The sequence below is a fragment of the Pseudomonas mangiferae genome (assembly GCF_007109405.1).
Lineage (GTDB): Bacteria > Pseudomonadota > Gammaproteobacteria > Pseudomonadales > Pseudomonadaceae > Pseudomonas_T > Pseudomonas_T mangiferae.
In genome coordinates this window covers 1-111,244 of the sequence record NZ_VJOY01000008.1, presented here as the reverse complement: position 1 = coordinate 111,244, position 111,244 = coordinate 1, and the positions used below count along the sequence as shown (strand labels likewise).

Below are 111,244 nucleotides of genomic sequence, written 5' to 3'. Positions count from 1 at the left end.
GCCCTTCGATGTCGCCGTCCCAGGCCGTTTCCAGCGCCTTGGCCATGGCTGCTGCCGCCTTGCCGGCGCCGATCACCACCAGCCGGCCACTGCGATCAGCAGGCAGACAAGGCGCCAGCACCTGGGCCGGGTGGGCCGCGGCCACTGCTGTGTCGAAGAGTTCGCGGAGGAACGCCGCCTCGGTTTCCATGGATGCCTCCTGGTGCAGAGAAGGGGACAGGGTAGCCGAACCGGGGGCAGGGGGTCAGGCCAGGGTGGGCGTCTCGTCGATGCCGCAGCCCTTGAGCACCAGACGGATGATCGTGTCGGCGGCCGCGTCGTAGTCGGCGTCGTCCAGGCGGGCCTTGCCGGTGACCACGGCGATCTGCCAGTCGAAGTCGGCGTAGGTCTGGGTCGCGGCCCAGATGCTGAACAGCAGGTGATGAGGGTCGACTCCGTGCATCTGCCCGGTCTCGATCCAGCGCTGGATGCAGGCGACGTTATGGCGTGCCTGGTCGTTGAGCTGGCGGGTCTGCTCGGCACTCAGGTGCGGCGCGCCGTGCATGATCTCGCTGGCGAAGACCTTGGAGGCATGGGGCAGTTCGCGGGAAATGCGGATCTTCGAGCGGATGTAGGCGGTCAGCACGTCCAGCGGATCGCCGGGGCGATTGAACGGTGCGGAGGCTTCCAGGAGCGGCTCGACGATGCTCTCCAGCACCTCCCGGTAGAGGTTTTCCTTGGACTTGAAGTAGTAGTAGACGTTGGGCTTGGGCAGCCCGGCGCGGGCGGCGATGTCGCTGGTCTTGCTGGCGGCGAACCCCCTGTCGGCGAAAACCTCGCTGGCGGCACGCAGGATCAGGTCGCGGTTGCGCTCGCGGATGCTGGACACATCGGTTCCTGGGGGCGGCGAATGGACGGCCGGGGATGGTAGCACCCGCTTCTTCGGGGGCTCAAGCTGGCGCTTTCGGGGAGGGAGGGGAAGGGCGGCGGGGTGTTGCGTGTCATGCCGGGCGCGGTGCCCGGCATGACGAGGCGAATCAGTTGATCGCGTCGGTCAGCGCCTTGGCCGGCACGAACTTCACGACTTTCTTCGCGGCGATCTCGATGGCCTTGCCGGTCTGCGGGTTGCGGCCGGTGCGAGCCGGGCGCTCGGTGATCTTCAGCTTGCCGATACCCGGCAGGGTCAGCTCGTTACCGTTTTCCAGGGAGTCGCTGACGATTTCGCTCAACTGCTCGAGGATGGCGCGTACGCTGGCCCGCTGGGTGTCGGTGGCTTCGGCGATATCGTTGATCAGTTGGTCTTTGGTCAATGCCATGGTGGTGCTCCATTGGAGTTGCTAAGTGGGCAGGTCATGCCTGCTGCGAGATAAAAACGTGCGTCCGCTGGCGGAGCGCGGTAAACGATGGCGACAGCTGGGATTCGCCAGAGCCAACGCCTTTCTGGCTAGCAGTTCAGAGCATCCCGCGGGCCCTTGGTTCCAGCCGTGAGGGGCGCTGCGCCTGTCTTCCGTCGATTGGCGCTCGGTCGGGAAAGCCTTTGCTGGCCATTTCGAAGAATCCTGCCGACCTCGCCAGGAAAGCGGTCGCGGGCCGGGGCGTGCGAAGCGCGGCACGTTACCCCTGTCGCTGGGCTTTGAACAGTCTTGACTATCCCCGGTGTTCGGGAACTTGAACGCCTTCCGGTTTCCCCCTGGCAGCCGTGTCATTCCCCTAAGTGATTGAAGGAGTTGTAACTTTGTCGCAAGCCGGTACAATGGCGCGGCCCGCTGTTCTGCGGGCTTCGTTATGGTGGCCCTGCCGGTCCCCTCGCAACGATCAGCCGTGAACCCGGTCAGGTCCGGAAGGAAGCAGCCGCAGCGGTGAAATCGTGTGCCGGGGTGTGGCTGGTAGGGCCGCCTCCATCATCAAGCGTTTCCCTTTCCTCTCTCTTTTTACGTGCGACGCGCGCGATCGCCACGACCTGTCGGGTCATGGGCGTATCGGTATTGGCGTTGGAAAAAGGAATGGGGGCCTTGCAGGCCCCTCGGATCAGGCAACCAGCGCTTTTCGGGCGCGGGCGATGACCGTTTGCAGGCGTTCGGTCGCCAGGTACTGGTCGGGATACAGTCGCTCGGTATGGCGGGCGATGCCGTATTCGTTGACCACGGTGAAGCTGAAGCCGCCCTTGCGTGTCTCCGCCAGGAAATGGCAGGTGAGGGGGGAGAAGGCTTGGCTGAGTGCGCTCATCGCGACTTGGGCTTGATGTTGAATGGACATGTGATCGTTTCCTACACAGGTGTGGCAATGCGCCACGAAGCAAGACGCTCCGAAGTCGCTATCCAAACCGGATAGACGGAATGAGCCTTATCGGAGCAAGGGCAGCCTGGGAAAGTTCCGCATGATGCGTTTCTTCGGCCGGTTTGTACGTGGGGTGGCAGGGATCGCCCAGGCAAGGTTCTAACCCAGGGCGGCGCTGATCAATTGGCAAGGTGGCAGGATGTCGGCTTCACGTTCGGCTTGGGCGGAACTGCTTCAGAAGCGCTCTGACCATCGAGGCGGCATCGGGAGCGAGGCCGCATTGACTTTCAACTTGGTACGAACCCGGCCAACCTAGCAGGTCGCTGAGGGCCTGTAAAGCCCTCTAGCGAGCCAGCGGTGCGCCACGGCGACGGCGGACGGTGGACCACCAGAACACCCAGCCGAGGATGCGGATGTTCGCGGCCTGTTCGGCCGAATAGATCTCGTCCGGATGCTCCTCGCTGTTCTCGCTGCGAAGGCGCAGGCCACCACCGGGAAGGCGGTACAGGTACTTCACCCGTAGCATGCCGTCATGGTCGAACGCGTAGATTTCACCGTCCATGATATGGGTGGTACCACGGTCGATGCCGATGCCCGCGCCATCGAGGATCAGCCGCTCCATGCTGTTGCCGGACACGATGGCGATGACGGCGTTTTCCGGTTCTACGCCGGCTTCCCGCAGGGTCGAGCGGGCCAGTCGGATTTTCCGCCCTGGCAGTTCCAGGACCTGGGTCGAGCCACTGCCCGCCGACAACTCCACTTCCTTGAACAGTGGCAGGGTGACTTCATCGTTCTCCAGCGGGGTGTCGCTGTCCCAGGGCGCGATGGAGCCGAACAGAGAGGCTTCCGCCACCTTGGGCGCTGGCGCCGGGATCATCTGGCCGGCACCGTTCGCCAGCCACAGCGGGTCGACGCCACAGGCGTAGGCGAGGTTGGCGACGAATGACGTGGAGACGGATTTGCCACGCTCCAGATCGGAGATGGAGGTCTGGGTCATGCCGCAGCGCTTGGCCAGCTCGGTCTGGTTCAAACCGGCGTGGCGGCGGGCGGTTTTCAAGCGATCTTTGAAGTCCATGCCGTTCATCCTACGGGTATGCCTATGAGCTTGCAAATGGGAATATCCATAAAATAATCTATAGGAGTGCTTTTGGAAAGGGAGTTCCCTCATGTATCAGGCAATCCAGTCATCTCCATCGTGTCCCCATGAGATATCCGGTGAAGTAGGTCTTCAGGGCATCTGCAGCACTGCGGAGGTTACCTTTAAACGAGACGTTGACAGAGGTTCTTCCCATATTTTTACGGGCGAATCGGGTTTTACGTATTTTTCACGTCGATGTCTGGAGCCGACAGCGCCCAAACGCGCAGCTCATGACGTCTCGGCAACCCAGATGAAATTCCTGCCTGGCAGGTTGCCTGGCTACCTCGGCGCGTTCGGGCACTATTTATATGGTGACTGTCCTGTTCGGGAGCACTGCGAGACGGCAGAAGCCGCGGTCGTGACCTTCGCCCATGACCGGTTGGAGCGCTGGCCCACGGACCTGGCCATGGCCCGGCGGGTGGCCGGCGATGTCCTGGCTCGTTATCGCGCGCTGCGGTTATCAGGGGTGTGCCCTCAGGCGATCGCCTCGTCTCGTCCGGATGCGTTTCGTGCCTGGATGGCCCACGTCTATGGAGTCACCCGGAAAAGGCGGGCCTGGCGCCGCCTATGGGCGGACTATGTCGAGGCCTGCTTCGCCACCTGCGCCGAACTGGATGCCCAGGTACTCCAGGCAACCGCGACAGAAGAGGGCGCTATCGTTCCTCTGCGTCGCGTCTCGTAATCCGTCCAGTCCTCGCGCCCGCGAGGACGCTCTGCCGGGCACGCCGCGAGCCCGGCTCCGCTTCCCTTCGCGGCCTTCCCGTTATGCCGAGCGGTCGTCCTGACCCTCCTTCGCCTGGCGCGTGCGGGCTTCTCTTTTCAGCGAGATTACGACCATGTCGGACAAAGACCCTCTGTTCTGGGCTTCGCTGTGGCAGGCCTTTTCCCTACCGATCCCGTGGCAGGGCGCGCTGATGGCCAGCGTCATCGCCACTCTGCGGGCCCTCTATGACGGCACGGACCTGCGTGCCTTCCGCATCCTCCTGGAGGCGTTGTTGTGCGGCGCGCTGAGCCTCAGCGCAGCAAGCCTGATCGAGTACATGGCCTGGCCCGCCGGACTGGCCATTGCCATCGGCGGCGGCATCGGCTTTCTTGGCGTCGGCAGCGTTCGGGAACTGCTGCTGCGCTGGTCCGGGCGCCGCCTGGACAAGTGAATGCAGGCCTGTCGGCAGGGTGACGTCCCGGGGGAGGGCGAGGATGGAACACCCGGATCGCTGTGATAGAGTGTGTGCCCGCCGAAATCCGCCGGCCCGCGTGGGCTGGCGGATGCGGCCGGCATTCTTCGCCCCGTCGTGGGCCTGGCGTTTCGCAGCGATGGTTTTCGATGAGTTATCAAGTCCTTGCCCGTAAATGGCGTCCCCGTTCCTTCCGCGAGATGGTCGGACAGACGCACGTGCTCAAGGCCTTGATCAACGCCCTGGACAACCAGCGCCTGCACCACGCCTACCTGTTCACCGGAACTCGCGGGGTGGGCAAGACCACTATCGCGCGGATCCTCGCCAAGTGCCTGAATTGCGAAACCGGCGTCGGCTCGGTGCCTTGTGGTGTGTGCTCGGTCTGCCGGGAGATCGACGAGGGGCGTTTCGTCGACCTGATCGAGGTGGATGCCGCCAGCCGCACCAAGGTGGAAGATACCCGCGAGCTGCTGGACAACGTCCAGTACGCCCCTAGCCGGGGCCGCTACAAGGTCTACCTGATCGACGAAGTGCACATGCTGTCCACGCACTCGTTCAATGCGCTGCTCAAGACCCTCGAAGAGCCGCCGCCCCACGTCAAGTTCCTGTTGGCCACCACTGATCCGCAGAAGCTGCCGGTCACCATCCTGTCCCGTTGCCTGCAGTTCTCCCTGAAGAACATGCCGCCTGAGCGGGTGGTCGAGCACCTCACACACGTCCTCCAGGCCGAGAGCGTGCCGTTCGAGGAGGATGCCCTCTGGCTCCTGGGGCGCGCCGCGGACGGTTCGATGCGCGACGCCATGAGCCTCACCGACCAGGCCATCGCGTTCGGCGAGGGCAAGGTGATCGCTGCGGACGTACGCGCCATGCTCGGCACACTGGACCACGGTCAGGTCTATGGCGTCCTGCATGCCCTGATCGAGGGCGATGCGCGGGCCTTGCTGGAGGCGGTGCGACACCTGGCGGAACAAGGTCCCGACTGGTCCGGCGTACTTACCGAGATGCTCAACGTGCTGCACCGGGTCGCCGTGGCCCAGGTGCTGCCGGACGCCGTGGATAATGGCCAGGGTGACCGTGAGCGGGTGATGGCGCTGGCCGGCGCGCTGCCCGCCGAAGACGTGCAGTTCTACTACCAGATGGGCCTGATCGGTCGCCGCGACTTGCCCCTGGCGCCGGACCCCCGGGGCGGTTTCGAGATGGCGCTGCTGCGGATGCTGGCGTTCCGTCCGGCGGACGCTGATGGCGCTCCCCGATCGCCCCTAAAGGACCCGGGAGTCAGCAGGGCCACGGCTGACTCCCCCGCCGCGGTGGCCGGCCCGTCCATCGTTGCGCCGCCGATCGCCGCCCCCCAGCCTGCTGCACCTGCACCTGCACCTGCACCTGCACCTGCACCTGCACCTGCACCTGAAGTACAACCCGAGGCGCCGGCCCAACCGCCTTCTGCGACCGAAGCGCTTCCCGACGCGGCCGCTTCCGTGATGCCCCCCGAGCCCGAGCCGGTCGCCGTGGAGGCGGATACGTCGGACGCGCCTGTCCTGGACCTGCCGTGGGAAGACCCTCGCCCGACCGCCGAGCCGTCGGAACCCGCTCTCGAGCCGACCGTGGACGCGATCCCGGTGGAGGACGTGCCGCTGTCGGCGGAAGCCGAGGCGGAGCGCGAAGCGGTGGCGGCCGTCTCCACGGTGCTGACCATCGACACGGCGGCGGCCGAGGACGACGATGACGAGCCGCCCCTGGCCGATGACGCCTACTACGAAGTGGATGCGGATGCCTTCAGCTACGGCCTGGAGCCCGAGGAGCCGCAGGCCCCGGCCGTCGAGGCGTTGCCTGACGTGGCGCCGGCCACCGGCCTGGCCGCGGAGTGGCTGGAGCTGTACCCGCGCCTGGGCATATCCGGCATGACCGGCAGCATCGCCGCCAACTGCACGCTGGTGGCCCGGGACGGCGACGCCTGGGTGCTGCACCTCGACCCGGCCCAGAGCGCGCTGTTCAACGCGACCCAGCAGCGGCGCCTGAACGACGCCCTCAGCCAGTGCATCGGGCGCCCGCTCACGCTGACCGTGGAGATCGTCAAGCCGGAGCAGGAAACCCCGGCCCAGGCCGCGGCCCGCAGGCGTGCGCTGCGCCAGCGCGAGGCGGAGCAGGCGATCGCCGACGATCCGCTGGTGCGCAGAATGATCGAACAATTCGCCGCGGTGGTCCGCGCCGATTCCATTGAACCCCTGGAACGTTGAGGTATTCACCATGATGAAGGGTGGCATGGCGGGTCTGATGAAGCAGGCCCAGCAAATGCAGGAAAAGATGCAGAAGATGCAGGAAGAGCTGGCCAATGCGGAGATCACCGGCCAGTCCGGCGCCGGGCTGGTGTCCGTGGTGATGACCGGCCGGCACGACGTCAAGCGTGTCAGCCTGGACGACAGCCTGATGCAGGAGGACAAGGAAATCCTCGAAGACCTGATCGCTGCCGCGGTGAACGATGCCGTGCGCAAGATCGAGCAGAACAGCCAGGAGAAGATGTCCGGCATGACCGCAGGCCTACAGTTGCCGCCCGGCTTCAAGATGCCGTTCTGACCCTTCCTGCCGGGGCCCGGCCCTGGCGTGGTCGTTCTGGAAAGCGCGCCTAAGGCGCGTTTTTCGATTTCTTCACGCGGTGTCCTGCCGCGTGTGCCCGTGTATCCCGATGCCGTAGGTGGCCATGAGCTTCAGCCCGTTGATCCGCCAGTTGATCGAAGCCCTGCGCGTGCTGCCCGGCGTGGGACAGAAAACCGCCCAGCGCATGGCGTTGCAGCTGCTCGAGCGTGACCGCAGCGGCGGGTTGCGTCTGGCCCAGGCCCTGACCCAGGCCATGGAGGGCATCGGTTATTGCAGCCGCTGCCGTACCCTCAGCGAGGATGAGTTGTGCGGCTTCTGCGCCGATCCGCGCCGCGACGATTCCCTGCTGTGCGTAGTGGAAGGCCCGATGGACGTGTTCGCGGTGGAGCAGACCGGCTACCGGGGGCGCTACTTCGTGCTCAAGGGGCACCTCTCGCCCCTGGACGGGCGCGGTCCCGACGCCATCGGCGTGCCCGAACTGGTGCAGCGGGTGGAGGAGGGGGGCTTCGCCGAAGTCATCCTGGCCACCAATCCGACGGTTGAAGGCGAAGCCACCGCCCACTACATCGCCCAGTTGCTGGCGTCCAAGCCGTTGGTGACTTCACGGATCGCCCATGGCGTTCCACTGGGGGGCGAGTTGGAACTGGTGGACGGCGGCACCCTGGCCCACGCCCTGGCGGGGCGCCGGCCCATCGGCCTTTAAGGCCCGCTTCGGTAGGCTCGCCCGGCCAACCGCGGCCCCTACAGCACAGTCATCCACCGTTCTCTCAACACCCGCAGGCAGCGGCAGGCCGCTCGGTGGCGGCTGTCTGGTGGAGAGCGAAACCCTCGTCCAACCAGCCGGTGATGCCGCCCAGCATTTCCTTCACCGGGAACCCCAGGCGCGCCAGCTTCAAGGCTGCCCGCTGGGCTCCGTTGCAATGGGGGCCGGCGCAATACACCACGAACAGGGTGGAAGGCGGGTACGCAGCGAGGTGTTCGGCGTCCAGATCGCGCTGGGGCAGGCTGATCGCGCCCGGTACATGCCCTTGTGCGTAGAAGGCCGTGGCGCGCACGTCTGCCAGCACGAAGTCCTGAGTACCGGCTTCCAGGCAGGCATGGACATCGGAGCAGTCGGTTTCGAACGCGAGGCGGGCAGCGAAGTGGGCTTCGGCCCGTTCGGGTGAGGCGGCGGGAAACTGGCTGACCAGGCTCATGGCGAGGCTCCTTGTGATGGGGACGACGTCACTGTAGCGAGGCCAGCGGATCGGCTACAGTGGCGGCTCGGACAACTATCGGGAATTTTCCGCCAATGCATGCCGATCCGGGTCTGGTGGCGATTCTCGCCTACGATGGCTTGTGCACCTTCGAATTCGGCATCGCCGTGGAAATCTTCGGCCTGCCGCGGCCGGAGTTCGATTTCCCCTGGTACCGCCACCGCATCGTCGGCGTCGAGCCGGGGCCGATGCGTGCCATGGGCGGCATCCAGGTGCTCACCGACACGGGCCTGGACGGGCTGGCCGAGGCCCGCACGATCATCGTGCCGGGCTGGCGCGATCGCCAGGAAACGCCGCCCGCTCCGTTGCTGGATGCCTTGCGTGTGGCCCATGGGCGGGGCGCGCGGCTGCTGAGCATCTGCTCGGGAGTCTTCGTCCTGGCTGCCAGCGGCTTGCTGGACGGACGGCGGGCCACCACCCACTGGCGGTACGCGGCCGAGCTGGCGGCCCGTTATCCGCAGGTGACGGTGGATCCGGACGTGCTCTACGTCGACGAGGGCGACCTCATCACCTCCGCGGGCAGCGCCGCGGGCATCGATGCCTGCCTGCACCTGGTGGCACGGGACTGCGGCAGCCGGGTGGCCAACGACGTGGCGCGTCGGCTGGTGACGGCACCGCAGCGCTCGGGTGGCCAGGCGCAATTCATCCCGGCGCCGGTGCCCCGGGTCGCCCGCCACGACCTGGGCGCCCTGCTGGAGTGGGCTCGCCAACGGCTGCACGAGCCCTTGACGGTAGAGGCCCTGGCCCGGCGCGCGGCCATGAGCGAGCGCACCTTCCTGCGGCGTTTCGTGGAGGCCACCGGCCTGACACCCAAGGCCTGGCTGCAACATGCGCGCCTGGCGCGGGCCCGGGAACTGCTGGAGCACGGGGGCGAATCCCTCGAGGCGGTGGCCGAGCGTTGCGGTTTCCGTTCCCTGGACAGCTTCCGGGTGGCGTTCCGGACCGGGGTGGGGGTAGCGCCGGCGGCCTACCGCCGGCGCTTCGGCGGCTAGCGGCGGGAGCAGAACCGTCCGGTCGCGGGCGGTGACCGGAACCGCGGGGCGACCGGTGCAGTCGCATATCCAGGCCATGGCGCCTCGACATCCCCACGCCCCGTTCCGCCGCACACGCAAAGGAGCTTGCATGCCCGCCGTTCCCCCACTGCCGCGTTGTATCGGCCTGTGTCTGTTCGTGGCGTTGCTGGCCGCCTGTGGAGGGGAGAAGAAACCCCGCGACCCGCAAACCCCCCGGGTCCGGGTGATGCAGGTGAGCACCGCCGCGTTCGCGCCCACCGTGACCCTCACCGGCGACATCCAGGCGCGGGTACAGACCGACCTGTCGTTCCGCATCGGCGGCAAGATGACCGAACGCCTGGTGGATGTCGGCCAGCGAATTTCCCCCCAGCAGCCCCTGGCCCGCCTGGACCCCAAGGACCAGCGCAGCGACGTGGATTCGGCTGCGGCCATGGTCAGCGCCCAGCAGGCGCGCCTGAAACTGGCCGAGGTCGACCTGGCCCGCCAGCAGAAGCTGTTGCCCAAGGGCTACACCAGCCGCAGCGAGTACGACCAGGCCCTGGCCACCCAGCGCAGCGCGAAGAACGCCCTGGCCGCGGCCGAGGCGCAACTGGCCAATGCCCGCGAGCAACTGTCCTACACCACCCTGGTGGCCGAGGCCCCGGGCATCATCACCGCCCGCCAGGCCGAGGTGGGCCAGGTGGTGCAGGCCACCGCGCCCATCTTCAGCCTGGCCCGCGACGGCGAGCGCGACGCGGTGTTCAACGTCTACGAGTCGCTGTTCGTCGAGCCGCCCCAGGGGCAGGCAGTCCAGGTGGCGCTGCTGGAACGTCCGGAGGTGCAGGCTACCGGTCAGGTCCGCGAGATCACGCCCACGGTATCGGCCCAGAGCGGCACGGTGCAGGTGAAGGTGGCGCTGAAGGCGCTGCCTGCCGGAATGGACCTGGGCTCGGTGGTCAGCGTGACCCTGCAGGCACCTGCCCGCGAGGGCGTCGAGCTGCCCTGGGCCGCCCTGACCAAGGCCGGCCACGACCCGGCGGTCTGGCTGCTGGACGGGGAGGGCAAGGCCCGCCTGCGCCCGGTCCGGGTGGCGCGCTACCTGACCGGCAAGGTGATCCTCACCGAAGGCCTCCAGGGCGGCGAGCAGGTGGTCATCGCCGGTGGGCAGGTCCTCTACGAAGGGCAGCAGGTGGAGATCGCCCAGAACCCGCCGGCGTCCGATTCATCGCGTGAGGTGCAGCCATGAAGCGCCTGCTGACAATGGCCTTTCTCGTCCTGCCCCTGGCCGGGTGCGGCGACAAGGACGAAAAGCCGGAGCTGCCACGCCCGGTGCTCTACACCGTGGCCCAGCCCCAGCAGGTGGAAAACCTCGGGCGTTTCGCCGGCACCATCCAGGCGCGCTATGAAAGCACCCTCGGCTTCCGCGTGGGTGGGCGCATCGCCCGTCGCTACGTGGACGTGGGCAGCGAAGTGAAGCGCGGCGACCTGCTGGCCGCTCTCGACCCCACCGACCTGCAGAACAACCTGCGCGCCAGCCGCAGCGACCTGGCGCGGATCGAGGCCCAGTGGATCAACGCCCAGGCCAACGCCAACCGCCAGCAGGCGCTGTTCGACCGTGGCGTGGGCGCCCGGGCGCAACTGGACAACGCCCTGACCGACCTGCGCACCAACGCGGCTTCGCGCGAACAGGCCCGGGCCGCCGCCCAGCAGGCCGAGGACCAGCTCGGCTATGGCGAACTGCGCAGCGATTACGACGGCGTGGTCACCACCTGGTACGTGGAAGCCGGCCAGGTGGTCACCGCCGGCCAGGAAGTGGTGGCCCTGGCCCGCCCGGACGTGAAGGAAGCGGTCATCGACCTGCCCGCCGGGCTGGTGGACAACCTACCGCAAGACGTGCGCTTCCAGGTGGCCGCGCAACTGGAGCCGTCCCTGGTTACCGAGGGCCGGGTCCGCGAGGTGGAGCCTCAGGCCGAGCGTTCGACCCGTACCCGGCGAGTGCGCCTGAGCCTAGCCGAGACCCCGCCAGCCTTCCGCATCGGAACCTCCGTGAGCGTCACCCTGAGTTCGGAAATGGCGCCGCGGGTCGAGCTGCCGGCCAGTGCACTGATGGAAAAGGACGGTCGCACCCAGGTCTGGGTGATCGACCGGCAGAACCAGAGCGTAGCCCCGCGGGACGTGCATCTGATCGGCCGCAACGAAAACCACGTGACTGTGGACGACGGGTTGCAGACGGGCGAGTGGGTGGTGACCGCCGGGGTGAACAGCCTGCAGGCGGGGCAGAAAATCAAGCTGGATGAGGGCGTACGGTGATGAAAGGCGGTTTCAACCTCTCCGACTGGGCACTGCGCCACCAATCCTTCATCTGGTACCTGATGTTCGTCGCCCTGCTGATGGGGGTGTTCTCCTACATCAACCTGGGCCGCGAGGAGGACCCGTCCTTCACCATCAAGACCATGGTGATCCAGACCCGCTGGCCGGGCGCCACGGTGGACGACACGCTGCTGCAGGTCACCGATCGCATCGAGAAGAAGCTGGAAGAGCTGGATTCCCTGGATTACACCAAGAGCTACACCCGCCCGGGCGAGTCCACGGTCTTCGTCTACCTGCGCGATACCACCGACGCGGACGATATCCCGGACATCTGGTACCAGGTGCGCAAGAAGCTCAATGACATCCGTGGCGATTTCCCCTCGGACATCCAGGGACCGGGGTTCAACGATGAATTCGGCGACGTCTACGGTTCCATCTACGCCTTCACCGCCGACGGCTTCAGCTTCCGCCAGCTGCGCGACTATGTGGAGCAGGTCCGGGCGGAGATCCGCGAGGTACCCAACCTGGGTAAGGTGGAACTGATCGGCGAGCAGGACGAAGTCATCTACCTCAATTTCTCCACCCGCAAGCTGGCGGCCCTGGGCATCGACCAGCGCCAGGTCATGCAGAGCCTGCAGGCGCAGAACGCGGTGACCCCTTCCGGGGTGATCGAGTCCGGACCGGAGCGCATTTCGGTGCGCACCAGCGGCCAGTACGCCTCGGAAAAAGACCTGGAGAACGTCAACCTGCGTCTCAACGACCGCTTCTACCGGCTGGCGGACATTGCTGATATCCGCCGCGGCCTGGCCGATCCGCCGACCCCGCGCTTCCGCTTCAACGGCCAGCCGGCCATCGGCCTGGCCATCGCCATGAAGGACGGCGGCAACATCCAGAGCTTCGGCAAGGCCCTGCACCAGCGGATGGATGCCCTGACCGCCTCGCTGCCGGTGGGCGTCGGCGTGCACAAGGTGTCCGACCAGGCCGAGGTGGTGACCGAGGCGGTGGGCGGCTTCACCCGCGCGTTGTTCGAGGCGGTGGTGATCGTGCTGGTGGTGAGCTTCATCAGCCTCGGCCTGCGGGCTGGGCTGGTAGTGGCCTGTTCGATCCCCCTGGTGCTGGCGATGGTGTTCGTGTTCATGGAGTACAGCGGCATCACCATGCAGCGCATCTCCCTGGGGGCGCTGATCATCGCCCTGGGCCTCTTGGTGGACGACGCCATGATCACGGTGGAGATGATGGTGACCCGCCTGGAACTGGGGGATTCCCTGCACGATTCCGCTACCTATGCCTACACCTCCACGGCCTTCCCGATGCTGACCGGTACCCTGGTCACCGTGGCGGGCTTCGTGCCCATCGGCCTGAACGCCAGCTCCGCCGGCGAATACACCTTCACCCTGTTCGCGGTGATCGCGGTGGCGATGCTGCTGTCGTGGATCGTCGCCGTGCTGTTCGCCCCGGTGATCGGCGTGCACCTGCTGCCGAAGACCATCAAGACCCACGAGAAGGGCCCCGGCCGGGTCGCTCGGGCTTTCAACAAGGGCATGTTCCTCGCCATGCGCCACCGTTGGTGGACCATCATCCTCACGGTCCTGCTGTTCGTCGCCGCCGTGCTCTGCATGGGCCTCGTGCAGAACCAGTTCTTCCCGTCCTCGGATCGGCCCGAGCTGCTGGTGGACCTGAACCTGCCGCAGAACGCCTCCATCGCCGAGACCGAGAAACAGATGGACCGGGTGGAAGCGAAGCTCAAGGACGACCCGGACGTTGCTCGCTGGAGCTCCTACATCGGCCAGGGAGCGGTGCGTTTCTACCTGCCTTTGGACCAGCAGCTGGAGAACCCGTACTACGGTCAGCTGGTGATCGTCAGCAAGGGCCTGGAGGAGCGCGAGCGCCTGGCCGAACGGTTGAAGAAAATGCTGCGGGAGGAGTTCGTCGGCATCAGCACCTATGTGCAGCCCCTGGAAATGGGACCGCCGGTGGGCCGGCCGATCCAGTACCGGGTTAGTGGCAAGAACATCGACGATGTCCGCCAGCACGCCATCGAGCTGGCCGCGGTGCTGGCGGACAACCCCCACGTCGGCGACATCATCTACGACTGGAACGAGCCGGGCAAAGTCATGCGCATCGACATCGCCCAGGACAAGGCGCGCCAGCTGGGGCTGTCGTCCGAAGATGTGGCGCAGATCATGAACGGTGTGGTCACTGGGTCGCCGGTGACCCAGGTGCGCGACGACATCTACCTGGTGGACGTCGTCGGCCGGGCGGAAGACAGCGAGCGAAGCTCCCCGGAAACCCTGCAAAACCTGCAGATCGTCACGCCTCAGGGGGCTTCCATTCCGTTGCTGTCCTTCGCCACGGTGCGTTACGAGCTGGAGCAGCCACTGGTCTGGCGCCGCGACCGACGTCCCACCATCACCCTCAAGGCCGCGGTGGTGGACGACCTGCAGCCCACCGACGTGGTCAAGCAGCTCGAACCGCAGATCGAGGCGTTCTCCAACCAGTTGCCGGACGGCTACAAGGTGGCCACCGGCGGCACCGTGGAAGAGAGCGGCAAGGCCCAGGGGCCGATCGCCCAGGTGGTGCCGCTGATGCTGTTCCTGATGGCCACCTTCCTGATGATCCAGCTGCACAGCGTGCAGAAGATGTTCCTGGTGGCCAGTGTCGCTCCCCTCGGGCTGATCGGCGTGGTGCTGGCCCTGGTACCCACCGGCACACCCATGGGCTTCGTGGCGATCCTCGGCATCCTCGCCCTGGCGGGAATCATCATCCGCAACTCGGTGATCCTGGTGACCCAGATCGAGGCGTTCGAGCGGGAGGGCTATACGCCATGGAGCGCGGTGGCCCAAGCCGCCGAGCACCGGCGCCGGCCGATCCTGCTCACCGCGGCGGCCGCCAGTCTCGGCATGATCCCCATCGCCCGGGAAGTCTTCTGGGGCCCCATGGCCTACGCCATGATCGGCGGCATCGTGGTCGCCACCCTGCTGACGCTGCTGTTCCTGCCGGCGCTGTACGTGGCCTGGTACCGCATCAAGGAAGAAGAGGGTGACGACAACCGGCGGCGCGAGCGCAAGGAGCCCGAGCCCCAGCACTGACCCTCAGGCCAGGCGCAGCAGCATCGCGCCGGCCAGGATCAGCCCGGTCGCCAGCAGCCGCTGGCGACCGATGCGCTCCTTGAACACCAGGGCGGCGAGAAGGGTGGCGAAGACGATGGAAGTCTCCCGCAGGGCGGCTACCGCCGGAATGGGCGCCTGGGTCATGGCCCAGAGCGCCAGCCCATAGGACGACAGCGTACCCAGCCCGCCGGCCAGGCCCGGCAACCAGCGTTGGCGCGCGTAGGCGATGAACCGCCGGGGCTGGCGCCAGGCGACGACTGCCAGCAGCGGTATCGCAGTGAGCAGGAAGACCCACATCGTGTAGGCGGCCGCCGCGCCCGACAGGCGCACGCCCACGCCGTCGATGAGGGTGTAGCCGGCGATCACCCCGGCGTTGAGAAGCGCCAGCGAGACCGTGCGGGGCGAACGCTTGGTCGATCCCGAGGGCGAACCGACCAGGCTGAACACGCCGCCGCAGAGCAGAGCCAGGCCTGCCCAGCCGCCCTCGGACAGGGTTTCCCCCGTCACTGGCAGACTCATCAGCGCCACCAGCAGCGGGGCGCTGCCCCGCATCAGCGGGTAGGCCAGGCTCATGTCGCCGCCACGGTAGACGGCCGCCACCAGCACGAAGTACAGCGCCTGCAGGATCGACGAGGCGGCCAGGTAAGGCCAACTGGCGCGAGCGGGGGCGGGCAGCCAGGGCAACACCAGGGCCGCCACCAGGGCGGCGCTGGCGGCAACCAGGAGGGTGGTGAGGAAAGTGTCCTGCCCGCCCTTCACCACGGCGTTCCACCCGGCATGGAGCGCCGCGGCGAACAGCACCACCGCCATCACCGACGGCGTCACGAAAGGCTCTTCGCCGTGGGAGTACTTCGGCGCAGCCGGCTCGGGCGCGTTCCGGCCCGCGTCCTGTCAGCCATCAGCTCACCACGTTGCGAATGAAACGGAGCGGGGCCGAGCCCGGATTGACGTAGGCGTAAGGCTGGTCGCTGGGGAACACCAGGTAGTCGCCGCGGCCGATCTCCCGCTGCTCCGAGGGCAGTTCCAGGCGCAAGCGGCCTTCCATCACGTAGAGCATCTCGTGCCAGCCAGGCGCATCGGCTTCCGAGACATAGCGCTCGCCGGGCGCCAGGCTCCATTGCCAGAGTTCCACCTGCTGCCGGGCATCCACGCTGGCCAGCAGGGTGGCGCGGCTCGCGGGGTCTTCGCCCATCCAGGCCAGGCCGTCGATGCGGGTCACGCTGCGGTGGGGCGCCTGGACCAGTTGGGCAAAGGAGACTTCCAGGGCGGCGGCGATGCGGTCGAGGGTGGCCAGGCTGACATTCACGTCGCCGCCCTCCAGGGCGACGATCATCCGGCGGCTCACGCCAGCGGCCTCGGCCAGCGCGGCCTGGCTGAAGCCCGCGGCCTGGCGTCGTTGGCGAAGGTTAAGGGAGACATGTTCGAGTACGTTAGGGCGGGTATCGGATGTGGGCACTATATTGCTCATTCCTTGGCAATTGCGCATTATGTTGCGCAGCTACGGTACCCAGCCGCCTGCTGTCTTACAACCCCTTGCGGACTCCCCCGATGACCACCGCTTCTCCCCGCCTCGCCACGCGGCTGGCCCCGGTCGGCCTGCTGGTGCTGGCGATGATTTCCATCCAGACCGGCGCTTCCCTGGCCAAGCAACTCTTTCCCCTGATCGGCGTACCCGCCACCACCACCCTGCGGCTGGTGTTCGCCGCGGTGATCTTGCTGCTGGTGCTGCGCCCCTGGCGGATTCGCCTCACGGCCGATACCTGGCGCTCGGTGCTGATCTACGGCACCGCGTTGGGTGGCATGAACCTGATGTTCTACCTATCCCTGCGCAGCGTTCCGCTGGGCATCGCCGTGGCACTGGAATTCACCGGGCCGCTGGCCGTGGCGATCTGCGCATCGCGCAAACCGGTAGACTTCCTCTGGATCGGCCTAGCGGTGGCGGGTCTGCTGTTCCTCCTGCCCTTGGGTCGCGACACCGGCGGCATTCGCCTGCAGGACGCCGGCTTCGCGCTAGGCGCCGGGGTGTGCTGGGCGCTCTACATCCTCTACGGGCAGAAAGCGGGGGCGGACCACGGCACCCAGGGCGCGGCCCTGGGCGTGACCGTCGCCGCCCTGGTGGTGATCCCCTTCGGCGTGATCGATGCCGGCCCGGCCCTGTTCCAGTGGACGGCGATGCCGTTGGCCCTGGCCGTGGCGGTGCTGTCCACGGCGTTGCCCTACACCCTGGAAATGATCGCCTTGACCCGCCTGCCGGCCCGTACGTTCGGCACCCTGGCGAGCCTCGAGCCGGCCGTCGCGGCCGTGATCGGCCTGTCGTTCCTCGGCGAACACCTCGCCGCCGGCCAATGGCTGGCCATCGCGGCGATCATCGGCGCCTCCGTGGGCGCGATCTCCACCGGCACCCCGGAGAAAGCACCAATCCTGGATATCTAGGCGAAAGTCGTGATGGCGTTCTCGCTGCGCCTGTTGGCTCCGTGCTGGCGGAGCCCGATACCCATGAGCGTCTGGTACTGGCCGCTACGTGAAAATCGTCACCACCAGCAGCACCGGCTCCTGGCTCTCCTGGCGAGAAGTCGAGATCTACGGCAATTGAGAAAAGAGTGGCGCTTCGGCGCCACTTTTCATTGAGACTCCAGTTCCTTGATCGTCTCGCCGACGAGGCGAACCGCCTGTTCGATGGTGTCGGTCGCCTTGAGGGCGTAGTTCATGCGCAGGCAATTCCGGTACTTGCCGGAGGCAGAGAAGATGCTGCCGACGGCGATCTGCACGCCCTTGGGGAGCAGGTAGCGGTTCAGGCGCAGGGTGTCGAAGCCTTCCGGAAGCTCGATCCACAGCATGAACCCGCCCTGGGGTGCGCTGGCACGGGTGCCCGCGGGGAAATAGCGGGTCACCCAATCGATCATCAGGTCGCGGTTGCGCTGGTACTGAGCGCGAAGACGCCGCACATGGGGCTCGTAGTGGCCGCCGGCGATGAACTCGGCCAGGGCCAGCTGTGGCTGGGTGGCCGTGGCGCCGGTACCGATGTATTTCATGTGCAGGGCCTGTTCCAGGTAGCGGCCCGGGGCCAGCCAGCCGATGCGCAGGCCCGGTGCCAGGGTCTTGGAGAACGAACTGCACAGCAGTACGCGGCCGTCCTCGTCATAGGACTTGATGGTGCGGGGGCGTGGGTAGCGGTAGGCGAGGTCGCCGTACACGTCGTCTTCAATGATCGCCACGTCGAAGCGCTGGGCCAGCTGCAACAGGGCGCGCTTGTTGGCATCGGGCATGGTATAGCCGAGGGGGTTGTTGCAGGTGGGGGTCAGCTGGATCGCCTTGATCGGCCATTGTTCCAGGGCCATTTCCAAGGCGGGCAGGCTGATGCCGTGCTGGGGATCGGTGGGCAGCTCGAGGGCCTTGATCCCCAAGCCCTTGAGGGTCTGCATGACTCCATGGAAGCTGGGCGAATCCAGGGCTACCACGTCGCCCGGCTGACACAGCGCACGCAGGCTGACCGACAGCGCCTCGTGGCAGCCAGTGGTGATCAGCAGGTCGGAAGGCGCCAGCCGGCAGCCGGAGTCCAGCATCAGGCGGGCGACCTGTTCCCGCAGCGTCTCGGTGCCATAGATGCTGTCGTAGTTCAGCCCACGCAGGTCCTGGCGCTGGCTGATGCGCCCCAGGGCGCGCAGCAGGGGGCGCAGGGTGGGCGAGCTCAGGTCCGGCGAGCCACGGCCCAGCTGCACCACGTCGTCGCGGGGCACGCTGCGGATGAGCTCCACCACTTGCTCCCACTGGGAAATGTCCAGGGGGCGCTGCGCCGTGCGGCTCACCGCCGGCAGCGCGGGCGCCTGGCGCCCGGTGGGCACGAAGTAGCCGGACTTCGGCCGCGGCGCCGCCAGGCCCAGGTCTTCCAGTTGCCGGTACGCCTGCTGAACGGTACTCAGGCTGACGTCATGCTCCAGGCTCAGGGCGCGCACCGAGGGAAGCCGGTCGCCGGGGCGGTAGAAACCCTGCTCGATCCGGGTGCGCAGGGTGTCCGCAAGGGTGGCATAGAGGGTAGACATACGGGCTCCAGGACTCCGCTCGGTCACTCCATACAGATAGTCAGAAATTCAGCCATTCAGAGCAAAAAAGGGCTTTTCTGTATGGTTTAAAAGAATGTGGTTTGAATCTGTATCGTCAGCGCGCTTTTGTCCATGCTTTTCTCCTGGCCAACGAGGAGAACGCAATGAATGGGCTGACCGATGTACGTCTGGCGCTGCACGAGAACGACCTGCGCGACAGCGCGAAAGCTCCTGTCCAAGGGCTGTCGAGCGAAACGGGGCGCTGGCAGCGCTTCTGGCGCAAGGTGGCCACTCGCCGCGCCCTGTTGGAGCTGGAAGCCCACGAGCTGCGAGATATCGGCCTGGACATGGCCCAGGCGCGGGAAGAGGGGATGAAGCCGTTCTGGCGCTGAGCGCCCCGGCTCAGATTTCGTCGAGGGCGAACGCCGTGAGGGCGAAGGTGGGAATGCCGGCGTCCATGAGCTTCTGCGAGCCGCCCAGTTCCGGCAGGTCGATGATGGCGGCCGCTTCCAACAGGCTGGCGCCCATGCGCCGCGCCAGCGCTGCGGCGGCCAGCAGGGTCCCGCCGGTGGCGATCAGGTCGTCGAACAGCACCACCTTGTCCCCCTCGCAGAGGCTGTCGCTGTGGACCTCCAGGAACGCCTCGCCGTACTCGGTGCGGTAGCTTTCGGCCAGGACGTCCGCCGGCAGTTTGCCCTGCTTGCGGAATAGCACCAGCGGCTTGTTCAGCGCATAGGCGACTGCGGAGCCGATGAGGAAGCCACGGGCATCCATGGCCCCGACATGACTGAACTCGGCCTCGACGTAGCGCTGGGCGAAGCTATCCACCACCAGGCGCAACGCCCTCGGCGACTGGAACAGCGGGGTAATGTCGCGGAACACCACGCCGGGCTTGGGAAAATCCACGACCGGGCGGATCAGCGTCTTGAGGGAGAACTCATCGTCGAGGTGCATCGGTCGTGACCTGGAAATAAAAGGCGCACGCCAACCGTCGCTGGCGTGCGTGGACTCCGGGGTGATGTGGCGGAATCAGCTATCCATGCTGCCGCCGGCCAGGGCGCACAACTCGATGGGATCGAGGATATGCACTTCTTTGCCTTCGGCGGCCAGCAACTGGTTCTGCTGGAAACGGGTGAATACCCGGGAGACGGTTTCCACCGCGAGGCCGAGGTAATTGCCGATCTCGTTGCGGGACATGGACAGGCGGAACTGGTTGGCGGAGAACCCGCGGGCACGGAAGCGGGCCGAGAGGTTGACCAGGAACGTGGCGATACGCTCGTCCGCGGTCTTCTTCGACAGCAGCAGCATCATCTGCTGGTCGTCGCGGATTTCCCGGCTCATCACCCGCATCAGCTGGCGGCGCAGCTGTGGCAGCTGGACGGACAGTTCGTCCAGGCGCTCGAAGGGAATCGCGCACACCGAGGTGGTTTCCAGCGCCTGGGCGGACACCGGGTAGGCCTCGGTATCCATGCCCGACAGACCCACCAGCTCGCTGGGCAGGTGGAAGCCGGTGATCTGCTCCTCGCCGCCATCGGTGACGCTGAAGGTTTTCAGCGCGCCGGAGCGCACGGCGAATACCGAGTCGAACGCATCGCCCTGGCGGAAGAGGAACTCGCCCTTCTTCAGCGGGCGGCCGCGTTTGACGATTTCATCCAGGGCATCCATGTCTTCCAGGTTCAACGACAACGGCAGGCACAACGCCGCCAGGCTGCAGTCCTTGCAGTGGGCCTGGGGCAGGGCTCGAACCTTGATGTTTTCGGACATGGGGGCGGGATCCTTGGCAAACGCACAATGGGCGTAAGGGTACCCCACGTCGCTGGCCAGGACCAGCCGCGTGCTACCTGGCCGATCGTTCAAGTTTCCCGTGCCCGGGTCGATAGGCGGGAATCATTCAAGGAGCGTTGTCATGAGAATCGACCCATCGGCCCTGATGCCGGCCCCCCAGGAAAACGGCCGGGCGCAGCAGACGGATGAACCGGAGACCGACCGGGGCGTGCTGCAGGAACAGATCCGCGCCGCCCAGAGTGGCATTCGGGTCAGCCTCTCGGCCCTGGGCAAGGCCAAGGCCAGCCAGTCCCAGAAGAACGAGGACATCGACAAGAGCGAGCTGCCCGACACCGTAAAGGGCCAGTTGAAGACGATTCGCCGGATCAGGGCGGAGATCGCCGAGACGCAGGAAGAATTGAGGGCGTTGGCCGCGGACCCCCGCCTCGATCCCCAGGCCCGTGCCGAGCGCATGGCGGCCAAACAGAGCGAGCTGAATGCCTTGAGCAGCGCCCTCGCTACGGCCAATGGCGGCCTGATGAAGGCGATGAAGGAATTGAAGCTGGATAGCGGCCAGATGCAGACCGCGATGGCCTTGAGCATGAAGTGAGGCGATCCGGACCCGAGGCGCCTCGGGTCCGGGGTCATTCAGATCACCCGGGAAAAACGCTGCAGGTTCTGCTCGGTCAGGTAGTGGTCGAACAGCATGCACACCGAGCGCACCAGCAGCCGGCCCGCCGGCGTCACATCGATCCCCTGGGCGCTGAGCTCGATCAGGCCATCGCCGGCCATGCGCTGCACTTGCGGCCAGATTTCCGAGAAGTAGCTGCGGAAGGTGATGTCGAAGGCGCTTTCGATCTCGGCAAAGGACAGCTGGAACTGGCAGATCAGCCGCTGGATCACCGCCCGGCGTATCCGGTCGTCGTCGTTGCACACCAGGCCGCGGCTGGTGGCCAGCAGATCGTTGTCCAGGTTGCTCTGGTAGTCCGCCAGGTTGCTGTTGTTCTGGCTGTACAGGTCACCCACCTGGCTGATGGCGGAAACCCCCAGGCCGATCAGGTCGCAATGGCCATGGGTGGTATAGCCCTGGAAGTTGCGTTGCAGGCTGCCGTCTTCCTGGGCCATCGCCAGTTCGTCGTCCGGCAGGGCGAAGTGGTCCATGCCGATGTAACGGTAGCCGGCGGCAGTCAGCTGCTCGATGCTGTGCTGGAGCATTTCCAGCTTGTCCGCGGGGCTCGGCAGCTCGGCGGCGTTGATGCGGCGCTGCGGCATGAAGCGTTCCGGCAGGTGGGCGTAGTTGAACACCGACAGCCGATCCGGCTGCAGCGCGATGATCTCGTCCACGGTGCGGGCGAAACGCTCCGGCGTCTGCCGGGGCAGGCCATAGATCAGGTCGATGTTCACCGAGCGGTACTGCAGGGTCCGCGCCGCCTCGACGATGGCCCGGGTTTCTTCCAGGCTCTGCAGGCGGTTGATCGCCCGTTGCACCGAGGGGTCCAGGTCCTGCACGCCGAGGCTGACCCGGTTGAAACCCAGTTCCCGCAGCAGGCCCATGGTGGACCAGTCGGCCTCCCGCGGGTCGATCTCGATCCCGTAGTCGCCGGAGTCGTCATCCAGCAGGTTGAAATGGCTGCGCAGGTGCGCCATCAGTCGGCGCAACTCGTCATGGCTGAGGAAGGTCGGCGTGCCGCCGCCCAAGTGCAGCTGTTCCACCTTCTGCTGCGGGTCCAGGTGGCAGGCCACCAGTTCGATTTCCCGCTCCAGGCGTTCCAGGTAGGGCAGCGCCCGGCCGCGGTCCTTGGTGATGACCTTGTTGCAGGCGCAGTAGTAGCAGATGTTGGCGCAGAACGGCACGTGCACGTAGAGCGACAACGGGCGTTGCGCCTTGCGGCTGTCCCGCAGGGCGTGGAGGAGGTCGAAGGAGCCGACCCGCTGGTTGAACTGCACCGCGGTCGGGTAAGAGGTGTAGCGTGGGCCCGATTGGTCGTAGCGACGGATCAGGTCGGTGTCCCAGCGGATATCGTCTAGCATGCGGGCGGTCCCCGGTTTGGCGAGCTGTGACCGGGAGTCTAGGGGCGGGGTGGCTGCGTCATCTTGACCTGGATCAGGTAGCAGCGGCGCCGAGGGGCCGCCGGGAGGCGACTCAGTGGCCCATCAGCCAATGCTGATGCGGCCCGGGCAGCGTCCACAGGCCGAAGAGAATCACCAGCAGGCCACCGGCCATGCGCACGCCCCGGCGTTGCAGCAGGGCTTTCAGACGCTCCGCGGCGAGCCCGGTGGCCAGCAGCACCGGCCAGGTGCCCAGGCCGAACGCCAGCATCAGCACGGCGCCCTGAGCGGGAGAACCCTGGCTGGCCGACCACAGCAGGGTGCTATAGACCAGGCCGCAAGGCAGCCAGCCCCACAGAGCACCGAGCACCAGGGCGCGTGGCAGGCTGGTGACCGGCAGCAGGCGCCGGGTGAGGGGCTGGAGATGTCGCCAGAGTCCCCGGCCGAGGGCTTCGATGCGGGTCAGCCCGCTCCACCAGCCAGCCAGGTAGAGGCCCATGGCGATCAGCAGGACCGCCGCCACCACCCGCAGGGCCAGGGCCGCGGGGCTGCTGGCCACGGCCCAGCCGGCCATGCCCACCAGCAGCCCGGCGGTGGCGTAGCTGAGGATGCGTCCGAGGTTGTAGGCCAGCAGCAGGCGCAGGCGGCGCCCCCGCTGCTCGGCGGGGATCGCCAGGGTCAGGGCGCCCATCAGGCCACCGCACATGCCCAGGCAGTGGCCGCCGCCCAGCAGGCCGAGGATCGCCGCCGATACCAGTAGCGGCAGCCAGTCAGCCATGGGGCGCGTCCCGTTCGGATGTGCCGGGACCCTTGGCTTCCTCCACCCCCGCCTGGTGGCGCGGGTCCTCGTCGTCGAACAGGATGCTGTGAGCCGGGCTGTCCATGTCGTCGTACTGGCCGGAATCCACTGCCCAGAAGAACAGCCAGATGGCCAGGCCGACGACGATCACGGCGACGGGAATCATGACGTACAGCGCGGTCATCGAACCTCCGGGAAACGGATCAGGCGGCCTGCACGCGGCTGAGCCGCAGCGCGTTGAGCACCACCAGCAGCGAGCTGACCGACATGCCCAGGGCGGCCCACACCGGGGTCACCCAGCCGCAGGCGGCGAAGGGCAGCACCAGGCCATTGTACAGGCTGGCCCAGAACAGGTTCTCGACGATGATCCGGCGGGTGCGGCGGGCCATGTCGAAGGCCTGGACCAGGCTGCCCAGGCGATTGGACAGCAGCACCGCGTCGGCACTGGTCTTCGCCAGGTCGGTGGCGGAGCCCATGGCCACACTGATGTCGGCGCCGGCTAGCACCGGCACGTCGTTGACTCCGTCCCCCAGCATCAGCACCGTGCGCCCGCGTTCGTGAAGGCCCCGCAGCACGGCCAGCTTGTCGTCAGGGGTCAGGCCGCCCCGGGCATCGTCGATGCCGAGTTGCGCGGCCACTTCGGCCACCATGGGCGAGCTGTCGCCGGACAGCAGCGAGATCGTCCAACCCCGGGACCGGCAGGCTTCCACCAGCGCCGCGGCGTCGTCCCGCAGGCGGTCGTCCAGCACCAGCCAGGCCAGCGGCCCCTGTTCGTCCCCCAGCAGCAGCCACTGGCCGTGGTCGCCCGGGATGGCGGGGGCGGTGCAGGCGGACAGCCCGGCGACGAAGGCCGGCTGGCCGATGCGCAGGCGGTGCCCGCCGACGCTGCCCTCCAGGCCCTGGCCGGGCACGCTGAGGACGTGCTCGGCGGCGTCCGGCGCCTTGCCGAAGGCACGGGCGATGGGGTGTTCGGAGCGATTCTCCAGGGCAGCCGCCAGGGCGAGGCAGGCATCGGCGTCCAGGTCCCGCAGGGGCTGGACGCTGCTGAGGGTCAGGCGGCCCTCGGTCAGGGTGCCGGTCTTGTCGACGATCAGCGTGTCGATGCGGTTCAAGCCCTCCAGTACGTGGCCGCGGGTCAGCAGCAGGCCCAGGCGGTGCAGGCTGCCGGTGGCCGCCGTGAGGGCGGTGGGCGTGGCGAGGGACAGGGCGCAGGGGCAGGTGGCCACCAGCATGGCCAGGACGATCCAGAAGGCGCGCTGCGGGTCGATCTGCCACCAGGCGATGCCCACCACCACGGCGGCCAGCAATACCACCAGCAGGAACCACTGGGCGACCCGGTCGGCCAGTTCCGCCAGGCGGGGTTTGTCCGCCTGGGCGCGCTCCAGCAGGCGGACGATGGCTGACAACCGGGTGTCGTCCCCCAGGGCGCGAACCTCCACGGTCAGCGGCCCTTCGACGTTCAGCGTGCCAGCGGTCACCGCGTCGCCGACGCCCCGGGGCAGCGGCAGGTATTCGCCGCTGAGCAGCGATTCGTCGACGCTGGACTGGCCGGAAACGATCACCCCGTCGGCCGGCAGCAGCGCACCGGGCTGCACCAGCACCTGCTCGCCCACCCGCAGCTCGGCGAGCAGGATGCGCTCGCTCTGCCCGTCCCGGTCCAGGCGCAGGCAGGACGCCGGGAGCAGGTTGACCAGCTGTGCCGTGGCGGCCGCGGTGCGCTCCCGGGCCCGGCGCTCCAGGTAGCGCCCGGCCAGCAGGAACAGCGCGAACATGCCTACGGCGTCGAAATACAACTCGCCGACCCCGGTCACCGTGGACCAGATGCCCGCCAGGTAGGCGCCGCCGATGGCGAGGGACACCGACACGTCCATGGTCAGGTGGCAGGTACGCAGGTCGCGCAGGGCACCGCGGAAGAACGGGCCGCAGCAATAGAAGACGATGGGCGTGGTGAGGAACAGGCTGACCCAGCGCAGGATGGTGTCCAGCTCCGCCGACAGGTCCAGGTTGAACTCCGGCCAGGTGGCCATCGCGGCCATCATCACCTGCATCCACAGCAGCCCGGCCACGCCCAGCTGGCGCAGGGTGCGGCGGTTTTCCTGGTGCAGGCGCTCGGCAGCCTCGTCGGGGGTGTAGGGGTGGGCGGCATAGCCGATGCGGCGCAGTTCCGCCAGCAGGCGGCTCAGGGGCAGGCGGCTGTCCGCCCAGCGCACCTGCAGGCGATGGTTGGACAGGTTGAGGGAGGCCTCGGCCACGCCGTCCAGCTCCCGCAGGTGGCGCTCGATCAGCCAGCCGCAGGCGGCGCAACTGATGCCTTCCACCAGCAGGCTAGCCTGGGCCAGCTCGCCCTGGTGCTCGACGAAGGGCTGCTGCACGTCGGCCCGGTCGAGCAGGGCTATTTCATCCGGCAGGGCCTGGGGCAGGGCCTCGGGGTTGGTCGAGGGTTCGCTGCGATGCTGGTAGTAGCTTTCCAGTCCCCCGTCGACGATGGCCTCGGCCACCGCCTGGCAGCCCGGGCAGCACATCGCGCGCGCTTCGCCCAGCACGCGCGCCTCGTAACGTGCGCCGGCAGGCACGGGCAGCCCGCAGTGATAGCAGGGCAGGGGCGTGGACGCGGGAACTGGAACGGGACTAGGCATGGATGGGTTTTCAGCGGGATGAACAGAGGCGAGCCGCCTGCAAGGCGGCTCGCTTCCTCATGCGCACACCGGACGGGGCGCAGCGCGGTGACGCGTCACTGACCAGCCGGGCTTTCATCGCCGAGGACCACGGTATGATCCTGGTCCACGGTCTCTTCTTCGAACAGGCGCCACTCCTGGCCACCCTCGCTGCCCAGCAGTTCGACGAAGCGCCGGCCCTTCACGCTGTCCTGGAGCATGCCGCGGTACACGCGGTCATCGCCGGGCTGCAGCACGACGCGGCGATCCCGCTCCGGCTGGGTCGGCGAAATCAGGTTCAGCACCAGTTGCGTCGGGTGGCTGGCACCCTCCAGGTTCAGCTCGACGTTGCCGCTTTCCTCGTCGAGCTTCAGCTGTGCCCGCAGGTGCAGGCGTTCCGCTAATTTCTCCCGCTCCAGTGACTGGTTGATGCCCTTGCCGGCGTCGTAGTAGTCGGTCACCACCAGGCTGTCGCTCTGGCGGATGGCGATGGTCAGCAGAGACAGGCCCAGCACCACCGAGCTCGCCAGCAGGGCGATGATGAACCAGGGCCAGAACTGCTTGTACCAGGGTTGAAACTGCGCGTCGGTGGTGGGCATGGAAGCCTTTGTCTGTCAGCGGACGGAGGGGCCGATGAAACGGCTCTTGGCGTCGGAGTGGATGGAAGGGTCGTCGGGTGATTCCACCCGGAAGGTGATCGTGTTGGTGCTCGAGGGCATCTTCTCCGGTTCGATGGACAGTTCCACGGGCACCGACAGCACCTCGCCAGCGCTGGTATGCACCTCGCGGCGGCCTTCGTAGACCAGCCCCTCGAGGCCTTCCGCCTGGATCACGAAGGTCAGGTCGCGCTGGGCCTTGTTCACCAGCTTCACGGTGTAGACGTTCTCGATGCGGCCCTGCTCGTTCTCCCGGTAGAGCACCCGGTCCTTGCTCACGTCCAGCTCCACCAGGGAACGGGTGGCGATGGCATAGCCGAGCACGCTGATCATGGCCAGCAGGGCGATGGCATAGCCGATCAGGCGAGGGCGTACCAATTGGGTCTTCTGCCCGGACAGGTTGTGCTCGGTGGTGTAGCTGATGAGCCCGCGGGGGTAGTTCATCTTGTCCATGATGGTGTCGCAGGCGTCGATGCAGGCGGCGCAGCCGATGCACTCGATCTGCAGGCCGTCACGGATGTCGATGCCGGTGGGGCAAACCTGGACGCACATGGTGCAGTCGATGCAGTCGCCGAGGCCCTGGGCCTTGTAGTCGATGCCTTTCTTGCGCGGGCCGCGTTTCTCGCCGCGACGGGGATCGTAGGAAACGATCAGGGTGTCCTTGTCGAACATCACGCTCTGGAAGCGCGAGTAAGGGCACATGTAGACGCAGACCTGCTCCCGCAGCCAGCCGGCGTTGCCGTAGGTGGCGAGAGTGAAGAAGCCGATCCAGAACAGAGCCAATTCGTCCGCCTGGAAGGTGGCGATCTGCACCACCAGGTCGCGGATCGGATAAAAGTAGCCGACGAAGGTCAAGCCGGTGGCCAGACTGATGAGCAGCCACAGGGTGTGCTTGGCGCTCTTGCGCAGCAGCTTGGGCCCGCTCATGGGGGCCTTGTCCAGCTTCATGCGCTGGTTGCGATCACCTTCGGTGACCTTCTCGCACCACATGAAGATCCAGGTCCATACGCTCTGCGGGCAGGTATAACCGCACCAGACGCGGCCGGCGAAGACGGTGATGAAGAACAGGCCGAAGGCGGCGATGATCAGCAGGGCGGACAGGAGCACGAAGTCCTGTGGCCAGAAGGTCGCGCCGAAGATGAAGAATTTGCGCTCCGGCAGGTCCCACCAGACGGCCTGGCGGCCATTCCAGTCGAGCCAGACGGTGCCGAAGTAGAGAAGAAAGAGAAACGCCCCCCCGACGATCCGCAGGTTGCGGAACAGGCCGGTGAAGGCGCGGGTGTAGATTTTTTCCCGAGCGGCGTAGAGCTCTACGGTTTCGGCAGGCTTGGGCCGGGGAGGGGTGACGTCTTGGACAGGAATCTGCTCACTCATTAGGCATACCACGGCGGATTAGTGTGCTCCGACCGATGCGTGCCGGTCGGAGTCATGACCTGCTGTATATGGTACGCCTGAGGCCCCCCATTCAAGTGCGACAGGACGTCGCGCTTGAATGAGACGGTTTCACTGTTGAGCCGGCTTGTGCGACAGGCTGTACACGTAAGCGGCCAGCAGATGCACCTTGTCGTTACCCAGCAGGTTCTCCTGGCTCGGCATCTTGCCGTTGCGGCCATAGCGGATGGTCTGCTGGAGCTGAGCGAAGCTCGTACCGTATATGAACGCCGGGGCGTCGGTCAGGTTCGGTGCGCCCATCGCCGGCATGCCCTTGCCTTCCGGACCGTGGCAGGCCACGCAGTTGGAGGTGAAGAGCTGGCGACCCGCTTCGATGTCGGCCTTGGCGTCTTCCGGCAGCTTGCGGCCGGCCAGTTGGGTGAGCACGAAGGCTGCGACATTGTGTACACCGTCTTCGCCGAGAATCTCGCCCCAGGCCGGCATGGCGGCCTGGCGACCGCCGAGGATGGTGGTCTTGATGGTCGCCGGCTCGCCGCCCCAGCGCCATTCCTGGTCGGTCAGGTTGGGGAAGCCGTAGGCGCCCTTGGCATCGGAACCGTGGCAGACCGCGCAGTTGGAGGCGAACAGCCGACCGCCCATCTTCAGGGCCTGCTCGTCCTGGGCAACGGCTTCGATAGGCATCGCCGCATATTTGGCGAAGATCGGACCGTATTCCTTGTCAGCCTTGAACATCTCCTTTTCCCACTGGTGGGCGCCGGTCCATCCGGGCTCGCCATTGGAGAAGGCGGTGTTGGACTCGGCGTCAACCTTGTCGTAGCCGGGGAAAACACCTTTCCAGTTACCCATGCCCGGGTAGAGCACCAGGTAACCCACGGCGAACACCAGGGTGCCCACGAACAACATGAACCACCAGCGGGGTAGCGGGTTGTCGTACTCCTCGATGCCATCGAAGGAGTGGCCGACGGTCTCGTCGGTGGTGTTCTCGCGCTGGCCGCGGCGGGTCGCGAAGATAAGCCAGGTCAGGCCCAGCAGGGTGGCGCTGGTGAGTAGGGTTACGTACCAACTCCAAAACGTGGTCATTCGGTCTTACTCCTAGAAGCGTGCTCGTCTCGCGCGTTGGGCTTGGGCTCGTCGTCGGCGAAGGGGAGGTTGGCCGCTTCGTCGAAGCTCGATTTGCGCTTGCCGTTGTAGGCCCAGAGAACGACGCCGATGAAGGCGACGAACACCAGAACGGTACCCAGGCCGCGAAGAGTCCCGATATCCATCGTGCGTTACCGTTTGTTCTTGATAGAGGTGCCCAGACCTTGCAGGAATGCGACCAGCGCATCCATCTCGGTCTTGCCTTTCACAGCGGCCTTGGCGCCGGCGATATCTTCGTCGGTGTAGGGCACGCCGAGGGTACGCAGTGCTTCCAGTTTGTCCGCGGTGTGCGCGCCATCGAGACGGTTCTCCACCAGCCAGGGGTAGGCGGGCATCTTCGACTCGGGCACCACGTTGCGCGGGTTGTAGAGGTGGGCGCGCTGCCAGTCGTCCGAGTAGCGGCCGCCGACGCGGGCCAGGTCCGGACCGGTACGCTTGGAACCCCAAAGGAACGGGTGATCCCAGACGCTCTCGCCGGCCACCGAGTAGTGGCCGTAGCGTTCGGTTTCGGCGCGGAACGGACGGATCATCTGCGAATGGCAGCCGACGCAGCCTTCGCGGATGAAGATGTCGCGGCCTTCCACTTCCAGCGCGTTGCGCGGCTTCATGCCCTCGACCGGGGTGTTGGTCACACCCTGGAAGAACAGCGGAACGATCTGCACCAGGCCGCCGATGCTCACGGCGAGCACCATGAGCAGCGCCATCAGGCCGATGTTCTTTTCAACGATTTCGTGTTGCATATCCGGTCGGCTCCTCAGGCGATCTGCGCCGCGGCTTCGTACTCGGCCGGCTTGGCTACGCGTACGGTGCGGTAGGTGTTGTAGGCCATCAGCAGCATGCCGGTCAGGAAGAAGGCGCCGCCCAGTGCGCGGACCATGTAACCCATATGACCGGCTTCCAGCGCTTCGACGAAGGAGTAGGTGAGGGTGCCGTCCTGGTTGACCGCACGCCACATCAGGCCCTGGGTGATGCCGTTGACCCACATCGAGGCGATATAAAGCACAGTGCCGATGGTGGCCAGCCAGAAGTGGGCGTTGATCAGGCCGATGCTGTGCATCTGCTCGCGGCCATACACCTTCGGAATCAGGTGGTACAGGGAACCGATGGAAATCATCGCCACCCAGCCGAGGGCACCGGCGTGCACGTGGCCGATGGTCCAGTCGGTATAGTGGGAGAGGGCGTTGACGGTCTTGATGGCCATCATCGGGCCTTCGAAGGTGGACATGCCGTAGAAGGCCAGGGACACCACCAGGAAGCGCAGGATCGGGTCGGTGCGCAGCTTATGCCAGGCGCCGGAGAGGGTCATCATGCCGTTGATCATGCCACCCCAGGACGGCGCCAGCAGGATCAGCGACATCACCATGCCCAGGGACTGGGCCCAGTCCGGCAGGGCGGTGTAGTGCAGGTGGTGCGGGCCGGCCCAGATGTAGACGGTGATCAGCGCCCAGAAGTGGACGATGGACAGGCGATAAGAATAGATGGGGCGTTCGGCCTGCTTGGGCACGAAGTAGTACATCATCCCGAGGAAGCCGGCGGTGAGGAAGAAGCCCACGGCGTTGTGGCCGTACCACCACTGGATCATGGCGTCGGTGGCACCGGAATACAGGGAGTAGGACTTGAACGCGTAGACCGGGATTTCCATATTGTTGACGATATGCAACAACGCCACGGTCAGGATGAACCCGCCAAAGAACCAGTTACCCACATAGATGTGCTTGGTCCGGCGCTTGGCGATGGTACCGAAGAACACGATGGCGTAGCTGACCCAGACGATGGTGATCAGGATGTCGATCGGCCATTCCAGCTCGGCGTATTCCTTGGAGCTGGTGTAGCCCAGGGGCAGGGTGATGACCGCCAATACGATGACCGCTTGCCAACCCCAGAAGGTGAAGGCGGCCAGGCCATCGGAAATAAGCCGGGCCTGAGAGGTACGCTGGACCACATAATAAGAAGTGGCGAACAGAGCACAGCCACCGAACGCGAAGATCACCGCGTTGGTATGGAGCGGGCGCAGACGGCCGAAACTGGTCCACGGAAGGTTGAAGTTGAGTTCCGGCCACACCAGTTGTGCGGCAATCAGAACGCCGAGACCCATGCCGACGACCCCCCAGATTACCGTCATAACGGCGAACTGGCGGACCACCTTATAGTTATAAGCAGTCTGACTGATTGCTGTGCTCATGCTAGGTTCCACGGTTAATGGAGGGTTTTTTAGGACAAAAAATCGGCGGCAAGTATGTAGAAGTAGGGTAGCCAATGCAACGACACACGCCGATACAACTGGCTTTCAGACCCTTGGACCTGCGCGCCGGCCGCGTGTGCGGAAGGTGTCCTGGGCCGCTGGACGGGATGGCATTCATCGCCGTCGGGAGGGAATCGCCGAGTCCTGGCGGACCTGGGCGAACGTGGACCAGCTTAGTCGAATCGGTGGGGGTGTGCAGAGGGCATGAAGCGGCACTGCGACACTCTGTCGCAGAGAGGGGAAGGGTTGGGCACGTCCGTGTGCCCCGGGTGGCTCCTTGCAGGTAACTCGGTTACTTCGCGGCGGTGTCCGCCTTGTTCGACAGGCTGTACACATACGCGGCGAGGATGTGCACCTTGTCCGAGCCCAGGTACTGCTCTTGGGCAGGCATCTGGCCGTTACGGCCGTAGCGGATGGTCTGCTGCAGCTGTGCCAGGCTCGAACCGTAGATCCAGGCGCTTGGCTGGGTCAGGTCGGGGGCGCCCATCATCGGCATGCCCTTGCCTTCCGGGCCGTGGCAGGCCTGGCAGTTGCTGGCGAAGACCTGCTGGCCGGCGACGACGTCGGCCTGGGTGCCTTCCGGCAACTTCAGCTTGCCCAGGTCCTGGCGGACATAGGCGGCGACGTTGCGCACGCCGTCATCGCCGAGGATCTCGCCCCAGGCCGGCATGGCCGCCTGGCGACCGCCGAGGATGGTGGTCTTGATGGTCTCCGGCTCGCCGCCCCAGCGCCAGACGTGGTCGGTGAGGTTGGGGAAGCCCACGGCGCCCTTGGCGTCGGAGCCATGGCAGATGGCGCAGTAGGTGGCGAACAGCCGGCCGCCCATCTTCAGCGCATCGGCGTCCTGGGCCACCGCATCGATGGGCATGGCGGCGTACTTGGCGAAGATCGGGCCGTATTGCTCGGCGGCCTTGTCCTGCTCGTGCTGCCATTGCTTGACCTGGGTCCAGCCGCCCTCGTAGCCGGGGAACACGCCTTTCCAGTTGCCCAGGCCCGGGTAGAGCACCAGGTAGCCGGCGGCGAAGACGATGGTGCCGACGAACAGCAGGAACCACCACTTCGGCAGCGGGTTGTCGTACTCCTCGATGCCGTCGAAGGCATGGCCCATGGTTTTTTCGGTGATGCCCTTGGACTCGCCCTTGCGGGTGGCGAACACCAGCCACAGCAGGGCGGCGAGGGTGCCGAGCGTGAGCAGGGTGATGTACCAGCTCCAGAACGCGGTCATTGGTCGTTACTCCTGAAAACGTGCCGGGAATGCGCGGTCTCGTCCGCGAAGGGCAGGTTGGCCGCTTCGTCGAAGCTGGATTTGCGCTTGCCGTTGTAAGCCCAGAACACCACGCTGACGAACGCCACCAGGACCATCACGGTGCCCAGGCCGCGCAGCGTGCCTACATCCATCCAGAGGAAAGGGTTCATGGCCTACCTCTTGTTCTTCAGGCTGGTGCCCAGCACCTGCAGGTAGGCCACCAGCGCGTCCATCTCGGTCTTGCCCTGCACCGAGGCCTTGGCGCCCTGGATGTCGGTGTCGGTGTACGGCACGCCGAGGGTGCGCATCGCCTGAACCTTGTCCGCGGTATGGGCGCCATCGAGGCGGTTTTCCACCAGCCAGGGGTAGGCGGGCATCTTCGACTCGGGCACCACGTTGCGCGGGTTGTAGAGGTGCGCACGGTGCCAGTCATCGGAGTAGCGGCCGCCGACGCGGGCCAGGTCCGGGCCGGTACGCTTGGAGCCCCACAAGAACGGGTGGTCCCAGACGCTCTCGCCGGCCACCGAGTAGTGGCCGTAGCGCTCGGTCTCAGCGCGGAATGGACGGATCATCTGCGAGTGGCAACCAACGCAGCCTTCGCGGATGAAGATGTCGCGGCCTTCCAGCTGCAGCGCGGTGTAGGGCTTGAGGCCGTCTACCGGCTGGGTGGTTTCCTGCTGGAAAAACAGCGGGACGATCTGCACCAGGCCGCCGACGCTCACCGCGAGGGCCATGAACAGGGCCATCAGGCCGATGTTCTTCTCGACGATTTCGTGTTTCATCTTCGACTCCTCAGGCGATCTGCGCCGCGGCTTCGTACTCGGCCGGCTCGGAAGCCCGCACGGTGCGGTAGGTGTTGTAGGCCATTACCAGCATGCCGCTGAGGAACACCGCGCCGCCGATCATGCGCACGATGAAGCCCATGTGACCGGCTTCCAGCGCTTCGACGAAGGAGTAGGTGAGGGTTCCGTCCTGGTTGACCGCACGCCACATCAGGCCCTGGGTGATGCCGTTGACCCACATCGAGGCGATGTAGAGCACGGTGCCGATGGTGGCCAGCCAGAAGTGGGTGTTGATCAGGCCGATGCTGTGCATCTGCTCGCGGCCGAAGACCTTCGGGATCAGGTGGTAGAGGGAGCCGATGGAGACCATGGCGACCCAGCCGAGGGCACCGGCGTGTACGTGGCCGATGGTCCAGTCGGTGTAGTGGGAGAGGGCATTGACGGTCTTGATGGCCATCATCGGGCCTTCGAAGGTGGACATGCCGTAGAAGGCCAGGGACACCACCAGGAAGCGCAGGATCGGATCGCTGCGCAGCTTATGCCAGGCACCGGAGAGGGTCATCATGCCGTTGATCATGCCGCCCCAGGACGGAGCCAGCAGGATCAGCGACATCACCATGCCCAGGGACTGGGCCCAGTCCGGCAGGGCGGTGTAGTGCAGGTGGTGCGGGCCGGCCCAGATATATACCGCGATCAACGCCCAGAAGTGGACGATGGAGAGGCGGTAGGAATACACCGGACGCTCGGCCTGCTTGGGCACGAAGTAGTACATCATCCCGAGGAAGCCGGCGGTGAGGAAGAAGCCCACGGCGTTGTGGCCGTACCACCACTGGATCATGGCGTCAGTGGCCCCGGAGTACAGGGAGTAGGACTTGGTCAGGGTGACCGGCAGCTCCAGGTTGTTCACCACGTGCAGCAGTGCCACGGTCAGGATGAACCCGCCGAAGAACCAGTTGCCCACGTAGATGTGCTTCACCTTGCGCTTGACGATGGTGCCGAAGAACACGATGGCGTAGCTGACCCAGACGATGGTGATCAGGATGTCGATCGGCCATTCCAGCTCGGCGTATTCCTTCGAACTGGTGTAGCCCAGGGGCAGGGTGATGGCCGCCAGTACGATGACCGCCTGCCAACCCCAGAAGGTGAAGGCGGCCAGCTTGTCGGAGATCAGCCGCGCCTGAGAGGTGCGCTGTACCGCGTAGTAGCTGGTGGCGAACAAGGCACAGCCACCGAACGCGAAGATCACCGCGTTGGTGTGCAAGGGTCGCAGGCGACCGAAGCTGGTCCAGGGAAGGTTGAAGTTGAGTTCCGGCCAGACCAACTGTGCGGCAATGAGAACGCCGAGAGCCATCCCGACGATTCCCCAAACCACCGTCATAATGGCGAACTGGCGGACCACCTTGTAGTTATAGGCGGTACTGCTTGCTGTGCTCATGTGAGGGCTTCCATCACGGTTACTTGGAAAAGCGAGGCAAGCATGGTGAAACGCCATGAGGGGAATATTGACCCGGATCAACTCACCGAGCATGGCGCTTTGCCCTCACTGTTGTGGGAGCGGCCGCCCGGGGAGGCCAGGGCGACTCTGATCCTGGCCCATGGCGCAGGTGCGCCCATGGACAGCCCGTTCATGACGGACATGGCGCAAAGGCTTGTAGCGCGCGGGATGGCGGTGGTTCGGTTCGAGTTCGACTACATGGCGCAGCGGCGCCAGGGAGGGCGCCGGCCGCCCGATCAGCAGCCCCAACTGCTGGCCTGCTGGCGTACTGTGCTGGCGAGCGTGCGACAGCAAGTCGCGGGAACTCTGGCCGTCGGCGGCAAGTCGATGGGCGGCCGAATGGCCAGCCTGCTGGCCGATGAGGAGCAGGTCGATGGACTGGTATGCCTGGGGTATCCCTTCCACCCGGCCAAGCGCCTGGACCGGCCGCGGGTGGAGCACCTGGCGGACCTGGCGACTCCGACCCTGATCGTCCAGGGGGAACGCGATGCCCTGGGCAGCCGGGAGACCGTGGCGGGCTACCGGCTTTCCGGCGCCATCCGCCTGTTGTGGCTACCCGCGGCGGACCATGACCTGAAGCCCCTCAAGGCCTCGGGTTTCACCCATGACGATCATCTGGCGCGAACGGCCGAGGCTGTGGCCGACTTTCTGCTCCACCTGTCACCCCGCCCCGGGAAGGACTGAACGGCTGGGGCCCAGCGCACGCTTCGCCCGGCCTGCCGCGCACATGCGCCACCGATCAGCGATTGAACCGATCCACCAGGGCGTATTGCCCATGGGCGGTCTGGGTCAGTTCCTCGCTGAGCAGGGCGGTGCGCTGGGCCTCTCCCGAAGTCTGGTCGGCCAGCTCGGCGATGCTCAGGATATTGCGGTTGATCTGCTCGGCGACGCTGCTCTGCTGTTCGGTGGCGGTGGCGATCTGGTTGGTCATGTCGGTGATGTTGGCCACCGCCTCGCTGATGCCCTTGAGGGCGTCATCGGCCCGGGAGACCCGCTGCACGCCTTCGTCCGCCTGTTGCTGGCCGTTTTGCATGGTGTGTACCGCATCCTCGGCGGTGTTCTGCAGCTTGGCGATCAGGCCGTGAATCTGCTGGGTCGACTCGGCGGTTCGCTGGGCCAGGGAGCGCACTTCGTCGGCCACCACCGCGAAGCCGCGGCCCATGTCGCCGGCCCGGGCCGCCTCGATGGCAGCGTTCAGCGCCAGCAGGTTGGTCTGGTCGGCGATGCTCTTGATCACGTCCACCACGCCGCCGATCTCGTTGCTGTCCTGGGCCAGGCGAGTGACCGCGTCCCCGGTGTCCACCACGGACTGCGACAGGCGATGGATCGCTTCGCGGGTCTCCGCGGCAATGGCCCGGCCCTGTTCCGCCAGCCGGTTCGCTTCCTGGGTGGCGTCTGCGGTTCGCTGCACGTTGCTCGCCACGTCGTGGGTGGTGGCGGTCATCTGGTTCACCGCGGCGGCCACCTGCTCGGTCTCCTGACGCTGGCGCTCCAGGCCGGAGGAACTGCTCAGCGAAAGCTTCTCCGCCTGGCGAGCCTGTTCGGTGAGTTGTTCGGCGGTGTCCTGCAAGCGTGTCAGGCAGGTCTTCAGGCGCGCTTCCTGGCTGAGGATCGCCATTTCCAGGCAAGCCTGGACGCCGCGGCTGTCGGTGTACATCTGGGCGATCAACGGGTCGGAGGTGGTCTGTTCCACCAGGCGCAGCAAGCGCTTGATGCCGCGGTTCTGCCAGGCCAGGCCGATCAGGCCCAGGGGGATCGACAACAGGGCCGCGAGAATGAAGCCCCAGTGAGAGTCGAGCCAGGCGCCGATGAGGAAACCGATCTGGCTGATCAGGATGAACGGCAGCCAGTCCTGCACTACCGGCAACCAGCGATCACGCTGGGGAATCGCCGACTTGCCGTCGTTGATCCGCTTGTACAGCGCTTCGGCGCGCCTGATCTGCTCCGGGGTCGGCTTGACGCGCACCGACTCGTAGCCGCTCACCTCGCCGCCCTCGTAGATGGGCGTCACGTAGGCGTTGACCCAGTAGTGGTCACCGTTGCGGCAGCGGTTCTTCACCACGCCCATCCACGGGCGCCCGCTCTTGAGGGTGGTCCACATGTGAGCGAAGACCGCGGGCGGCACGTCGGGATGCCGTACCAGGTTATGAGGCGCGCGGATCAGCTGCTCCCGGTCGTAGCCGCTGACGTCCACGAAGGCGTCGTTGCAGTAGGTGATGACGCCTTTGGTATTGGTGGTGGAAATGAGGCGCTGTTCGGCCGGGTAGGTTCGCTCGCGCTGGGTAACGGGTTGATTGTTGCGCATGGACCTCACTCTTCGGTAGGTGACGATCGATCAACCGCCCGACTCGGCGCGGTCGCCCGAAAATGCGCCAGTGTACCTGTAAACCACCGAAATACGGTTTTCTGGCGTCAATGGATGGTCAGTCACGAGGCGTTCGCTTAGTCACCTCGTCAGCCACATCGCCGCGCTTCAACGAGCCGAACGCCGGAATGCGGGCAGCGCACGCTCTGCCCGTTCCGTGTTACTCCGCCAGCAGTTGGCGCAGAACGTAATGCAGAATGCCGCCGGCCTTGAAGTACTCCACTTCGTTCAGCGTATCGATGCGGCAGAGCACTTCCACGTTCTCCAGGCTTCCGTCTTTGCGTGTGATTTCCAGGGTGAGGGGCATGCGCGGCCGCAGTTCAACGCCGTCCAGGCCGAAGATGCCGATCTTCTCCTGGCCGGTGAGGCCCAGGCTCTTGCGATCCTGGCCCTCCTTGAATTGCAGCGGCAGCACGCCCATTCCCACCAGATTGGAACGGTGGATGCGCTCGAAGCTCTCCGCGACCACTGCCTTCACTCCCAGCAGGTTGGTGCCTTTCGCCGCCCAGTCCCGGGAGGAGCCGGTGCCGTATTCCTTGCCGGCGATGATCACCAGGGGCGTGCCCTCGTCCTGGTAGCGCATCGCTGCGTCATAGATGGCCAATTTGTCGCCGCTGGGCACGTGTAGGGTATTGCCGCCTTCCTCGCCGCCGAGCATCTCGTTCTTGATGCGGATGTTGGCGAAGGTGCCGCGCATCATCACCTCGTGGTTGCCACGCCGCGACCCGTAGGAGTTGAAGTCCACCGGCTCGACGCCGCGCTCGCGCAGGTAGCGCCCGGCGGGGCTGTCCACCTTGATGTTGCCGGCGGGGGAAATGTGGTCGGTGGTCACCGAGTCCCCCAGCAGGGCGAGAATCTGCGCGTCGTGGATGTCCTGGACCCGCGGCGGCTCGTTGGCGATGCCCGTGAAGAAGGGCGGGTGCTGGATGTAGGTGGAATCGTCCTGCCAGACATAGGTGTCGGATTCCGGCACCTGGATGGCGCGCCACTTCTCGTCGCCGGCGAACACTTCCGCGTATTCCTTGCGGAACATCGCGGTCTCCACCTTGCGCACCGCTTCGGCGATTTCCTCGCGGCTCGGCCAGATGTCCCTCAGGTACACCGGCCTGCCGTCGCGGTCCTGGCCGAGGGCGTCGTGGTCCAGGTTGAGGGTCACGGTGCCGGCGAGGGCATAGGCCACCACCAGGGGCGGCGAGGCCAGCCAGTTGGTCTTCACCAGCGGGTGCACCCGGCCTTCGAAGTTGCGGTTGCCCGAGAGCACCGCGGCGACGGTGAGGTCGGCACTCTGGATGGCCTTCTCGATGGGGTCCGGCAGCGGGCCGGAGTTGCCGATGCAGGTGGTGCAACCGTAGCCCACCAGGTCGAACCCCAGCTCGTCCAAGTAGCGGGTGAGGTCGGCGGCGGTGAAGTAGTCGGTCACCACCTTGGAACCGGGGGCCAGGGACGACTTCACCCAGGGCTTGCGCTGCAGGCCCTTTTCCACCGCCTTCTTCGCCAGCAGGCCGGCGGCCATCATGACGCTGGGGTTGGAGGTATTGGTGCAGGAGGTGATGGCGGCGATCACCACGGCGCCGTTCTTCAGGCGATAGGTATGGCCCATGTATTGGTAGTCGGCTTCGCCCACCAGGGCGGCGTTGCCTACGGCGACGCCGCCACCGCCTTCGTTCTGCAGGCGGTTGTCTTCCTTGGGCGGTGGCTTCACCTGCAGGCCCATGAAGTCATCGAAGGCCTTGGCCACGCTGGGCAGGGCGACGCGGTCTTGGGGCCGCTTGGGCCCGGCGAGGCTGGCCTCGACGCTGCCCATATCCAGCTCCAGGGTATCGGTGAAGGCCGGCTCGTGGCCCGGCTCGCGCCACAGGCCCTGGGCCTTGCAGTAGGCCTCTACCAGCGCCACGGTCTCGTCGGGGCGGCCGGACAGGCGCAGGTAGTCGAGGGTGATGTCGTCCACCGGGAAGAAGCCGCAGGTGGCGCCGTATTCCGGGGCCATGTTGGCGATGGTGGCGCGGTCCGCCAGGGGCAGGTCCGCCAGGCCGTCGCCGTAGAACTCGACGAACTTGCCCACCACGCCGCGCTTGCGCAGCATCTGGGTGACTGTCAGGACCAGGTCGGTGGCGGTGATGCCTTCCTTCAGGCGGCCGGTGAGCTTGAAGCCGATCACTTCCGGGATCAGCATCGAGACCGGCTGGCCGAGCATCGCGGCTTCCGCCTCGATCCCGCCGACGCCCCAGCCCAGTACGCCGAGGCCATTGATCATGGTGGTGTGGGAGTCGGTACCCACCAGGGTGTCGGGGAAGGCCCAGGTGTCGCCGTCTTCCTCGCGAGTCCAGACGGTGCGACCCAGGTACTCCAGGTTGACCTGGTGGCAGATCCCAGTGCCTGGCGGTACCACGCTGAAGTTGTCGAAGGCGTTCTGTCCCCAGCGCAGGAAGGCGTAGCGCTCACCGTTGCGCTGCATCTCGATTTCCACGTTCTCTTCGAACGCGTGGCTGTTGCCGAAGCGATCCACCATCACCGAGTGGTCGATCACCAGGTCCACGGGGGACAGCGGGTTGATCCGCTGCGGGTCGCCGCCGGCCTTGGCCACGGCGTCGCGCATCGCCGCCAGGTCCACCACGGCGGGCACGCCGGTGAAGTCCTGCATCAGCACGCGGGCGGGGCGATATTGAATCTCCCGGTCGGAGGTGCGCTCGCGCAGCCAGTCGGCCAGGGCGGTAAAATCGTCGCGGGTGACGGTCTTGTCGTCCTCCCAGCGCAGCAGGTTCTCCAGCAGCACCTTGAGGGACATCGGCAGGCGCTGCAGGTCGCCCAACTGGCGGGCCGCATCGGGCAGGCTGAAATAATGATAGGTACGGCCGCCGACCTCCAGGCTACGGCGACTGTTCAGGCTATCCAGGGAAGGCATGCGCATCTCCTTGAGGCCCGCACGGCACGGGCCGATGAAACGGCGCGGAGTCTCGCGTCCCCGCTTCGGGGATCGGGCTCCGCTGGAAGGTTTCGTCATGTCACTGGACCGGCCCATGCGGCCCGGGGTTCCCGTTGGGCTATCATGCGCGCCCCGCCGCAGAGCCGGCGCGATGCCCACTTTTCACGGATATCACCGATGGACAGCGTTTTCCTGCATTGCCGGCCCGGCTTCGAGGGTGAGGTGTGTGCCGAACTCAGCGAGCGCGCCGCCGCCCTCGGCGTGGCCGGCTACGCCAAGGCCCGGCCGAACGAAGCCTGCGCCGAATTCATCTGCAGCGAAGCCGACGGCGCCGCGCGGCTGCTGAAGGAGCAGCGTTTCGACCGGCTGGTCTTCCCCCGCCAGTGGGCGAGGGGGGCCTTCGTCGACCTGCCCGAGAGCGACCGCATCGGCGTGCTGCTGGAGCGCCTGCAGGACTACCCGGTCGCCGGCAGCCTGTGGCTGGAGGTGCTGGACACCAACGAGGGCAAGGAGCTGTCGACCTTCTGCCGCAAGTTCGACGTGCCGCTGCGCAAGGCCCTGGAAAAGGCCGGCCGCCTGCGGGAAGGAGAGTCGCCGCGGCTGCTGCTGACCTTCCTCAGCGGCCGCCGGGTGTTCCTTGGCGTCGCCGACTCGGGCAACTCCGCCGCCTGGCCCATGGGCATCCCGCGCCTGAAATTCCCCCGGGAAGCGCCCAGCCGGTCCACCCTCAAGCTGGAGGAAGCCTGGCACCAGTTCGTGCCCCGGGAGGAATGGGACACCCGCCTGGCCCCGGCGATGACCGCCGTGGACCTGGGCGCCGCTCCCGGTGGCTGGACCTGGCAACTGGTGAACCGGCACATGAAGGTGATCGCCGTGGACAACGGCCCCATGGACCCGGGCCTGATGGATTCCGGCCTGGTGGAGCACCAGCGGGCCGATGGCTTCGTCTTCCGCCCGCGCCGGCCGGTGGACTGGATGGTCTGCGACATCGTCGAGAAACCGGCGCGCACCGCCGCGCTGATCGAGACCTGGCTCGGCGAGGGCTGGTGCCGCGAGGCGGTGGTCAATCTGAAGCTGCCCATGAAGCAGCGGCACGCGGAGGTGAGCCGGTTGCTAGAGCGCATCGCCGACGGCTTGCGCGAGCGCGGCGTGCGGGTGGCCATCGGCTGCAAGCAGCTCTACCACGACCGCGAGGAAGTCACCTGCCACCTGCGCCGGCTGGACCGCTGAGCCGGCCGTGACCGGCTCCGGCGTTTCGGCGACAATGCCGGCTCGATCCAGGAGGCCATGATGTCCGAACAACCCGATGCGATTCTCGATGCCAGCGGCCTCAACTGTCCCGAACCGGTGATGCTGCTGCACAACAAGGTGCGCGATCTGCGGGCCGGCGGGCTGCTCAAGGTGATCGCCACCGACCCGTCCACCCGCCGCGATATCCCCAAGTTCTGCGTGTTCCTCGGCCACGAGCTGCTGGAGCAGGCCGAGGAGGGCGACACGTTCCTCTACTGGATCCGCAAGAAGGCCGACTGACCCGGCGGCATCCCGCCGTCAGCCGGGGAGCGCCTCCAGGCGGATGTGCCGCCGGGCGCTGCGGTTGAGGCGCACCGACAGCATCAGCGCCGCCCCGGTGAGGCCGGCGATCAGGCCCAGCCACAGGCCGCTCGGCCCGCTGGGCTCGCCGAACAGGTGGCTGAGGCCGAGGACGTAGCCCACCGGCAGGCCAATGCCCCAGTAGGCGAACAGGGTGATGATCATGGTCGCCCGGGTGTCCTGGTAGCCGCGCAGGGCGCCGGCGGTGATCACCTGCAACCCGTCCGAGAACTGGAACAGCGCCGAGTAGGCGATGAGCATCGCCGCGACCCGAATCACCGTGGGGTCGGCGGTATAGATCTCGGCGATCTGCTCGCGGAACGCCAGCATCAGGCTCGCCGACAGGCAGGCATAAAGCAGGGCGCTGGCGATGCCCACCCGGGCGGAAAAGCGCGCCGCCAGGGCGTCCTTACGCCCCAGGGACTGGCCGACCCGGACGGTGACCGCCATGGCCAGGGAGTAGGGGATCATGAACACCAGGGAGCTGAAGTTGAGGGCGATCTGGTGGCCCGCCACCACGTCCGCGCCCAGGCTGCCGATCAGCAGGGCGATCACCGCGAAGATGCTGGACTCGGCGAACACCGCCACGCCGATGGGGACGCCGATCCCTAGCAGGCGGCGCATGATCGGCCCGTTCGGCCGGTCGAAGCGGGCGAACAGCCGGCTGCTGCGGTAGGCCGGCGCCCAGCGCACCCAGCCGAGCATGCCGAAGAACATGAACCACATCACCAGACCGCTGGCCCAGCCACAGCCGGGGCCGCCCAAGGCCGGCACGCCGAAGTGTCCGTAGATGAACACATAGTTCAACGGAATGTTCAGTAACAGGCCACCGATGCCCAGGACCATGCTCGGGCGGGTACGGCCGAGCCCGTCGCTGAAGCAGCGCAGGACGTGGTAGAGCGCCACCGCCGGAATGCCGAAGCCGATCCCGCGCAGGTACACCATGCTGGACTCTACCAGCGCCGGGGCGACCCCCATCACCTGCAGTACCGGCCGGGCGGACCACAGCACCACGGCCGCGGCCAAGCCGGTGCCCACCGCCAGCCACAGGGCCTGGCGCACCAGCGGGCCGATCTCCTCCAGGCGCCCGGCGCCGAAGTGCTGCGCCACCTTGGGCGTGGTGGCCAGCAGGGTGCCGGTCATCAGCAGGTAGACCGGCACCCAGATCGAGTTGCCCAGGGCCACCGCCGCCAGGTCGGTCGGGCTGACGCGCCCGGCCATGACCGCGTCGACGAAGCCCATGGCGGAGTGGGACAGCTGGGCGATGATGATCGGCAGGGCGAGGGTCAGCAGGGCGGTGAATTCGCGGCGGATGCGGGCGAAGGAGGAAGCAGGGGCGGACACGGGACGCATTCCATTGGTTGACAGGCCACTGGGGCGGCAGTGGCGGCCGGGCGCGGTTCCCACCGGCGCGGGGCAATGCAGCACGCATCGAGAAACGACGACGGCTGTCGCGCGGCATTCGCGGACGTTTCGAGGGAGCGGCTGGACGGCCGGCTAGTCTACGCGTTGACGCACCGGTCAGGAAAGGGCGCGCCGGCGCGGGCGCCGTGCCGGTCGTACAAACCGCCGGCGCGCCCTAGAATGCCGGCTTCGCTAGCCGCTGCCGAGACGACCCCCATGCGCTTGCTCGCCGATGAGAACATTCCCCTGGTCGAGGCCTTCTTTTCCTCCTTCGCCGGGGCGGATGCCATCCGCCGGTTGCCCGGACGCGCCATCGACAGGGCTGCCCTGGGCGACGCCGAAGTGCTGCTGGTGCGTTCGGTCACTCCGGTGGGGCGCGACCTGCTGGAGGGCAGCGCCGTGACCTTCGTCGGCACCTGCACCATCGGCACCGACCACCTGGACCTGGACTACCTGCGTGAGGCCGGCATCGCCTGGGCCAGCGCGCCGGGTTGCAACGCCCGAGGGGTGGTGGACTACGTGCTGGGCAGCGTCCTGACCCTGGCGGAAGATGCCGGGATCGATCCGGCAACGCGGCGCTACGGGGTGTTGGGAGCTGGGGAAGTGGGCGGTCGGCTGCTGCAGGTATTGCGCGGGCTGGGCTGGCAGGTGCGGGTCTGCGACCCCCCGCGCCTGGCCCTGGAGGGCGACGGGGACTATATCGGGCTGGAGGAGTTACTGGACACCTGCGACGTGATCAGCCTGCATACGCCCCTGGACGCCTCGACCCACCACCTGCTGGACGAGACGCGCCTGGCCCGCCTGCGGCCCGGGGCCTGGCTGATCAACGCCAGCCGGGGCGCGGTGGTGGACAACCAGGCGCTGAAGGCGCTGCTGGCGCGCCGCGACGATGTTCGCGCCGTGCTGGATGTCTGGGAAGGAGAACCGCTGGTGGACGTGGAGTTGGCCCGGCACTGCCGGCTGGCGACCCCCCACATCGCCGGTTACAGCCTAGACGGCAAGCTGCGCGGCACCGAGCAGATCTACCGGGCCTTCTGCGCCCATCAGGGTGAGCGCCCGGAGGTGGAACTGGCCAGCCTGCTCCCTGCGCCCGGGTTGGCGGAGGTGGTGCTGGGGGCCGGCTGCGACCCACGCTGGGCGCTGCCGATGCTCTGCCGGGCGGTCTACGACCCACGCCGCGACGATGCGGATTTCCGCCGCACGCTGGAAGGGGACGAGGTGGCGCGGCGCGCGGCCTTCGACACCCTGCGCAAGCATTATCCGGTGCGTCGGGAAATCGACGGCCTCACGCTGCGGCTCACCTCGGGTGACGACGAGCTGCGTCGCCTGGGGGAGGCGCTGGGGAGCCGGGTGATCGGCTGAGGAGGCCCCGCGCGCGCCCGGGCCGCTGCCCGGAGGCGCGGCCCGTCGCTGTCAGGCGTGCTTGCCAGCGTGGATGCAGGCCGTTTCCAGCTCGCGGCAGGCGCGCTGGATCATGGTTTCGGTGATCGGGATTTCCCGGCCCTGGTCGTCGATGATCGCACCGCCGATGGGGCGTTGCGGCGGGATCGAAACGACGCGTTGTTCTCGGCTGCGCTCATCGAGCATGGCGGTCTCCTCATCGTGGGTTCAGGTCTGGCGACGGTACGCACCCGGCATGACACGGCGGTGACGCCGACGGGTGCGTCAAGGTATCGGCCATGGGGGCGATCCCTTCAGTCGGAAGCAGCGTTCATGCCAAGTCGCCAGCATAGCCCGGCAGGTCATCGACGCCCGTAGCGAGGTCAGATTCAGAAGCGCTTCATGGGGAACGACGACGCGGCCGGAATCTCGGCGCCTCGCCAGGCGATCCTCGAAACCGCTGGCGTTTGACGGTATAACGCCGAGGGTCCGTTTTCCGAGGAGGCTCCGGTGCGCCGTATTCTGACCGCCCTGTGCGGGTTGTTGTTGTGCTGGCAGGCCCAGGCTGCCGTCGATCCCGCCGCCCTGGTGGCCGCGGCGCGCCAGCAAGTCGGCGTTACGCTCGGCTATGACCCTCGGTATCGCCGCCTGGCCTACCCCGGTGGCGACGTGCCCCTGGAGACCGGCGTCTGCAGCGACGTGGTGATCCGTGCCCTGCGGCCACAGGGGCTTGACCTGCAGGTGGCGCTCCACCAGGACATGCGCGAGCATTTCCGGGCCTACCCACGGTCATGGGGCGCCACGCGCCCCGACCCCAGCATCGACCACCGCCGGGTGCCCAACCTGATGACCTGGTTCCGGCGCCAGGGCATGGCGCTGCCGGTAAGTCGGGAGGCCGGGGCCTACCGCCCCGGTGATGTCGTGACCTGGAACCTGGGGCGCGGCCAGACCCACATCGGCCTGGTGTCGGACCGTATCGGCGTCGATGGCGTGCCGTTGATCCTGCACAACATCGGCCGCGGCGCCCGGGAGGAAGACCTGCTGTTCCGCTTCGAGATCACCGGGCACTACCGCTTTCCCGGCACGCCGGAGGCCGGATGAGCCCGGTGTTACCTTTCGCCTGTCGCCCCTCTCGCCTTGAAGGAAGGTATTGATGCCGTCGCTCCTGAGTACTCGCCAACGGGCTGCGCTGCAAATGGCGGCGCGCTTCGTGAAACCTTACCGGGGCCGAATCGCCGTGGCGCTGCTGGCCCTGCTGTTCACCGCCGCCATCACCCTGTCCATGGGGCAGGGCATCAAGCTGCTGGTGGACCAGGGGTTGGCCACCCAGTCGCCCCATGCCCTGAACCGCTCGATCCTGCTGTTCTTCGTGCTGGTGCTGGCCCTGGCGGTGGGCACCTACACGCGCTTCTACCTGGTGTCCTGGCTGGGCGAGCGCTTCGTCGCCGACATCCGCCGGCGGGTGTTCGACCATCTGGTGGGGCTGCACCCCGCGTTCTTCGAGACCACCCGCAGCTCGGAAGTCCAGTCGCGGCTCACCGCCGACACCACGCTGCTGCAGTCGGTGATCGGCTCCTCGCTGTCCATGGCGTTGCGCAACGTCATCATGCTGGTGGGCGGGGTCACGCTGCTGTTCTTCACCAATCCGAAACTGACCGCCATCGTGGTGGCGGTGCTGCCGCTGGTGGTGGCGCCGATCCTGCTGTTCGGCCGGCGGGTGCGCAGCCTGTCCCGGCAGAGCCAGGACCGCATCGCCGACGTGGGCAGCTACATCGGCGAGACCCTGGGGCAGATCAAGACGGTCCAGGCGTACAACCACCAGGCCCAGGATCGCCTGCGCTTCGCCAGTACCGTGGAGGCGGCGTTCGCCACTGCCCGACGGCGCATCGCCCAGCGTGCCTGGCTGATCACCGTGGTCATCGTACTGGTGCTGGGCGCTGTGGGCGTGATGCTCTGGGTCGGCGGCATGGACGTGATCGCCGGCCGAATCAGCGGCGGGGAACTGGCGGCCTTCGTGTTCTACAGCCTGATCGTCGGCTCCGCCTTCGGCACCCTCAGCGAAGTGATCGGCGAACTGCAGAGCGCCCTGGGCGCCGCCGAGCGCATCGCCGAACTGCTGCAGACCACCAATGCCATCACCGCGCCCGACCAGGGGGTGCGCACGCTGCCGCCACGGGTCAGCGGCGCGCTGCGCCTCGAGGCGCTGCGCTTCGCCTACCCGTCGCGGCCCCATGCAGAGGCGCTGGCGGGTATCGACCTGCAGGTTCGCCCCGGCGAAACGGTGGCGCTGGTGGGGCCTTCGGGGGCCGGCAAGTCGACGCTGTTCGACCTGCTGCTGCGGTTCTACGACCCCAGCGGGGGCCGCATCGAACTGGACGGGGTGCCCATCGACCAACTGGACCCGGCCGACCTGCGGCGCTGCTTCGCCCTGGTATCCCAGAGCCCGGCGCTGTTCTTCGGCAGCGTGGCGGACAACATCCGCTATGGCCGCCCCGATGCCAGCCAGGCCGAGGTGGAGGCCGCAGCGCGGGCGGCCCATGCCCATGGATTCATCGTCGACCTGCCGGAGGGCTACGAGACGCGGCTGGGGGAGGGCGGCCTGGGGCTGTCCGGTGGCCAGCGCCAACGCCTGGCCATCGCCCGGGCATTGCTGGTGGACGCGCCCATCCTGCTGCTGGACGAAGCCACCAGCGCCCTGGATGCGGAGAGCGAACACCTGATCCAGCAGGCGCTGCCACGGTTGATGAGCGGCCGCACCACCCTGGTGATCGCCCACCGGCTGGCGACGGTACAGAACGCCGACCGCATCGCGGTGATCGACCTTGGCCGGCTGGTGGCCATCGGCACCCATGAAGAATTGGTGCGGCAGGACGCGCTGTATGCCCGGCTGGCGGCCTTGCAGTTCGCCCGGGGCGCCGACGCGCAGGAAACAGACAGAGCGTGAGGGGAAGGGCGGCCGTCGAACGAGGCCGCCGGAGGGCTCAGCGGTATTCGCAGAGGTAGGCGGTGTCGACGTCTACCTTCAGCTGGAACTTGCTGCTGGCCGGAACGGTGAAGCGGGTGCCGGCGGCGAAGGTTTCCCAGTTCTCGCTACCCGGCAGCTTCACCGTCAGCGCGCCGGCGACCACGTGCATCACTTCCAGTTGACCGGTGCCGAACTCATAGTTGCCCGGTGCCATGACCCCGATGGTGGCGGGGCCTTCACTCATGCCGAAGGCGATGGATTTGACGGTGCCGTCGAAGTACTCGTTGACCTTGAACATGGATCATCCTCGAAGGGGGCGGGCAAAAAGGCCGGACAGTATGCCCAAGGCGGTTTACAGCGTCACTAGCTGCTGGCCGGCAGCACCAGGGGCAACAGGCGCGCGGTGTTGCGGGCATCTTCGAGGGCGCGGTGCTGCTGGCCCTGGAAGCTCAGGCCGGCCAGTTGCAACGCGACGTTCAGACCCACCGGGTGGGTCAGCTGCCTCGCCTGGCCGAAGCCCTGCTTGAGGTTGAGGTGGGGCAGTGCCAGCAGCCGGCTGTCGATCCGGTACTGCCGCAGCTCTTGTTCCAGCTGCCGGCGGTCGTACTCGCCCCAGCTGGCCCACCCCACCAGGGGGCCGCAATGCTGCAGCCAGCGTTCGAAGGCTGGCCAGATGGTTTCCAGGGGAGCCGCGGTATCCACGTCCGCCTGCTCGATGTGGGTCAGATGCCGGCAGAAGGCGGTCAGGCAGGGGCGCCGCTGGGGGCGGACGAAGCGCTGGAAATGGCCCACTTCGCGCCCGCTGGCATTCACCAGGGAGGCCCCCAGCTCGATGATTTCCATCTCCTGCAGCGGCCAGCCGCCCTCATCGGTCGTGGCTTCCAGGTCGATCACCAGCCAGTGCGGCATGGGCTCTCCTTAGCGGTCATGTCTCGGCGAACGGGGCGCGTCAGGCGTGCGTCCGGTAGGTGGGGCGCGTTTCGTCTGCTTTCAGGGGAAGGGCGTCGCTGAGGCAATCATGTGAACCGGCCTGGATAGCTGACCGGCGCGGCATGCAACGGTTCCGACGAGCCGCCCCGGTGGAACGAGTTGCGCGTTCAGGCGCGGAAGATGAAGTAGGTGGCGCCCAGCAGGCACAGGCCTGCCCACAGGTAATCCAGTTTCAGTGTCTGTTGCATGACGAACACGCTGAACAGCATGAACACGCCGAGGCCGATCACTTCCTGCATGATCTTCAACTGCCCGAGGGAGAGGACGGTGTAGCCGATGCGGTTGGCCGGCACCATGAGCAGGTACTCGAACAGCGCCACGCCCCAGCTGAGCAAGGCGGCGACGATCCACGGGCGATCTCCCAGGGTTTTCAGGTGGCCGTACCAGGCGTAGGTCATGAAGACGTTGGATGCGCACAACAGCGCTGCGGTTTGCAGCCAGACCGGCATGGGAGGCTCCTGCGGAGGGGTCGGCGAAGCCTACCGGTGCCGCGCGATGGCGCCAAGCGGGAAGTACGCGTCTAGCAGTGGCTGCCCAAGCCCTCGGCGAGCCGGTAGAATCGCCGGCCGTTGCAACGTCTGCGGAGTGACCGTTCCGTGAAGTGTCGTGCCGGTTGCGGTGCCTGCTGCATCGCGCCCTCCATCAGTTCGCCGATCCCTGGCATGCCCGACGGCAAGCCGGCGGGCGAGCGCTGCCTGCATCTGGACGAGGAAAACCGCTGCGGTCTGTTCGGCCGACCCGAGCGCCCCGCGGTGTGCTCGGCCTTTTCCGCGGACGCCGACGTCTGTGGCGAAAGCCGCGCGCAGGCCCTGCATGTGCTGGGCTGGCTGGAACAAGCGACGTCCGTTGCGGTCAGTCGATCTATCCGATAAGCCGCATCTCGCGGTGAAAAATAACCAAGGAGAATGGAATGGGTTCGCGTCGCCTCATGGCAAGTATCTGTGGTCTCGGCCTGCTGACGGTTTCGGTGGCCCACGCCGAGGATTGGAAGCTCGCCAAGGACGAAGACGGCATCAAGGTCTACCTCAGCGAAGTGTCCGGTTCCAAGTACAAGGCCTACCGTGGCGTGACCACCATCAAGGCGGACGTGGCCAGCATTCGCAAGCTGCAGGAAGACGTCAGTGGGTCCTGTGCCTGGATCTACGAGTGCAAGGAGCAGAAGCTGCTCAAGCACGAGGGCGACCACAGCTGGACCTACACCCGCTTCGACACGCCCTGGCCGGTCACCCCCCGTGACTCGGTGCTGGACGTGACCACCGAAGAAGGCGCCGACGGCAGCGTGATCCGCCACCTGAAGGGCGTGCCCACCTACGTTCCGGAAGAGAAGGGCTTCGTACGGGTCGCCAGCGTCGATGGCCAGTGGAAGCTGGTGCCGAAGGGCGAGGGGCAGGTCGAAGTGACCTACCAGGTGCACACCGAGCCGGGCGGCAGCGTGCCCTCGGTGCTGGCCAACAGCTTCGTGGTGGACGCGCCGTTCAACACCCTGAAGAACCTGCGGACCCGCGCCGAAGGCAAGTAAGGCTGACGCGAGGCTCGTGAACGAAAAAGGCTGCCCGAGGGCAGCCTTTTTCATGTGCATCCAACCGCTTAGTTGCGGCTTTCCAGCGGCGGGTAGTCGCGCTGATCGTAGCCGGTGTACAACTGGCGCGGGCGGCCGATCTTGTACGGGCTGGAGAGCATTTCCTTCCAGTGGGAGATCCAGCCCACGGTGCGCGCCAGGGCGAAGATCACCGTGAACATGCTGGTGGGGATGCCGATCGCCTTGAGGATGATGCCCGAGTAGAAGTCCACGTTCGGGTAGAGGTTGCGTTCCTTGAAGTACGGGTCGTTGCGGGCGATCTCGTCGAGCTTCATCGCCAGCTCCAACTGCGGGTCCTGGATGCCCAGTTCCGCCAGCACCTCGTCGCAGGTCTGCTTCATGACATTGGCGCGCGGATCGAAGTTCTTGTAGACGCGGTGGCCGAAGCCCATCAGCTTGAAGGGGTCGTCCTTGTCCTTCGCCTTGGCGATGAACTTGTCGATGTTCGACACGTCGCCGATCTCGTCGAGCATGCTCAGCACCGCCTCGTTGGCGCCGCCGTGAGCCGGGCCCCACAGCGCGGCGATGCCGGCGGCGATACAGGCGAACGGGTTGGCGCCGGAGGAGCCGGCGAGGCGCACGGTGGAGGTGGAGGCGTTCTGCTCATGGTCGGCATGGAGGACGAAGATCCGGTCCATCGCCTTGGCCAGCACCGGGCTGATCGGTTTGATCTCGCACGGGGTGTTGAACATCATGTGCAGAAAGTTTTCCGCGTAGGACAGGTCGTTGCGCGGATAGATCATGGGCTGGCCCATGGAATACTTGTAGACCATCGCCGCCAGGGTCGGCATCTTGGCGATCAGGCGGATCGCGGAGATTTCCCGGTGCTGCGGGTTCTTGATGTCCAGGGAGTCGTGGTAGAAGGCGGACAGTGCGCCGACCACGCCGCACATCACGGCCATAGGGTGGGCGTCGCGGCGGAAACCGTTGAAGAAGGTCTTCAGCTGCTCGTGGACCATGGTGTGGTTCTTCACGGTGCTAACGAACGTGGCCTTTTCCTCGGCGTTGGGCAGTTCGCCGTTGAGCAGCAGGTAGCAGGTTTCCAGGTAGTCGGATTTCTCGGCCAACTGCTCGATGGGGTAGCCGCGGTGCAGGAGTATGCCTTTGTCACCATCGATGTAGGTGATCTTCGATTCGCAAGAGGCGGTCGACATGAAGCCGGGGTCGAAGGTGAAACGACCCGTGGAGGTCAGGCCCCGCACATCGATCACTTCGGGTCCTACCGAGCCGGTGAGGATGGGCAGCTCGACGGGGGCTGCGCCCTCGATGATCAACTGCGCTTTTTTGTCAGCCATATCGGCCTCCTAGTTATGCTTGAAATCATCAGAAGCCCCCCACGCAGGGCCCGCATCACTATAGAGAGATAAATTTGAATGTCAATTTGCCGCAACCCACGTGGCAGACGGGTTTGCGGGCATATCTGCAGCGAAAAAGTGCGCTTGTTTACGCGAATTAACGAGGGCATGCAATTGGCTGTTCGGCCAGCCCCTCGCGTTGTCATTAGTTCCCTAACTGTCTATAATCTACGGCCGACCGCCAGCGGCTCCAAAGCCGGTATTCTGGAGGTCGGCACTCCCTTTGGTGAGGGGTACCTGACCAGTGCACTTCCCGACAACTTGCCCTGTTTGTTAGGGGCCTCAGCGTGAAAAAAGCCGTGAATAGCCAACGACCTGTAAACTTAGATCTTAGGACTATAAAACTCCCGATCACTGCTTATACCTCCATCCTGCATCGTATTTCCGGAGTCATCCTGTTCCTGGGTCTTGCCGTGCTGCTGTATGCGCTCGACAAATCCCTGGGTTCCGAGGAAGGCTTTGAGCAGGTGAAGGCATTCATGGCCAGTCCGCTGGTCAAGCTCGTGGTCTGGGGTCTGCTGTCCGCACTGCTGTATCACCTGGTGGCCGGCCTGCGCCATCTCATCATGGATTTGGGCTTCGGTGAAACGCTGCAAGGCGGCAAGCTGGGCTCGCAGATCGTTCTCGCCGTATCCGCGGTGCTGATCGTGCTGGCAGGGGTGTGGATATGGTAACCAACGTCACCAACTTTTCCCGTTCGGGCCTCTACGACTGGATGGCCCAGCGGGTCTCGGCCGTCGTCCTCGCGGCCTATTTCCTGTTCCTGCTCGGCTTCGTCATCGCCCACCCGGGTCTGACCTACGCCGACTGGCATGGACTGTTCTCCCGGAACTGGATGCGCATCTTCAGTCTGCTCAGCCTCGTGGCCCTCGGCGTGCACGCCTGGGTTGGCATGTGGACCATCTCCACCGACTACCTGACGTCCATGGCGCTAGGCAAGTGGGCGACCGGTGTGCGTTTCCTCTTCCAGGCGGTGTGCGGCATGGCGATGTTCGCATTCTTCGTCTGGGGTGTGCAGATTCTTTGGGGTATCTGATCCATGGCTAACATTAGTACGCTTTCCTTCGACGCCATCATCGTCGGCGGCGGCGGCGCCGGCATGCGCGCGGCGCTCCAGCTGGCTCAGGGCGGCCACAAGACGGCCGTGGTGACGAAGGTGTTCCCGACCCGCTCGCACACCGTTTCCGCCCAGGGTGGCATTACCTGCGCCATCGCTTCGGCCGACCCGAACGATGACTGGCGCTGGCACATGTACGACACCGTGAAGGGGTCGGACTACATCGGTGACCAGGATGCCATCGAGTACATGTGCTCCGTGGGCCCCGAGGCCGTGTTCGAACTCGAGCACATGGGCCTGCCGTTCTCTCGTACCGAGCAGGGTCGCATCTACCAGCGCCCGTTCGGCGGCCAGTCCAAGGACTTCGGCAAGGGCGGCCAGGCGGCCCGTACCTGCGCCGCGGCCGACCGTACCGGTCACGCCCTGCTGCACACCCTGTACCAGGCGAACCTGAAGAACGACACCACCTTCCTCAACGAGTGGTACGCGGTCGACCTGGTGAAGAACCAGGACGGCGCCATCGTCGGCATCATCGCCATCTGCATCGAGACCGGCGAAACCGCCTACATCCGCTCCAAGGCGGTGGTACTGGCCACCGGCGGTGCAGGGCGCATCTACGCATCCACCACCAATGCCCTGATCAACACTGGTGACGGCGTGGGCATGGCCCTGCGTGCCGGCGTACCGGTGCAGGACATCGAGATGTGGCAGTTCCACCCCACCGGCATCGCCGGCGCCGGCGTGCTGGTGACCGAAGGCTGCCGCGGTGAGGGTGGCTACCTGATCAACGCTCATGGCGAGCGCTTCATGGAGCGCTACGCGCCCAACGCCAAGGACCTGGCCGGCCGCGACGTGGTCGCCCGTTCCATGGTGAAGGAAGTGATCGCCGGCAACGGCTGCGGTCCCAACAAGGACCACGTGCTGCTCAAGCTCGACCACCTCGGCGAGGAAGTCCTGCACAGCCGCCTGCCCGGCATCTGCGAGCTGTCCAAGACCTTCGCCCACGTCGACCCCGTGGTGGCGCCGGTCCCGGTCATCCCGACCTGCCACTACATGATGGGCGGCGTGGCCACTAACATCCATGGCCAGGCGATCACCCAGGATGCCAACGGCAACGACCAGATCATCGAAGGCCTGTTCGCCGTCGGCGAAGTGGCCTGCGTGTCGGTCCATGGCGCCAACCGCCTGGGTGGCAACTCGCTGCTCGACCTGGTGGTGTTCGGCCGCGCGGCCGGCCTGCACCTGGAGAAGGCCCTCAAGGAAGGCATCGAGCACCGCGGTGCCTCGGAGACCGACCTGGAAGTGTCCCTGAAACGCCTCTCCGGCGTGAACGAGCGCAGCACCGGCGAAGACGTCGCCCCGCTGCGCAAGGAACTCCAGGCCTGCATGCAGAACTACTTCGGTGTGTTCCGCACCGGCGAATACATGCAGAAGGGCATCGCCCAGTTGGCCGACCTGCGCGAGCGCATCGCCCGCGTCAAGATCGCCGACAAGAGCCAGGCCTTCAACACGGCGCGCATCGAGGCGCTGGAACTGCAGAACCTCCTGGAAGTGGCGGAAGCCACCGCGATCGCAGCGGAAGTCCGCAAGGAAAGCCGCGGCGCCCACGCCCGGGAAGACTTCGAAGACCGCGACGACGAGAACTGGCTGTGCCACACCCTGTACTTCCCGGGTGAGAAGCGCGTATCCCGACGTTCCGTCAACTTTGCGCCGAAGACCGTTCCGGCGTTCGAACCCAAAGTCCGTACTTATTGAGGGGGGCCGCCATGTTGCAAGTCAGTGTTTATCGCTACAACCCGGACCAGGACGCGTCGCCTTCCATGCAGACGTTCCAGGTCGACACCGGCGGCAAGGACCTGATGGTGCTCGACGTGCTGGCGCTGATCAAGGAACAGGACGAGGGCTTCTCCTACCGTCGTTCCTGCCGCGAGGGCGTCTGCGGCTCCGACGGCATGAACATCAACGGCAAGAACGGCCTGGCCTGCATCACCCCGCTGTCGGCGGTGGTGAAGGGCGATCGCCTGGTCGTTCGTCCGTTGCCGGGCCTTCCGGTCATCCGTGACCTGGTCGTCGACATGAGCATCTTCTACAAGCAATACGAGAAGGTGCGTCCGTTCCTGCAGAACGATACGCCCGCGCCGGCGATCGAACGCCTGCAGTCTCCGGAAGACCGGGAGAAGCTGGATGGCCTGTACGAGTGCATTCTCTGTGCATGCTGCTCGACGTCCTGCCCGTCCTTCTGGTGGAACCCGGACAAGTTCCTCGGTCCCGCCGCGCTGCTCCAGGCCTATCGTTTCCTGGCCGACAGCCGCGACACCAAGACCCAGGAACGTCTGGCTTCGCTGGACGATCCGTTCAGCGTGTTCCGTTGCCGCGGCATCATGAACTGCGTGAATGTGTGCCCGAAAGGGCTGAACCCGACCAAAGCGATCGGTCACGTGCGCAACATGCTGCTGCAGAGCGGTACCTGATTCGCCGTTTCACCTGAAGTACCGTCGCAGCGGAACGCCAACCACTGCGGGGGATAACCCGAGCCGCGGCCCACAAAGCCGCGGCTCCATCGCAAATATGTTGACCAGCAGGGGCGGCCGGGCCGCAAGCCCGGACCATCTGCGGGATCCGCGGTGGACTTGTACGAGTTCCGTTCCGGGCTCGGCAGGACACGCTTCGGTCACTGCCGGTGGCGTCCCCTTATCGAGGGTGACCTAGCATGCAAGAAAGCGTAATGCAGCGCATGTGGAACAGTGCCCACCTCTCCGGTGGTAATGCTGCCTATGTGGAGGAGCTCTACGAGCTCTACCTGCACGATCCCAACGCTGTGCCCGAAGAGTGGCGCACCTATTTCCAGAAATTGCCCACCGATGGAAATGCCGCCACCGACGTTTCGCATTCTACGGTCCGCGATCACTTCGTCCTGCTGGCCAAGAACCAGCGCCGCGCCCAGCCGGTATCCGCAGGCAGCGTCAGCACCGAGCACGAGAAGAAACAGGTCGAAGTGCTGCGCCTGATCCAGGCCTACCGGATGCGCGGCCACCAGGCGTCCCGCCTCGATCCGCTCGGCCTCTGGCAGCGTCCCGAGCCAGCCGACCTGGCCATCAGCCACTACAACCTCACCAATGCCGACCTGGACACCACCTTCCGCACCGGTGAGCTGTACATCGGCAAGGAAGAGGCGACCCTCCGGGACATCCACCAGGCGCTGCAGCAGACCTACTGCCGCACCATCGGTGCCGAGTTCACCCACATCGTCGATTCCGAGCAGCGCAAGTGGTTCCAGCAGCGCCTGGAAAGCGTGCGCGGTCGTCCGGTGTATTCCGCCGATGTTCAGAGCCACCTGCTGGAGCGCCTCACCGCGGCCGAGGGCCTGGAGAAATACCTGGGCACCAAGTACCCGGGCACCAAGCGTTTCGGCCTGGAAGGCGGCGAAAGCCTGATCCCCCTGCTGGACGAGGTGATCCAGCGCTCCGGTTCCTACGGCACCAAGGAAGTCGTCATCGGCATGGCCCACCGCGGCCGGCTGAACGTACTGGTCAACACCTTCGGGAAGAACCCGCGCGACCTGTTCGACGAGTTCGAGGGCAAGAAGGTCGAGGGCCTGAGCTCCGGTGACGTGAAATACCACCAGGGCTTCTCCTCCAACGTCATGACCAGCGGTGGCGAAGTCCACCTGGCCCTGGCGTTCAACCCGTCCCATCTGGAGATCGTCTCCCCGGTGGTTGAGGGTTCGGTGCGCGCCCGCCAGGATCGCCGTCGCGACCCGGTCGGCGATTCCGTGCTGCCAGTTTCCATCCATGGCGACGCGGCCTTCGCCGGCCAGGGCGTGGTCATGGAGACCTTCCAGATGTCCCAGACCCGGGGTTACAAGACCGGCGGGACCATCCATATCGTCATCAACAACCAGGTCGGCTTCACCACCAGCCGTCCCGAGGATGCGCGCTCCACCGAGTACTGCACCGACGTGGCGAAGATGATTCAGGCGCCGATCCTCCACGTGAACGGGGATGATCCGGAAGCCGTGCTGTTCGTCACCCAGCTGGCCATCGACTACCGCATGCAGTTCAAGCGCGACGTGGTCATCGACCTGGTCTGCTACCGCCGCCGTGGCCACAACGAGGCCGACGAGCCGAGCGGTACCCAGCCGCTGATGTACCAGCAGATCGGCAAGCAGCGCACCACCCGCGAACTGTACGCCGACGCCCTGACCCAGGGCAGCGTGCTGGACGTCGAGCGCGTCCAGGCCAAGGTGGACGAGTACCGCACCGCCCTGGACAACGGCCTGCACGTGGTGAAGAGCCTGGTGAAGGAGCCGAACAAGGAGCTGTTCGTCGACTGGCGTCCGTATCTGGGCCACACCTGGACCGCGCGCCACGACACCCGTTTCGACCTGAAGACCCTGCAGGAGCTGTCCAACAAGCTGCTGCAGGTCCCGGAAGGCTTCGTCGTCCAGCGCCAGGTCTCGAAGATCATCGAAGACCGGCAGAAGATGAGCGCCGGCGGCCTGCCGATCAACTGGGGCTACGCCGAGACCATGGCCTACGCGACCCTGTTGTTCGAAGGCCATCCGATTCGCATCACCGGCCAGGACGTGGGCCGCGGCACTTTCTCCCACCGCCATGCGGTGCTGCACAACCAGAAAGACGCCGGCACCTACATCCCGCTGCAGAAGATGTTCGACGGCCAGCCCAACTTCGACCTCTACGACTCGCTGCTCTCCGAGGAAGCGGTCCTGGCGTTCGAATACGGCTACTCCACCACCGAGCCCAACGCGCTGGTGATCTGGGAAGCCCAGTTCGGCGACTTCGCCAACGGCGCACAGGTGGTGGTCGATCAGTTCATCACCAGCGGCGAGAACAAGTGGGGTCGTCTCTGTGGCCTGACCATGCTGCTGCCCCACGGCTACGAAGGGCAGGGCCCGGAGCACTCGTCCGCGCGCCTGGAGCGCTACCTGCAGCTGTGCGCCGAGCACAACATCCAGGTTTGCGTGCCGACCACACCGGCGCAGATCTACCACCTGCTGCGTCGTCAGGTCATCCGCCCGCTGCGCAAGCCGCTGGTGGTGCTGACGCCCAAGTCGCTGCTGCGTCACAAGCTGGCCATCTCTTCCCTGGAGGACCTGGCCGACGGTTCCTTCCAGACGGTCATCCCGGAGATCGACAGCCTGGTGCCGGAGAAGGTGGAGCGCCTGGTCCTGTGCAGCGGCAAGGTCTACTACGACCTGCTGGAGAAGCGCCGGACCGAGGGCCGCGAGGACATCGCCATCGTCCGCATCGAGCAGCTCTACCCGTTCCCGGAAGACGATCTGGCCGAGGTGCTGTCCGCCTACACCAACCTCAAACACATCGTCTGGTGTCAGGAAGAGCCGATGAACCAGGGGGCCTGGTACTGCAGCCAGCACCACATGCGGCGTGTCGCCATCGCGCACAAGAAGGACCTGTTCCTCGAGTACGCCGGCCGCGACGCCTCGGCCGCGCCCGCCTGCGGTTATGCCTCGATGCACGCCGAGCAGCAGGAAAAACTGCTGCAAGACGCATTCACCGTTTAACGCCTTCGCCCAGAAGAAACCGAATCAGATAGGAACCTCACATAATGGCTATCGAGATCAAAGCCCCTACTTTCCCGGAATCGGTTGCCGACGGCACCGTGGCCACCTGGCACAAGAAGCCGGGCGAAGCAGTCAAGCGCGATGAACTGATCGTCGACATCGAGACCGACAAGGTCGTCATGGAAGTGCTGGCCGAAGCCGATGGCGTGCTGGCCGAGATCGTCAAGAACGAAGGCGATACCGTTCTCAGCGGTGAAGTGCTGGGCAAGCTGAACGAAGGCGCCAGCGCCGCCGCGGCCCCGGCCGCTGCACCCGCGGCCGCTCCGGCTGCCCAGCAGGCCGCTCCGGCCGCTGCTGCGGCAGCTGGCGACGACCAGATCCTCGCCCCGGCCGCGCGCAAGCTGGCCGAAGAAAATGGCATCGACCCCAATAGCCTGAGCGGCACCGGCAAAGGTGGCCGCGTGACCAAGGAAGACGTGGTCGCCGCCATCGAGGCGAAGAAATCCGCCCCGGCCGCCGCTGCTCCGGCCAAGGCCGCCGCGCCGGCTGCCGAGGCGCCGATCTTCGCCGCGGGCGACCGCGTCGAGAAGCGCGTGCCGATGACCCGCCTGCGGGCCAAGGTCGCCGAGCGCCTGGTGGAGGCCCAGTCCTCCATGGCCATGCTGACCACCTTCAACGAGGTCAACATGAAGCCGATCATGGACCTGCGTTCGAAGTACAAGGACCTGTTCGAGAAGAAGCACAACGGCGTGCGCCTGGGCTTCATGTCGTTCTTCGTCAAGGCCGCCACCGAGGCGCTGAAGCGCCAGCCGGGGGTCAACGCCTCCATCGACGGCAACGACATCGTCTACCACGGCTACCAGGACATCGGTGTCGCCGTGTCCAGCGACCGTGGCCTGGTGGTACCGGTGTTGCGCAACGCCGAGCTGATGAGCCTGGCGGAAATCGAGGGCTCGATCACCGCGTTCGGCAAGAAGGCCAAAGACGGCAAGCTGACCATCGACGACATGACCGGCGGCACCTTCACCATTTCCAATGGCGGTGTCTTCGGTTCGCTGCTGTCCACCCCGATCGTCAACCCGCCGCAGACCGCCATCCTTGGCATGCACAAGATCCAAGAGCGCCCGATGGCCGTGAACGGTCAGGTGGTCATCCTGCCGATGATGTACCTGGCGCTGTCCTACGATCACCGTCTGATCGATGGCAAGGAAGCCGTGACCTTCCTGGTGACCCTCAAGGACCTGCTGGAAGACCCGGCACGCCTGCTGCTGGACATCTGACGGCCCGTCTCCCCACGGCGGCCCCCACGGGGCCGTCCGGTCCATTCGAAAAGGAATGAGTTATGACCCAGAAATTCGACGTGGTAGTGATCGGGGCCGGCCCCGGCGGCTACGTGGCTGCGATCAAGGCGGCCCAGCTCGGTCTGAAGACCGCCTGCATCGAACAGTACCGCGACAAGGAAGGCAAGATCGCCCTCGGCGGCACCTGCCTGAACGTCGGCTGCATTCCGTCCAAGGCGCTGCTGGACAGCTCCTACAAGTACCATGAGGCCAAAGAAGGCTTCAAAGTGCACGGCATCGAGGCCAGCGGCGTCACCATCGACGTCGGCGCCATGGTCGGCCGCAAGAACACCATCGTGAAGAACCTCACCGGTGGCGTCAGCACGCTGTTCAAGGCCAATGGCGTGACCCTCCTGGAAGGCCATGGCAAGCTGCTGGCCAACAAGCAGGTGGAAGTCACCGGTGCCGACGGCAACAGCGAGATCGTCGAGGCGGCCCACGTGATCCTCGCTTCCGGCTCGCGCCCCATCGACATCCCGCCGGCTCCGGTCGACCAGAAGGTGATCGTGGATTCCACCGGTGCCCTGGACTTCCAGGCCGTGCCGAAGCGCCTGGGCGTGATCGGCGCCGGCGTCATCGGCCTGGAGCTGGGCTCGGTATGGGCTCGCCTGGGCGCCGAAGTGACCGTCCTGGAAGCCTTGGACAAGTTCCTCCCGGCCGCCGACGAGCAGATCGCCAAGGAAGCCTTCAAGGTCCTCACCAAGCAAGGCCTGAAGATTCGCCTGGGCGCTCGCGTCACCGGTTCCGAGGTGCAGGGTGAACAAGTCACCGTGAACTTCACCGATGCCAACGGCGAGCAGAAGGAAACCTTCGACAAGCTGATCGTCGCGGTCGGCCGTCGCCCGGTGACCACCGACCTGTTGGCGCCCAACAGCGGCGTTGACCTGGACGAGCGTGGCTACATCTTCGTCAACGACCACTGCGAGACCAGCGTGCCGGGCGTCTACGCCATCGGCGACGTGGTCCGTGGCCTGATGCTGGCCCACAAGGCGTCGGAAGAAGGCGTGGTGGTGGCCGAGCGCATCGCCGGTCACAAGGCACAGATGAACTACGACCTGATCCCGGCCGTCATCTACACCCACCCGGAAGTGGCATGGGTCGGCAAGACCGAGCAGGCCCTCAAGGCCGAGGGCGTGGAAATCAACGTCGGCACCTTCCCGTTCGCCGCCAGCGGCCGTGCCATGGCTGCCAACGACACCACCGGCCTGGTCAAGGTCATCGCCGATGCCAAGACCGACCGCGTCCTGGGCGTCCACGTGATCGGCCCGAGCGCCGCCGAGCTGGTCCAGCAAGGGGCCATCGCCATGGAGTTCGGCACCAGCGCCGAAGACCTGGGCATGATGGTGTTCTCGCACCCGACGCTCTCCGAGGCGCTGCACGAAGCCGCGCTGGCGGTGAATGGCCAGGCCATCCACGTCGCCAATCGCAAGAAACGCTGACGAATAACAATAACCACGGCGGGCCGCCCGTCGTGAGCCTTTGGCTCACCGCGGAACGCCCGTCGGACTGTTGGTCGAAGGACAGTCACAGGTGACGCGGCAGACTGCAGCGTCGAAATGCGCAATACCTAACGAAGACGGTAGATAAGCATGAATCTCCACGAGTATCAGGGTAAGCAGCTGTTCGCCGAGTACGGCCTGCCCGTATCCAAGGGCTTTGCCGTGGACACCCCGGAAGAAGCCGCAGAAGCCTGCGACAAGATCGGCGGCAGCGAGTGGGTCGTGAAGGCCCAGGTGCACGCCGGTGGCCGCGGCAAGGCGGGTGGCGTGAAGCTGGTCAAGAGCAAGGAAGACGCCAAGGCCTTCGCTCAGAACTGGCTGGGCAAGCGCCTGGTGACCTACCAGACGGACGCCAACGGCCAGCCGGTCAGCAAGATCCTGGTGGAATCCTGCACCGACATCGACAAAGAACTCTATCTCGGCGCCGTGGTTGACCGCTCCAGCCGCCGTATCGTGTTCATGGCGTCCACCGAGGGTGGCGTCGACATCGAGAAAGTCGCCCACGATACCCCCGAGAAGATCCTCAAGGCCACCATCGACCCGCTGGTCGGTGCGCAGCCGTTCCAGGGCCGCGAGCTGGCCTTCCAGTTGGGCCTGCAGGGCGACCAGATCAAGCAGTTCACCCACATCTTCGTGAACCTCGCCAAGCTGTTCCAGGACTACGACCTGGCCCTGCTGGAAGTGAACCCGCTGGTGATCAAGAAGGACGGCAACCTGCACTGCCTGGACGCCAAGATCAACATCGACGGCAACGCCATGTATCGCCAGCCCAAGCTGCGCGCGATGCACGACCCGTCCCAGGACGACGCCCGTGAAGCCCACGCCCAGAAGTGGGAGCTGAACTACGTCGCCCTGGAAGGCAGCATCGGCTGCATGGTCAACGGCGCGGGCCTGGCCATGGGCACCATGGACATCGTCAACCTGCACGGCGGCAAGCCGGCCAACTTCCTCGACGTGGGCGGCGGTGCGACCAAGGAGCGCGTCACCGAAGCGTTCAAGATCATCCTATCCGACAGCAACGTGAAAGCGGTGCTGGTGAACATCTTCGGCGGCATCGTCCGCTGCGACATGATCGCCGAAGGCATCATCGGCGCAGTGAAGGAAGTCGGCGTGAAGGTTCCGGTCGTGGTCCGTCTGGAAGGCAACAACGCGGAGCTGGGCGCCAAGGTCCTGGCCGAAAGCGGTCTGAACATCATCGCGGCCACCAGCCTGACCGACGCTGCCCAGCAGGTCGTCAAAGCCGCGGAGGGTAAGTAATGAGCGTCCTCATCAATAAAGACACCAAAGTCATCTGCCAGGGCTTCACCGGTTCCCAGGGCACCTTCCACAGCGAACAGGCCATCGCCTACGGCACCCAGATGGTCGGCGGCGTGACCCCCGGCAAGGGCGGCACCACCCACCTCGGCCTGCCGGTGTTCAACACCGTCAAGGAAGCCGTGGAAGCCACCGGCGCCGATGCCAGCGTGATCTACGTGCCGGCCCCGTTCTGCAAGGATTCCATCCTCGAAGCGGCCCTGGGCGGCATCAAGCTGATCGTATGCATCACCGAAGGCATCCCGACCATCGACATGCTCGAAGCCAAGGTGAAGTGCGACGAACTGGGCGTACGCCTGATCGGGCCGAACTGCCCGGGCGTCATCACCCCCGGCGAGTGCAAGATCGGCATCATGCCCGGCCACATCCACCTGCCGGGCAAAGTGGGCATCGTGTCGCGTTCCGGCACCCTGACCTACGAAGCCGTGAAGCAGACCACCGACGCCGGCTTCGGCCAGTCCACCTGCGTGGGCATCGGCGGCGACCCGATCCCGGGCTCCAACTTCATCGACATCCTGAAACTGTTCCAGGACGATCCGAAGACCGAAGCCATCGTGATGATCGGTGAGATCGGCGGTTCCGCCGAGGAAGAAGCCGCGGCCTACATCAAGGCCCACGTCACCAAGCCGGTGGTGTCCTACATCGCAGGCGTGACCGCTCCTCCCGGCAAGCGCATGGGCCACGCGGGCGCCATCATCTCCGGTGGCAAGGGCACGGCCGACGAGAAGTTCGCCGCCCTGCAGGACGCCGGTGTGAAGACCGTGCGTTCCCTGGCCGACATCGGCAAGGCCCTGGCCGAGCTGACCGGCTGGGCCGTGAAGTAAGGGTCTAGCGTCGCGAAAAGGCCATCTTCGGGTGGCCTTTTTCGTTTTGGCGACGCCTGCATGCGACGGGCGAGACGCCGGCCGCGATAGTCACTACAGTGAAGGCGCTGTCGTCCGGTTCTCCCCGAGGAAATCGTCATGCGCTGGTTTTCCGATTTGCGCGTCGCTTACAAGATCGCCATCGTTCCCGTCGCGCTGTGTACCCTGCTAGTGATACTCGGCGTGGTCTCCAGCGTTTCCCTGGGCAGCATCGCCCAGCGCGTGCGGGTGGTGACCCAGGACCTGGGGCCGAGCATGGACCATGTGGCCCAGGTGACCGATGGCATGGCCCGCCTGCAACTCAGTGTGCGCCATTACGCGCGGACCGGGGATGCGTCGGCGGAGAAGCAGTTCGTCGAACTGGACAAGCGCCTCGTCGAGGCCCTGGAGCAGACCCGCGCCCGCCTGCACCATCCCGACCGCCAGCGGTTGCTGGCCGCCATGCAGGACCTCCACGATCAGTACAGCCGGCTGTTCCGCGAACAGCTGGTGCCCTTGAGCCAGCAGCGCCAGCGCCTGGTGAGCGAGGAACTCGACCGCTACGGCCCGGATATCGAGAAAGTGCTCACGTCGATCCTCGAGAATGCCCAGCAGGACTTCAACCTGGATGCGGTGTTCTACTCCAGTGCCGGCATGCGTCATCTGCTGCTGGGCAACCAGTATTTCTACCAGTACCTGCAGGAGAACCGCCCCGAGCAGGCCCAGGCCTTCCAGCGCGAACTGGACAACGCCCAGAGCACCCTGGGCGTGCTGCGGGACCGCACCTCCAGCCAGAGCACCAAGGACAAGCTCAACGGCGCGCTGGACCAACTGGAGCACTACCGGGCCTCGGCGGGCGAGGCGGTGAAACTGGTGGATGCCCGCAACGCCGCATTGCAGCAGATGGACCAGATCGACCCGCAGATCGCTGACCTCGCCAGCCAGTTGCAGCAGAGCATCATGACCTCCATGCAGGGCGCGGCCGGGGCGGCCGATGCCACCGTGTCCCAGGTCAACCGGCTGTTCTGGGGCCTGGTGGTGGCCGCAGTGGTGTTCGGCGGCCTGGTGGCCTACGGCGTGGGCCGCATCCTGGTGGGCACCCTGGGGCAGATCAACCGCCTGCTGCAGGACATGGCCGAGGGGGAGGGCGACCTGACCCGGCGCCTGCCGGTGCGCAGCCGCGACGACCTGGGCCGCCTGGCGGTGAGCTTCAACACCTTCGTCGACAAGATCCGCCATACCGTGGCGGAAGTGGCGGATTCCGCCCATCGCCTAGAGCATGCCGCGGAGCGCCTGCAGGGTTCCGCCGAGTCGGCCCACCGGGACGTGGAGCAGCAGCGCGACGAGAGCGCGCAGATCGCCTCGGCCATGACCCAGATGGCGGCCAGCGCCCAGGAGACCGCCCGGGGCGCGGGCACCGGCGAGGACTTGGCGCGCCAGGCCCGGGAGGCGGCCGGCAGTGGCCTGCTGCGGGTGGAGGAGAACCGCCAGGCGATGGCTACCCTCACCGACAAGGTGGCGCGGCTGGCCCAGGTGATCGAGGCGCTGCAGGCCGACAGCAGCCAGATCGGCTCGGTACTGGAAGTGATCCGCGCCATCGCCGAGCAGACCAACCTGCTGGCCCTCAATGCCGCCATCGAGGCGGCCCGGGCCGGCGAGCAGGGCAGGGGGTTCGCGGTGGTGGCCGACGAAGTGCGCTCCCTGGCCCAGCGCACCCAGCAGTCCACCACGGAAATCCAGCAGATCATCCAGACCCTCCAGGGGCGTACCCAGTCGGCCATCGACATGATGGGCGACAGCCAGGGCGCGGTGGTACGGGTGAGCGACAGCGCGGAGCAGGCCCGGACGTCGCTGCGGGCCATCACCGAGGCGGTGGGTGCCATCGACCAGCACATCCAGACCATCGTTTCCGCCGCCGGCGAGCAGGCCAAGGTGGCCGACGAGGTGAGTGCCGGGGTCGAGCGGGCCAACGGCGTCAGCGGGCGGATCTTCACCACGGTGGAGCAGACCCGCAGCGCGGCGGGCGACATCCGTCAGGCCGAAGCGCGCCTGCGCCAGTTGATCGAACAGTTCCAGGTCTGACGAAAAATACTTCGACCCAGGCGTCATAAAACGTTCGGATTCGCGACATCGGGTATCTGGAGGTCGACGCCCCGACGCGCACCGGTCGCCAGGCCTCCCGGCTTTCCATTAAGGTGCCGACCCATGCGCCGCGCCCTACCCGGGCTCGCCGGCGCGCCTGGCGGCCACGCCTAACCGGCGCGGCAACGTTTCCCCCTCAACCCATCAGGGAAACCCTCTGCGAACCTCCGTTTCAGTCATGTGGTATTTCCTTAAATGAATGTGTTGAAAGGCCAGGACATCCTGGCGCTCGGTTTCATGACCTTCGCCCTGTTCGTCGGAGCGGGCAACATCATCTTCCCCCCCATCGTCGGCCTGCAGGCCGGGCCCCACGTGTGGATGGCAGCCCTGGGCTTCCTGATCACCGCGGTCGGCCTGCCGGTGGTCACGGTGATCGCCCTGGCCAAGGTGGGCGGCGCCATGGACAGCCTGAGCAGCCCCATCGGGCGGGTCGCCGGCGGCCTGCTCGCCGCGGTCTGCTACCTGTCCGTGGGCCCGCTGTTCGCCACGCCGCGCACGGCCACGGTGTCCTTCGAGGTCGGCCTGGCGCCGCTCACCGGTGACGGCCCGCTGCCGCTGTTCCTCTACAGCCTGGTGTACTTCCTGGTGGTGCTGGGCGTGTCTCTCTACCCGGGGCGCCTGCTGGACAGCGTCGGCCGGGTGCTGGCGCCGATGAAGATCGTCGCGCTGCTGATCCTCGGCGGCGCTGCCTTCCTGCTGCCCCTGGGCGAGACCGGCGAGGCGACTCCCGCCTACCAGGCGGCGCCGTTCTCCCAAGGCTTCATCAATGGCTACCTGACCATGGATACCCTGGGGGCGCTGGTCTTCGGCATCGTTATCGTCAATGCGATCCGCTCCCGGGGCGTCAGCTCGCCGCGCCTGATCACCCGCTATGCCATCATCGCCGGGCTGATCGCGGGGGTCGGTCTGGCGTTGGTCTACGTCAGCCTGTTCCGCCTGGGTTCCGGCAGCCACGCGATCGCCGCAGGCGCCAGCAACGGTGCCGCCGTGCTGCACGCCTACGTGCAGCACACCTTCGGCAGCCTGGGGAGCGGCTTCCTCGCGGTGCTGATTTCCCTGGCCTGCCTGGTCACCGCGGTGGGCCTGACCTGCGCTTGCGCCGAGTACTTCAGCGATCGCCTGCCGCTGTCCTACCGCACCCTGGTGATCCTGCTGGCGGCGTTCTCCCTGGTGGTGTCCAACCTGGGCCTGACCAAGCTGATCCAGTTCTCGGTACCGGTGCTGACGGCCATCTACCCGCCGTGTATCGCCCTGGTGGCGCTGAGCTTCTGCCGGGGCCTCTGGCACTCGTCGAGCCGCATCATCGCCCCGGTCATGCTGGTGGCCCTGGTCTTCGGTGTGTTCGATGGCCTGAAATCCGCCGGCCTGGACGCCTGGATGCCAGACTGGCTGGCGCACCTGCCGCTGGCGGAACAGGGGCTCGCCTGGCTGCTGCCCGCAGTGGCGATGCTGGCCGTGGCCACCTGCTGCGACCGCCTGCTGGGCAAGCCGGACCACGCCCTGGCCTGATCCCGGGTTTGTCGAAGCCGCCGCCGACCCTGTCGCCGGCGGCTTTTTCATGGGCGGTCTTCCGCTTCGCTGGCATAATCGCGGCCTCGAAAAAAGGAGTCCGCATGTCCCTCAGCGCCCAACAATGGCTCAACCTGCTGGCATTCCTCTGGTTTCTCGGGCTCTGGGGCGGCTACACCCTCTACGCCACCTGGAAGGGACGCGATACTGCCTGCCTCGCCTCGGTGCTGCACCTCTACCGGGTGGACTGGATGCGCCGCCTGCTGCTGCGGGACAACCGCATCGCCGACGCCAGCGTCATCGGCAACCTGGAGCGCAATGCCTCGTTCTTCGCCTCGAGCACCCTGATCATCCTGGCTGGCATCCTGACCGTGCTGGGCTCCACGGACCGTGCAGTGTCGGTCCTCGCCGACCTGCCCCTGGTGGAACCGGTGAGCCGTGGCATGTCGGAGCTGAAGCTGCTGTGCGTGGCGGTGCTGTTCGTCTACACCTTCTTCACCTTCAGCTGGTGCATGCGCCAGTACAACTTCGCCGCGATCCTCATCGGCTCGGCGCCGATGATCGCCGAGCGGCATGTCACCGAACTGGAGCGCAAGGCCTTCGCCGAGCGCGCGGCCCGGGTCATCTCGCTGGCCGCCAACCAGTTCAACTTCGGCCTGCGCGCCTACTATTTCGGGCTGGCGATGCTCGCCTGGTTCATCAACCCCTGGTGTTTCATGCTGGTCACCGCCGGGGTGGTGCTGGTGCTGTACCGCCGCGAATTCCATTCCGCCGTCCTCGATGTCATGGTCTACACACCCACCCCCCCGGCCCCCGAGCCGAGCAAGGAGAAAACCGAATGACGATTCCCTTCTGGTGCCTGTTCATCGCCGCGGTGCTGATCTACGTCGCGAAGCTGCCGGTGGCCAAGGCCATGCAGGCCGACGGGGGCTACGACAACCATCACCCCCGCGCCCAGCAGGCGCGGCTGACCGGCTACGGCGCCCGGGCCTACGCGGCCCACATGAACAGCATCGAAATCTTCCCGCTGTTCGCCGCCGGCGTGCTGATGGCCCATTCGGCCCATGTGGTGGGGTATCTGGTGGACGTGCTGGCGATCGTTTTCGTGGTATCGCGGGTGATCTACCTGGTCTGCTACCTGCGCGACCTGCACTGGCAGCGCAGCTCGGTGTGGATGCTGGGCATGCTCTGCTGCCTGTTGCTGATGCTCAGCCCGGCCTTGCGCGCGCTGTTCGCCGGCGGGGTGTGAGCGAGGCGGAAGGACATGAAAAAGCCCGCCGAAGCGGGCTTTTTCATCACGCGGACCGTTACTGGTTGGTCTGCGGAGCGGGAGTCGAGGCGGGCGGCGGCGGAACCTGGTTGTTGTCCGCGGCTTCTTCTGCACGCTTCTGGTTGGCTTCGTTGGTGTCCTTGGCGGCCTCGCTTTGCTCCTTGGCGGCATCGTTGCGCAGGTCCTGGGCCTTGTTGGCGTGTTCCTGAGCGTCCTGCTGCTTGTTTTCCGAGGCTTTGTCACATGCGGCGAGGCCAAGGGTGGCAGCCAGCATGAGGACATAAGGCAACGACTTCTTCATTGGTATTCTCCTGGGGTGGGCATTTTCCGAATGTCACCCTTTGAATGGGCGGCGGCTGTGGAAGTTCCTTCACGATTCCGACCAGCGGCCATGATGGCCGTCGGCCCCAACGTTTTCGGTGACCGAGCATGAACGAAACGGCGCTCCTGCAGCGCGCCCAGCGCTTTCTGTCCGCCATCCGCCACGCCCAGGTGCTGGGCCTGATCCTCGAACGGATCGACAGCACCGGACTGGTCCTGCGCCTGCCCTATGCCGAGTCGCTGATCGGCAACCCGGCGACCCGGGTGCTGCACGGCGGCACCATCACCACCCTGATGGACACCGCCTGCGGCATCTCCACCCTCTGCGTGCTGCCCACCTTCGAGATCTGCCCGACCCTGGACCTGCGCATCGACTACATGCGCCCGGCGGAGCCGGACCGCGACGTCTTCGGCTTCGCCGAAAGCTACCGGGTGACGCCCCACGTGATCTTCACCCGAGGCGTCGCCTACCAGGACGACCCGGCCCGCCCGGTGGCCCAGGTGATGGGCACTTTCATGCGGCTGGGCAAGGGCGCGCGGGGCGAGGACCATCTGCAGCGGGGTATCGATGCCGGCGAGGTGAGCCCATGACGCCCACCCTGCTGGACACGCTGATCCGCGAGGCCCATCGCTCGGGCGACTACCAGCCGCTGCTGGAGGCGATCCCTTACGCGCGCCTGCTGGGCATTCGCTGCCAGGGCGGCGATACGCTCACGTTCCACCTGCCGCCCAACCCGGACACCATCGGCAACCCGCTGCTGCCGGCGCTGCATGGCGGCGTCATCGCCGGGTTCATGGAGCACGCGGCGCTGCTCCACCTGCTGATCGCGATGAAAATTCCACATTTGCCCAAAATCATCGACTTTTCGACAGATTATCTTCGCGCCGGCCTTTATCGTGACACCTTTGCGCAGTGCCAGGTGTGGCGCCAGGGGCGACGGGTCGCCAACGTGGCGGTCACCGCCTGGCAGACCGCGCAGACCGAACCCATCGCCACCGCCCGCGTGCATTTCAAGGTGGACGAACCCTGAGCGGCCCCGCCGGCTGCCCTCGCGTGACAAGGAATTTTCCCGGATGGATGCTCTGCTGATTCTCGGCGGCCTATTGTTGATCGTCGCCGGCCTGGTCTGGCTGGTCATGTTGGCCTTCGACACCGGCCTGTTGTGGGGATGGGGCAGCCTGCTGCCGCCCGTGACCCTGGCCTATGCGATCCGCCACTGGCGGACCGCGCGCAAGGCGGTGCTGCTCGGTGCGCTGGGCATCATTCCCCTGGTGGTGGGGCTGACCCTGCTTGCCAGCCATGACCCGGCGCGCCTGGAGGCGATCCTCGGGTTGCGCTGGCTGCACCCGGAAGCCGAGGCCGCGCCCGCGGAACTGGCGCTGCAACTGAAGGGCGAGCTGAACGGCCAGCCGTTCCTGCCGCAGCAGGCCGAGCTCATCGACGGCACCCTGACCCTGCGGGAAGGCCAGGACTTCTTCGCCCGCCGGGAGGTGAGCATCCGCCTGGGCCCTCAACCCCCAGGGGCCATCCGTCTCGACGTGCTGCCCCAGGACAAAGGCGCGCTACCCGAAGTGGAAGTCAGCTGGCTGCTGCCGGAGCAGGAGCTGCCGGAGGCGCGGCGCCTGAACCACGGCTATACCCTGCACCTGGATCTGAAGCCCGACGACCAGGCGCCCAACAAGCTGGTAGGGGACTTCCACATGGTGCTGCCGGCCGCCCTGCGCACCACCTTGAGCGGCCGCATCGAGCTGTTCACCGATCGCCTGCGCTACCGGGACGGCCAGGTGGATATTGCCCACGATTCCCGGGACACCCTGGCCTACGTCATCACCGACTACCTGCAGCGGCGCTTCGCTACCCGCGAGGTGGAGCTGGCAGCTCTGCCGCCGCTGAACCTGCCAGCGGACCAGTTGGAGCTGCAGGTGGACGCCCGCATCAAGGGCGTGCCCCAGCAACTGCCGGTGCAGTTGAAGAAACTGCCGAGCCGCGGCTGGAGCGTCCAGGGCGACCGCTTCCCCGTGTTGACCTCATCCGCGCCCGCCGACGACACCCGCACCGAACCCGCGGCAGCCCCGCTGGCGGATGCCGTGGACGCGCCGCCGGCACGCCCGGTGGATCGCCGGGCCCGTTTCTCCCTCGACCGCCTGCTGACCAACCCCAGCCGCTACCAAAACCTGACCATGCGCATCCAGACCCGCCGCGGCAACCTGGCCGAGGGCCGCTTCAACGGCATCGACCCGGATGGCAGCCTGGTGCTGCGGCGGGTCAGCGGCCAGGGCGAGGCCCGTTTCGTGTTCGCGCCCGACGAAATCGTGCGCATCGACCTGCTGGAACCCTGATCGCGAGCCCTGGCGTGCGCCAGGCCCTTGAAATCCCATGCTCAGTCCCCACTTGCATGTCATCCGCCGCACACGCGGCCCGTGCCATCCATGTGGAGTTCGATGACCATGAGTGTGGAAACTCAAAAAGAAACCCTGGGCTTCCAGACAGAGGTGAAGCAACTGCTTCACCTGATGATCCATTCGCTGTACTCGAATAAGGAAATCTTCCTCCGGGAGCTGATTTCCAACGCCTCCGATGCCGCCGACAAGCTGCGCTTCGAAGCGCTGGCCAAGCCCGAGCTGCTGGAGGGCGGCGCCGAGCTGAAGATCCGCCTGTCCTTCGACAAGGACGCCCGGACCGTCACCCTGGAAGATAATGGCATCGGTATGAACCGCGAGGAGGTGATCGCCCACCTCGGTACCATCGCCAAGTCCGGCACCGCCGACTTCCTGAAGAACCTCTCCGGCGACCAGAAAAAGGATTCCCACCTGATCGGCCAGTTCGGCGTGGGTTTCTATTCCGCGTTCATCGTCGCCGACCAGGTGGAAGTCTTCACCCGCCGCGCCGGGTCACCCGCCAGCGAGGGCGTGCACTGGTCGTCCAAGGGCGAGGGTGACTTCGAGGTCGCCAACGTCGAGAAGGCCGAGCGCGGCACCCGCATCGTCCTGCACCTGAAGAGCGGCGAAGAAGAGTTCGCCGATGGCTGGCGCCTGCGCAACATCGTCAAGAAATACTCCGACCACATCGCCCTGCCCATCGAATTGCCGAAGGAGTCGGCCTCCCTGGAGGGCGACGACGAGCAGGAAAAACCGGCCGAGGCCGAGTGGGAAACCGTCAACCGCGCCAGCGCCCTCTGGACCCGCCCGCGCGGCGACGTGAAGGACGAGGAATACCAGGAGTTCTACAAGCACGTCGCCCATGACTTCGAGAACCCCCTGAGCTGGAGCCACAACAAGGTCGAGGGCAAGCTGGAATACACCTCGCTGCTCTACGTGCCGGCCCGGGCGCCGTTCGACCTGTACCACCGCGAAGCGCCGCGCGGCCTCAAGCTCTACGTGCAGCGCGTGTTCATCATGGACCAGGCCGAGCAGTTCCTGCCGCTGTATCTGCGCTTCATCAAGGGCGTGGTGGACTCCAACGACCTGTCCCTGAACGTCTCCCGGGAAATCCTGCAGAAGGACCCGGTGATCGACTCCATGAAGTCGGCCCTGACCAAGCGTGTCCTGGACATGCTGGAGAAACTGGCGAAGAACGAGCCCGAGCAATACAAGGGCTTCTGGAAGGCCTTCGGCCAGGTGCTCAAGGAAGGCCCGGCGGAAGACTTCGCCAACAAGGAGAAGATCGCCGGCCTGCTGCGCTTCGCTTCCACCCACAGCGGCGATAGCGAGCAGAGTGTGTCCCTCGCCGACTACCTGGGCCGCATGAAGGAAGGCCAGGACAAGGTCTACTACCTCACCGGCGAAAGCTACGCCCAGGTGAAGAACAGCCCGCACCTTGAGGTCTTCCGCAAGAAAGGCATCGAGGTGCTGCTGCTCACCGACCGCATCGACGAATGGCTGATGAGCTACCTCACCGAGTTCGACGGCAAGCAGTTCGTCGACGTCGCCCGGGGCGACCTGGACCTGGGCAAGCTGGATTCGGACGAGGACAAGAAGGCCCAGGAAGAAATCGCCAAGGGCAAGGAAGGGTTGCTGGAGCGGCTGAAGACCGCCCTGGGCGATGAAGTGGCGGAAGTCCGCGTGTCCCACCGCCTGACCGATTCCCCGGCGATCCTCGCCATCGGCGAACAGGACCTGGGCCTGCAGATGCGCCAGATCCTCGAGGCCAGCGGGCAGAAGGTGCCGGATGCCAAGCCGATCTTCGAGATCAACCCCCAGCACCCGCTGATCGAGAAGCTGGACGGTGAGCCCGACGAGGACCGCTTCGCCGACCTGTCCCACATCCTGTTCGACCAGGCGGCGCTGGCCGCGGGCGACAGCCTGAAGGACCCGGCGGCCTACGTGCAGCGGTTGAACAAGCTGCTGGTGGAACTGTCAGCCTGATGTGACGTTTCGAACCGAAGCCCGCGCCCTGCGGGCTTCGCTTTTTCAGAGAGGAGGAAAAGCATGGGCGAGCTTCGCGTGTCATCCATCGGTTATGAACTCGAAGGCCAGCGCTTCGAGAGTCGCCTGGTCTACGATCCCGCGGTCCAGACGCCGCGGGCGGCGCTGGTGATGGCGCCCAACTGGATGGGCATCACCTCGGGTGCCGAGGACATCGCGCGGTCCATCGCCGGCCAGCGCTACGTGGTGCTGATCGCCGACCTGTACGGCCAAGCCGTGCGGCCGCAGAACGCCGAGCAGGCCACCGCTGCGATGACCCCGCTGAAGGAAGACCGGGCGCTGCTGCGCCGACGCATGCAGGCCGCCCTCAAGGCTCTGCTGGAACAGACCGAAGCGACGGTGGATCGCGACCGGCTGGCGGCCTTCGGCTTCTGCTTCGGCGGCTGTTGCGCCCTGGACCTGGCCCGCGACGGCGCGCCGCTGAAGGCAGCGGTGTCGTTCCATGGCACCCTGGACACCCCGAATCCCGCCGATGCCCGCAACATCAAGGGCGCGGTGCTGGCCCTGGATGGCGCCGAGGACCCGCTGGTACCCCGCGAACACTTGGATTCCTTCAAGCAGGAAATGGGCGCAGCGAAGGTGGACTGGCAGCTCACCAGCTACGGTGGCGCGGTGCACTCGTTCACCGACCCCAGCGCCAACAACCCGGGCAAGCAGCAGTACAACCCCACGGTGGCAGGGCGCGCCTACCAGGCGATGCACAACCTGCTGGACGAAGTGTTCGCCTGACGGCACGGCGAGCGTCGCAGCTTCAGGCGGCGCCCGCCGGTTCATCCCGGCCCGGCCCGGTGTGGCCCGGTGCTGCGGAGATGGCCTGAACCGGCTTTCCCGCCGTGCGGTCTATGAGGCTCACGCCCAGGAGCCCCTGCCTTGATCCGTTTCTGTCTCGCCCTGTTGCTGGCCGGCGCCACGTGCACCGGTCAGGCGCGGGAATACCGCTACAGCGATGCCCACCTGCATTACGTCGACTTCTTCCAGGAAAGCGAGGGCATGGACAAGCTTCTCGCCGCCATGGACGCCAACCGCATCGAGCACGCGATGATCTCCGGCATCCCGGTGGCCAAGACCTGGCACGAGGACGAGCCCAAGCGTCCGCGCTACTACGCCGGCGATGACGCCGACGCCTATTGGTACAGCGCCACGGACACCCTGGTCGCGGCCGCCCTGAAGGCCCTGCCGCCTGCCCAGCGGTCGCGCTTCCACCCGTTCCTGTCCGGCTTCAACCCCAGCGACAAGAATGCCGATGCCCTGGTCCGGCAGATGCTGGAGCTGGACCCCGGCCTCTGGCAGGGCATCGGCGAGGTGTTTACCCGTCACGACGACCTCACCGCGCTGATCCATGGCGACACCCCCCGGGCCAACAACGAAGCGATGAAGCGGGTCTACCACCTGGCCGCCGAATACGACCTGCCGGTGATGCTGCATTCCAACATCACCTCCAAGCGGGAAAAGAACCCGCTGTACCTGGAGGAAATCGAAGAGCCGCTGCGGGACCACCCGCACGTCCGGTTCATCTGGGCCCATGCCGGCAGCAGCATGGAACTGCACCGTCACCAGGAGCGCCTGGACTTCCTCTACGGCACCCTGGAACGCCTCCTGGGCGATTACCCGAACCTCTACGTGGACCTGTCCTGGTCGGTGCTGGATCCGTACCTGCTGGACGAGAAGGGGCGGCCGGATCCCCAGTGGCTGGACCTGGTGAAGCGTTACCCGGAGCGCTTCATGCTGGGCTCCGACGTGGTCGGCCGCTTCGACAGCCTGGGCGAGCTGATGCATGGCTTCGACCCGTTCCTCGACGCCTTGCCCGAGCCCCTGGCGCGGCGGGTGGCCCTGGACAACTTCCTCGACGTGCTGCCCAAGCGGGTCCGCGATACCCGGCGCTAAGCCGTCATCAGCCTGTCATGGGCGTTTCATAGCCTCGCGGCTTTTCCAGCGAGGTGTCCCATGAAACCGATTTCCCTCACCTTAGCGCTGGCCTGCGGGCTGGTATCCGGCCTCGGCCACGCCGACGTGACCCTGGAGGGCCCGGTGGAGTACGGGCTGTTCGCCAGCCCGCGCCAGGCGCTGCAGCCCGGCGAGCGCGTGCTCACCCGCAGCAACCAGAGCATCGAGGCGACTCAGGAGGTCCCGGCGCGGCTGGGCGTCAAATTCGGCATGCGTTATCGCCTGGTGGGCAAGCGGGCCGACGATGCCCCGCTTACCCTGCTGTACCTCACGCCTGGAGTGATCGGCGCCGACGGCAAGCGCCACGACAAATTCGAGGTAACCCAGGCCCTGCTCCCGGAGGCGCCGAACGATGTGATGGCGTTCGAGTTCAGCGAGCCCGGCGAACTGGTGAAGGGGGAGTGGCGATTCCTGGTGTTCCAGGGCGATCGGTTGCTGGCAGAGCAGCATTTCACGGTGCGCTAGACGCGCGGGGAGAAGGCGCCGGGCTCCGGCTGGAGCCCGGGCGAGGCGGCGGTCAGCCCTGCCAGCGTTTCAGGACCAGGGTGGCGTTGGTGCCGCCGAAGCCGAAGCTGTTGCTCATCACGGTGTTCAGCTCGACGTTCTCGCGGGTCTCGCGCAGGATCGGCATGTCGGCGACTTCCGGGTCCAGCTCGTCGATGTTGGCCGAGCCGGCGATGAACCCGCCTTCCATCATCAGCATGCAGTAGATCGCCTCGTGGACGCCGGCGGCGCCCAGGGAGTGGCCCGACAGGCTCTTGGTGGAGCTGATGGCCGGGGCCTTGTCCTTGAACACGTCGCGTACGCCGCGGATTTCGGCGACGTCGCCCACCGGGGTGGAGGTGCCGTGGGTGTTCAGGTAGTCGATGGGCGCGTCCACGGTGGCCAGCGCCTGCTGCATGCAGCGGATCGCGCCTTCGCCGCTCGGGGCCACCATGTCGTAGCCGTCGGAGGTGGCACCATAGCCGACGATCTCGGCATAGATCTTCGCGCCGCGGGCCAGGGCGTGCTCCAGTTCCTCCACCACCACCATGCCGCCGCCGCCGGCGATGACGAAGCCGTCACGCTTGGCGTCGTAGGCGCGGGAGGCCTTTTCCGGGGTGTCGTTGTATTGGGTGGAGAGGGCGCCCATGGCGTCGAACAGGCAGCTCTGGCTCCAGTGTTCCTCTTCGCCGCCGCCGGCGAAGACCACGTCCTGCTTGCCCAACTGGATCTGCTCCATGGCCTGGCCGATGCAGTGGGCGCTGGTGGCGCAGGCAGAGGAGATGGAGTAGTTCACGCCCTTGATCTGGAACGGCGTGGCCAGGCAGGCGGACACGGTGCTGCCCATGGTGCGGGTCACCCGGTACGGGCCGACGCGCTTGACGCCTTTCTCCCGCAGGGTATCGATGGCTTCCATCTGGTTCAGGGTGGATGCGCCGCCGGAACCGGCGATCAGGCCGGTGCGCGGATTGGAGATCTGCTCCGGGCTCAGGCCGGCGTCGGCGACGGCCTGCTGCATGGCGAGGTAGGCATAGGCTGCGGCGTCGCCCATGAAGCGGAACAGCTTGCGGTCGATCAGTTCTTCCAGATTCAGCCCGACCGAGCCGGACACCTGGCTGCGCAGGCCCATCTCGGCGTAGGCCGGGTTGTAGCGGATGCCCGCACGGCCGGCACGCAGGTTGGCGGAGACGGTGTCTTTGTCATTGCCCAGGCAGGAAACGATGCCCAGACCGGTGATCACGACGCGACGCATGCGGAAATCCTTCAAAAGCTGTCGGTAGAGGTGAACAGGCCGACGCGCAAGCCTTCGGCACTGTAGATCTCACGGCCATCGACGCTGACGGTGCCGTCGGCGATGCCGAGGATCAGCGAACGGTTGATGGTGCGCTTGATATGAATGTTATAGGTGATCTTCTTGGCGGTCGGCAGCACCTGACCGAAGAACTTCACTTCGCCCGAACCCAGGGCGCGGCCACGGCCGGGGTTGCCCTGCCAGCCCAGGTAGAAGCCGACCAGTTGCCACATGGCGTCGAGGCCGAGGCAGCCGGGCATCACCGGGTCGCCTTCGAAATGGCAGGCGAAGAACCACAGGTCGGGATTGATATCGAGCTCGGCGACGATCTCGCCCTTGCCGTATTTGCCGCCGCTCTCGCCGATATGCACGATCCGGTCGATCATCAGCATGTTGGGGGCGGGCAATTGCGCATTTCCGGGGCCGAACAGCTCGCCGCGACTGCAGCGCAGCAGGTCTTCCCGGGAATAAGCGTTTTGTTTTGTCATGCGAGCTCCTCAATGGTCCCTGTGCGGCAGGGCAGCGTGGAACCGGTCGGCGCCGGTCCGGGCGCTTGCCGCAGCCTAGTCATAGACTGTTGCCTGATGGCGAAAGTCACAGCGTTCTGAGCACAGGTGTACACAAAAAAACCGACGCCGGTATTGTTGCGGATCAGGGGCGTGGGCGGCGCCGAAGCGCCGGCGCACTGTACCACTGTTGCCCGCCGCAGACATGACGGCGCCGGCCCGGCGACTGGCCGGTCGTCCGCAGCGCCGTATAATGCCGCGATCCGCCATTGCGATGGCCCCAGATGGAAGCGTCATGACTGAACAGCAACGACCTGTCGCGGTGCTCGGCGGCGGCAGTTTCGGCACCGCCATCGCCAACCTCCTGGCCGCCAACGGCCAGCGGGTCTGGCAATGGATGCGCGACCCGGAGCAGGCCGCGGCGATCCGCGCCAACCGGGAGAACCCCCGCTACCTGCGGGGGGTGAAGATCCATGCCGGGGTCGAGCCGGTGAACGACCTGCCGGCGGTGCTCGATGCCTGCGAGCTGGTCTTCGTGGCCATCCCCTCCAGCGCCCTGCGCAACGTCCTCGATCCGGTGGCCGGGCGCCTTGCGGGCAAGTTCCTGGTCAGTACCACCAAGGGCATCGAGGCGCAGACCTTCAAGCTGATGAGCGAAATCCTCGAGGAGATCGCCCCCGAAGCGCGGATCGGTGTGCTGTCCGGCCCGAACCTGGCTCGCGAAGTGGCGGAGGGCGCCCTGACCGCCAGCGTCATCGCCAGCGAGGACGAGCTGCTCTGCCAGCGCGTGCAGGCTACGCTCCACGGCCGTACCTTCCGCGTCTACGCCAGCCGCGACCGCTTCGGCGCCGAGCTGGGCGGGGCGCTGAAGAACGTCTACGCCATCATCGCCGGCATGGCCGCCGCCCTGGGCATGGGTGAGAACACCCGCAGCATGCTCATCACCCGGGCCCTGGCGGAGATGACCCGCTTCGCCGTGAAGCTGGGGGCCAACCCCATGACCTTCCTCGGCCTCGCCGGCGTCGGCGACCTCATCGCCACCTGTTCCTCGCCCAAGAGCCGTAACTACCAGGTGGGCCAGGCCCTGGGCGAAGGCCTGAGCCTGGAGGACGCGGTGGCGCGCCTGGGAGAGGTGGCCGAAGGGGTCAACACCCTCAAGGTGCTCAAGGTCCGGGCCGAGCAACTGGGCGTCTACATGCCGCTGGTGGCCGGCCTGCACGCGATCCTCTTCGAGGGGCGGACCCTGGCCCAGGTGATCGAGGCGCTGATGAGCGCCGAACCGAAGACCGACGTCGATTTCATTTCCCTGAGCGGTTTCTGAGCCGCGACAACTTCCGGAGTCGTCATGAGCGAACAGCGCGAGCCGCGGCACGAATCCCTGCTGCTGCGACTTTTATGGATGGTGGTGTTCTTTTTCGTCTGGCAACTGGCCGAGCTGCTGCTGGCCGGAGTGGTGCTGGCGCAACTGGTGTGCCGCCTGGTCCAAGGCGCGCCCAGCGGTCCGTTGCTGGGCTTCGGCGACAGCCTGAGCCAGTACCTGGCGCAGATCGGCCGCTTCGGCACCTTCAACACCGAGCGCAAGCCCTGGCCGTTCGCCGACTGGCCGTTGCCACGCACGCCGGACGGCGAGGCGCCGGCGGCGGAGACCCGGCCGTGAGAATCTGGCTGCTGCGCCACGGCGAGGCGGAGGCCCAGGCCCGCAGCGACCCGGATCGGCGCCTGACCGCCCGCGGCCGCGACGACGTGCAGCGGGTGGCCGAACGGCTGGCCGGGCGCCCGTTGCAGGCGATCTTCGCCAGCCCCTACGTGCGCGCCCAGCAGAGCGCGGCCCTGGTGCGGGAAGCGCTGGGCTTCGCCGGCGCGGTGAACACCCTGTCTTGGGTAACGCCGGAATCCAGCCCGCGGCAGGCGCTGGATCGCCTGGCCGACTACCAGGGCGGGGAGTGGCTGCTGGTGACCCACAACCCCTTCGTCGGCCAATTGGCCAGCCTGCTCCTCCACGGCCACGTGCAGGAGCCGCTGCCCATGGGCACCGCCTACCTGGCCGAACTGGAAGGGGAACTGCCCTTGGCCGGCGGCATGACCTTGCGGGCCCTGCACCGGCCCGAGTGAGGCCGGTCACCACCGTTATCGACCTCGGCCTGTTCGGGCTTTTCGCCCGCCTGCTCACGGTCGAGGGTCAACAGCCGCTGTAGCGAACCGATGCCCTCGACTGGCTAGCGCTAGCGGGCTTCGGAAATGCTGGCAAACGTTCGCACCGCCGCATGATCGATCGTGTGTCCCGGTCTGTCGTCATGGTTGCCGAGCCGTCGGCGGGGCCGCTGGACCCGGGCGCCCTGCGGACGGTATGGTCCTGTCTTTCCCGATCAGCGAGGCTTCTCCATGAGTCTGTGGCGGCAACCCCCCGATTTGTATTCCCTCAACGCCTTGCAGAAGAACACCATCAGCGAGCTGCTGGACATCCGCTTCGATGCCTTCGACGACACGTCCCTGACCGCCAGCATGGTGGTGGACAACCGCACCCACCAGCCCTACGGCCTGCTCCATGGCGGCGCCTCGGTGGTGCTGGCGGAAAGCCTCGGGTCCAGCGCCAGCTACCTGTGCATCGACCCCTCGCGCTTCTACTGCGTCGGCCTGGAGGTTAATGCCAACCACCTGCGCGGCCTGCGCAGCGGGCGGGTGACCGCCGTGGCGCGGCCCCTGCACGTCGGCCGCAGCACCCACGTCTGGGATATCCGCCTGCATGGCGAGGACGGCAAGCTCAGCTGCGTGTCGCGCCTCACCGTGGCGGTGGTGCCCCTGGGCGAGGCGCCGCCGGAGCGCGACTGAGCACACGCCGGGCGTCCGGCGCGTCTCGGGTGCAGCGGCGTATCTCAGCCAGGCGCTGATTCCGCAGGCGCTTGGTTCGGCCTGCGTCTGCGCTTTGCGCATCGCCCTCCCGGATGTTCGATTTCACCCATAAAAGGACGCCGAAGCCGCCATCGCTGGCCGGTAAGGCCTCTTTCTTGGCGTTTACGGGCGTTGTCGGGGCTCCGGCGCTGCCGGACAATCGGTCACAGCCTTTCCCTCGGATGTACCGCCATGTCGCAGCCTCTCTTCTTCGCCCACGCCAACGGGTTCCCCTCGGCCACCTACGGCAAGTTGTTCGCCGCCCTGGCGCCGGACTACCGGGTGCTGCACCTGCCGCAGCATGGCCACGACCCGCGTTTCCCGGTGGATGACAACTGGGGCAACCTGGTGGACGAGTTGCTGCATCACCTGGAGGCCCTGGGCGAGCCGGTGTGGGGCGTCGGCCATTCCCTCGGCGGCTTGCTGCACTATCACGCTGCCCTGCGTCGGCCGGAGTTCTACCGGGGGGTGACGATGCTCGACTCGCCGGTACTGACCTTCGCCGACCGCCTGATGATCCGCGCCGCCAAGCGTTTCGGCTTCATCGACCGGATCACCCCGGCCGGACGCACCCTGGGCCGGCGCGAGACCTTCGCCGATCCGGAGGAGGCCCGCGCCTATTTCGCCGGCAAGACGCTGTTCCGCAGCTTCGACCCCGATTGCCTGGACGCCTACGTGCGCCATGCCCTGGCGCCGAAGGATGGGGCGCTGCGCCTGACCTTCGACCCCGAGACGGAAATCCGCATCTACCGCAGCGTGCCGCACCTCAGCCCGGGGCGGCCCCGGCAATTGAAGGTGCCGCTGGCAGTGGTGCGCGGCCGCCACAGCCGGGTGGTGATGCCCCATCACCTGCGCACGGTGAAGCAGATCCCCCATGGTGAGTACCTCACCGTCCCGGGCGGGCACATGTTTCCCCTGGAGCGCCCCGAGGACACCGCCGCGCTGCTGCGGGAGGTGATCGGACGCTGGCGCGGCCGCGCCGCCACGGAGGCTTCGGCATGAGCGCGCGGGTCGAGGAGGTCCGCCTCAACCTGCCTCACATCGAATTGGCTGCACGGCTGTACGGGCCGGAAGACGGCCACTCGGTGATCGCCCTGCATGGCTGGCTGGACAACGCGGCCAGCTTCGCCCGCCTGGCGCCGCGCCTGCCCGGGCTGCGCATCGTTGCCCTGGATTTCGCCGGCCATGGCCACTCCGCCCACCGCCCGCCCGGCGCCGGCTATGCCCCCTGGGACAACGTGCAGGACGTGCTGCAGGTGGCCGACCAGCTGGGCTGGACACGCTTTTCGCTGCTGGGCCACTCCATGGGGGCCATTGTCGCCACCCTGCTGGCGGCCGCCTTGCCGGAGCGGGTCGAGCGCCTGGCGCTGATCGACGGGCTGGTCCCGCCCACGGGCGAGGCGGACGGCGCTGTGGAGCGCCTGGGGGATGCGCTGAAGGCCCAGCAGGCGTTGGCGGACAAGCGCAAGCCGGTCTACGAGCACGTCGAGCAGGCGGTATCGGCGCGGATGCGGGGCACCGATACGGTGAGCCGCGAGGCCGCCGAACTGCTCGCCGAGCGCGGCCTGATGCCGGTGGCGGGGGGCTACACCTGGCGCAGCGATGCGCGCCTGACGCTGCCTTCGCCCATGCGCCTGACCCGCGCCCATTCCCACGCTTTCATCCATGGGCTGCGCTGCCCGACCCGGCTGGTGGTGGCGGAACAGGGCATCATCGCCCGCCACGAGAGCCTGATGACGGCTTTGCCGTCGATGCCCTTGGAGGTCCACCGGCTCCCCGGTGGCCACCACCTGCACCTGGACGACGACGCCGGGGCCGACGCGGTGGCGGCCTGCTTCCGCGCCTTCCTGCGCGGCGAGGCATGAGCCGGTGCTGAGGGGCCGCGTCGGCCGTCTCCCATTAGCGGGCCGGCAGGCGTAAAGAACTGTGGCAAAGCCCGTCTTGACTTGGCGCGGGCAACTGGAGAGGCTGGCCACCCCCACAGGAGCCCGCCGATGATCGATCTCTACACCGCCGCCACCCCCAACGGCCACAAGGTATCCATCGCCCTGGAAGAGCTGGGCCTCCCCTATGAGCTGCATGCCCTGTCCCTGAGCCAGCAGGAGCAGAAGGCCCCGGCCTTCCTGCGCATCAACCCCAACGGCCGCATCCCGGCCATCGTCGACCGCGACGAGGACTTCGCGGTGTTCGAGTCCGGGGCGATCCTCCTGTATCTGGCGGAGAAGACCGGCCGGCTGATGCCCAGTGACCCCAAGGGCCGTTCCTGGGTGGTCCAGTGGCTGATGTTCCAGATGGGTGGGGTCGGGCCGATGCAGGGCCAGGCCAACGTGTTCTACCGCTACTTCCCGGAAAAACTGCCGCTCGCCATCCAGCGCTACCAGAAGGAGACCCGCCGCCTCTACGAGGTGCTGGATGGCCGCCTGGGTGAAGCGGAATACCTGGCCGGGGACTACAGCATCGCCGATATCGCCACCTACCCCTGGGCGGCGGTGCACGACTGGGCCGGGGTTTCCGTGGATGGCCTGGAGCACCTGCAGCGCTGGATGGCGGCCCTGGCGGCGCGCCCCGCGGTGCAGCGCGGCCTGGAGATTCCCAAGCGGATGGACGAGGGCGATCGCCTGGTGGCCAGCGTCCAGACCATCCTCACCCGTTAAGGACAGCCATGCGCGCATTGCTCGCGGCCCTGCCGGGCCTGCTCTGGATTTCCCTCGCCGGCGCCGCCGACCTGCCGGACAGCCACGATCCCCGCGGCTTGCCGCGTTTCCCCGACGCCCAGGTCGTCGGTTTCGTCGAGGGTGAGGGGGTCGAGCGCATCTACCCCCAGGGGCCGATTCGGCGGATCAGCAACCGGGTGCGCTACGAGCGGCGCGTGGACGCCCGCGGCCGGCAGACCGCCGTCACCTACCTGCTGCCGGCGGGCCACGGCGCCCCCGAGGCCTTCGACTTCGCCCGCCAGGCGCTGCTGGAGCAGGGCGCCGAGCCGCTCTATTGGTGCCAGGGACGCGACTGTGGGTCCAGCAACCTGTGGGCCAATGCGGTGTTCGGCAATGCCACCCTGTACGGCTCCGACGACGAGCAGGCGTACCTGCTGCTGCGCCTGGCGGGCGACCAGGCGGACAGCCTGGTGGCGCTCTATGGCGTTACCCGCGGCAACCGCCGCGCCTACCTGCATGCCGAGCGCCTGGACGCCGACGCCCCCCTGGGCGACCTGCTGCCCACCGCCGCCACGCTGCTGAAGGAGCTGCGCGCCAGCGGCGAGCTGACCCTGCACCAGGTGCAGGGTCAGCCCACCGCGTCCTGGCTCGACCTGCTGGCCAGCACCCTGCGGGCCGATACCACCGTGCGGGTGGCGCTGGCCGGGCCGGACGCGGAGCGCTGGCGCGAGGCACTGATCGGCGAGGGCATCCGCGCGGCGCGCCTGGAGCTGGAGGCGGACGGGGAGGGCACCCGCGGCGAACCGGCTGCGCCTGCCGACGACGCGTACCTGCGGCTGGTCTGGCTGCGCTGAACGAGACCTGCGCCCGTCCCCCGACCGTCAGAACCCGTTAGCATAGCGGCCGCGCCCGATCCGGCCGCTCTGGAGCCTTCATGTTCAACAACGATCGCCTGCTGGTGCAGATCCTCCTGTTGGGTCTGCTCGCCGCCTCCGTCTGGGTGCTGGCGCCGTTCTGGTCGGCGCTGTTCTGGGCCGCGGTGCTGGCCTTCGCCAGCTGGCCACTGATGCGCCTGCTGACCCGCGCCCTGGGCGGCCGGCAGACCGCGGCGGCGGCCCTCTTGACCGCCGGCTGGACGCTGCTGGTGGCGCTGCCCCTGGTGTGGCTGGGGTTCAACCTGGCCGACCACATCCGCAGCGGGATCGAGCTAGCGAAGAACATCCAGGTGGACGGCCTGCCGTCGCCACCGGTCTGGCTCGCGCAGATCCCCCTGGTGGGCGAGCGCCTGGTCAACCTGTGGCTCACCGTGGACGCCCAGGGCTCGGCGTTCTTCGCCAGCCTCAAGCCCTACATGGGCTTGGTGGGCAACTGGCTCCTGGCGCGCAGCGCGCAGATTGGCGGCGGGGTGCTGGAACTGGGCCTGAGCCTGGCCCTGGTGTTCTTCTTCTACCGTGACGGGCCACGCCTGGCGGAACTGGTGCAGCGCGCCTTGTACAAGCTGATCGGCGAGCGTGCCGAGCATTACCAGGCGCTGGTGGCCGGCACCGTGCAGCGGGTGGTCAACGGCGTCATCGGCACCGCCGCCGCCCAGGCCCTGCTGGCGCTGATCGGCTTTCTCATCGCCGGCGTGCCGGGCGCGCTGGTGCTGGGCATTCTGACCTTCATCCTCAGCCTGATCCCCATGGGCCCGCCCTTGGTCTGGGTGCCGGCCACCGCCTGGCTGGCCTGGCACGGCGAATACGGCTACGCGGTGTTCCTCGGCATCTGGGGCACCTTCATCGTCAGCGGCGTGGACAACGTGCTCAAGCCGTACCTGATCAGCCGCGGCGGCAACCTGCCCCTGGTGGTGGTGTTGCTGGGCGTGTTCGGCGGCATCCTGGCCTTCGGCTTCATGGGTCTGTTCCTCGGTCCCACTCTTCTGGCGGTCGCCTACAGCCTGCTTACCGACTGGCTGGCAGAACCGCCCCAGCAACCTCTGCCGCCTGCCACCTGAGCAGCCGGCCAACCCCTTCAACCACGGAAAAAAGACGCACAACCATGAATAGAGCAGCAGGAGTTGCCGTAGGAATCATCGTCGCCGTCGGCGCACTGTCCACTGCCGGCGCCTGGTACACCGGCACCCGCCTGGAAGGCGTGCTGCAGCAGACCCTCGCCGAGACCAACCGCCAGCTGCAGCAGGCGCTGCCTGGCGCCGAGGCGGCCTTCGAGCTGGTCTCCCTGGACCGCCGCCTGTTCGGCAGCACCGCCCACTACCGTTTCCACTACCGCAACCTTGCCGGCGGCGAGCCGCAGTTGCTGGAGCTATCGTTCACCGACGACATGGAACACGGCCCGTTCCCGCCGTCGCGGCTGAAGGGCCTGAAGCTGATGCCGGTGATGGCCACCAGCAACTACCGCCTGGAGCGCACGCCCAGCGTAGACGCGTGGTTCGCCCTCAGCGGCGGCAACGCGCCCCTGACCGGTCAGGCCAGCATCGGCTACGACCAGGCGGTGACCGGTACCGCGCGGCTGGCTGCCCTGGACGGCGCCCTGGACGACAAGACCCGGGTGAGCTTCTCCGGGATGGACCTGGACCACCACAGCACCCGCGACGCCGCCGAAGTGAAGATGGAAGGCGCCAGCGACCGCTTGCGCCTGGAAACCGTGCGCGAAGACGGTACGCCGATCCAGGTGGAGCTGACCGGCCTGCACCTGACCAGCGACCAGCACAAGGGGCCGGCCGACCTGTACCTGGGCGACGCCCTGGGCAAGGCCGAGCGGCTGCAGGTGAGCGGCGAACGCATGCCGGCGTTCGACCTGCGCGACTTGACCGCCCGCAGCGAGAGCCGCATGGAGAACGACGCCCTGGTGGCGAGCATGACCGACGACGTCGGCATGCTGAACTACGACGGCCAGGACGTGGGTGCGGCGCGGCTGGCGTTCAGCATGCGCAACCTGGACCCGACGGCGGTGAAGGAGATCAACGAGCTGTATGCGGCCTATCTCAAGCGCCTGCAGGCCCAGGGCCAGACCCTGGACGAAAACGCCGCGACCCCGCTGCCGGACATGACCGCCGAGGAGCGTACCCGGCTGCACGACAGCCTGGGACGGCTGCTGGCAGTCAAGCCGGTACTGGCGCTGGACGAGCTGTCCCTGAAGACCGCCCATGGCGAAGGCCGCTTCAACCTGTCGGTGGCCCTGGCCAAGCCGACGTCCTTCGACCTGCCCGCCGATCGCCTGGCCCGGGAAATCATCCAGCGCCTGGACAGCCGCCTGGGCGTGGCCAAGGCCACCCTGGAGGATCTCGCCGGCCTCTACGTGGTGCGCAATGGCGTCAGCGACCCGGCCGCGGTGGCCCAGCAGGCCCAGGCCACCCGCGACAAGCTCGCCGACACCGCGCTGTCCAGCGGCCTGGTGACCCTGCAGGGCAACGACCTGGTGACCAGCGTCGCCTATGCCGATGGCCAGGTGGATTTCAACGGCAAGCGCATGCCCCTGGAGCAGATCGCGCCGATGCTCATGGGCATGGCCATGAGCCAGGCGGGCGCGTTGCCCAGCGATGAGATGCCGGAAGGCGATGTGGGCGACGAGGCTATGCCGGACGAGGACGCCGACGGCGAGTGATCGCTGGCGGGCGGGCGCCTTCCCGGTGCCCGCCCGGTGTGTCAGGCGGACAGGTTGAGCTGGCCGCCCATGCTGCTGGTGGTATCCAGGCCGGCCTGGTAATGCTTCACCAAGTTGGCGAGCAGCCGTGCGTAGCCGGCCTCGTCGCTACTCGTGCTGTCGGCACTGGCTGCGCTACTGCCGGAGGCGCTGCTGCCGCTGCCGCTGTTGAACAGGCTGCCGAACTCGTCCTGGCTGAGGTTGCCGCTGCCATCCTTGTCGAGGGTGCCGAACAGCTGCGACAGGCTGTCGGCATCGCTACCGCCTGCGCTGCCACCCCGGGGCGGCGGGGGCGGGGCGCTCAGGGCGGCGCTCTCGGTTTCGCTGAGGCTGCCGTCGCCATCGCTGTCGAGGCTGGAGAACAGGCTCGACAGCTGGCTGTCGTCGCTGTCCACCCCGAGGGCGCTGCTCAGCTCGTCCAGGCCGATGCCGCCGCTGCCATCGCTGTCCAGGCTGGCGAGCAGGTCCTTGTTGCCCTGGGCCGACCGGCCGACTGGTGGGGGAGGTGGCGGCGCCAGGGCCGCGGTTTCCGACTCATCGAGGTTGCCGTCCTGGTTGGCGTCCAGTTGGCTGAACAGGTCATCCACGTCGACGCTCAGGCCGCTGTCGCTCTTCTGCGCGGCACTGAGGGCGCTGCTGAATTCGTCCTTGCTGACGCTCTTGTCACTGTCGCTGTCCAGCAGGCTGAACAGTTTTTCCTGGATCTTTCCGGGGCCGGACGCGCCGCTGCCGCCGCTGGCGGCGGCCGTGCGCGCCGTGGAGGCCGTCGAGGCGTAGGGGTTGTAGTAGCCCGAATAGCCGCTGACACCACTGATCATGGGAGTCGCTCCTGTAGGCGTTGGCGAAACCGGGACGGTGTCCCGGTCATGCCAGACTCCATGCTCCGCGTGTCCCCGTTATGTGCACTGTGTAAGCGGGTGCACACAGACGCGCGCAAGGCGCCTCATGACGCGGGTCGATGCGACGGTGCCTATCGTTCCGCCTCACTCGCGCGGCAAGCGCAGCACCGCGGTCAAGCCGCCCCCCGGCGTCTGCTCCAGGCGGATGTCGCCGCCCAGCCGCTTCGCCGCCTCGCGGGTGATGGTCAGGCCCAGGCCGACCCCGCCGGAGTTGCGGTTGCGCGAGCCCTCCAGGCGGAAGAAGGCCTCGAACACCGCCTCGCGCTGGTCCGCCGGAATGCCCGGCCCCTGGTCCACCAGGCGCACCTCCACCCCCTCGTCCCGTTCGACCAGGACGAAGCGCGCGTTGCCGGCGTAGCGCAGCGCGTTCTCCAGCAGGTTGGTCAGACAAGAACGCAGCGCCACTGGCTGGGTCAACAATGGCGCGCAATGGCCCTCCACGGTGACGTCGGCGCCACGCTCCTGGGCGTCCTCGGCCAGGGATTCCACCAGGGCCTGCAGGTCGAACCGCTGGGGCGGCTCGCTGGCGCGCTGTTCATGGAGGTAGCGCAGGGTGGCGTCGAGCATCTCGGTCATTTCGTCCAAGTCCCGGGCCATGCGCTCGCGCAACGGACCGTCGCCCACTTGCTCGACCCGTAGCCGGAGCCTGGACAGGGGCGTGCGCAGGTCGTGGGAGACGGCGGCCAGCATGCGCCCGCGCTGTTGCAGCTGCTGGCGGATGCGTGTCTGCATCAGGTTGAAGGCCCGCGCCGCCTGGCGCGCCTCCAGCGGACCGGCTTCGGCCAGGGCCGGGCTGTCCAGGTCCTCGCTGAGGCGTTCGGCGGCCTCGGCCAGGTGGCGGATCGGCCGGCTCAGCTGGCGGGCGCCGTACCAGCCGGCGATCACCAGGGTGACCAGTTGCAGGGTCAGCGGCAGCAGCGGACCGCGGAAGAAAGAGGGCGGCGGCGGGCGCGGCCAGTCACCCATGGGGTTACCGGGCGGCGGCGGTGGAGGCGGCGGGGGCGGCCCCGCATAGAGGTGGAACCAGGCGAAGGCCAGCAGGTGGGCGAGGACGATGGCCAGTACCAGCAGGCCGAACAGCCGGGCGAACAGGGTGTCGGCGCGGCGCATCATCAGCCGATCTCCCGGGCGTCGAACAGGTAGCCTTCGCCCCGCACGGTCTTGATCAGCCGCGGCGCCCGCGGGTCGTCGCCGAGCTTCTGCCGCAGGCGCGAGACCAGCAGGTCGATGCTGCGGTCGAACGCCTCGATGGAACGGCCGCGGGCGGCGTCCAGCAACTGCTCGCGGCTGAGCACCCGGCGCGGCGCTTCGAGAAAGGTCCAGAGCAGGCGGAATTCGGCGTTGGACAGCGGCACCACCAGGCCTTCCGGGGTCTGCAGTTGGCGCAGCACGCCGTCCAGCTCCCAACCGTCGAAGCGCACGTGGCTGCGGGCATCGGCCAGGGGCGCGGGGGCGGCCGGGCCACGGGACGCGTCGTCCCGCACCCGGCGCAGGATGGTCTGGATGCGCGCCACCAGCTCCCGGGGCTCGAACGGCTTGGCCATGTAGTCGTCGGCGCCCAGTTCCAGGCCGATGATGCGGTCGGTGGGTTCGCAGCGGGCGGTGAGCATGAGGATCGGGATGTCCGACTTGCCGCGGATCTCCCGGCACAGGGACAGGCCATCCTCGCCCGGCAGCATCAGGTCGAGGATGACCACGTCGAAGCGGCCCTGGGCCAGGGCCTTGCGCATCCCCTGGCCGTCGCCCACCGCCTCGCTGTCGATGTTGAAGCGGCCCAGGTAGCCGCCGAGCAGCTCGCGCAGTTCGATGTTGTCGTCGACGATCAGCGCGCGTGTGGTTTTCGGGATCTCCACCGGGGGCAGTCTCCGCTGGGCGGCGACCGGGGCGGCCGTCGCGGGGTTCAGGGTCGGCAACGCGGCCGGCGCGGGCAGCGCGCCCCATGCTGGCGTGCCGGCGTATCGCCGCGGTGTCGGCTTTGTATCGGTTCGGATACAGGATCGTCGCCCGCGGCGCTCCACGCCAGGCGCCGGGCGATGTACGGCGTGTGTATACGGCGCGCGTATCCGGGCAGGCATTCGGCTCGCCGTCCCGGTAGACTGCGCGGCGCGTTGACAGCCGTTGCGAGCGAGCCATGCCCCAGCCTTCCCGAGCCGTCCTGCCCACCGTCCTGGTGGTGGACGACGAGCCGCCGATCCGCAAGTTCCTGCGGATCAGCCTGACCGCGCAGGGGTACCGGGTCATCGAGGCGGGCACTGGCGCCGAGGGCCTGGCCCAGGCCGCCCTGGCGCTGCCCGACCTGATGGTGCTGGACCTGGGCCTGCCGGACCGGGACGGGCACGCGGTGCTGCGGGAACTGCGGGAGTGGTCGTCGCTGCCGGTGCTGGTGTTGTCGGTGCGCGCCGGCGAGGACGAGAAGGTCCGGGCCCTGGATGGTGGCGCCAACGACTACATGACCAAGCCGTTCGGCATCCAGGAATTCCTCGCCCGGGTGCGGGTGATGCTGCGCCAGGGCGCCGCCGCCCGCGAGGAGCAGCCGGCCAGCGTCAGCAGTGGCCCGCTGCGGGTGGACTTCGCCTACCGCAAGGTGCTGCTGGAGGACCGGGAGATCGCCCTGACCCGCAAGGAATACGCGGTGCTCGCCGCGCTGGCGCGGCACCTGGGCCGGGTGGTGACCCAACGCCAGCTGCTGCAGGACATCTGGGGCCCCACCCATGCCGAGGACACCCATTACCTGCGGGTGGTGGTGGGCCACCTGCGGCAGAAACTCGGCGACGACCCGGCACAGCCGCGCTTCATCGTCACCGAGGCCGGGGTCGGCTATCGCCTGCGGGACGGCTGACCCGCGTGATGAACGGGGCGTCGCGAGCGTCCCGTGTGTTTCCCGCCGCGCGGCGCGGCCGCGCGCGTTTGCCATGAGAGACCCATGCAGTCGCTATTGAATGAAATCCTCGAGGATGTCCGCCCGCTGATCGGCAGCGGCAAGGTCGCCGACTACATTCCCGCCCTGGGCCGGGTGGACGCCAACCAGCTGGGCATCGCCGTCTACAGCAACGACGGCGAGCTGTTCACCGCCGGCGACGGCCTGGTGCCGTTCTCCATCCAGAGCATTTCCAAGGTGTTCAGCCTGGTCCAGGCGATCCAGCATTCCGGCGAGGCGATCTGGCGGCGCCTGGGCCACGAGCCGTCCGGCCAGCCGTTCAACTCTTTGGTGCAGCTGGAGTTCGAGCGGGGCGTGCCGCGCAACCCCTTCATCAACGCCGGCGCCCTGGTGATCTGCGACATCAACCAGTCGCGCTTCGCCGCGCCGGCCCAGTCCATGCGTGATTTCGTACGGCGCCTGAGCGGCAACCCGCTGGTGATTTCCGACGAGGTGGTGGCCCGCTCGGAATACCAGTTCCGCGCGCGTAACGCGGCCATGGCCTACCTGATGCAGGCGTTCGGCAACTTCAACAATGACGTCGAGGCGGTACTGCGGGCCTATTTCCACCACTGCGCCCTGCGCATGAGCTGCGCCGACCTGGCCCGGGCGTTCTGCTTCCTCGCCAACCAGGGGCACTGCCTGCACAGCGGTGAACAGGTGCTCACCCCGCGCCAGGTCAAGCAGGTCAACGCCATCATGGCCACCAGCGGCCTGTATGACGAGGCGGGCAATTTCGCCTACCGGGTCGGCCTGCCGGGCAAGAGCGGGGTCGGCGGCGGCATCGTCGCGGTGGTGCCCGGGCGCTTCACGGTCTGCGTGTGGTCGCCGGAGCTGAACCCGGCGGGCAACTCCCTGGCCGGCCTGGCGGCGCTGGAGAAGCTCTCCGCACGGATCGGCTGGTCGATCTTCTGAGTCAGTGGCTCGCCTCGTAGGCGTCCAGGGTATCCCGGGCGATCTGCCGGCCCAGTTCGATCAGCTCGGGCGCCTTGTGGAATTCGAAGAACCGGCAGACTCGCTTGGGCACGTTGATCAGGATGTCCGGCGGGTAGCCGGCGATCTTGTACTGGGCCAGGGAGGTCTGCATGACCTCGAAACTCTGGTTCACCAGCTCCAGCAGGGAGGCCGGACCGGCCAGCATCGCCACCCGCGAGCCGCTGGCGGATTTCGGCGCGCCTTCCCGCTCCGGCGCCGCGGCGGGCTGCTGGGCCAGGGGCGAGGCCGGCTCGTCCAGCCAGGGGTTGGGCAGCTCCACGGCATCGTCCGGCGTGGCATCGCCCGGCGTGGTGTCTCCGGGCTCCCGGCGCAGGAACGGCAGACGCGCGCTCAGGGAACCCACCAGCAGGTCCAGGCGCTGGCGCAGCGCCGGCGGGCGCTCCACCTCCGGCAGGCGGTAATGGCGGGAGTGGGTGGCATTCAGGTTGACCGCGACGATCAGGTCGCAGTGGCTGGACACCACCGGCACGATGGGCAGCGGGTTGAGCAGACCGCCATCCACCAGAACTCGGCTGCCCTGGACCAGGGGCGTGAACAGGCTGGGTATCGCTGCGGAAGCGCGCATCGCCTGGTGCAGGCAGCCTTCCTGGAACCAGATTTCCTGCTGGTTGGTGAGGTCGGTGGCGACCGCCGTGTAGGGGATGCGCAGGTCCTGGATGTCCAGTTCGCCAAGGATGTCGCGAATCCGCCCGAAGACCTTTTCGCCGCGGATCGCGCCGAGGCGGAAGCTCACGTCCAGCAGGCGAAGCACGTCCAGGTAATCCAGGCTCTCGGTCCACTCGCGGTATTCCCGCAGCTTGCCGGCGGCATAGATGCCGCCCACCACCGCGCCCATGGAGCAGCCGGCGACACAGTCGATGCGATAGCCGCGGGCCTCCAGTTCCTCGATCACGCCGACGTGGGCATAGCCGCGCGCGCCCCCCGACCCCAACACCAGTGCCACCCGCTTGCTCATCTGTGCCTCCCTCGGAACCGGGCCCGACGATACGCCGTGGCGTCCGCCGCGCCAAGGGAGGAGGGCGGCGATTCCGCGGTTGCCTCCGGAACGTATCCGCCGGCGTCCAGTCAGACTCACGCCGGCTGCGCCGGCGCATTCCGCCGTGCCGTCCGCTCTGGGCGCTGCGGTCTTTTCATGCCGTTCGAAACCCAAGGAGAGTTGCGATGAAATCCTGGATCGCGTTGCCGTTGATCGCCCTGACGCTGGTGGGCTGCTCGGGGAGGACGGCCTACCGCGATAGCTGCGCCACCCAGCTGGACAGCGCCTGGCAGGAGCTGGACCTGGCCAAGGCCGAGGGGTTCGCCGGCACCGTCAGCTACTCCAAGGCCCTCTCGCTGCTCACCGGGGCCAAGACCCAGCAGCAGTTCGAACGGTTCGAGGGTTGTACCCAGAAGGCCGAAAAGGCACGCTTCTACATCCGCGAATCCCGAGCCGGCCGCTGATGAAACTCGACTTCACCACGTTGTCCCCGCTGGATGCCTACCGCTGGCTGGCATCCACCGTCACGCCCCGGCCCATCGCCTGGGTCTCCAGTCGTTCCGCCGACGGCATCGACAACCTGGCGCCGTTCAGTTTCTTCCAGGTGATCAGCGACAAGCCGCCGACCCTGATGGTGAACGTCGGCGACCGCGACGACGGCTCCCTCAAGGACACCCTGCTCAACGCCCGGGAAACCGGCGAACTGGTGATCCAGCTGGTCAATGCGGCCCAGGCCGAGGCAATGAATGCCAGCGCGGCACTGCTGCCCCGAAACGTCAGCGAATTCGAGCGCTGTGGCATCGTCGCCCAACCCGCGGAGCGGGTTGCTGCCTTGCGGGTGACCGGCGCCCCGGTGGCGTTCGAATGCAAGGTGGCCGACATCCAGCCCTATCCCCGGCAGACGCCCAACTGCCACCTGATCTTCGCCGAGGTCGTGCTGGCGCACCTGGACGATTCGGTGCTGGACGCCCGGGGGCGGATCGATCCGCAGCGCCTGGACCTGCTGGGCCGCCTGGGCGGGCAGTCCTACACCCGGACCCGGGATACCTTCGAGATGGTCCGGCCGCGCTGAGGTCTGCTCACCAGTAGACGGTCACCCGGGTGGGCGAGGGGCCTTCGCCGTGCTCGACGCTGCGCAGGCTGTCCGGCTGGTCCACGGTTTTCCCGCTGGCCGGGTACATCACCCGGTAGCGGGCGCGGTCTGTGCAATGGCTGCTGCTCATGGCGAGGCGATTGGCACCGGGCTCGGCACTGACCTGGCAGGCTTCGGAAATGGTCATGCGGATGTCCAACTGCCCGGTCGACTGGCCGGCTTGGCTGAACGGCGCGGCACCCAGCATGAACAGGGTGGCCAGCAGGCGGGGGCGGGATGCGGTGCGCATGATCGACTACTCGAAAAAGGGTTACGGCTACCCGTTCATGCATTCCGCTGTACGACGGATAAAACTTCGCTCCGTGCTCGCCTCCTGGCGGTTCGGTACCGGCTGTACCGAAGTGAATCTGATTCTCATCCTTGCAAGGCCTAGGCTATCAATGTTTCTTGATCGATTGCCAGAGGCTATCTAACCCGTTTATCCGCTTTTATCGTCCCGTTTGTAAGCATTTGGCTATCAAACACGTAAGCGTATGTGGGTTTTGTAGGCAATATGCCATCAGGCGTGTGGGTTGGAAACCTGCAGAGGCGACGTTTTAGGCTCGGGGTCGATAGTCGGTCGAACCGCGCCGCCAGCCGGACGGTCGGTTTCATGAGGACGACTGTGTCTCGCTTTTGGTGAGCGGACAGTGCAGGCGCCTTTGCCTCGCTGGGGTCAGGCAGTAGCATCCGGTGATCGATTGAACGGGAGGGAGCGAATGCGCACGAAACTGGAAGCCTGCCTGGACGCGATCAACCGCGTGGTGCTGGGCAAGGAACCGCAGGTCCGGCTGGCCCTGGCCTGCCTGCTGGCCAAGGGGCACCTGCTGCTGGAGGACTTGCCGGGGATGGGCAAGACCACTCTGAGCCATGCCCTGGCGAAGATTCTCGGCCTCAGTTTCCAGCGTATCCAGTTCACCTCCGACCTGCTGCCCGGCGACATCCTCGGCACTTCGGTGTTCGACAAGGACAGCGGCCAGTTCGTCTTTCACCCCGGGCCGGTGTTCGCCGAACTGGTGCTGGCGGACGAGATCAACCGGGCCACCCCGAAGAGCCAGAGCGCCTTGCTGGAGGCCATGGAGGAGGGCCAGGTGACCATCGAGGGAGCGACCCGCCCTTTGCCCGAGCCCTTCTTCGTCATCGCCACCCAGAACCCCGTCAGCCAGGGCGGCACCTTCGCCCTGCCGGAGTCCCAGCTCGACCGCTTCCTCATGCGGTTGTCCCTGGGCTACCCGGCCAAGGCCGCCGAAAAAGCCTTGCTGCTGGGCGAGGCGCGCCGCGAATTGCTGCCGAAGCTCGACCCCTTGCTGGACCATGCCGAGCTGGCTGCGCTGCAGGCCGAAGTCAGCCGGGTCCGGGCCAGCGATGCCCTGGTGGACTACGTGTTGCGCCTGGTGGAGGCGACCCGTTCCCAGGCGCAGTTCGCCTGGGGGCTCTCGCCCCGGGCCAGCCTGGCGCTGCTGGCGGCGGCGCGGGCCTGGGCCTACCTGGCGGGCCGCGACTACGTGATCCCGGAGGATGTCCAGGCGGTGCTCGGGGCGGTGGTGGGCCATCGCCTGCGGGAGCGCGCCGACGCCACCGGCCACGGCGGCGGCACCCTGGTGCAGTGGCTGCTGCGCGAGGTGCCGGCGCTGTGAGGGCGACGCCTGCCGGCGCGGGGCGCGGCAGATGCTGAAGGCCCGCTTCGCGCCCTACTGGAACCGCTGGCTGGCGCGGCGGCTGCCGACGGCGCCCCAGGTAACCCTGAACCAGCGGCGCATCTTCATCGTCCCCACCCGGGTCGGCGCCGCGTTCGGCGTGGCCCTGGTGCTGATGCTGCTGGCGGCGATCAACTACCAGAGCAGCCTGGCCTACGGCCTGACCTTTCTGCTGCTGGCGGTGTTCCTGGTGACCATCCTGCATACCTACCGCAACCTGGCGACCCTGGTGCTGAAGGCGGGCGGCGGCAATGCGGTGTTCGTCGGCGAGCATGCGCGCTTCCAGGTGCGCCTGGAGAGCGGCGGTCGCGCCCACCAGGCCATCGCCCTCGGCTGGCCACCGGAGCCCCTGGAGATCTACGACGTGCCGGCCAACGGCGCCTGGGAATGCCGGCTGGGCCAGGCGGCGGTTCGCCGCGGCTGGCTCAGACCCGGGCGCATGCGGGTGGAGACCCGTTTCCCTCTGGGCATTCTGGTGGCCTGGAGCTGGGTCGACCTGGACCTGGCGGCGCTGGTCTATCCGCGGCCGTTGCCGGGTGAGCTGCCCCTGGTGCCGGCGGCCGGCGACGAAGAGGAGGGCAACCGCGCCATCGGCCGGGGCGCCGATGACTACCAAGGGCTGAAGCCCTACCAGCCCGGCGACTCCAAGCGGCGCCTGCACTGGAAGGCCTACTCCCGAGGCCAGGGCCTGTTGGTGAAAGACTTCGCCGCCCTGGGTGGCCGCGAGCTGTGGCTGGACTACGAGAGCCTGTCCGGGGACATGGAGATGCGCGTGTCGCTGTTGTGCCACTGGGTGCTGGCGCTGTCCGAGCGCAGCCAGGCCTTCGGCCTCACCCTGCCGGGCCTCCACCTGGGGCCGGACGAGGGCGAGGCCCACCGGGATGCTTGCCTGCGCGCCCTGGCGCTGTTCGGGGTGGCGCGGTGAGTACCCCGCAGGCGCTGCCCCGGGTCGCCCTGACCTGGCTGCTGGTGGCCCAGGCCCTGGCGATCCTGCCGCATTTCTTGCACGTGCCGCTGTGGCTGGCCGGCTTCTGGCTGGCCTGCGTGACCTGGCGCGTGCAGGCTTTCCGCATGAAAGTGGGCTACCCGGGGCCCACGGCGAAGATCGCCCTGGTGGCCGTGGCCGCCGCCGGCGCCTATGTCAGCCGTGGCACCCTGATCGGCCTGGACGGCGGCGTGGTCCTGCTGATCGCCGCGTTCATCCTGAAGATGGTGGAGATGCGCAGCCGCCGCGACGGCCTGGTGCTGGTGTTCCTCGGCTTCTTCGTGGTGGTAACCAGCTACTTGTTCGACGATAGCATCGCCACCGCGCTGTACAGCCTGCTGCCGGTAACCGCCCTGCTGGCGGCGCTGATCGGCCTGCAACAGAGCCCCGGCGCCGTAGTGCGGCCCCAGGCGACCCTGCGCCTGGCGGGGCAACTGCTGTTGCAGGCGCTGCCGCTGATGCTGCTGCTGTTCGTGTTCTTCCCGCGCATGGAGCCGCTGTGGTCGCTGCCGGTGCCGGACAAGAAAGGCATCACCGGGCTGTCCGACAACATGTCCCCCGGGGACGTAGCCGAGCTGAGCCAGTCCACCGAACTGGTCTTCCGCGCCCGCTTCGAGGGGCCGTTGCCCCCGCGCCGCGACCTGTACTGGCGCGCTTTGACCCTGGAACACTACGACGGCCGGCGCTGGTCCCAGGGCTATGCCGCCCAGGGCTACGGCGCACCGCCGGCATGGCGGCGCCAGGGCAACCCGCTGCGCTACAGCGTGGTGATGCAGCCCACGGCCAAGCCCTGGCTGTTCGGCCTGGACGTGGCCGAGACCGACCGCGACGACGTGCGCCAGATGTCCGACTTCCGCCTGCAGCGTCGCCGGCCCGTGGACCGGGCGCTGCTCTACCAGGTCACCTCCTGGCCCCAGGCGCCGCGGGAGGTGAACGCCGCGCCCCAGGGGATGCGCCGCGCCCTGCAGCTGCCGTCCGCCGGCAACCCGCGGACCCGGGCCTGGGCCGAGGACCTGCGGGCCCGCTATCCGGCCACCCCGGACCTGGTGAAGGCGGTCCTGGCGCATTTCCGCCAAGAGCCCTACGTCTACACCCTGCACCCCGGCGAAGGCGGGGCCGACGACATCGACCAGTTCCTCTTCGAGACCCGGCGCGGCTTCTGCGCCCACTACGCCGGCGCCATGGCCTTCGTGCTGCGGGTGGCGGGCATTCCGGCGCGGGTGGTGGCCGGTTACCAGGGCGGCGAGCCCAATGCCGCCGGCAACTACATCCAGGTGCGCCAGTTCGATGCCCACGCGTGGGTGGAGTACTGGCAGCCGGACACCGGCTGGGTCAGCGCCGATCCCACCTTCCAGGTCTCCCCCGAACGCATCGAGCAAGGATTGGAAGAGGCGCTGGCGAAGGAGGGGACCTTCCTCGAGGACTCACCCCTGTCGCCCCTGCGCTACCGCAACCTGGGCTGGCTCAACGAGCTGCGCATGACCTGGGACAACCTCAACTATGGCTGGCAGCGCTGGGTCCTGGGCTACCAGGGCGAACAGCAGCTGGCGTTCCTCCAGCGCTGGTTCGGCGCCGTGGACGGGCGTGTGTTCGCCCTGTCCCTGGTGGGCGGCGTCGGGTTGGCCTTCGCCGTGGTGGCGCTGTTCCTGTTCAAACCGTGGGTCCGCCTGCGGGACCCCCAGCAGCGCGCGTTCCGTGACTTCGAGATATTGCTGGCCCGCCAGGGCCTGCGCCGCCATCCGGGCGAGGGGCCGCGGGACTTCGCCCGGCGCGCGGCCGCAGCACTGCCGCGCCAGGCCGCGGCCATCGATGCGTTCGCACACCTCTTCGAAGCGCAGCGCTACGCGGGAGAGCCAGCGGCCTCGCAGGCCCTGCGCGACGCCCTGAAAGCCGTGCGCCGGGCCCTGCCCTGGCGCCCCGGCGTTTCGTCTTCCTGATCGGCTGCCGTCGATCGTTTTCACAGGTATGCCATGGCTCGTCTCATCGATTCCCTGATCGCCCGCATCCTCACCGAGGAAGTGGCCCTGCGCGCCTGCCGCGCCCGTCTGCAGGCCCGCACCGATCCGGAGGCGTTGCACGACCTGCGGGTCTCCCTGCGGCGCCTGCGCAGCCTGTTGCGGCCCCTGAAGCAGATGCCCATGGTCGAGCCGTTGACCGAGGCGGCGAAGGCCGTGGGCGACCTGGGCGGTCCGCTGCGGGACCTGGAAGTGCTGTGCGGCGAGCTGCGTGCCCAGGGCCAGGACACTGCCGCCGACCATCGCGCGGAGGGGCTGGAGCAGGGCTACCGGGCCCTGCTGGCCAGCCAGGCCCTCGGCGGGCTGTTCATCGCCCTGGACGCGTTGCCCGGGTTCTGGCGCCTGCTGCAGCGGGAAGGCCACCTGCGCGGGTTGCGCAAACGCCTGCGCAAGCGCCTGGACAAGCAGCGCCGGCGCCTGCACGACGCCCTCGGCGATCCCGACTACGACCGCCACCGCCTGCGCCTGCTGGTCAAGCGGGTGCGCTATGGCGCCGAGGCGTACCCGGACCTCATGCCCCTGGATGCCCGCCTGATGCGCCTGCTCAAGGCGACCCAGTCGGCCATCGGGGACTGGCACGATTGCCACCAGTGGCTGCTGCGGGCCGAGGAGGAACCAGACCTTGCGGCCTGTCGCGTCGCCTGGCGCCAACGCATGGGCGCGGCGGAGAAGCGCGCCGACGGGGCGGTCCGCCGCCTGCGCAGCGCACTGGGCTGACGGCGTTTTTCCCAATCGATCTGGCGCATGCGTCGCCATCATGGTCGCCCGGCCTCCCGGGCGATCCTTTACCATCGGTCGACCATTGCGCGGGAGTCCTCCATGAATTTTTCCGAACTGATCCAGGCGGTGCGCCGCTCGCCCGCTTCCCTGCAGGTACCGGCCGAGTGGGCCCAGGGCCGCGCCAGCTTCGGCGGGTTGGTGGCTGCGCTGGTCTACGAGGCCATGCGCGCCCAGGTGCCGGAAGGCCGGCCGGTGCGCTCCCTGGCCATCACCTTCGTCGGCCCGGTGGAGCCCGACGTGCCGGTGGCCTTCGAAGCGGAGGTGCTGCGCGACGGCAAGGCGGTCAGCCAGGTGCTGGGGCGGGCCGTGCAGAACGGCCAGGTCGCCACCCTGGTGCAGGGCAGCTTCGGCGCGTCGCGGGTGTCCTCGGTGCAGGTGGACGCGGAGCCCGCGCCGGCCATGGCGCCCTTGGACGCCTGCCAGGAACTGCCCTACCTGAAAGGCGTGACCCCGGAATTCGTCCGCTACCTGGCGATGCGCTGGGGCCTGGGCGGCCTGCCGTTCAGCGGCAACCACTCCCGGGAGATGGGCGGCTGGGTACGCCTGCGGGACGAGCCCCGGGCCCCCGTGGACGAGGCGCACCTGCTAGCCCTGGTGGACGCCTGGCCGCCGGCGGTGCTGTCCCACCTGAGCAAGCCGGCGCCCGGCAGTTCCCTGACCTGGACCATCGAGTTCGTCCAGCCGGTGGCCGACCTCAGCACCGAGGACTGGTGCCTGTATCGCGCGGTGATCGAGCACGCCACCGACGGCTACGGCCACATCGCCTCCGGGCTGTGGACCGCCGACGGCCGCCTGCTGGCCATCAGCCGGCAGACGGTGACCGTGTTCGCCTGAGCCCACGCAGCCGTCCCTGGCGGGACGGCGCCAGCGGTCAGACGCGGAACTGATCCATCAGCCCCTGCTGCTGATTGGCCAGGTCGTTGAGGGACTGGCTGACCTGGGCGGATTCCTGGGCCTGGCCGGACAGGGACTCGGTGACGTCGCGGATCGCCGCCACGTTGCGGGTGATTTCCTCGGCCACCGCGCTCTGTTCCTCCGCGGCGCTGGCGATCTGCAGGTTCATGTCGCTGATCACCGTCACCGCGTCGCCGATGTGCCGCAGCGCCACCACCGCCTGTTCCACCTGCTCGACGCTGCCCTGGGCCTGGCGCTGGCTGCTGTGCATGGAGCCCACCACCTCGCGGGTGCCGTTCTGCAGGCCCTCGATCACCTGGCGGATTTCCTCCACCGAATCCTGGGTGCGTCGCGCCAGGTTGCGCACCTCGTCGGCCACCACGGCGAACCCGCGCCCCGCCTCGCCGGCCCGGGCGGCCTCGATGGCGGCGTTAAGGGCCAGCAGGTTGGTCTGCTCGGCGATGGCGCGGATCACCTCCAGCACCGAGCCGATCTGCTCGCTGCTGGCGGCCAGTTGCTCCACCTCCTGCATGGCGGCGTTCATCTCGCTGGCCAGTTGCTCGATGCTCAGGGTGGTGCGGTCGATCAGTTGCAGGCCATCCCGGGTCGCCTGGTCGGCGCGACGGGCGGCGTCGGCGGCCTGGGCCGCGCTGTTGGCCACGTCGTGGGCGGTGGCGCTCATTTCCTGGGATGCGGTGGCCACCTGGTCCACGTCGCGGAACTGCTGCTGCATGCCGGCGCTGGTCTGGCTGGCGATGGCCGAGGAGCGGTCCGCGGTGCCACGGGCGTCCTGCACCGAGCGCTTCACGTCGGCGATGATCGGCTGCAGCTTGTCGAGGAAGCGGTTGAACCAGCCGGCGAGTTCGCCCAGCTCGTCCTTGCGTGCGTAGTCCAGGCGCCGGGTGAGGTCGCCCTCGCCGCTGGCGATGTCCCGCAGCATCGCCGCCACGCCGAGGATCGGCCGGGTCACGCCGCGGGCGGTGAGCCACATCAGCACCAGGCCGGCCAGCACCGCCGCGAGGCCGATGGCCAGGGCGGTCCAGTTGGAAGCGGCGTTCTGGGCGTCCAGCTGCTGCTCCAGCTTCAGCGCCGGCGCCAGCAGGGTCTGCTCGGGCACCTCGATCAGCACGCTCCAGGGCTTGGCGGTGGGGATCGGCTTGAATGGCTCCATCACCCGCAGCATCCCGGCGTGGTGCAGCTCGGCGGGCTGGCCGGCGGTCACCTGGGCGGCCAGTTGGTCGCCCTGCACCGGGAAGGCCTTCTTCAACGGTGCGCTGAGCAGCGAGGCGTCGCGGCTGTGGCCGGCCAGCAGGCCGGCGGGGCTGATGATGCTGACGTGGCCCTGGCCGTGGTACAGCTCCTTGTTGGCCGCCTCGCTGATCTCCTGCAGGCGCTGCAGGCTGAAGTCCAGCCCCATCACGCCCACCACCTTGCCGTCCAGCTCCAGGGGGAAGGCGATGCTGGTCATCAGCACCGGCTTGCCTTCCACGTCGTCGTAGTAGGGCTCCAGCACGCAGGCCTGGCGGGTTTCCCGCGGGCAGGTGTACCAGGCGTTGTAGGGCAGCCCGCTGGGGCCGGTCTCGGTCTTGGCCAGTTCCTCCTCGGTCATGGCCTCGGAAGACAGCTCGCCGGCCTTGGGCTGGGCCCAGTACAGGGAGAAGCGGCCCTTGTCGTTGCTGCCCAGTTCCGCCTGCCCGGCGAACAGTTCGTCCTTGCCGTCCAGGGCGTTGGGCTCGAAGACCAGGTACAGGCCCAGCAGGTCGGGGTTGTTCTGCAGGCCGCTGCGCACCTGGCGGACCATGTCCTCGCGCAGGTCGAAGGCATCCAGGAAGCGTTTCTCCGCCTGCTCCCTGAGGAACAGGACCTGGCGGGAGAAGCCCTTGCCGTAGAGGTAGGCATCGGTGAAGTAGGTCTGCACCCGCTGGGCCTGGAGTTCGGCCCGGGCCCGCAGGCGCTGCTTGGCGCTTTCCTGGAGCATCTGCCCGCTGGCGGTCTTCACCAGCTCGGTGCCGCGCTGGGCCTGGTACAGCGAGACGCCGACCAGCAACGTGACGATCGCCAGCAGGCAGAGACCGGCCAGCAGGGAAATCTTCCACTGGATGGAGAGGCGATTGAACGGCATGGGATGCAGCTCCTTAGCGTCGGAGAGGCGCGCGCAGAGGATCGAGGGAAGGCGTTGACCGGGAAAGTATGCACAACCCTCCCCGAAATTGCCTGTTCGGGGAAGGAACGGGCCGCTATCGCGATGGCTGGGCAGCGCTTTGACAGGCCCGGCCAGTTTCGGCAGAGTACGCCGCTTTTCGCCACGGCCCGTCCCGCAGGGCGCATGCCAGACGCCTTGCAGGAGTTTTCATGAACGCCGTTCTCGCCGCCGTCGCCCTCATGCTGGTGCTCAGCCTGTGCCGCGTACACGTGATCATCGCGCTGATCGCCGGGGCGCTCCTGGGGGGCTGGCTGGGCGGTTTAGGCCTGGCCGGTTCTCTCGGCGCCTTCAACCAGGGCCTGGGTGGCGGCGCCACCGTGGCGCTGTCCTACGCCATGCTGGGCGCCTTCGCCGTGGCCATTTCCCGGTCCGGCCTGGCCCATGCCCTGGCCGACCGCGTCACGCGCCTGGCCGGGCACCAGCCGGAGGCCGGCTACCGCCGCCTGAAATGGCTGCTGGTCGTGCTGCTGCTGGGCGCGGCGGTGGCCTCGCAGAACCTGCTGCCCATCCACATCGCCTTCATCCCGTTGCTGGTGCCACCGCTGCTCTACGTGCTGTCCCGCCTGGGCGTCGACCGTCGCCTGGTGGCCTGCGTGATCACCTTCGGCCTGGTCACCCCCTACATGTTCCTGCCGGTGGGCTTCGGCAACATCTTCCTCAACGAGATTCTGCTGGCCAACGTGGCCCGCAGCGGGGTGGACGTGGCCGGGGTCGACGTCACCCGGGCCATGGCGATCCCGGCCCTGGGCATGCTCGCCGGGCTGCTGCTGGCGCTGTTCAGCTATCGCCGCCCACGGGCCTACGACCTGGACGCCATCGAGCGCGTCGAGCCCACCCGGCAGCGCTACAGCCCCGCGACCCTGTGGGTCGCCGGCGTCGCGGTGGTGGTGACCTTCGTCGTGCAGCTGTGGTTGGACTCCATGATCGTCGGCGCCCTGGCGGGCTTCCTGGTGTTCTCCGGCAGCGGCGTGGTGCGCTGGGGCGAGGTGGACGGGCTGTTCACCGAGGGCATGAAGATGATGGCGATGATCGGCTTCATCATGATCGCTGCCGCCGGTTTCGCCGAGGTGATGCGCGCCACCGGCCAGGTTCAGGGGCTGGTGAACGCCTCGTCGGCGCTGATCGGCAACAACCGTGCCCTCGGTGCGCTGCTGATGCTGCTGGTAGGTTTGCTGGTGACCCTGGGCATCGGCTCGTCCTTCTCCACGGTGCCGATCATCGCGGGGATCTTCGTGCCCCTGTGCGTGCAACTGGGCTTCAGCCCGCTGGCCATCGTCAGCCTCATCGGCACCGCCGGCGCCCTGGGCGACGCCGGTTCGCCGGCCTCCGACTCCACCCTCGGGCCCACCGCCGGGCTCAACGTGGATGGCCAGCACGACCACATCTGGGACACCGTGGTGCCCACCTTCCTGCACTACAACCTGCCGCTGCTGGCCTTCGGCTGGGCCGCGGCCATGCTGCTGTGAGCCGACTCGACCCGCGCTATGGGCTCGATACGGCCCGCCCCGATGACCCGGCGGCGCGGGCGGCGACGCGTTTCCCGCCGACAGTGCTGCCCGCCGCCCTGCGGAGCACGACCCTGGCACCGGCCCTGCTGCAGGACGCGCCGCGCAGCGGACGCCTGTGAGGGCGCGGGACCGGGATGCACCGTGGTGGGCTTCGCCTGCGCCGAGCTCTTGGGGCCCCTGATGCTGCTGCGGGAGATCGACGTGGACCCGGCCCATGGCGGCCGTGCCTGGCCAGTACCTTGCTCGCGCGGCTGCTGGGGTGGTGCAGGTGGCGGGCATCGCGGCGATACCTGACCACCTTGGCCGCGTTCGAGCCGAGCCGGCGGCCCTACCGGCGCGCCGGGTTCTGGCTCCTGGCGCCTGCGGGGCGCTGTCGGCGCTGGCCCTCCTGCTACGGGAGGAGCGGGAGACCGGCCTCGGCGAGCGCCTCGCTCTGGTGCGCGAGCGGGGCTAGGCGCGAATGGTCATTCAGATGGCCTGGGTCCGACTGTTCCCATGGCGTCTAGGAAGGCTCCCCAAGTGTCGGATTTACCAAGCCTTTACTCCGCTTCGGACGAACCGGCGGCGGGTTTACCGGTCTTTTCACTTTTCTTGCACAACAAGCTTGATAGGATGCCGCGCGCGCACCGGTTCTGCCGGCTCCGCGTGACGGCCCGAGCGGCGAGACCGGGTGGCCGCCGCATCCATTCATAAGGCGAACGAGGTGTCGATTGGATTTCTGGGTAGCGGCTCAAGCGTTGATTCTGGGTATCGTCGAAGGCCTCACGGAGTTCCTGCCCATCTCCAGCACCGGACACCAGATCATCGTCGCCGACTTGCTCGGGTTTGGCGGTGAGCGAGCCATGGCGTTCAACATCATCATCCAGCTCGGCGCGATCCTCGCGGTGGTCTGGGAGTTCCGCGCGAAGATCCTCGCCATCCTCCATGGCCTGCCCAGCCAGCCCCGTGACCGGCGCTTCACCGCCAACCTGCTGGTGGCCTTCCTCCCGGCGGTGGTCCTCGGCGTGCTCTGCGCGGACCTGATCCATCGCTACCTGTTCAACCCGCTGACGGTGGCGGGGGCATTGGTTCTGGGTGGGGTGGTCATGCTCTGGGCGGAGCGTCGGCGGCACGTGGTGCGGGTCGAGACCCTCGACCAGCTGCGCTGGCACGACGCCCTGAAGATCGGCCTGGCCCAGTGCCTGGCGATGATCCCCGGCACCTCCCGCTCCGGCGCCACCATCATCGGCGGCCTGCTGTTCGGGCTGTCGCGCCAGGCCGCCACCGAGTTCTCCTTCTTCCTGGCGATGCCCACCATGGTGGGGGCGGCCGTGTACTCCGGCTACAAGTACCACGAGCTGTTCATGCCGGCGGACCTGCCGGTGTTCGCCATCGGCTTCGTCACCTCGTTCCTGTTCGCCATGCTCGCGGTGCGCGGGCTACTGAAGTTCATCGCCCACCACAGCTACGCGGTGTTCGCCTGGTACCGCATCGCCTTCGGCCTGTTGATCCTCGCCACCTGGCGCTTCGAGCTGATCGACTGGAGCAGCGCCCAGGGCTGAGGGCGCGCATCCGCTGGCTCAGGCGTGTCCGTGCTGGGTCCGGGTTCGGCGACGTCCATCCACGGTTTTGGCATAGTGGCGGATCACTCCACTCGAGAGACCGACCATGAGCCACGTCGAACACCAGTTGCTGGACGTCAATGGCATCCAGCTCAGCCTGTATGGCGCCGGGCCCGCACAGGGCCGGCCGGTCTGGCTGCTGCACGGGTTCCCCGAGTGCTGGCACGCCTGGCGGCACGTGATTGACGCCCTGGCCGCGGCCGGCTACCGGGTCTGGGTGCCGGAAATGCGCGGCTACGGCCGCAGCAGTGCACCCGAGGCCGTCGAGGCCTATGACCTGCCCAGCCTGGGCAACGACATCCTCGGTGCCATGGATGCCCTCGGCCAGACACGCGCCGCGGTGATCGGCCACGACTGGGGCGCCCCGGTGGCCTGGAGCCTGGCGCTGCGGGCGCCCGAGCGGGTCGAGGTGGTGGGCGGTTTCTCGGTCCCCTACGGCGGCCGGCCGAAGCGACCCGCCACCGAGCTGCTGCGGGAGGCCTTCGGCGACCGCTTCAACTACATCCTGTACTTCCAGACCCCAGGCGTGGCCGAGGCCGAGCTGGATGCAGACATTCCGCGCACCCTGCGGATCATGCTCCAGGCCTGCTCCGCCGAGGTACCCAAGGATCTGTTCCTGCGGGACAAACCGGCCGGCTCGCGGTTGTTCGAGGGCCTGGCCGATCCCGGGGTGCCGCCCGCCTGGTGCGACGACGAGTCCTTCCAGCACTACCTCGCTACCTTCACCGGGCGCGGCTTCGGCCCGGCGCTGAACTGGTACCGCAACTTCCAGCGAAACTGGGCGCTGTCGGAGCCCCTGGCCGAGCGCCGTATCGAGCAGCCGGCGCTGTTCCTGATCGGCGACCATGACCCGGTCGGCACCCTGGAGGCCCATACCCTGGCGCGCATGGCCCAGTGGGTGCCTCGGGTCGAGGCCCACACCCTGGCGGACTGTGGTCACTGGCTGCAGGGGGAAAAGCCGGCCGAGGTGAATGCCCGGCTGCTGGATTTCCTTGCGCGGCACTACCCCGCGGGGGGTGTGTCGCCGGCATGAGTCCGGTCGAGCGTTCCGGCCGTATCGAGCGCTGGGAAGACGAGCGCGGCTTCGGCTTCATCCGTCCGGACGGGCGTGGCGAGGCGGTGTTCCTGCATGTCTCCGCCCTGGGCGGGGAAGAACGGCCCCGGGTGGGCGACCCGGTACGTTTCACCGTGGAGCGCGTGGACGGGCGCCTGCGCGCCCGTCGCGCCCGGCTGGAGGGCAGCGGCCGCTGCCAGGTGCCGACGCCGCGCACGCCAGCCGCCCGCCAGGGGCCGCGGTCGCGGATGAAGCCAGGCATCGGCCGCGTGAGCCTGGCTCGCCTGCTGGTGTTGCTCGGTCTCTGTGTGCTGCCCCTGGGGGGCGCCGGGCGACTGATGGGGCAGGGGACCCCTGCGGCCTGGCTGCTGGCGTATCCCCTGGCCAGCGGGCTGGTTTTCTTTCTCTATCGTCGCGACAAGGCCCTGGCACAGCGCGACGCCCGGCGCATCCCGGAAGCCACCCTGCACGGGCTGGAATGGCTGGGCGGCTGGCCCGGTGCCTGGCTCGCCCAGGGCGCCTACCGGCACAAGACCCGCAAGGCGTCCTACCAGGCGGTGTTCTGGCTGATCGTCCTGGTGCACCAGCTGGGCTGGGCGAGCCTGGCGTTCTTCCCTCGCGGGTTTGCCGACCTGGCGCGCCTGGCGCACTGAAACGACGGGCATGAAAAAGGCCGCTTGGGCGGCCTTCTTTCGCGCGGGGCGACGATCACTCGTCTTCCAGCGACCCCATGGCGGTGGTGTTGAAGCCGCCGTCGACGTAGAGGATTTCCCCGCTGATGCCCGAGGCCAGGTCGGAGCAGAGGAAGGCGCCGGCGTTGCCGACTTCGTCGATGGTCACGTTGCGCCGCAGGGGGGTCTGCTTCTCGTTGGCGGAGAGCATCTTGCGGAAGTTCTTGATACCGGAGGCCGCCAGGGTGCGGATCGGCCCGGCGGAGATGGCGTTGACCCGGGTGCCTTCCGGGCCGAGGCTGCCGGCCAGGTAGCGGACGCCGGCCTCCAGGCTGGCCTTGGCCATGCCCATCACGTTGTAGTTGGGCATGGTGCGTTCGGCGCCCAGGTAGGACAGGGTGAGCAGGCTGCCGTTGCGGCCCTTCATCAGTTCGCGGCCGCCCTTGGCGAGGGCGACGAAGCTGTAGGCACTGATGTCGTGGGCGATGCGGAAGCCCTCGCGGGTGGTGACGTCGGTGAAGTCGCCATCCAACTGGTCGCCGGGGGCGAAGCCCACCGAGTGGACGATCACGTCGAGACTGTCCCACTTCTGGCCCAGGGCCTTGAACACCGACTCGATGTCGGCGTCGTAGGCCACGTCGCAGGGGAAGCACAGCTCCGGGCCCGAGCCCCAGCCGGCGGCGAATTCCTCGACACGGCCCTTCAGCTTGTCGTTCTGGTAGGTAAAGGCCAGCTCGGCGCCTTCGCGGTGCATGGCGGCGGCGATGCCCGAGGCGATGGACAGCTTGCTGGCCACACCGACGATCAGTACCCGCTTACCGGCGAGAAATCCCATTGTTCGTTCCTCTTCCTGCTATCTGGATGAAGCGGCGGTCGCCGGCGCCACGAAGGCGGCTTCCAGCAACTGCCGCGTATAAGGGTGCTGCGGCGCGGCGAAGATCGCCTCGGCCGGCCCCTGTTCGACGACCCGGCCCTGCTTCATCACCAGCAACTGGTGGCTCAGCGCCCTGACCACCGCCAGGTCATGGCTGATGAACAGGTAGGTCAGGTCGTACTTGGCCTGCAAGTCCCGCAACAATTCCACCACCTGGCGCTGCACCGTCCGGTCGAGCGCCGAGGTGGGCTCGTCCAGCAGGATCAGCGCCGGCTTGAGTACCAGCGCCCGGGCGATGGCGATGCGCTGCCGCTGGCCCCCGGAGAACTCGTGGGGGTAGCGATGGCGCGCCTGCGGGTCGAGCCCGACTTCCACCAGGGCCTCGACGATCGCCCGCTCCCGCTCGGCCTCGTCGCCGATGCGGTGGATCGCCAGGCCTTCGCCGACGATCTGGCCCACCGACATGCGCGGGCTGAGACTGCCGTAGGGGTCTTGGAAGACCACCTGCATCTGCCGGCGCAACGGCCGTACCTCTTGTTGCGTCATATCTTGCAGCGCCTGCCCCTGGAAGCGGATGGCGCCACGGCTGGCCAGCAGCCGCAGGATCGCCAGGCCCAGGGTGGACTTGCCGGAACCGCTCTCGCCGACGATCCCCAGGGTCTGCCCGCGGGGCAGCGAGAAATCGATGCCGTCTACCGCCTTCACCTGATCCACCGTGCGGCGCAACACGCCCTTGCGGATCGGGAACCACACCCGCAGGTCCTCCACCTCCAGCAGCGGAGCGGCCGGCGGGACCTCCCGGGGGGCGCCCTGGGGCTCGGCGGCGAGCAGCTCGCGGGTATAGGCATGTTGCGGTGCCTGGAACAGTTGCTCGCAAGACGCCTGTTCGACGACGCATCCCCGCTGCATGACACATACACGGTGGGCGATTCGTCGAACCAGGTTGAGATCGTGGCTGATCAGCAGCAGCGACATGCCCAGGCGTGCCTGCAGGTCCTTGAGCAGGTCGAGGATCTTCAGCTGCACCGTGACGTCCAGAGCGGTGGTGGGTTCGTCGGCGATCAGCAGCTCCGGTTCGTTGGCCAGGGCCATGGCGATCATCACCCGCTGGCGCTGGCCGCCGGACAGCTCGTGGGGGTAGGCGCCGAGGCGCTTGCCGGGGTCGGACAGGCCCACCAGCTCCAGCAGCTCCAGGGCGCGACGGCGCGCCGGTTCGCCGCTCAGGCCCTTGTGCAGGGCCAGCACCTCGACGATCTGCTTGCCGACGCTGTGCAGGGGGTTGAGGGAGGTCATCGGTTCCTGGAAGACCATGGCGATGCGGTTGCCGCGGATGCCCCGCAGGCGCCGCTCGTTCAGGCTCAGCAGGTCCTCCCCGGCGTAGCGGATGGTGCCGCTCGGGTGGCGCGCCACGGCGTAGGGCAGCAGGCGCAGGATGGAGTGGGCGGTCACCGACTTGCCGGAGCCGCTTTCTCCCACCAGGGCCAGGGTCTCGCCCTTGCGGATGTCGAAGCTCACGCCGTCCACCACCCGCTGCACGCAGGAGCCGGAGACGAACTCGACGGCCAAGTCGCGGATTTCGATCAGATTCTCGGCCATGGCTATTTCCTCGGGTCGAACGCGTCGCGCACGGCTTCGCCGATGAACACCAGCAGCGAAAGCATCAGCGCCAGCACCACGAACGCGCTGATCCCCAGCCAGGGCGCCTGCAGGTTGGCCTTGCCCTGGGCCACCAACTCGCCCAGGGACGGGGAGCCGGCCGGCAGGCCAAAGCCGAGGAAGTCCAGGGTGGTCAGGCTGCCGATGGCGGTGGTGAGGATGAACGGCATGAAGGTGAGGGTGGAAATGGTCGCGTTGGGCAGGATATGGCGGAACATGATCGCCCCGTTGCCCATCCCCAGGGCGCGGGCCGCGCGCACATATTCCAGGTTGCGGCCGCGGAGGAACTCTGCCCGCACCACGTCCACCAGGCTCATCCAGGAGAACAGCAGGAGGATGCCCAGCAGCCACCAGAAGTTGGGCTGCACGAAGCTGGACAGGATGATCAGCAGGAACAGCACCGGCAGCCCGGACCAGATTTCCAGGAAGCGCTGGCCCAGCAGGTCGACCCAGCCGCCGTAATAGCCTTGCAGGGCGCCGGCGAACACCCCGATCAGGGAACTGAACAGGGTCAGCGCCAGGGCGAACAGCACCGACAGGCGGAACCCGTAGATCACCCGCGCCAGCACGTCCCGGGCCTGGTCATCGGTACCCAGCCAGTTCACCGACGAGGGCGGCGCCGGGGCCGGCACCCGCAGGTCGTAATTGATGGTGTCGTAGCTGAAGGGGATCGGCGGCCAGTACAGCTCGCCGCCCTTGGCCTGGATCAGCCCCTGGATGTAGGGGCTGCGGTAGTTGGCCTCCAGGGGGAACTCGCCGCCGAAGCGGGTCTCCGGGTAGCGCTTGAACACCGGGAAGAACCATTCCCCGTCGTAGCGCAGGGCCAGCGGCTTGTCGTTGGCGATCAGCTCGGCGCCCAGGCTGACACCGAACAGCACAAGGAACAGCCACAGCGACCACCAGCCGCGCTTGTGGGCCTTGAAGCGCTCCAGGCGCCGGCGGTTGAAAGGCGAGAGTCTCATGTCACCGCTCCTGGCTGTCGAAGTCGATCCGCGGATCGATGAGCATGTAGGAGAGGTCGCTCAGCAGCTTGGTCAGCAGCCCCAGCAGGGAAAAGATGAACAGCGTGCCGAACACCACCGGGTAGTCGCGGCTGACCACCGACTCGAAACCCAGCAGGCCGAGGCCGTCCAGGGAGAAGATCACCTCGATCAGCAATGCGCCGGAGAAGAAGATGCCGAGGAACGCCGCCGGGAAGCCGGCGATCACCAGCAGCATGGCATTGCGGAACACATGGCGGTAGAGCACCTGGCGTTCGCTGAGGCCCTTGGCCCGGGCGGTGATCACGTACTGCTTGCCGATCTCGTCGAGGAAGCTGTTCTTGGTCAGCAGGGTGAGGGTGGCGAAGTTGCCGATCACCAGGGCGGTGACCGGCAGCGCCAGGTGCCAGAAATAGTCCAGCAGCTTGCCGCCCAGGGACAGCTCGGCGAAGTTGGCGGAGGTCAGCCCCCGCAGCGGGAACCAGTCGAAGTAGCTGCCGCCGGCGAACAGCACGATGAGCAGGATGGCGAACAGGAACGAGGGAATGGCGTAGCCCACCACCACCGCGGCACTGGTCCAGACATCGAACGGGGTGCCGTGGCGGGTGGCCTTGGCGATCCCCAGGGGGATCGACACCAGGTAGGTGATCAGGGTGCTCCACAGGCCCAGGGAGATCGACACCGGCATCTTCTCGACGATCAGGTCGGTGACCTTGGCGTCGCGGAAGAAACTTTCGCCGAAGTCCAGCCGTGCATAGCTCTTGAGCATCAGCCAGAAGCGTTCGCTGGCCGACTTGTCGAAGCCGTACATCTTCTCGATCTGCGCCACCATGTCCGGGTCCAGGCCCTGGCTGCCGCGGTAGTGGGCGTCGCCGCCGGACACCTCGCGGCCGCCGCCGGAGATCCGCGCGGTGGCGCCACCGGTGTCGAGCCCTTCCAGGCGCGCGATCATCTGGTCCACCGGCCCGCCCGGCGCGGCCTGGACGATGATGAAGTTGATCAGCAGGATGCCGAACAGCGTCGGCACGATCAGCAGCAGGCGCCGCACGATATAGGCGAGCATTAGGGCGTTTCCTCGGGCGGACGGGGCGGGGTGG

109 protein-coding genes, 1 other RNA gene and 3 pseudogenes (1 of these 113 cut by a window edge) are annotated in these 111,244 nt (G+C 67.2%); 66 read left to right on the top strand and 47 right to left on the bottom strand.

All coding sequences use genetic code 11. The features are described from left to right. From FM069_RS12725 to FM069_RS12715, 3 genes are all read right to left on the bottom strand, one after another. Window positions 1–190, bottom strand: partial view of a glycerate kinase type-2 family protein gene (locus FM069_RS12725; protein ID WP_143488729.1) — the beginning only. 1,097 nt of this gene lie to the left of the window's left edge; the window shows 190 of its 1,287 coding nt (coding positions 1–190); the start codon lies at window positions 188–190; the stop codon falls past the left edge of the window. 54 nt (window positions 191–244) lie between these two features. Beyond that, the gene (locus tag FM069_RS12720; protein WP_143488728.1) at window positions 245–868 is read right to left on the bottom strand and encodes a TetR/AcrR family transcriptional regulator; all 624 of its coding nucleotides are present in this window, start codon (window positions 866–868) and stop codon (window positions 245–247) included. Between the two features lie 148 nt (window positions 869–1,016). Then, entirely contained in the window at window positions 1,017–1,295 is a 279-nt protein-coding gene (locus tag FM069_RS12715) for an HU family DNA-binding protein (protein WP_143488727.1), read from the bottom strand. Between the two features lie 479 nt (window positions 1,296–1,774). Here FM069_RS12715 and ffs point away from each other — a divergent pair. Continuing rightward, window positions 1,775–1,871: signal recognition particle sRNA small type (gene ffs / locus FM069_RS12710), an RNA gene on the top strand. 136 nt (window positions 1,872–2,007) lie between these two features. Here ffs and FM069_RS12705 read toward each other — a convergent pair. Further along, window positions 2,008–2,235, bottom strand: coding sequence for a hypothetical protein (locus FM069_RS12705; RefSeq protein ID WP_143488726.1), 228 nt, complete (start codon window positions 2,233–2,235; stop codon window positions 2,008–2,010). A gap of 364 nt (window positions 2,236–2,599) precedes the next feature. Then, the gene (locus FM069_RS12700; RefSeq protein ID WP_143488725.1) at window positions 2,600–3,331 is read right to left on the bottom strand and encodes an XRE family transcriptional regulator; all 732 of its coding nucleotides are present in this window, start codon (window positions 3,329–3,331) and stop codon (window positions 2,600–2,602) included. Between the two features lie 91 nt (window positions 3,332–3,422). On the opposite strand from FM069_RS12700, the gene FM069_RS12695 reads away from it, so the two are divergent. From FM069_RS12695 to recR, 5 genes are all read left to right on the top strand, one after another. After that, window positions 3,423–4,076, top strand: a complete 654-nt coding sequence (locus FM069_RS12695) for a hypothetical protein (protein ID WP_143488724.1) — start codon at window positions 3,423–3,425, stop codon at window positions 4,074–4,076. A 154-nt stretch (window positions 4,077–4,230) separates the two neighbouring features. Further along, entirely contained in the window at window positions 4,231–4,548 is a 318-nt protein-coding gene (locus FM069_RS12690) for a phage holin, lambda family (protein ID WP_143488723.1), read from the top strand. Window positions 4,549–4,718: 170 nt separating this feature from the next. Continuing rightward, window positions 4,719–6,803, top strand: coding sequence for a DNA polymerase III subunit gamma/tau (dnaX, locus tag FM069_RS12685; RefSeq protein ID WP_143488722.1), 2,085 nt, complete (start codon window positions 4,719–4,721; stop codon window positions 6,801–6,803). A gap of 10 nt (window positions 6,804–6,813) precedes the next feature. Then, window positions 6,814–7,140, top strand: coding sequence for a YbaB/EbfC family nucleoid-associated protein (locus tag FM069_RS12680; protein ID WP_143488721.1), 327 nt, complete (start codon window positions 6,814–6,816; stop codon window positions 7,138–7,140). Between the two features lie 124 nt (window positions 7,141–7,264). Beyond that, window positions 7,265–7,864, top strand: a complete 600-nt coding sequence (recR, locus tag FM069_RS12675) for a recombination mediator RecR (protein WP_143488720.1) — start codon at window positions 7,265–7,267, stop codon at window positions 7,862–7,864. A 64-nt stretch (window positions 7,865–7,928) separates the two neighbouring features. On the opposite strand, the gene FM069_RS12670 is transcribed toward recR, so the two are convergent. Next, window positions 7,929–8,357 carry a rhodanese-like domain-containing protein gene (locus tag FM069_RS12670; RefSeq protein ID WP_143488719.1) on the bottom strand — a complete coding sequence of 143 codons (429 nt, stop codon included), beginning with the start codon at window positions 8,355–8,357 and terminating at the stop codon, window positions 7,929–7,931. A 95-nt stretch (window positions 8,358–8,452) separates the two neighbouring features. Between FM069_RS12670 and ftrA the strand changes: the two genes are divergently transcribed. From ftrA to FM069_RS12650, 4 genes are all read left to right on the top strand, one after another. Next, a complete protein-coding gene (ftrA, locus tag FM069_RS12665; protein ID WP_143488718.1) occupies window positions 8,453–9,409 on the top strand; it encodes a transcriptional regulator FtrA in 957 nt (318 codons plus the stop codon). A 130-nt stretch (window positions 9,410–9,539) separates the two neighbouring features. Then, a complete protein-coding gene (locus FM069_RS12660; protein WP_143488717.1) occupies window positions 9,540–10,655 on the top strand; it encodes an efflux RND transporter periplasmic adaptor subunit in 1,116 nt (371 codons plus the stop codon). Further along, window positions 10,652–11,719 (top strand): efflux RND transporter periplasmic adaptor subunit, encoded by a 1,068-nt coding sequence (locus FM069_RS12655; protein WP_143488716.1) that lies wholly within the window; start codon window positions 10,652–10,654, stop codon window positions 11,717–11,719. Before FM069_RS12660 ends, FM069_RS12655 begins: the two co-directional genes overlap by 4 nt. Beyond that, on the top strand, window positions 11,719–14,808 hold the full coding sequence (locus FM069_RS12650; protein WP_143488715.1) for an efflux RND transporter permease subunit: 3,090 nt from the start codon (window positions 11,719–11,721) through the stop codon (window positions 14,806–14,808). The genes FM069_RS12655 and FM069_RS12650 overlap by 1 nt, the downstream gene beginning before the upstream one ends. Before the next feature lie 3 nt (window positions 14,809–14,811). Here FM069_RS12650 and FM069_RS12645 read toward each other — a convergent pair whose 3' ends face one another. Both FM069_RS12645 and FM069_RS12640 read right to left on the bottom strand, forming a co-directional pair. Next, a complete protein-coding gene (locus FM069_RS12645) occupies window positions 14,812–15,654 on the bottom strand; it encodes an EamA family transporter (protein WP_143488714.1) in 843 nt (280 codons plus the stop codon). Window positions 15,655–15,727: 73 nt separating this feature from the next. Next, a complete protein-coding gene (locus FM069_RS12640; RefSeq protein ID WP_143488713.1) occupies window positions 15,728–16,315 on the bottom strand; it encodes a helix-turn-helix domain-containing protein in 588 nt (195 codons plus the stop codon). Window positions 16,316–16,377: 62 nt separating this feature from the next. On the opposite strand from FM069_RS12640, the gene rhtA reads away from it, so the two are divergent. Then, complete coding sequence (gene rhtA, locus FM069_RS12635; protein WP_143488712.1) at window positions 16,378–17,262, top strand: threonine/homoserine exporter RhtA; 885 nt, start codon at window positions 16,378–16,380, stop codon at window positions 17,260–17,262. Window positions 17,263–17,450: 188 nt separating this feature from the next. On the opposite strand, the gene FM069_RS12630 is transcribed toward rhtA, so the two are convergent. Next, entirely contained in the window at window positions 17,451–18,869 is a 1,419-nt protein-coding gene (locus tag FM069_RS12630; RefSeq protein ID WP_143488711.1) for an aminotransferase-like domain-containing protein, read from the bottom strand. Between the two features lie 164 nt (window positions 18,870–19,033). On the opposite strand from FM069_RS12630, the gene FM069_RS12625 reads away from it, so the two are divergent. Continuing rightward, on the top strand, window positions 19,034–19,261 hold the full coding sequence (locus FM069_RS12625; protein WP_143488710.1) for a DUF1127 domain-containing protein: 228 nt from the start codon (window positions 19,034–19,036) through the stop codon (window positions 19,259–19,261). A 10-nt stretch (window positions 19,262–19,271) separates the two neighbouring features. Here FM069_RS12625 and FM069_RS12620 read toward each other — a convergent pair whose 3' ends face one another. After that, on the bottom strand, window positions 19,272–19,823 hold the full coding sequence (locus FM069_RS12620; RefSeq protein WP_143488709.1) for an adenine phosphoribosyltransferase: 552 nt from the start codon (window positions 19,821–19,823) through the stop codon (window positions 19,272–19,274). A gap of 75 nt (window positions 19,824–19,898) precedes the next feature. Continuing rightward, window positions 19,899–20,633 (bottom strand): fumarate/nitrate reduction transcriptional regulator Fnr, encoded by a 735-nt coding sequence (fnr, locus tag FM069_RS12615; RefSeq protein WP_143488708.1) that lies wholly within the window; start codon window positions 20,631–20,633, stop codon window positions 19,899–19,901. Window positions 20,634–20,775: 142 nt separating this feature from the next. Between fnr and FM069_RS12610 the strand changes: the two genes are divergently transcribed. Beyond that, on the top strand, window positions 20,776–21,243 hold the full coding sequence (locus FM069_RS12610) for a hypothetical protein (protein WP_233282031.1): 468 nt from the start codon (window positions 20,776–20,778) through the stop codon (window positions 21,241–21,243). A gap of 38 nt (window positions 21,244–21,281) precedes the next feature. Here FM069_RS12610 and hemN read toward each other — a convergent pair whose 3' ends face one another. From hemN to ccoN (FM069_RS12540), 14 genes are all read right to left on the bottom strand, one after another. Then, window positions 21,282–22,664, bottom strand: coding sequence for an oxygen-independent coproporphyrinogen III oxidase (gene hemN, locus FM069_RS12605; RefSeq protein WP_143488707.1), 1,383 nt, complete (start codon window positions 22,662–22,664; stop codon window positions 21,282–21,284). Between the two features lie 112 nt (window positions 22,665–22,776). Continuing rightward, complete coding sequence (locus FM069_RS12600; RefSeq protein ID WP_143488706.1) at window positions 22,777–23,460, bottom strand: sulfite exporter TauE/SafE family protein; 684 nt, start codon at window positions 23,458–23,460, stop codon at window positions 22,777–22,779. After that, complete coding sequence (gene ccoS / locus FM069_RS12595; RefSeq protein ID WP_143488705.1) at window positions 23,453–23,665, bottom strand: cbb3-type cytochrome oxidase assembly protein CcoS; 213 nt, start codon at window positions 23,663–23,665, stop codon at window positions 23,453–23,455. Before ccoS ends, FM069_RS12600 begins: the two co-directional genes overlap by 8 nt. A 19-nt stretch (window positions 23,666–23,684) precedes the next feature. Beyond that, window positions 23,685–26,117 (bottom strand): heavy metal translocating P-type ATPase, encoded by a 2,433-nt coding sequence (locus FM069_RS12590; RefSeq protein ID WP_143488704.1) that lies wholly within the window; start codon window positions 26,115–26,117, stop codon window positions 23,685–23,687. Window positions 26,118–26,212: 95 nt separating this feature from the next. Further along, window positions 26,213–26,734 carry a FixH family protein gene (locus FM069_RS12585; protein ID WP_143488703.1) on the bottom strand — a complete coding sequence of 174 codons (522 nt, stop codon included), beginning with the start codon at window positions 26,732–26,734 and terminating at the stop codon, window positions 26,213–26,215. A gap of 15 nt (window positions 26,735–26,749) precedes the next feature. Continuing rightward, complete coding sequence (ccoG, locus tag FM069_RS12580) at window positions 26,750–28,165, bottom strand: cytochrome c oxidase accessory protein CcoG (RefSeq protein ID WP_143488702.1); 1,416 nt, start codon at window positions 28,163–28,165, stop codon at window positions 26,750–26,752. A 129-nt stretch (window positions 28,166–28,294) separates the two neighbouring features. Further along, window positions 28,295–29,263, bottom strand: a complete 969-nt coding sequence (ccoP, locus tag FM069_RS12575; protein WP_143488701.1) for a cytochrome-c oxidase, cbb3-type subunit III — start codon at window positions 29,261–29,263, stop codon at window positions 28,295–28,297. Beyond that, window positions 29,260–29,448 carry a cbb3-type cytochrome oxidase subunit 3 gene (locus FM069_RS12570; RefSeq protein ID WP_143488700.1) on the bottom strand — a complete coding sequence of 63 codons (189 nt, stop codon included), beginning with the start codon at window positions 29,446–29,448 and terminating at the stop codon, window positions 29,260–29,262. Before FM069_RS12570 ends, ccoP (FM069_RS12575) begins: the two co-directional genes overlap by 4 nt. Before the next feature lie 6 nt (window positions 29,449–29,454). Continuing rightward, on the bottom strand, window positions 29,455–30,063 hold the full coding sequence (ccoO, locus tag FM069_RS12565; protein WP_143488699.1) for a cytochrome-c oxidase, cbb3-type subunit II: 609 nt from the start codon (window positions 30,061–30,063) through the stop codon (window positions 29,455–29,457). A gap of 14 nt (window positions 30,064–30,077) precedes the next feature. Beyond that, window positions 30,078–31,505, bottom strand: coding sequence for a cytochrome-c oxidase, cbb3-type subunit I (ccoN, locus tag FM069_RS12560; protein WP_143488698.1), 1,428 nt, complete (start codon window positions 31,503–31,505; stop codon window positions 30,078–30,080). A gap of 352 nt (window positions 31,506–31,857) precedes the next feature. Continuing rightward, window positions 31,858–32,790, bottom strand: a complete 933-nt coding sequence (ccoP, locus tag FM069_RS12555; protein ID WP_143488697.1) for a cytochrome-c oxidase, cbb3-type subunit III — start codon at window positions 32,788–32,790, stop codon at window positions 31,858–31,860. Next, window positions 32,787–32,963 (bottom strand): cbb3-type cytochrome oxidase subunit 3, encoded by a 177-nt coding sequence (locus FM069_RS12550; RefSeq protein WP_143488831.1) that lies wholly within the window; start codon window positions 32,961–32,963, stop codon window positions 32,787–32,789. Before FM069_RS12550 ends, ccoP (FM069_RS12555) begins: the two co-directional genes overlap by 4 nt. Window positions 32,964–32,984: 21 nt before the next feature. Beyond that, window positions 32,985–33,593, bottom strand: coding sequence for a cytochrome-c oxidase, cbb3-type subunit II (ccoO, locus tag FM069_RS12545; RefSeq protein WP_143488696.1), 609 nt, complete (start codon window positions 33,591–33,593; stop codon window positions 32,985–32,987). A 10-nt stretch (window positions 33,594–33,603) separates the two neighbouring features. Continuing rightward, a complete protein-coding gene (gene ccoN, locus FM069_RS12540) occupies window positions 33,604–35,028 on the bottom strand; it encodes a cytochrome-c oxidase, cbb3-type subunit I (protein WP_143488695.1) in 1,425 nt (474 codons plus the stop codon). Window positions 35,029–35,070: 42 nt separating this feature from the next. Here ccoN (FM069_RS12540) and FM069_RS12535 point away from each other — a divergent pair, with 42 nt between their 5' ends. Continuing rightward, complete coding sequence (locus FM069_RS12535) at window positions 35,071–35,772, top strand: alpha/beta family hydrolase (protein WP_143488694.1); 702 nt, start codon at window positions 35,071–35,073, stop codon at window positions 35,770–35,772. A gap of 55 nt (window positions 35,773–35,827) precedes the next feature. Here the strand turns inward: FM069_RS12535 and FM069_RS12530 are convergent, their stop codons facing one another. Further along, window positions 35,828–37,393, bottom strand: a complete 1,566-nt coding sequence (locus FM069_RS12530; protein WP_143488693.1) for a methyl-accepting chemotaxis protein — start codon at window positions 37,391–37,393, stop codon at window positions 35,828–35,830. Between the two features lie 220 nt (window positions 37,394–37,613). Further along, window positions 37,614–40,355 carry an aconitate hydratase AcnA gene (gene acnA / locus FM069_RS12525; RefSeq protein ID WP_143488692.1) on the bottom strand — a complete coding sequence of 914 codons (2,742 nt, stop codon included), beginning with the start codon at window positions 40,353–40,355 and terminating at the stop codon, window positions 37,614–37,616. Between the two features lie 198 nt (window positions 40,356–40,553). On the opposite strand from acnA, the gene rlmM reads away from it, so the two are divergent. Beyond that, the gene (gene rlmM / locus FM069_RS12520; protein WP_143488691.1) at window positions 40,554–41,606 is read left to right on the top strand and encodes a 23S rRNA (cytidine(2498)-2'-O)-methyltransferase RlmM; all 1,053 of its coding nucleotides are present in this window, start codon (window positions 40,554–40,556) and stop codon (window positions 41,604–41,606) included. Between the two features lie 60 nt (window positions 41,607–41,666). Then, a complete protein-coding gene (gene tusA, locus FM069_RS12515) occupies window positions 41,667–41,906 on the top strand; it encodes a sulfurtransferase TusA (RefSeq protein WP_143488690.1) in 240 nt (79 codons plus the stop codon). Window positions 41,907–41,924: 18 nt separating this feature from the next. Here the strand turns inward: tusA and FM069_RS12510 are convergent, their stop codons facing one another. After that, window positions 41,925–43,319 carry an MATE family efflux transporter gene (locus FM069_RS12510; RefSeq protein ID WP_143488689.1) on the bottom strand — a complete coding sequence of 465 codons (1,395 nt, stop codon included), beginning with the start codon at window positions 43,317–43,319 and terminating at the stop codon, window positions 41,925–41,927. Window positions 43,320–43,586: 267 nt separating this feature from the next. On the opposite strand from FM069_RS12510, the gene pdxB reads away from it, so the two are divergent. Next, complete coding sequence (gene pdxB / locus FM069_RS12505) at window positions 43,587–44,732, top strand: 4-phosphoerythronate dehydrogenase PdxB (RefSeq protein WP_143488688.1); 1,146 nt, start codon at window positions 43,587–43,589, stop codon at window positions 44,730–44,732. 51 nt (window positions 44,733–44,783) lie between these two features. Here the strand turns inward: pdxB and FM069_RS21625 are convergent, their stop codons facing one another. Continuing rightward, window positions 44,784–44,957: a PA1571 family protein gene (locus FM069_RS21625; protein WP_178106729.1), complete on the bottom strand. Its 174-nt coding sequence runs from the start codon at window positions 44,955–44,957 to the stop codon at window positions 44,784–44,786. A 303-nt stretch (window positions 44,958–45,260) separates the two neighbouring features. Between FM069_RS21625 and FM069_RS12500 the strand changes: the two genes are divergently transcribed. Together FM069_RS12500 and FM069_RS12495 are read left to right on the top strand one after the other, a co-directional pair. Continuing rightward, complete coding sequence (locus tag FM069_RS12500) at window positions 45,261–45,851, top strand: DUF1287 domain-containing protein (protein WP_233282030.1); 591 nt, start codon at window positions 45,261–45,263, stop codon at window positions 45,849–45,851. Between the two features lie 52 nt (window positions 45,852–45,903). Further along, on the top strand, window positions 45,904–47,694 hold the full coding sequence (locus tag FM069_RS12495) for an ABC transporter transmembrane domain-containing protein (RefSeq protein WP_143488687.1): 1,791 nt from the start codon (window positions 45,904–45,906) through the stop codon (window positions 47,692–47,694). Window positions 47,695–47,731: 37 nt separating this feature from the next. Here the strand turns inward: FM069_RS12495 and ppnP are convergent, their stop codons facing one another. From ppnP to FM069_RS12480, 3 genes are all read right to left on the bottom strand, one after another. Further along, window positions 47,732–48,013 (bottom strand): pyrimidine/purine nucleoside phosphorylase, encoded by a 282-nt coding sequence (ppnP, locus tag FM069_RS12490; RefSeq protein WP_143488686.1) that lies wholly within the window; start codon window positions 48,011–48,013, stop codon window positions 47,732–47,734. A gap of 65 nt (window positions 48,014–48,078) precedes the next feature. Next, window positions 48,079–48,624, bottom strand: coding sequence for an exonuclease domain-containing protein (locus FM069_RS12485; RefSeq protein ID WP_143488685.1), 546 nt, complete (start codon window positions 48,622–48,624; stop codon window positions 48,079–48,081). Between the two features lie 188 nt (window positions 48,625–48,812). After that, window positions 48,813–49,154 (bottom strand): DMT family protein, encoded by a 342-nt coding sequence (locus FM069_RS12480; protein WP_143488684.1) that lies wholly within the window; start codon window positions 49,152–49,154, stop codon window positions 48,813–48,815. Window positions 49,155–49,301: 147 nt separating this feature from the next. Here FM069_RS12480 and FM069_RS12475 point away from each other — a divergent pair, with 147 nt between their 5' ends. Continuing rightward, entirely contained in the window at window positions 49,302–49,577 is a 276-nt protein-coding gene (locus FM069_RS12475; RefSeq protein WP_143488683.1) for a YkgJ family cysteine cluster protein, read from the top strand. 38 nt (window positions 49,578–49,615) lie between these two features. After that, window positions 49,616–50,224: an START domain-containing protein gene (locus tag FM069_RS12470; RefSeq protein ID WP_143488682.1), complete on the top strand. Its 609-nt coding sequence runs from the start codon at window positions 49,616–49,618 to the stop codon at window positions 50,222–50,224. A gap of 68 nt (window positions 50,225–50,292) precedes the next feature. Here FM069_RS12470 and gltA read toward each other — a convergent pair whose 3' ends face one another. Beyond that, window positions 50,293–51,579, bottom strand: coding sequence for a citrate synthase (gene gltA, locus FM069_RS12465; protein ID WP_143488681.1), 1,287 nt, complete (start codon window positions 51,577–51,579; stop codon window positions 50,293–50,295). Window positions 51,580–51,926: 347 nt separating this feature from the next. Between gltA and sdhC the strand changes: the two genes are divergently transcribed. From sdhC to FM069_RS12400, 14 genes and pseudogenes are all read left to right on the top strand, one after another. After that, window positions 51,927–52,313 (top strand): succinate dehydrogenase, cytochrome b556 subunit, encoded by a 387-nt coding sequence (sdhC, locus tag FM069_RS12460; protein WP_178106728.1) that lies wholly within the window; start codon window positions 51,927–51,929, stop codon window positions 52,311–52,313. After that, window positions 52,307–52,675 (top strand): succinate dehydrogenase, hydrophobic membrane anchor protein, encoded by a 369-nt coding sequence (sdhD, locus tag FM069_RS12455; RefSeq protein WP_143488680.1) that lies wholly within the window; start codon window positions 52,307–52,309, stop codon window positions 52,673–52,675. Before sdhC ends, sdhD begins: the two co-directional genes overlap by 7 nt. Window positions 52,676–52,678: 3 nt before the next feature. Continuing rightward, window positions 52,679–54,451 (top strand): succinate dehydrogenase flavoprotein subunit, encoded by a 1,773-nt coding sequence (gene sdhA / locus FM069_RS12450; RefSeq protein ID WP_143488679.1) that lies wholly within the window; start codon window positions 52,679–52,681, stop codon window positions 54,449–54,451. Between the two features lie 11 nt (window positions 54,452–54,462). Next, on the top strand, window positions 54,463–55,167 hold the full coding sequence (locus FM069_RS12445) for a succinate dehydrogenase iron-sulfur subunit (protein ID WP_143488678.1): 705 nt from the start codon (window positions 54,463–54,465) through the stop codon (window positions 55,165–55,167). A 239-nt stretch (window positions 55,168–55,406) separates the two neighbouring features. Next, the gene (locus FM069_RS12440) at window positions 55,407–58,238 is read left to right on the top strand and encodes a 2-oxoglutarate dehydrogenase E1 component (protein WP_143488677.1); all 2,832 of its coding nucleotides are present in this window, start codon (window positions 55,407–55,409) and stop codon (window positions 58,236–58,238) included. A gap of 44 nt (window positions 58,239–58,282) precedes the next feature. Further along, window positions 58,283–59,518: a 2-oxoglutarate dehydrogenase complex dihydrolipoyllysine-residue succinyltransferase gene (odhB, locus tag FM069_RS12435; protein WP_143488676.1), complete on the top strand. Its 1,236-nt coding sequence runs from the start codon at window positions 58,283–58,285 to the stop codon at window positions 59,516–59,518. A gap of 62 nt (window positions 59,519–59,580) precedes the next feature. Further along, entirely contained in the window at window positions 59,581–61,017 is a 1,437-nt protein-coding gene (lpdA, locus tag FM069_RS12430) for a dihydrolipoyl dehydrogenase (RefSeq protein WP_143488675.1), read from the top strand. A gap of 150 nt (window positions 61,018–61,167) precedes the next feature. Then, window positions 61,168–62,334, top strand: a complete 1,167-nt coding sequence (gene sucC, locus FM069_RS12425; RefSeq protein WP_143488674.1) for an ADP-forming succinate--CoA ligase subunit beta — start codon at window positions 61,168–61,170, stop codon at window positions 62,332–62,334. Further along, window positions 62,334–63,215: a succinate--CoA ligase subunit alpha gene (gene sucD, locus FM069_RS12420; RefSeq protein ID WP_143488673.1), complete on the top strand. Its 882-nt coding sequence runs from the start codon at window positions 62,334–62,336 to the stop codon at window positions 63,213–63,215. The genes sucC and sucD overlap by 1 nt, the downstream gene beginning before the upstream one ends. Before the next feature lie 138 nt (window positions 63,216–63,353). Next, window positions 63,354–64,457: pseudogene (locus FM069_RS22325) on the top strand (HAMP domain-containing protein); the annotation flags it as partial. A 144-nt stretch (window positions 64,458–64,601) separates the two neighbouring features. Then, window positions 64,602–65,315, top strand: a complete 714-nt coding sequence (locus tag FM069_RS22320) for a methyl-accepting chemotaxis protein (RefSeq protein ID WP_407681587.1) — start codon at window positions 64,602–64,604, stop codon at window positions 65,313–65,315. A 255-nt stretch (window positions 65,316–65,570) separates the two neighbouring features. Then, a complete protein-coding gene (brnQ, locus tag FM069_RS12410; protein WP_143488671.1) occupies window positions 65,571–66,884 on the top strand; it encodes a branched-chain amino acid transport system II carrier protein in 1,314 nt (437 codons plus the stop codon). A 104-nt stretch (window positions 66,885–66,988) separates the two neighbouring features. Then, window positions 66,989–67,726 (top strand): DUF599 domain-containing protein, encoded by a 738-nt coding sequence (locus FM069_RS12405; protein ID WP_143488670.1) that lies wholly within the window; start codon window positions 66,989–66,991, stop codon window positions 67,724–67,726. Continuing rightward, window positions 67,723–68,133: an MAPEG family protein gene (locus FM069_RS12400; RefSeq protein WP_143488669.1), complete on the top strand. Its 411-nt coding sequence runs from the start codon at window positions 67,723–67,725 to the stop codon at window positions 68,131–68,133. The genes FM069_RS12405 and FM069_RS12400 overlap by 4 nt, the downstream gene beginning before the upstream one ends. A gap of 58 nt (window positions 68,134–68,191) precedes the next feature. Here the strand turns inward: FM069_RS12400 and FM069_RS12395 are convergent, their stop codons facing one another. Beyond that, on the bottom strand, window positions 68,192–68,455 hold the full coding sequence (locus FM069_RS12395) for a hypothetical protein (protein WP_143488668.1): 264 nt from the start codon (window positions 68,453–68,455) through the stop codon (window positions 68,192–68,194). A gap of 128 nt (window positions 68,456–68,583) precedes the next feature. On the opposite strand from FM069_RS12395, the gene FM069_RS12390 reads away from it, so the two are divergent. The 7 genes from FM069_RS12390 (at window position 68,584) to FM069_RS12360 (ending at window position 75,309) form a co-directional block, all read left to right on the top strand. Further along, the gene (locus tag FM069_RS12390) at window positions 68,584–69,066 is read left to right on the top strand and encodes a PaaI family thioesterase (protein ID WP_143488667.1); all 483 of its coding nucleotides are present in this window, start codon (window positions 68,584–68,586) and stop codon (window positions 69,064–69,066) included. Then, the gene (locus FM069_RS12385; RefSeq protein ID WP_143488666.1) at window positions 69,063–69,506 is read left to right on the top strand and encodes a PaaI family thioesterase; all 444 of its coding nucleotides are present in this window, start codon (window positions 69,063–69,065) and stop codon (window positions 69,504–69,506) included. Before FM069_RS12390 ends, FM069_RS12385 begins: the two co-directional genes overlap by 4 nt. Before the next feature lie 43 nt (window positions 69,507–69,549). Beyond that, complete coding sequence (locus FM069_RS12380) at window positions 69,550–70,815, top strand: MFS transporter (protein WP_143488665.1); 1,266 nt, start codon at window positions 69,550–69,552, stop codon at window positions 70,813–70,815. Between the two features lie 108 nt (window positions 70,816–70,923). Beyond that, a complete protein-coding gene (htpG, locus tag FM069_RS12375; RefSeq protein WP_143488664.1) occupies window positions 70,924–72,840 on the top strand; it encodes a molecular chaperone HtpG in 1,917 nt (638 codons plus the stop codon). Window positions 72,841–72,903: 63 nt separating this feature from the next. Further along, on the top strand, window positions 72,904–73,629 hold the full coding sequence (locus FM069_RS12370) for a dienelactone hydrolase family protein (protein WP_143488663.1): 726 nt from the start codon (window positions 72,904–72,906) through the stop codon (window positions 73,627–73,629). Between the two features lie 141 nt (window positions 73,630–73,770). Beyond that, window positions 73,771–74,784 (top strand): amidohydrolase family protein, encoded by a 1,014-nt coding sequence (locus FM069_RS12365; RefSeq protein WP_233282029.1) that lies wholly within the window; start codon window positions 73,771–73,773, stop codon window positions 74,782–74,784. 60 nt (window positions 74,785–74,844) lie between these two features. After that, complete coding sequence (locus tag FM069_RS12360) at window positions 74,845–75,309, top strand: DUF3859 domain-containing protein (RefSeq protein ID WP_143488662.1); 465 nt, start codon at window positions 74,845–74,847, stop codon at window positions 75,307–75,309. Window positions 75,310–75,361: 52 nt separating this feature from the next. Here FM069_RS12360 and fabB read toward each other — a convergent pair whose 3' ends face one another. After that, a complete protein-coding gene (gene fabB, locus FM069_RS12355) occupies window positions 75,362–76,579 on the bottom strand; it encodes a beta-ketoacyl-ACP synthase I (RefSeq protein WP_143488661.1) in 1,218 nt (405 codons plus the stop codon). 11 nt (window positions 76,580–76,590) lie between these two features. Beyond that, window positions 76,591–77,106, bottom strand: a complete 516-nt coding sequence (fabA, locus tag FM069_RS12350; RefSeq protein WP_143488660.1) for a 3-hydroxyacyl-[acyl-carrier-protein] dehydratase FabA — start codon at window positions 77,104–77,106, stop codon at window positions 76,591–76,593. A gap of 313 nt (window positions 77,107–77,419) precedes the next feature. On the opposite strand from fabA, the gene FM069_RS12345 reads away from it, so the two are divergent. The 10 genes from FM069_RS12345 to FM069_RS12300 all read left to right on the top strand — a co-directional run bounded on the left by FM069_RS12345 (window position 77,420) and on the right by FM069_RS12300 (window position 86,270). Continuing rightward, on the top strand, window positions 77,420–78,445 hold the full coding sequence (locus tag FM069_RS12345) for an NAD(P)H-dependent glycerol-3-phosphate dehydrogenase (RefSeq protein ID WP_143488659.1): 1,026 nt from the start codon (window positions 77,420–77,422) through the stop codon (window positions 78,443–78,445). 24 nt (window positions 78,446–78,469) lie between these two features. Further along, window positions 78,470–78,781, top strand: coding sequence for a DUF4389 domain-containing protein (locus FM069_RS12340; protein ID WP_143488658.1), 312 nt, complete (start codon window positions 78,470–78,472; stop codon window positions 78,779–78,781). Then, window positions 78,778–79,236: a phosphohistidine phosphatase SixA gene (sixA, locus tag FM069_RS12335; RefSeq protein ID WP_143488657.1), complete on the top strand. Its 459-nt coding sequence runs from the start codon at window positions 78,778–78,780 to the stop codon at window positions 79,234–79,236. The genes FM069_RS12340 and sixA overlap by 4 nt, the downstream gene beginning before the upstream one ends. Window positions 79,237–79,506: 270 nt before the next feature. Continuing rightward, a complete protein-coding gene (locus FM069_RS12330) occupies window positions 79,507–79,953 on the top strand; it encodes a hotdog fold thioesterase (protein WP_143488656.1) in 447 nt (148 codons plus the stop codon). A gap of 252 nt (window positions 79,954–80,205) precedes the next feature. Beyond that, complete coding sequence (locus FM069_RS12325) at window positions 80,206–81,015, top strand: alpha/beta fold hydrolase (protein ID WP_143488655.1); 810 nt, start codon at window positions 80,206–80,208, stop codon at window positions 81,013–81,015. Then, window positions 81,012–81,878: an alpha/beta hydrolase gene (locus FM069_RS12320; protein ID WP_143488654.1), complete on the top strand. Its 867-nt coding sequence runs from the start codon at window positions 81,012–81,014 to the stop codon at window positions 81,876–81,878. Before FM069_RS12325 ends, FM069_RS12320 begins: the two co-directional genes overlap by 4 nt. 129 nt (window positions 81,879–82,007) lie before the next feature. Further along, entirely contained in the window at window positions 82,008–82,667 is a 660-nt protein-coding gene (locus FM069_RS12315) for a glutathione S-transferase family protein (RefSeq protein ID WP_143488653.1), read from the top strand. A gap of 8 nt (window positions 82,668–82,675) precedes the next feature. After that, window positions 82,676–83,521, top strand: a complete 846-nt coding sequence (locus FM069_RS12310) for a DUF4892 domain-containing protein (RefSeq protein WP_143488652.1) — start codon at window positions 82,676–82,678, stop codon at window positions 83,519–83,521. An 80-nt stretch (window positions 83,522–83,601) separates the two neighbouring features. Further along, window positions 83,602–84,660, top strand: a complete 1,059-nt coding sequence (locus tag FM069_RS12305; RefSeq protein WP_143488651.1) for an AI-2E family transporter — start codon at window positions 83,602–83,604, stop codon at window positions 84,658–84,660. 44 nt (window positions 84,661–84,704) lie between these two features. Next, window positions 84,705–86,270, top strand: coding sequence for a YdgA family protein (locus FM069_RS12300; protein ID WP_143488650.1), 1,566 nt, complete (start codon window positions 84,705–84,707; stop codon window positions 86,268–86,270). Window positions 86,271–86,311: 41 nt separating this feature from the next. On the opposite strand, the gene xopAW is transcribed toward FM069_RS12300, so the two are convergent. The 3 genes from xopAW to FM069_RS12285 form a co-directional block, all read right to left on the bottom strand. Then, entirely contained in the window at window positions 86,312–87,127 is an 816-nt protein-coding gene (gene xopAW / locus FM069_RS12295; RefSeq protein ID WP_143488649.1) for an EF-hand domain-containing protein, read from the bottom strand. A gap of 165 nt (window positions 87,128–87,292) precedes the next feature. After that, window positions 87,293–88,321, bottom strand: coding sequence for an ATP-binding protein (locus tag FM069_RS12290; RefSeq protein ID WP_143488648.1), 1,029 nt, complete (start codon window positions 88,319–88,321; stop codon window positions 87,293–87,295). Continuing rightward, a complete protein-coding gene (locus tag FM069_RS12285; protein ID WP_407681586.1) occupies window positions 88,321–89,070 on the bottom strand; it encodes a response regulator in 750 nt (249 codons plus the stop codon). The genes FM069_RS12290 and FM069_RS12285 overlap by 1 nt, the downstream gene beginning before the upstream one ends. Window positions 89,071–89,339: 269 nt before the next feature. Here FM069_RS12285 and FM069_RS12280 point away from each other — a divergent pair, with 269 nt between their 5' ends. Next, window positions 89,340–90,047: a response regulator gene (locus FM069_RS12280; RefSeq protein ID WP_143488647.1), complete on the top strand. Its 708-nt coding sequence runs from the start codon at window positions 89,340–89,342 to the stop codon at window positions 90,045–90,047. A gap of 84 nt (window positions 90,048–90,131) precedes the next feature. After that, complete coding sequence (gene glsB / locus FM069_RS12275) at window positions 90,132–91,040, top strand: glutaminase B (protein ID WP_143488646.1); 909 nt, start codon at window positions 90,132–90,134, stop codon at window positions 91,038–91,040. Window position 91,041: 1 nt separating this feature from the next. On the opposite strand, the gene FM069_RS12270 is transcribed toward glsB, so the two are convergent. Beyond that, complete coding sequence (locus tag FM069_RS12270) at window positions 91,042–92,076, bottom strand: patatin-like phospholipase family protein (protein ID WP_143488645.1); 1,035 nt, start codon at window positions 92,074–92,076, stop codon at window positions 91,042–91,044. Between the two features lie 206 nt (window positions 92,077–92,282). Here FM069_RS12270 and FM069_RS12265 point away from each other — a divergent pair, with 206 nt between their 5' ends. Then, window positions 92,283–92,561, top strand: a complete 279-nt coding sequence (locus FM069_RS12265) for a hypothetical protein (protein ID WP_143488644.1) — start codon at window positions 92,283–92,285, stop codon at window positions 92,559–92,561. After that, window positions 92,561–93,169: a flavin reductase family protein gene (locus FM069_RS12260; RefSeq protein ID WP_143488643.1), complete on the top strand. Its 609-nt coding sequence runs from the start codon at window positions 92,561–92,563 to the stop codon at window positions 93,167–93,169. Before FM069_RS12265 ends, FM069_RS12260 begins: the two co-directional genes overlap by 1 nt. A 7-nt stretch (window positions 93,170–93,176) precedes the next feature. Here the strand turns inward: FM069_RS12260 and FM069_RS12255 are convergent, their stop codons facing one another. Next, on the bottom strand, window positions 93,177–93,479 hold the full coding sequence (locus FM069_RS12255; RefSeq protein WP_143488642.1) for a hypothetical protein: 303 nt from the start codon (window positions 93,477–93,479) through the stop codon (window positions 93,177–93,179). Between the two features lie 469 nt (window positions 93,480–93,948). Here FM069_RS12255 and FM069_RS12250 point away from each other — a divergent pair, with 469 nt between their 5' ends. The 5 genes from FM069_RS12250 to FM069_RS12230 all read left to right on the top strand — a co-directional run bounded on the left by FM069_RS12250 (window position 93,949) and on the right by FM069_RS12230 (window position 99,540). Next, window positions 93,949–94,866 (top strand): AAA family ATPase, encoded by a 918-nt coding sequence (locus FM069_RS12250; protein ID WP_143488641.1) that lies wholly within the window; start codon window positions 93,949–93,951, stop codon window positions 94,864–94,866. A gap of 31 nt (window positions 94,867–94,897) precedes the next feature. Further along, on the top strand, window positions 94,898–95,851 hold the full coding sequence (locus FM069_RS12245) for a DUF58 domain-containing protein (RefSeq protein ID WP_407681582.1): 954 nt from the start codon (window positions 94,898–94,900) through the stop codon (window positions 95,849–95,851). Next, window positions 95,848–97,848: a transglutaminase TgpA family protein gene (locus FM069_RS12240; protein WP_143488640.1), complete on the top strand. Its 2,001-nt coding sequence runs from the start codon at window positions 95,848–95,850 to the stop codon at window positions 97,846–97,848. Before FM069_RS12245 ends, FM069_RS12240 begins: the two co-directional genes overlap by 4 nt. A gap of 33 nt (window positions 97,849–97,881) precedes the next feature. Further along, the gene (locus tag FM069_RS12235) at window positions 97,882–98,643 is read left to right on the top strand and encodes a CHAD domain-containing protein (protein WP_143488639.1); all 762 of its coding nucleotides are present in this window, start codon (window positions 97,882–97,884) and stop codon (window positions 98,641–98,643) included. Between the two features lie 102 nt (window positions 98,644–98,745). Beyond that, window positions 98,746–99,540, top strand: a complete 795-nt coding sequence (locus FM069_RS12230; protein ID WP_143488638.1) for an acyl-CoA thioesterase — start codon at window positions 98,746–98,748, stop codon at window positions 99,538–99,540. 37 nt (window positions 99,541–99,577) lie between these two features. On the opposite strand, the pseudogene FM069_RS22315 reads toward FM069_RS12230, so the two are convergent. After that, window positions 99,578–100,093 (bottom strand): annotated as a pseudogene (locus tag FM069_RS22315) (methyl-accepting chemotaxis protein); the annotation flags it as partial. Window positions 100,094–100,435: 342 nt separating this feature from the next. Next, window positions 100,436–101,401, bottom strand: a pseudogene (locus FM069_RS22310) (PDC sensor domain-containing protein); the annotation flags it as partial. Between the two features lie 551 nt (window positions 101,402–101,952). Between FM069_RS22310 and FM069_RS12220 the strand changes: the two are divergent. The 5 genes from FM069_RS12220 to FM069_RS12205 all read left to right on the top strand — a co-directional run bounded on the left by FM069_RS12220 (window position 101,953) and on the right by FM069_RS12205 (window position 106,619). Then, window positions 101,953–103,269: a Na+/H+ antiporter family protein gene (locus FM069_RS12220; protein ID WP_143488636.1), complete on the top strand. Its 1,317-nt coding sequence runs from the start codon at window positions 101,953–101,955 to the stop codon at window positions 103,267–103,269. After that, window positions 103,266–103,430: a hypothetical protein gene (locus FM069_RS21620; RefSeq protein ID WP_178106727.1), complete on the top strand. Its 165-nt coding sequence runs from the start codon at window positions 103,266–103,268 to the stop codon at window positions 103,428–103,430. Before FM069_RS12220 ends, FM069_RS21620 begins: the two co-directional genes overlap by 4 nt. A gap of 591 nt (window positions 103,431–104,021) precedes the next feature. Continuing rightward, window positions 104,022–104,852 carry an undecaprenyl-diphosphate phosphatase gene (locus tag FM069_RS12215; protein ID WP_143488635.1) on the top strand — a complete coding sequence of 277 codons (831 nt, stop codon included), beginning with the start codon at window positions 104,022–104,024 and terminating at the stop codon, window positions 104,850–104,852. 106 nt (window positions 104,853–104,958) lie between these two features. Further along, entirely contained in the window at window positions 104,959–105,945 is a 987-nt protein-coding gene (locus FM069_RS12210; RefSeq protein ID WP_143488634.1) for an alpha/beta fold hydrolase, read from the top strand. Beyond that, window positions 105,942–106,619, top strand: coding sequence for a DUF1294 domain-containing protein (locus tag FM069_RS12205; protein ID WP_143488633.1), 678 nt, complete (start codon window positions 105,942–105,944; stop codon window positions 106,617–106,619). The genes FM069_RS12210 and FM069_RS12205 overlap by 4 nt, the downstream gene beginning before the upstream one ends. A 55-nt stretch (window positions 106,620–106,674) precedes the next feature. Here FM069_RS12205 and fabI read toward each other — a convergent pair whose 3' ends face one another. Genes fabI through FM069_RS12185 form a run of 4 tightly spaced genes read right to left on the bottom strand, consistent with a single transcriptional unit; the run spans window position 106,675 to window position 111,210 of the window. Continuing rightward, a complete protein-coding gene (gene fabI / locus FM069_RS12200; RefSeq protein ID WP_143488632.1) occupies window positions 106,675–107,472 on the bottom strand; it encodes an enoyl-ACP reductase FabI in 798 nt (265 codons plus the stop codon). Window positions 107,473–107,490: 18 nt separating this feature from the next. Then, window positions 107,491–109,107, bottom strand: a complete 1,617-nt coding sequence (locus FM069_RS12195) for an ABC transporter ATP-binding protein (protein ID WP_143488631.1) — start codon at window positions 109,105–109,107, stop codon at window positions 107,491–107,493. Window positions 109,108–109,109: 2 nt separating this feature from the next. Further along, window positions 109,110–110,129 (bottom strand): ABC transporter permease, encoded by a 1,020-nt coding sequence (locus FM069_RS12190; RefSeq protein ID WP_143488630.1) that lies wholly within the window; start codon window positions 110,127–110,129, stop codon window positions 109,110–109,112. Window position 110,130: 1 nt separating this feature from the next. Beyond that, window positions 110,131–111,210: a microcin C ABC transporter permease YejB gene (locus FM069_RS12185; RefSeq protein WP_143488629.1), complete on the bottom strand. Its 1,080-nt coding sequence runs from the start codon at window positions 111,208–111,210 to the stop codon at window positions 110,131–110,133. Window positions 111,211–111,244: the final 34 nt, after the last annotated feature.

Excerpts from the sequence above, each read along its gene's own strand:
- FM069_RS12715 (WP_143488727.1), bottom strand. The coding sequence starts at position 1,295 with ATGGCATTGACCAAAGACCAACTGATCAACGATATCGCCGAAGCCACC.
- FM069_RS12705 (WP_143488726.1), bottom strand. The coding sequence starts at position 2,235 with ATGTCCATTCAACATCAAGCCCAAGTCGCGATGAGCGCACTCAGCCAA.
- FM069_RS12700 (WP_143488725.1), bottom strand. The coding sequence starts at position 3,331 with ATGGACTTCAAAGATCGCTTGAAAACCGCCCGCCGCCACGCCGGTTTG.
- FM069_RS12695 (WP_143488724.1), top strand. The coding sequence starts at position 3,423 with ATGTATCAGGCAATCCAGTCATCTCCATCGTGTCCCCATGAGATATCC.
- FM069_RS12690 (WP_143488723.1), top strand. The coding sequence starts at position 4,231 with ATGTCGGACAAAGACCCTCTGTTCTGGGCTTCGCTGTGGCAGGCCTTT.
- dnaX (WP_143488722.1), top strand. The coding sequence starts at position 4,719 with ATGAGTTATCAAGTCCTTGCCCGTAAATGGCGTCCCCGTTCCTTCCGC.
- FM069_RS12680 (WP_143488721.1), top strand. The coding sequence starts at position 6,814 with ATGATGAAGGGTGGCATGGCGGGTCTGATGAAGCAGGCCCAGCAAATG.
- recR (WP_143488720.1), top strand. The coding sequence starts at position 7,265 with ATGAGCTTCAGCCCGTTGATCCGCCAGTTGATCGAAGCCCTGCGCGTG.
- FM069_RS12670 (WP_143488719.1), bottom strand. The coding sequence starts at position 8,357 with ATGAGCCTGGTCAGCCAGTTTCCCGCCGCCTCACCCGAACGGGCCGAA.
- ftrA (WP_143488718.1), top strand. The coding sequence starts at position 8,453 with ATGCATGCCGATCCGGGTCTGGTGGCGATTCTCGCCTACGATGGCTTG.
- FM069_RS12660 (WP_143488717.1), top strand. The coding sequence starts at position 9,540 with ATGCCCGCCGTTCCCCCACTGCCGCGTTGTATCGGCCTGTGTCTGTTC.
- FM069_RS12655 (WP_143488716.1), top strand. The coding sequence starts at position 10,652 with ATGAAGCGCCTGCTGACAATGGCCTTTCTCGTCCTGCCCCTGGCCGGG.
- FM069_RS12650 (WP_143488715.1), top strand. The coding sequence starts at position 11,719 with ATGAAAGGCGGTTTCAACCTCTCCGACTGGGCACTGCGCCACCAATCC.
- FM069_RS12640 (WP_143488713.1), bottom strand. The coding sequence starts at position 16,315 with ATGCGCAATTGCCAAGGAATGAGCAATATAGTGCCCACATCCGATACC.
- rhtA (WP_143488712.1), top strand. The coding sequence starts at position 16,378 with ATGACCACCGCTTCTCCCCGCCTCGCCACGCGGCTGGCCCCGGTCGGC.
- FM069_RS12630 (WP_143488711.1), bottom strand. The coding sequence starts at position 18,869 with ATGTCTACCCTCTATGCCACCCTTGCGGACACCCTGCGCACCCGGATC.
- FM069_RS12625 (WP_143488710.1), top strand. The coding sequence starts at position 19,034 with ATGAATGGGCTGACCGATGTACGTCTGGCGCTGCACGAGAACGACCTG.
- FM069_RS12620 (WP_143488709.1), bottom strand. The coding sequence starts at position 19,823 with ATGCACCTCGACGATGAGTTCTCCCTCAAGACGCTGATCCGCCCGGTC.
- fnr (WP_143488708.1), bottom strand. The coding sequence starts at position 20,633 with ATGTCCGAAAACATCAAGGTTCGAGCCCTGCCCCAGGCCCACTGCAAG.
- FM069_RS12610 (WP_233282031.1), top strand. The coding sequence starts at position 20,776 with ATGAGAATCGACCCATCGGCCCTGATGCCGGCCCCCCAGGAAAACGGC.
- hemN (WP_143488707.1), bottom strand. The coding sequence starts at position 22,664 with ATGCTAGACGATATCCGCTGGGACACCGACCTGATCCGTCGCTACGAC.
- FM069_RS12600 (WP_143488706.1), bottom strand. The coding sequence starts at position 23,460 with ATGGCTGACTGGCTGCCGCTACTGGTATCGGCGGCGATCCTCGGCCTG.
- ccoS (WP_143488705.1), bottom strand. The coding sequence starts at position 23,665 with ATGACCGCGCTGTACGTCATGATTCCCGTCGCCGTGATCGTCGTCGGC.
- FM069_RS12590 (WP_143488704.1), bottom strand. The coding sequence starts at position 26,117 with ATGCCTAGTCCCGTTCCAGTTCCCGCGTCCACGCCCCTGCCCTGCTAT.
- FM069_RS12585 (WP_143488703.1), bottom strand. The coding sequence starts at position 26,734 with ATGCCCACCACCGACGCGCAGTTTCAACCCTGGTACAAGCAGTTCTGG.
- ccoG (WP_143488702.1), bottom strand. The coding sequence starts at position 28,165 with ATGAGTGAGCAGATTCCTGTCCAAGACGTCACCCCTCCCCGGCCCAAG.
- ccoP (WP_143488701.1), bottom strand. The coding sequence starts at position 29,263 with ATGACCACGTTTTGGAGTTGGTACGTAACCCTACTCACCAGCGCCACC.
- FM069_RS12570 (WP_143488700.1), bottom strand. The coding sequence starts at position 29,448 with ATGGATATCGGGACTCTTCGCGGCCTGGGTACCGTTCTGGTGTTCGTC.
- ccoO (WP_143488699.1), bottom strand. The coding sequence starts at position 30,063 with ATGCAACACGAAATCGTTGAAAAGAACATCGGCCTGATGGCGCTGCTC.
- ccoN (WP_143488698.1), bottom strand. The coding sequence starts at position 31,505 with ATGAGCACAGCAATCAGTCAGACTGCTTATAACTATAAGGTGGTCCGC.
- ccoP (WP_143488697.1), bottom strand. The coding sequence starts at position 32,790 with ATGACCGCGTTCTGGAGCTGGTACATCACCCTGCTCACGCTCGGCACC.
- FM069_RS12550 (WP_143488831.1), bottom strand. The coding sequence starts at position 32,963 with ATGGATGTAGGCACGCTGCGCGGCCTGGGCACCGTGATGGTCCTGGTG.
- ccoO (WP_143488696.1), bottom strand. The coding sequence starts at position 33,593 with ATGAAACACGAAATCGTCGAGAAGAACATCGGCCTGATGGCCCTGTTC.
- ccoN (WP_143488695.1), bottom strand. The coding sequence starts at position 35,028 with ATGAGCACAGCAAGCAGTACCGCCTATAACTACAAGGTGGTCCGCCAG.
- FM069_RS12535 (WP_143488694.1), top strand. The coding sequence starts at position 35,071 with ATGGTGAAACGCCATGAGGGGAATATTGACCCGGATCAACTCACCGAG.
- FM069_RS12530 (WP_143488693.1), bottom strand. The coding sequence starts at position 37,393 with ATGCGCAACAATCAACCCGTTACCCAGCGCGAGCGAACCTACCCGGCC.
- acnA (WP_143488692.1), bottom strand. The coding sequence starts at position 40,355 with ATGCCTTCCCTGGATAGCCTGAACAGTCGCCGTAGCCTGGAGGTCGGC.
- rlmM (WP_143488691.1), top strand. The coding sequence starts at position 40,554 with ATGGACAGCGTTTTCCTGCATTGCCGGCCCGGCTTCGAGGGTGAGGTG.
- tusA (WP_143488690.1), top strand. The coding sequence starts at position 41,667 with ATGTCCGAACAACCCGATGCGATTCTCGATGCCAGCGGCCTCAACTGT.
- FM069_RS12510 (WP_143488689.1), bottom strand. The coding sequence starts at position 43,319 with ATGCGTCCCGTGTCCGCCCCTGCTTCCTCCTTCGCCCGCATCCGCCGC.
- pdxB (WP_143488688.1), top strand. The coding sequence starts at position 43,587 with ATGCGCTTGCTCGCCGATGAGAACATTCCCCTGGTCGAGGCCTTCTTT.
- FM069_RS21625 (WP_178106729.1), bottom strand. The coding sequence starts at position 44,957 with ATGCTCGATGAGCGCAGCCGAGAACAACGCGTCGTTTCGATCCCGCCG.
- FM069_RS12495 (WP_143488687.1), top strand. The coding sequence starts at position 45,904 with ATGCCGTCGCTCCTGAGTACTCGCCAACGGGCTGCGCTGCAAATGGCG.
- ppnP (WP_143488686.1), bottom strand. The coding sequence starts at position 48,013 with ATGTTCAAGGTCAACGAGTACTTCGACGGCACCGTCAAATCCATCGCC.
- FM069_RS12485 (WP_143488685.1), bottom strand. The coding sequence starts at position 48,624 with ATGCCGCACTGGCTGGTGATCGACCTGGAAGCCACGACCGATGAGGGC.
- FM069_RS12480 (WP_143488684.1), bottom strand. The coding sequence starts at position 49,154 with ATGCCGGTCTGGCTGCAAACCGCAGCGCTGTTGTGCGCATCCAACGTC.
- FM069_RS12470 (WP_143488682.1), top strand. The coding sequence starts at position 49,616 with ATGGGTTCGCGTCGCCTCATGGCAAGTATCTGTGGTCTCGGCCTGCTG.
- gltA (WP_143488681.1), bottom strand. The coding sequence starts at position 51,579 with ATGGCTGACAAAAAAGCGCAGTTGATCATCGAGGGCGCAGCCCCCGTC.
- sdhD (WP_143488680.1), top strand. The coding sequence starts at position 52,307 with ATGGTAACCAACGTCACCAACTTTTCCCGTTCGGGCCTCTACGACTGG.
- sdhA (WP_143488679.1), top strand. The coding sequence starts at position 52,679 with ATGGCTAACATTAGTACGCTTTCCTTCGACGCCATCATCGTCGGCGGC.
- FM069_RS12445 (WP_143488678.1), top strand. The coding sequence starts at position 54,463 with ATGTTGCAAGTCAGTGTTTATCGCTACAACCCGGACCAGGACGCGTCG.
- FM069_RS12440 (WP_143488677.1), top strand. The coding sequence starts at position 55,407 with ATGCAAGAAAGCGTAATGCAGCGCATGTGGAACAGTGCCCACCTCTCC.
- odhB (WP_143488676.1), top strand. The coding sequence starts at position 58,283 with ATGGCTATCGAGATCAAAGCCCCTACTTTCCCGGAATCGGTTGCCGAC.
- lpdA (WP_143488675.1), top strand. The coding sequence starts at position 59,581 with ATGACCCAGAAATTCGACGTGGTAGTGATCGGGGCCGGCCCCGGCGGC.
- sucC (WP_143488674.1), top strand. The coding sequence starts at position 61,168 with ATGAATCTCCACGAGTATCAGGGTAAGCAGCTGTTCGCCGAGTACGGC.
- sucD (WP_143488673.1), top strand. The coding sequence starts at position 62,334 with ATGAGCGTCCTCATCAATAAAGACACCAAAGTCATCTGCCAGGGCTTC.
- FM069_RS22320 (WP_407681587.1), top strand. The coding sequence starts at position 64,602 with ATGACCCAGATGGCGGCCAGCGCCCAGGAGACCGCCCGGGGCGCGGGC.
- brnQ (WP_143488671.1), top strand. The coding sequence starts at position 65,571 with ATGAATGTGTTGAAAGGCCAGGACATCCTGGCGCTCGGTTTCATGACC.
- FM069_RS12405 (WP_143488670.1), top strand. The coding sequence starts at position 66,989 with ATGTCCCTCAGCGCCCAACAATGGCTCAACCTGCTGGCATTCCTCTGG.
- FM069_RS12400 (WP_143488669.1), top strand. The coding sequence starts at position 67,723 with ATGACGATTCCCTTCTGGTGCCTGTTCATCGCCGCGGTGCTGATCTAC.
- FM069_RS12395 (WP_143488668.1), bottom strand. The coding sequence starts at position 68,455 with ATGAAGAAGTCGTTGCCTTATGTCCTCATGCTGGCTGCCACCCTTGGC.
- FM069_RS12390 (WP_143488667.1), top strand. The coding sequence starts at position 68,584 with ATGAACGAAACGGCGCTCCTGCAGCGCGCCCAGCGCTTTCTGTCCGCC.
- FM069_RS12385 (WP_143488666.1), top strand. The coding sequence starts at position 69,063 with ATGACGCCCACCCTGCTGGACACGCTGATCCGCGAGGCCCATCGCTCG.
- FM069_RS12380 (WP_143488665.1), top strand. The coding sequence starts at position 69,550 with ATGGATGCTCTGCTGATTCTCGGCGGCCTATTGTTGATCGTCGCCGGC.
- htpG (WP_143488664.1), top strand. The coding sequence starts at position 70,924 with ATGAGTGTGGAAACTCAAAAAGAAACCCTGGGCTTCCAGACAGAGGTG.
- FM069_RS12370 (WP_143488663.1), top strand. The coding sequence starts at position 72,904 with ATGGGCGAGCTTCGCGTGTCATCCATCGGTTATGAACTCGAAGGCCAG.
- FM069_RS12360 (WP_143488662.1), top strand. The coding sequence starts at position 74,845 with ATGAAACCGATTTCCCTCACCTTAGCGCTGGCCTGCGGGCTGGTATCC.
- fabB (WP_143488661.1), bottom strand. The coding sequence starts at position 76,579 with ATGCGTCGCGTCGTGATCACCGGTCTGGGCATCGTTTCCTGCCTGGGC.
- fabA (WP_143488660.1), bottom strand. The coding sequence starts at position 77,106 with ATGACAAAACAAAACGCTTATTCCCGGGAAGACCTGCTGCGCTGCAGT.
- FM069_RS12345 (WP_143488659.1), top strand. The coding sequence starts at position 77,420 with ATGACTGAACAGCAACGACCTGTCGCGGTGCTCGGCGGCGGCAGTTTC.
- FM069_RS12340 (WP_143488658.1), top strand. The coding sequence starts at position 78,470 with ATGAGCGAACAGCGCGAGCCGCGGCACGAATCCCTGCTGCTGCGACTT.
- FM069_RS12330 (WP_143488656.1), top strand. The coding sequence starts at position 79,507 with ATGAGTCTGTGGCGGCAACCCCCCGATTTGTATTCCCTCAACGCCTTG.
- FM069_RS12325 (WP_143488655.1), top strand. The coding sequence starts at position 80,206 with ATGTCGCAGCCTCTCTTCTTCGCCCACGCCAACGGGTTCCCCTCGGCC.
- FM069_RS12320 (WP_143488654.1), top strand. The coding sequence starts at position 81,012 with ATGAGCGCGCGGGTCGAGGAGGTCCGCCTCAACCTGCCTCACATCGAA.
- FM069_RS12315 (WP_143488653.1), top strand. The coding sequence starts at position 82,008 with ATGATCGATCTCTACACCGCCGCCACCCCCAACGGCCACAAGGTATCC.
- FM069_RS12310 (WP_143488652.1), top strand. The coding sequence starts at position 82,676 with ATGCGCGCATTGCTCGCGGCCCTGCCGGGCCTGCTCTGGATTTCCCTC.
- FM069_RS12305 (WP_143488651.1), top strand. The coding sequence starts at position 83,602 with ATGTTCAACAACGATCGCCTGCTGGTGCAGATCCTCCTGTTGGGTCTG.
- FM069_RS12300 (WP_143488650.1), top strand. The coding sequence starts at position 84,705 with ATGAATAGAGCAGCAGGAGTTGCCGTAGGAATCATCGTCGCCGTCGGC.
- xopAW (WP_143488649.1), bottom strand. The coding sequence starts at position 87,127 with ATGATCAGTGGTGTCAGCGGCTATTCGGGCTACTACAACCCCTACGCC.
- FM069_RS12290 (WP_143488648.1), bottom strand. The coding sequence starts at position 88,321 with ATGATGCGCCGCGCCGACACCCTGTTCGCCCGGCTGTTCGGCCTGCTG.
- FM069_RS12280 (WP_143488647.1), top strand. The coding sequence starts at position 89,340 with ATGCCCCAGCCTTCCCGAGCCGTCCTGCCCACCGTCCTGGTGGTGGAC.
- glsB (WP_143488646.1), top strand. The coding sequence starts at position 90,132 with ATGCAGTCGCTATTGAATGAAATCCTCGAGGATGTCCGCCCGCTGATC.
- FM069_RS12270 (WP_143488645.1), bottom strand. The coding sequence starts at position 92,076 with ATGAGCAAGCGGGTGGCACTGGTGTTGGGGTCGGGGGGCGCGCGCGGC.
- FM069_RS12265 (WP_143488644.1), top strand. The coding sequence starts at position 92,283 with ATGAAATCCTGGATCGCGTTGCCGTTGATCGCCCTGACGCTGGTGGGC.
- FM069_RS12260 (WP_143488643.1), top strand. The coding sequence starts at position 92,561 with ATGAAACTCGACTTCACCACGTTGTCCCCGCTGGATGCCTACCGCTGG.
- FM069_RS12255 (WP_143488642.1), bottom strand. The coding sequence starts at position 93,479 with ATGCGCACCGCATCCCGCCCCCGCCTGCTGGCCACCCTGTTCATGCTG.
- FM069_RS12250 (WP_143488641.1), top strand. The coding sequence starts at position 93,949 with ATGCGCACGAAACTGGAAGCCTGCCTGGACGCGATCAACCGCGTGGTG.
- FM069_RS12245 (WP_407681582.1), top strand. The coding sequence starts at position 94,898 with ATGCTGAAGGCCCGCTTCGCGCCCTACTGGAACCGCTGGCTGGCGCGG.
- FM069_RS12235 (WP_143488639.1), top strand. The coding sequence starts at position 97,882 with ATGGCTCGTCTCATCGATTCCCTGATCGCCCGCATCCTCACCGAGGAA.
- FM069_RS12230 (WP_143488638.1), top strand. The coding sequence starts at position 98,746 with ATGAATTTTTCCGAACTGATCCAGGCGGTGCGCCGCTCGCCCGCTTCC.
- FM069_RS12220 (WP_143488636.1), top strand. The coding sequence starts at position 101,953 with ATGAACGCCGTTCTCGCCGCCGTCGCCCTCATGCTGGTGCTCAGCCTG.
- FM069_RS12210 (WP_143488634.1), top strand. The coding sequence starts at position 104,959 with ATGAGCCACGTCGAACACCAGTTGCTGGACGTCAATGGCATCCAGCTC.
- FM069_RS12205 (WP_143488633.1), top strand. The coding sequence starts at position 105,942 with ATGAGTCCGGTCGAGCGTTCCGGCCGTATCGAGCGCTGGGAAGACGAG.
- fabI (WP_143488632.1), bottom strand. The coding sequence starts at position 107,472 with ATGGGATTTCTCGCCGGTAAGCGGGTACTGATCGTCGGTGTGGCCAGC.
- FM069_RS12195 (WP_143488631.1), bottom strand. The coding sequence starts at position 109,107 with ATGGCCGAGAATCTGATCGAAATCCGCGACTTGGCCGTCGAGTTCGTC.
- FM069_RS12190 (WP_143488630.1), bottom strand. The coding sequence starts at position 110,129 with ATGAGACTCTCGCCTTTCAACCGCCGGCGCCTGGAGCGCTTCAAGGCC.
- FM069_RS12185 (WP_143488629.1), bottom strand. The coding sequence starts at position 111,210 with ATGCTCGCCTATATCGTGCGGCGCCTGCTGCTGATCGTGCCGACGCTG.